The sequence below is a fragment of the Erwinia sp. TECH1 genome (genome assembly GCF_054057575.1).
In genome coordinates this window covers 2,682,802-2,791,217 of the sequence record NZ_JBSRZK010000001.1, presented here as the reverse complement: position 1 = coordinate 2,791,217, position 108,416 = coordinate 2,682,802, and the positions used below count along the sequence as shown (strand labels likewise).

The 108,416-nt window shown below is 54.7% G+C and carries 127 protein-coding genes and 2 pseudogenes (2 of these 129 only partly in view); 77 read left to right on the top strand and 52 right to left on the bottom strand.

Translation table 11 applies throughout. The features are described from left to right. A protein-coding gene (locus tag ACVWZ0_RS13155) for a metallophosphoesterase (RefSeq protein ID WP_253460810.1) crosses the window boundary here: on the top strand, nt 1-389 show its 3' portion. Its footprint begins 259 nt before the window's first position; only the last 389 of its 648 coding nucleotides appear in the window; its start codon lies beyond the left edge, outside the window; the stop codon is at nt 387-389. 3 nt (nt 390-392) lie between these two features. On the opposite strand, the gene rsmF is transcribed toward ACVWZ0_RS13155, so the two are convergent. From rsmF to yebS, 3 genes are all read right to left on the bottom strand, one after another. After that, complete coding sequence (gene rsmF, locus ACVWZ0_RS13150; RefSeq protein WP_367399478.1) at nt 393-1,829, bottom strand: 16S rRNA (cytosine(1407)-C(5))-methyltransferase RsmF; 1,437 nt, start codon at nt 1,827-1,829, stop codon at nt 393-395. A gap of 88 nt (nt 1,830-1,917) precedes the next feature. Then, nucleotides 1,918-4,554 carry a PqiB family protein gene (locus ACVWZ0_RS13145; RefSeq protein WP_253460812.1) on the bottom strand — a complete coding sequence of 879 codons (2,637 nt, stop codon included), beginning with the start codon at nt 4,552-4,554 and terminating at the stop codon, nt 1,918-1,920. Next, complete coding sequence (yebS, locus tag ACVWZ0_RS13140) at nt 4,523-5,767, bottom strand: membrane integrity lipid transport subunit YebS (RefSeq protein ID WP_253460815.1); 1,245 nt, start codon at nt 5,765-5,767, stop codon at nt 4,523-4,525. Before yebS ends, ACVWZ0_RS13145 begins: the two co-directional genes overlap by 32 nt. 197 nt (nt 5,768-5,964) lie before the next feature. Between yebS and ACVWZ0_RS13135 the strand changes: the two genes are divergently transcribed. From ACVWZ0_RS13135 to htpX, 4 genes are all read left to right on the top strand, one after another. After that, nucleotides 5,965-6,465 carry a GAF domain-containing protein gene (locus tag ACVWZ0_RS13135; RefSeq protein WP_253460817.1) on the top strand — a complete coding sequence of 167 codons (501 nt, stop codon included), beginning with the start codon at nt 5,965-5,967 and terminating at the stop codon, nt 6,463-6,465. A 96-nt stretch (nt 6,466-6,561) separates the two neighbouring features. After that, nucleotides 6,562-7,242 (top strand): RNA chaperone ProQ, encoded by a 681-nt coding sequence (gene proQ, locus ACVWZ0_RS13130; RefSeq protein WP_125287814.1) that lies wholly within the window; start codon nt 6,562-6,564, stop codon nt 7,240-7,242. Between the two features lie 19 nt (nt 7,243-7,261). After that, nucleotides 7,262-9,289, top strand: a complete 2,028-nt coding sequence (gene prc, locus ACVWZ0_RS13125; protein ID WP_253460820.1) for a carboxy terminal-processing peptidase — start codon at nt 7,262-7,264, stop codon at nt 9,287-9,289. A gap of 233 nt (nt 9,290-9,522) precedes the next feature. Next, the gene (htpX, locus tag ACVWZ0_RS13120) at nt 9,523-10,404 is read left to right on the top strand and encodes a protease HtpX (protein ID WP_125287812.1); all 882 of its coding nucleotides are present in this window, start codon (nt 9,523-9,525) and stop codon (nt 10,402-10,404) included. A gap of 51 nt (nt 10,405-10,455) precedes the next feature. Here htpX and ACVWZ0_RS13115 read toward each other — a convergent pair whose 3' ends face one another. Continuing rightward, nucleotides 10,456-11,871: a DHA2 family efflux MFS transporter permease subunit gene (locus ACVWZ0_RS13115; protein WP_437177820.1), complete on the bottom strand. Its 1,416-nt coding sequence runs from the start codon at nt 11,869-11,871 to the stop codon at nt 10,456-10,458. 161 nt (nt 11,872-12,032) lie between these two features. Between ACVWZ0_RS13115 and kdgR the strand changes: the two genes are divergently transcribed. Beyond that, nucleotides 12,033-12,824, top strand: a complete 792-nt coding sequence (gene kdgR / locus ACVWZ0_RS13110) for a DNA-binding transcriptional regulator KdgR (protein ID WP_253460823.1) — start codon at nt 12,033-12,035, stop codon at nt 12,822-12,824. A 35-nt stretch (nt 12,825-12,859) separates the two neighbouring features. Here the strand turns inward: kdgR and ACVWZ0_RS13105 are convergent, their stop codons facing one another. Continuing rightward, on the bottom strand, nt 12,860-13,096 hold the full coding sequence (locus ACVWZ0_RS13105; protein WP_253460826.1) for a YobH family protein: 237 nt from the start codon (nt 13,094-13,096) through the stop codon (nt 12,860-12,862). Nucleotides 13,097-13,301: 205 nt separating this feature from the next. Here ACVWZ0_RS13105 and ACVWZ0_RS13100 point away from each other — a divergent pair, with 205 nt between their 5' ends. The 6 genes from ACVWZ0_RS13100 (at nt 13,302) to ACVWZ0_RS13075 (ending at nt 18,347) form a co-directional block, all read left to right on the top strand. Beyond that, complete coding sequence (locus ACVWZ0_RS13100; RefSeq protein ID WP_253460829.1) at nt 13,302-13,553, top strand: YebO family protein; 252 nt, start codon at nt 13,302-13,304, stop codon at nt 13,551-13,553. A gap of 24 nt (nt 13,554-13,577) precedes the next feature. Next, nucleotides 13,578-14,576 (top strand): MBL fold metallo-hydrolase, encoded by a 999-nt coding sequence (locus ACVWZ0_RS13095; RefSeq protein WP_253460832.1) that lies wholly within the window; start codon nt 13,578-13,580, stop codon nt 14,574-14,576. Nucleotides 14,577-15,119: 543 nt separating this feature from the next. Then, entirely contained in the window at nt 15,120-15,221 is a 102-nt protein-coding gene (locus tag ACVWZ0_RS13090) for a DUF2627 domain-containing protein (RefSeq protein ID WP_253461303.1), read from the top strand. Nucleotides 15,222-15,274: 53 nt separating this feature from the next. Further along, on the top strand, nt 15,275-15,484 hold the full coding sequence (gene cspE, locus ACVWZ0_RS13085) for a transcription antiterminator/RNA stability regulator CspE (protein WP_001062678.1): 210 nt from the start codon (nt 15,275-15,277) through the stop codon (nt 15,482-15,484). A gap of 160 nt (nt 15,485-15,644) precedes the next feature. Next, entirely contained in the window at nt 15,645-16,505 is an 861-nt protein-coding gene (gene rlmA / locus ACVWZ0_RS13080) for a 23S rRNA (guanine(745)-N(1))-methyltransferase (protein ID WP_253460835.1), read from the top strand. Nucleotides 16,506-16,787: 282 nt separating this feature from the next. Then, the gene (locus ACVWZ0_RS13075; protein ID WP_253460837.1) at nt 16,788-18,347 is read left to right on the top strand and encodes a TerC family protein; all 1,560 of its coding nucleotides are present in this window, start codon (nt 16,788-16,790) and stop codon (nt 18,345-18,347) included. 13 nt (nt 18,348-18,360) lie between these two features. On the opposite strand, the gene ACVWZ0_RS13070 is transcribed toward ACVWZ0_RS13075, so the two are convergent. The 4 genes and pseudogenes from ACVWZ0_RS13070 to pabB form a co-directional block, all read right to left on the bottom strand. Continuing rightward, entirely contained in the window at nt 18,361-19,923 is a 1,563-nt protein-coding gene (locus tag ACVWZ0_RS13070; RefSeq protein WP_253460841.1) for an EAL domain-containing protein, read from the bottom strand. 163 nt (nt 19,924-20,086) lie between these two features. Then, nucleotides 20,087-21,452: pseudogene (sdaA, locus tag ACVWZ0_RS13065) on the bottom strand (L-serine ammonia-lyase). 332 nt (nt 21,453-21,784) lie between these two features. Continuing rightward, nucleotides 21,785-22,357: a CoA pyrophosphatase gene (locus ACVWZ0_RS13060; protein ID WP_253460847.1), complete on the bottom strand. Its 573-nt coding sequence runs from the start codon at nt 22,355-22,357 to the stop codon at nt 21,785-21,787. Next, nucleotides 22,350-23,711: an aminodeoxychorismate synthase component 1 gene (gene pabB, locus ACVWZ0_RS13055; protein ID WP_253460850.1), complete on the bottom strand. Its 1,362-nt coding sequence runs from the start codon at nt 23,709-23,711 to the stop codon at nt 22,350-22,352. Before pabB ends, ACVWZ0_RS13060 begins: the two co-directional genes overlap by 8 nt. 110 nt (nt 23,712-23,821) lie before the next feature. Between pabB and ACVWZ0_RS13050 the strand changes: the two genes are divergently transcribed. Beyond that, complete coding sequence (locus tag ACVWZ0_RS13050; RefSeq protein WP_253460853.1) at nt 23,822-24,073, top strand: YoaH family protein; 252 nt, start codon at nt 23,822-23,824, stop codon at nt 24,071-24,073. A 32-nt stretch (nt 24,074-24,105) separates the two neighbouring features. On the opposite strand, the gene ACVWZ0_RS13045 is transcribed toward ACVWZ0_RS13050, so the two are convergent. The 17 genes from ACVWZ0_RS13045 to ACVWZ0_RS12965 form a co-directional block, all read right to left on the bottom strand. Continuing rightward, nucleotides 24,106-24,459, bottom strand: a complete 354-nt coding sequence (locus tag ACVWZ0_RS13045) for a RidA family protein (protein ID WP_253460856.1) — start codon at nt 24,457-24,459, stop codon at nt 24,106-24,108. Between the two features lie 9 nt (nt 24,460-24,468). Further along, nucleotides 24,469-25,626, bottom strand: coding sequence for a site-specific integrase (locus ACVWZ0_RS13040; protein ID WP_253461305.1), 1,158 nt, complete (start codon nt 25,624-25,626; stop codon nt 24,469-24,471). Continuing rightward, nucleotides 25,509-25,859, bottom strand: coding sequence for a helix-turn-helix domain-containing protein (locus ACVWZ0_RS13035; protein ID WP_253460858.1), 351 nt, complete (start codon nt 25,857-25,859; stop codon nt 25,509-25,511). Before ACVWZ0_RS13035 ends, ACVWZ0_RS13040 begins: the two co-directional genes overlap by 118 nt. A 43-nt stretch (nt 25,860-25,902) precedes the next feature. Continuing rightward, entirely contained in the window at nt 25,903-26,556 is a 654-nt protein-coding gene (locus tag ACVWZ0_RS13030; protein WP_253460861.1) for a hypothetical protein, read from the bottom strand. Between the two features lie 204 nt (nt 26,557-26,760). Then, nucleotides 26,761-27,108, bottom strand: a complete 348-nt coding sequence (locus tag ACVWZ0_RS13025) for a hypothetical protein (protein ID WP_253460864.1) — start codon at nt 27,106-27,108, stop codon at nt 26,761-26,763. Further along, nucleotides 27,105-27,314 (bottom strand): hypothetical protein, encoded by a 210-nt coding sequence (locus tag ACVWZ0_RS13020; RefSeq protein ID WP_253460866.1) that lies wholly within the window; start codon nt 27,312-27,314, stop codon nt 27,105-27,107. Before ACVWZ0_RS13020 ends, ACVWZ0_RS13025 begins: the two co-directional genes overlap by 4 nt. Nucleotides 27,315-27,379: 65 nt before the next feature. Beyond that, on the bottom strand, nt 27,380-28,030 hold the full coding sequence (locus tag ACVWZ0_RS13015) for a hypothetical protein (RefSeq protein WP_253460869.1): 651 nt from the start codon (nt 28,028-28,030) through the stop codon (nt 27,380-27,382). Nucleotides 28,031-28,131: 101 nt separating this feature from the next. After that, on the bottom strand, nt 28,132-28,377 hold the full coding sequence (locus tag ACVWZ0_RS13010) for a DUF7446 family protein (protein ID WP_253460872.1): 246 nt from the start codon (nt 28,375-28,377) through the stop codon (nt 28,132-28,134). Next, the gene (locus ACVWZ0_RS13005) at nt 28,374-28,778 is read right to left on the bottom strand and encodes a hypothetical protein (protein ID WP_253460875.1); all 405 of its coding nucleotides are present in this window, start codon (nt 28,776-28,778) and stop codon (nt 28,374-28,376) included. Before ACVWZ0_RS13005 ends, ACVWZ0_RS13010 begins: the two co-directional genes overlap by 4 nt. Then, nucleotides 28,775-29,164 (bottom strand): hypothetical protein, encoded by a 390-nt coding sequence (locus ACVWZ0_RS13000; RefSeq protein WP_253460878.1) that lies wholly within the window; start codon nt 29,162-29,164, stop codon nt 28,775-28,777. The genes ACVWZ0_RS13005 and ACVWZ0_RS13000 overlap by 4 nt, the downstream gene beginning before the upstream one ends. Before the next feature lie 36 nt (nt 29,165-29,200). Beyond that, nucleotides 29,201-30,082 (bottom strand): RecT family recombinase, encoded by an 882-nt coding sequence (locus ACVWZ0_RS12995; protein ID WP_253460881.1) that lies wholly within the window; start codon nt 30,080-30,082, stop codon nt 29,201-29,203. Then, on the bottom strand, nt 30,079-30,897 hold the full coding sequence (locus tag ACVWZ0_RS12990; RefSeq protein WP_253460884.1) for a PD-(D/E)XK nuclease-like domain-containing protein: 819 nt from the start codon (nt 30,895-30,897) through the stop codon (nt 30,079-30,081). The genes ACVWZ0_RS12995 and ACVWZ0_RS12990 overlap by 4 nt, the downstream gene beginning before the upstream one ends. Beyond that, nucleotides 30,897-31,187 carry a host nuclease inhibitor GamL gene (gamL, locus tag ACVWZ0_RS12985; RefSeq protein ID WP_253460888.1) on the bottom strand — a complete coding sequence of 97 codons (291 nt, stop codon included), beginning with the start codon at nt 31,185-31,187 and terminating at the stop codon, nt 30,897-30,899. The genes ACVWZ0_RS12990 and gamL overlap by 1 nt, the downstream gene beginning before the upstream one ends. Then, nucleotides 31,184-31,354 carry a hypothetical protein gene (locus ACVWZ0_RS12980; protein ID WP_253460891.1) on the bottom strand — a complete coding sequence of 57 codons (171 nt, stop codon included), beginning with the start codon at nt 31,352-31,354 and terminating at the stop codon, nt 31,184-31,186. The genes gamL and ACVWZ0_RS12980 overlap by 4 nt, the downstream gene beginning before the upstream one ends. Before the next feature lie 32 nt (nt 31,355-31,386). Beyond that, a complete protein-coding gene (locus ACVWZ0_RS12975) occupies nt 31,387-32,388 on the bottom strand; it encodes a coiled-coil domain-containing protein (protein ID WP_253460894.1) in 1,002 nt (333 codons plus the stop codon). A 501-nt stretch (nt 32,389-32,889) separates the two neighbouring features. Then, nucleotides 32,890-33,141: a transcriptional antitermination N peptide gene (locus ACVWZ0_RS12970; RefSeq protein ID WP_253460897.1), complete on the bottom strand. Its 252-nt coding sequence runs from the start codon at nt 33,139-33,141 to the stop codon at nt 32,890-32,892. Nucleotides 33,142-33,526: 385 nt separating this feature from the next. Then, nucleotides 33,527-33,883, bottom strand: a complete 357-nt coding sequence (locus ACVWZ0_RS12965; protein ID WP_147198563.1) for a hypothetical protein — start codon at nt 33,881-33,883, stop codon at nt 33,527-33,529. Nucleotides 33,884-34,119: 236 nt separating this feature from the next. On the opposite strand from ACVWZ0_RS12965, the gene ACVWZ0_RS12960 reads away from it, so the two are divergent. Continuing rightward, nucleotides 34,120-34,356 carry a hypothetical protein gene (locus tag ACVWZ0_RS12960; protein WP_253460900.1) on the top strand — a complete coding sequence of 79 codons (237 nt, stop codon included), beginning with the start codon at nt 34,120-34,122 and terminating at the stop codon, nt 34,354-34,356. A gap of 116 nt (nt 34,357-34,472) precedes the next feature. Here the strand turns inward: ACVWZ0_RS12960 and ACVWZ0_RS12955 are convergent, their stop codons facing one another. The 3 genes from ACVWZ0_RS12955 to ACVWZ0_RS12945 all read right to left on the bottom strand — a co-directional run bounded on the left by ACVWZ0_RS12955 (nt 34,473) and on the right by ACVWZ0_RS12945 (nt 36,264). Further along, a complete protein-coding gene (locus ACVWZ0_RS12955) occupies nt 34,473-34,850 on the bottom strand; it encodes a hypothetical protein (protein WP_456784163.1) in 378 nt (125 codons plus the stop codon). Continuing rightward, nucleotides 34,847-35,467: a hypothetical protein gene (locus ACVWZ0_RS12950; protein WP_253460907.1), complete on the bottom strand. Its 621-nt coding sequence runs from the start codon at nt 35,465-35,467 to the stop codon at nt 34,847-34,849. Before ACVWZ0_RS12950 ends, ACVWZ0_RS12955 begins: the two co-directional genes overlap by 4 nt. A gap of 119 nt (nt 35,468-35,586) precedes the next feature. Beyond that, nucleotides 35,587-36,264, bottom strand: a complete 678-nt coding sequence (locus tag ACVWZ0_RS12945) for a LexA family protein (RefSeq protein WP_253460910.1) — start codon at nt 36,262-36,264, stop codon at nt 35,587-35,589. Nucleotides 36,265-36,379: 115 nt separating this feature from the next. On the opposite strand from ACVWZ0_RS12945, the gene ACVWZ0_RS12940 reads away from it, so the two are divergent. The 18 genes from ACVWZ0_RS12940 to ACVWZ0_RS12855 all read left to right on the top strand — a co-directional run bounded on the left by ACVWZ0_RS12940 (nt 36,380) and on the right by ACVWZ0_RS12855 (nt 46,163). Further along, nucleotides 36,380-36,613: a transcriptional regulator gene (locus ACVWZ0_RS12940; RefSeq protein ID WP_253460913.1), complete on the top strand. Its 234-nt coding sequence runs from the start codon at nt 36,380-36,382 to the stop codon at nt 36,611-36,613. Nucleotides 36,614-36,725: 112 nt separating this feature from the next. Then, nucleotides 36,726-37,013, top strand: coding sequence for a CII family transcriptional regulator (locus ACVWZ0_RS12935; RefSeq protein WP_253460916.1), 288 nt, complete (start codon nt 36,726-36,728; stop codon nt 37,011-37,013). Between the two features lie 24 nt (nt 37,014-37,037). Further along, entirely contained in the window at nt 37,038-37,859 is an 822-nt protein-coding gene (locus tag ACVWZ0_RS12930; protein WP_253460919.1) for a ParB/RepB/Spo0J family partition protein, read from the top strand. A gap of 10 nt (nt 37,860-37,869) precedes the next feature. Then, nucleotides 37,870-38,592 carry a helix-turn-helix domain-containing protein gene (locus tag ACVWZ0_RS12925; protein ID WP_253460922.1) on the top strand — a complete coding sequence of 241 codons (723 nt, stop codon included), beginning with the start codon at nt 37,870-37,872 and terminating at the stop codon, nt 38,590-38,592. After that, a complete protein-coding gene (locus ACVWZ0_RS12920) occupies nt 38,589-39,350 on the top strand; it encodes a replication protein P (protein WP_253460925.1) in 762 nt (253 codons plus the stop codon). The genes ACVWZ0_RS12925 and ACVWZ0_RS12920 overlap by 4 nt, the downstream gene beginning before the upstream one ends. 176 nt (nt 39,351-39,526) lie before the next feature. Beyond that, complete coding sequence (locus tag ACVWZ0_RS12915; protein ID WP_253460928.1) at nt 39,527-39,883, top strand: hypothetical protein; 357 nt, start codon at nt 39,527-39,529, stop codon at nt 39,881-39,883. After that, complete coding sequence (locus tag ACVWZ0_RS12910; RefSeq protein ID WP_253460930.1) at nt 39,873-40,055, top strand: hypothetical protein; 183 nt, start codon at nt 39,873-39,875, stop codon at nt 40,053-40,055. Before ACVWZ0_RS12915 ends, ACVWZ0_RS12910 begins: the two co-directional genes overlap by 11 nt. A gap of 18 nt (nt 40,056-40,073) precedes the next feature. After that, a complete protein-coding gene (locus ACVWZ0_RS12905; protein WP_301289692.1) occupies nt 40,074-40,502 on the top strand; it encodes a hypothetical protein in 429 nt (142 codons plus the stop codon). After that, on the top strand, nt 40,502-41,098 hold the full coding sequence (locus ACVWZ0_RS12900) for a recombination protein NinG (RefSeq protein WP_253460934.1): 597 nt from the start codon (nt 40,502-40,504) through the stop codon (nt 41,096-41,098). Before ACVWZ0_RS12905 ends, ACVWZ0_RS12900 begins: the two co-directional genes overlap by 1 nt. Continuing rightward, complete coding sequence (locus tag ACVWZ0_RS12895; protein ID WP_253460937.1) at nt 41,095-41,709, top strand: hypothetical protein; 615 nt, start codon at nt 41,095-41,097, stop codon at nt 41,707-41,709. Before ACVWZ0_RS12900 ends, ACVWZ0_RS12895 begins: the two co-directional genes overlap by 4 nt. A 211-nt stretch (nt 41,710-41,920) precedes the next feature. After that, a complete protein-coding gene (locus ACVWZ0_RS12890) occupies nt 41,921-42,310 on the top strand; it encodes a hypothetical protein (RefSeq protein WP_253460939.1) in 390 nt (129 codons plus the stop codon). Nucleotides 42,311-42,808: 498 nt separating this feature from the next. Then, nucleotides 42,809-43,168, top strand: coding sequence for a phage holin, lambda family (locus ACVWZ0_RS12885; RefSeq protein WP_371419667.1), 360 nt, complete (start codon nt 42,809-42,811; stop codon nt 43,166-43,168). Further along, nucleotides 43,155-43,592 carry a lysozyme gene (locus tag ACVWZ0_RS12880; protein ID WP_253460942.1) on the top strand — a complete coding sequence of 146 codons (438 nt, stop codon included), beginning with the start codon at nt 43,155-43,157 and terminating at the stop codon, nt 43,590-43,592. The genes ACVWZ0_RS12885 and ACVWZ0_RS12880 overlap by 14 nt, the downstream gene beginning before the upstream one ends. Continuing rightward, on the top strand, nt 43,589-44,023 hold the full coding sequence (locus tag ACVWZ0_RS12875; RefSeq protein WP_253460945.1) for an Rz lytic protein: 435 nt from the start codon (nt 43,589-43,591) through the stop codon (nt 44,021-44,023). Before ACVWZ0_RS12880 ends, ACVWZ0_RS12875 begins: the two co-directional genes overlap by 4 nt. Beyond that, nucleotides 43,920-44,198 carry an Rz1-like lysis system protein LysC gene (gene lysC, locus ACVWZ0_RS12870; RefSeq protein WP_437177821.1) on the top strand — a complete coding sequence of 93 codons (279 nt, stop codon included), beginning with the start codon at nt 43,920-43,922 and terminating at the stop codon, nt 44,196-44,198. Before ACVWZ0_RS12875 ends, lysC begins: the two co-directional genes overlap by 104 nt. A 183-nt stretch (nt 44,199-44,381) precedes the next feature. After that, the gene (locus ACVWZ0_RS12865) at nt 44,382-44,867 is read left to right on the top strand and encodes a GIY-YIG nuclease family protein (RefSeq protein ID WP_253453575.1); all 486 of its coding nucleotides are present in this window, start codon (nt 44,382-44,384) and stop codon (nt 44,865-44,867) included. 106 nt (nt 44,868-44,973) lie between these two features. Then, nucleotides 44,974-45,201 carry a hypothetical protein gene (locus ACVWZ0_RS12860; RefSeq protein WP_253453578.1) on the top strand — a complete coding sequence of 76 codons (228 nt, stop codon included), beginning with the start codon at nt 44,974-44,976 and terminating at the stop codon, nt 45,199-45,201. 38 nt (nt 45,202-45,239) lie between these two features. Next, on the top strand, nt 45,240-46,163 hold the full coding sequence (locus ACVWZ0_RS12855) for a hypothetical protein (RefSeq protein ID WP_253453581.1): 924 nt from the start codon (nt 45,240-45,242) through the stop codon (nt 46,161-46,163). Nucleotides 46,164-46,489: 326 nt separating this feature from the next. Here the strand turns inward: ACVWZ0_RS12855 and ACVWZ0_RS12850 are convergent, their stop codons facing one another. Then, entirely contained in the window at nt 46,490-46,855 is a 366-nt protein-coding gene (locus ACVWZ0_RS12850; RefSeq protein WP_456784154.1) for a hypothetical protein, read from the bottom strand. Between the two features lie 8 nt (nt 46,856-46,863). On the opposite strand from ACVWZ0_RS12850, the gene ACVWZ0_RS12845 reads away from it, so the two are divergent. The 16 genes from ACVWZ0_RS12845 to ACVWZ0_RS12770 all read left to right on the top strand — a co-directional run bounded on the left by ACVWZ0_RS12845 (nt 46,864) and on the right by ACVWZ0_RS12770 (nt 59,580). Further along, on the top strand, nt 46,864-47,244 hold the full coding sequence (locus ACVWZ0_RS12845; protein ID WP_253453587.1) for an HNH endonuclease: 381 nt from the start codon (nt 46,864-46,866) through the stop codon (nt 47,242-47,244). A 174-nt stretch (nt 47,245-47,418) separates the two neighbouring features. Further along, on the top strand, nt 47,419-47,892 hold the full coding sequence (locus tag ACVWZ0_RS12840; RefSeq protein ID WP_253453590.1) for a phage terminase small subunit P27 family: 474 nt from the start codon (nt 47,419-47,421) through the stop codon (nt 47,890-47,892). Further along, nucleotides 47,892-49,622 (top strand): terminase large subunit, encoded by a 1,731-nt coding sequence (locus tag ACVWZ0_RS12835; protein ID WP_253453593.1) that lies wholly within the window; start codon nt 47,892-47,894, stop codon nt 49,620-49,622. Before ACVWZ0_RS12840 ends, ACVWZ0_RS12835 begins: the two co-directional genes overlap by 1 nt. Next, nucleotides 49,622-50,926, top strand: a complete 1,305-nt coding sequence (locus tag ACVWZ0_RS12830) for a phage portal protein (RefSeq protein ID WP_253453596.1) — start codon at nt 49,622-49,624, stop codon at nt 50,924-50,926. The genes ACVWZ0_RS12835 and ACVWZ0_RS12830 overlap by 1 nt, the downstream gene beginning before the upstream one ends. 11 nt (nt 50,927-50,937) lie before the next feature. After that, entirely contained in the window at nt 50,938-51,786 is an 849-nt protein-coding gene (locus ACVWZ0_RS12825; protein WP_253453599.1) for a head maturation protease, ClpP-related, read from the top strand. Between the two features lie 9 nt (nt 51,787-51,795). Further along, nucleotides 51,796-53,013 (top strand): phage major capsid protein, encoded by a 1,218-nt coding sequence (locus ACVWZ0_RS12820; protein WP_253453602.1) that lies wholly within the window; start codon nt 51,796-51,798, stop codon nt 53,011-53,013. A 47-nt stretch (nt 53,014-53,060) separates the two neighbouring features. Beyond that, nucleotides 53,061-53,243: a DUF7210 family protein gene (locus ACVWZ0_RS12815; RefSeq protein WP_253453605.1), complete on the top strand. Its 183-nt coding sequence runs from the start codon at nt 53,061-53,063 to the stop codon at nt 53,241-53,243. A 9-nt stretch (nt 53,244-53,252) separates the two neighbouring features. Further along, entirely contained in the window at nt 53,253-53,579 is a 327-nt protein-coding gene (locus ACVWZ0_RS12810) for a head-tail connector protein (protein WP_253453608.1), read from the top strand. Between the two features lie 11 nt (nt 53,580-53,590). Then, nucleotides 53,591-53,917 carry a phage head closure protein gene (locus ACVWZ0_RS12805; RefSeq protein ID WP_253453611.1) on the top strand — a complete coding sequence of 109 codons (327 nt, stop codon included), beginning with the start codon at nt 53,591-53,593 and terminating at the stop codon, nt 53,915-53,917. Beyond that, nucleotides 53,914-54,363, top strand: coding sequence for an HK97-gp10 family putative phage morphogenesis protein (locus tag ACVWZ0_RS12800; RefSeq protein WP_253453613.1), 450 nt, complete (start codon nt 53,914-53,916; stop codon nt 54,361-54,363). Before ACVWZ0_RS12805 ends, ACVWZ0_RS12800 begins: the two co-directional genes overlap by 4 nt. Then, nucleotides 54,360-54,689, top strand: a complete 330-nt coding sequence (locus ACVWZ0_RS12795) for a DUF3168 domain-containing protein (RefSeq protein ID WP_253453615.1) — start codon at nt 54,360-54,362, stop codon at nt 54,687-54,689. Before ACVWZ0_RS12800 ends, ACVWZ0_RS12795 begins: the two co-directional genes overlap by 4 nt. A 48-nt stretch (nt 54,690-54,737) precedes the next feature. Then, nucleotides 54,738-55,193: a phage tail tube protein gene (locus ACVWZ0_RS12790; RefSeq protein ID WP_253453618.1), complete on the top strand. Its 456-nt coding sequence runs from the start codon at nt 54,738-54,740 to the stop codon at nt 55,191-55,193. A 49-nt stretch (nt 55,194-55,242) separates the two neighbouring features. Then, nucleotides 55,243-55,635, top strand: coding sequence for a phage tail assembly chaperone (locus ACVWZ0_RS12785; protein ID WP_253453621.1), 393 nt, complete (start codon nt 55,243-55,245; stop codon nt 55,633-55,635). Nucleotides 55,636-55,658: 23 nt separating this feature from the next. After that, entirely contained in the window at nt 55,659-55,928 is a 270-nt protein-coding gene (locus tag ACVWZ0_RS12780) for a phage tail assembly protein T (RefSeq protein WP_253453624.1), read from the top strand. A gap of 22 nt (nt 55,929-55,950) precedes the next feature. After that, nucleotides 55,951-59,235: a phage tail tape measure protein gene (locus ACVWZ0_RS12775; protein ID WP_253453627.1), complete on the top strand. Its 3,285-nt coding sequence runs from the start codon at nt 55,951-55,953 to the stop codon at nt 59,233-59,235. Nucleotides 59,236-59,238: 3 nt separating this feature from the next. Beyond that, complete coding sequence (locus ACVWZ0_RS12770; RefSeq protein WP_253453630.1) at nt 59,239-59,580, top strand: phage tail protein; 342 nt, start codon at nt 59,239-59,241, stop codon at nt 59,578-59,580. A gap of 96 nt (nt 59,581-59,676) precedes the next feature. Here the strand turns inward: ACVWZ0_RS12770 and ACVWZ0_RS12765 are convergent, their stop codons facing one another. After that, the gene (locus ACVWZ0_RS12765; protein WP_253453633.1) at nt 59,677-59,934 is read right to left on the bottom strand and encodes a hypothetical protein; all 258 of its coding nucleotides are present in this window, start codon (nt 59,932-59,934) and stop codon (nt 59,677-59,679) included. Between the two features lie 174 nt (nt 59,935-60,108). Here ACVWZ0_RS12765 and ACVWZ0_RS12760 point away from each other — a divergent pair, with 174 nt between their 5' ends. The 5 genes from ACVWZ0_RS12760 to ACVWZ0_RS12740 are packed head-to-tail and all read left to right on the top strand — an operon-like array spanning nt 60,109 to nt 66,417. Then, a complete protein-coding gene (locus tag ACVWZ0_RS12760; protein ID WP_253453636.1) occupies nt 60,109-60,846 on the top strand; it encodes a phage minor tail protein L in 738 nt (245 codons plus the stop codon). Between the two features lie 2 nt (nt 60,847-60,848). Next, on the top strand, nt 60,849-61,568 hold the full coding sequence (locus ACVWZ0_RS12755; protein ID WP_253453639.1) for a C40 family peptidase: 720 nt from the start codon (nt 60,849-60,851) through the stop codon (nt 61,566-61,568). Then, complete coding sequence (locus tag ACVWZ0_RS12750; protein ID WP_253453641.1) at nt 61,561-62,205, top strand: tail assembly protein; 645 nt, start codon at nt 61,561-61,563, stop codon at nt 62,203-62,205. The genes ACVWZ0_RS12755 and ACVWZ0_RS12750 overlap by 8 nt, the downstream gene beginning before the upstream one ends. Nucleotides 62,206-62,257: 52 nt before the next feature. After that, nucleotides 62,258-65,449: a host specificity protein J gene (locus ACVWZ0_RS12745; protein ID WP_253453644.1), complete on the top strand. Its 3,192-nt coding sequence runs from the start codon at nt 62,258-62,260 to the stop codon at nt 65,447-65,449. After that, on the top strand, nt 65,446-66,417 hold the full coding sequence (locus ACVWZ0_RS12740) for a hypothetical protein (protein WP_253453647.1): 972 nt from the start codon (nt 65,446-65,448) through the stop codon (nt 66,415-66,417). Before ACVWZ0_RS12745 ends, ACVWZ0_RS12740 begins: the two co-directional genes overlap by 4 nt. Here the strand turns inward: ACVWZ0_RS12740 and cor are convergent. Continuing rightward, a complete protein-coding gene (gene cor / locus ACVWZ0_RS12735) occupies nt 66,412-66,630 on the bottom strand; it encodes a phage exclusion lipoprotein Cor (RefSeq protein WP_253453650.1) in 219 nt (72 codons plus the stop codon). The two genes, ACVWZ0_RS12740 and cor, sit on opposite strands and share 6 nt — an antisense overlap. A gap of 128 nt (nt 66,631-66,758) precedes the next feature. Between cor and ACVWZ0_RS12730 the strand changes: the two genes are divergently transcribed. Both ACVWZ0_RS12730 and ACVWZ0_RS12725 read left to right on the top strand, forming a co-directional pair. Continuing rightward, the gene (locus ACVWZ0_RS12730; RefSeq protein WP_253453653.1) at nt 66,759-67,967 is read left to right on the top strand and encodes a tail fiber domain-containing protein; all 1,209 of its coding nucleotides are present in this window, start codon (nt 66,759-66,761) and stop codon (nt 67,965-67,967) included. Between the two features lie 71 nt (nt 67,968-68,038). Next, on the top strand, nt 68,039-68,281 hold the full coding sequence (locus ACVWZ0_RS12725; RefSeq protein WP_253453656.1) for a DNA polymerase V: 243 nt from the start codon (nt 68,039-68,041) through the stop codon (nt 68,279-68,281). 105 nt (nt 68,282-68,386) lie between these two features. Here the strand turns inward: ACVWZ0_RS12725 and ACVWZ0_RS12720 are convergent, their stop codons facing one another. Together ACVWZ0_RS12720 and ACVWZ0_RS12715 are read right to left on the bottom strand one after the other, a co-directional pair. After that, entirely contained in the window at nt 68,387-68,902 is a 516-nt protein-coding gene (locus tag ACVWZ0_RS12720; protein ID WP_253453659.1) for a hypothetical protein, read from the bottom strand. Nucleotides 68,903-68,913: 11 nt separating this feature from the next. After that, nucleotides 68,914-69,210: a hypothetical protein gene (locus ACVWZ0_RS12715; RefSeq protein ID WP_253453661.1), complete on the bottom strand. Its 297-nt coding sequence runs from the start codon at nt 69,208-69,210 to the stop codon at nt 68,914-68,916. A 571-nt stretch (nt 69,211-69,781) separates the two neighbouring features. Here ACVWZ0_RS12715 and ACVWZ0_RS12710 point away from each other — a divergent pair. From ACVWZ0_RS12710 to rnd, 7 genes are all read left to right on the top strand, one after another. Next, nucleotides 69,782-70,201 carry a DUF4186 domain-containing protein gene (locus ACVWZ0_RS12710; RefSeq protein ID WP_253453664.1) on the top strand — a complete coding sequence of 140 codons (420 nt, stop codon included), beginning with the start codon at nt 69,782-69,784 and terminating at the stop codon, nt 70,199-70,201. Nucleotides 70,202-70,347: 146 nt separating this feature from the next. Beyond that, nucleotides 70,348-70,485: a hypothetical protein gene (locus ACVWZ0_RS12705; RefSeq protein WP_253453666.1), complete on the top strand. Its 138-nt coding sequence runs from the start codon at nt 70,348-70,350 to the stop codon at nt 70,483-70,485. 215 nt (nt 70,486-70,700) lie between these two features. Beyond that, on the top strand, nt 70,701-72,602 hold the full coding sequence (locus ACVWZ0_RS12700) for an ATP-dependent DNA helicase (RefSeq protein ID WP_253453668.1): 1,902 nt from the start codon (nt 70,701-70,703) through the stop codon (nt 72,600-72,602). A 61-nt stretch (nt 72,603-72,663) separates the two neighbouring features. Further along, nucleotides 72,664-73,359 (top strand): tRNA (adenosine(37)-N6)-threonylcarbamoyltransferase complex dimerization subunit type 1 TsaB, encoded by a 696-nt coding sequence (tsaB, locus tag ACVWZ0_RS12695; protein WP_253453671.1) that lies wholly within the window; start codon nt 72,664-72,666, stop codon nt 73,357-73,359. Between the two features lie 110 nt (nt 73,360-73,469). Continuing rightward, complete coding sequence (locus ACVWZ0_RS12690; protein ID WP_253453674.1) at nt 73,470-74,069, top strand: Slp family lipoprotein; 600 nt, start codon at nt 73,470-73,472, stop codon at nt 74,067-74,069. Nucleotides 74,070-74,279: 210 nt separating this feature from the next. Continuing rightward, on the top strand, nt 74,280-75,956 hold the full coding sequence (fadD, locus tag ACVWZ0_RS12685; RefSeq protein WP_253453677.1) for a long-chain-fatty-acid--CoA ligase FadD: 1,677 nt from the start codon (nt 74,280-74,282) through the stop codon (nt 75,954-75,956). A 109-nt stretch (nt 75,957-76,065) separates the two neighbouring features. Further along, the gene (gene rnd, locus ACVWZ0_RS12680; protein WP_253460948.1) at nt 76,066-77,172 is read left to right on the top strand and encodes a ribonuclease D; all 1,107 of its coding nucleotides are present in this window, start codon (nt 76,066-76,068) and stop codon (nt 77,170-77,172) included. Between the two features lie 67 nt (nt 77,173-77,239). Here the strand turns inward: rnd and minE are convergent, their stop codons facing one another. Genes minE through minC form a run of 3 tightly spaced genes read right to left on the bottom strand, consistent with a single transcriptional unit; the run spans nt 77,240 to nt 79,061 of the window. Continuing rightward, nucleotides 77,240-77,509, bottom strand: a complete 270-nt coding sequence (gene minE / locus ACVWZ0_RS12675) for a cell division topological specificity factor MinE (protein ID WP_253453681.1) — start codon at nt 77,507-77,509, stop codon at nt 77,240-77,242. A 3-nt stretch (nt 77,510-77,512) separates the two neighbouring features. Further along, nucleotides 77,513-78,325, bottom strand: a complete 813-nt coding sequence (gene minD, locus ACVWZ0_RS12670) for a septum site-determining protein MinD (RefSeq protein WP_125287791.1) — start codon at nt 78,323-78,325, stop codon at nt 77,513-77,515. A 43-nt stretch (nt 78,326-78,368) separates the two neighbouring features. Further along, nucleotides 78,369-79,061, bottom strand: coding sequence for a septum site-determining protein MinC (gene minC, locus ACVWZ0_RS12665; protein ID WP_253453685.1), 693 nt, complete (start codon nt 79,059-79,061; stop codon nt 78,369-78,371). Between the two features lie 155 nt (nt 79,062-79,216). Here minC and ACVWZ0_RS12660 point away from each other — a divergent pair, with 155 nt between their 5' ends. The 6 genes from ACVWZ0_RS12660 (at nt 79,217) to ACVWZ0_RS12635 (ending at nt 83,179) form a co-directional block, all read left to right on the top strand. Continuing rightward, nucleotides 79,217-79,492, top strand: a complete 276-nt coding sequence (locus tag ACVWZ0_RS12660) for a YcgL domain-containing protein (protein WP_253453688.1) — start codon at nt 79,217-79,219, stop codon at nt 79,490-79,492. 87 nt (nt 79,493-79,579) lie between these two features. Continuing rightward, nucleotides 79,580-80,638 (top strand): lytic murein transglycosylase, encoded by a 1,059-nt coding sequence (locus tag ACVWZ0_RS12655; RefSeq protein ID WP_253453691.1) that lies wholly within the window; start codon nt 79,580-79,582, stop codon nt 80,636-80,638. 29 nt (nt 80,639-80,667) lie between these two features. Continuing rightward, nucleotides 80,668-81,327 (top strand): fumarylacetoacetate hydrolase family protein, encoded by a 660-nt coding sequence (locus tag ACVWZ0_RS12650; RefSeq protein WP_253453694.1) that lies wholly within the window; start codon nt 80,668-80,670, stop codon nt 81,325-81,327. Between the two features lie 63 nt (nt 81,328-81,390). Next, nucleotides 81,391-81,840 carry a YcgN family cysteine cluster protein gene (locus ACVWZ0_RS12645; RefSeq protein WP_253453697.1) on the top strand — a complete coding sequence of 150 codons (450 nt, stop codon included), beginning with the start codon at nt 81,391-81,393 and terminating at the stop codon, nt 81,838-81,840. Between the two features lie 127 nt (nt 81,841-81,967). Then, nucleotides 81,968-82,246, top strand: coding sequence for a hypothetical protein (locus ACVWZ0_RS12640; RefSeq protein WP_253460951.1), 279 nt, complete (start codon nt 81,968-81,970; stop codon nt 82,244-82,246). Nucleotides 82,247-82,999: 753 nt separating this feature from the next. Then, the gene (locus ACVWZ0_RS12635) at nt 83,000-83,179 is read left to right on the top strand and encodes a con-10 family general stress protein (protein WP_253453698.1); all 180 of its coding nucleotides are present in this window, start codon (nt 83,000-83,002) and stop codon (nt 83,177-83,179) included. A gap of 64 nt (nt 83,180-83,243) precedes the next feature. On the opposite strand, the gene ACVWZ0_RS12630 is transcribed toward ACVWZ0_RS12635, so the two are convergent. Both ACVWZ0_RS12630 and ACVWZ0_RS12625 read right to left on the bottom strand, forming a co-directional pair. Then, nucleotides 83,244-83,696 (bottom strand): hypothetical protein, encoded by a 453-nt coding sequence (locus ACVWZ0_RS12630; protein ID WP_253453701.1) that lies wholly within the window; start codon nt 83,694-83,696, stop codon nt 83,244-83,246. A 30-nt stretch (nt 83,697-83,726) separates the two neighbouring features. Beyond that, nucleotides 83,727-83,855, bottom strand: coding sequence for a hypothetical protein (locus tag ACVWZ0_RS12625; protein ID WP_301289428.1), 129 nt, complete (start codon nt 83,853-83,855; stop codon nt 83,727-83,729). Nucleotides 83,856-84,089: 234 nt separating this feature from the next. Between ACVWZ0_RS12625 and ACVWZ0_RS12620 the strand changes: the two genes are divergently transcribed. After that, a complete protein-coding gene (locus ACVWZ0_RS12620) occupies nt 84,090-84,482 on the top strand; it encodes a hypothetical protein (protein WP_253453704.1) in 393 nt (130 codons plus the stop codon). 90 nt (nt 84,483-84,572) lie between these two features. Further along, complete coding sequence (aroD, locus tag ACVWZ0_RS12615; protein ID WP_253453707.1) at nt 84,573-85,457, top strand: type I 3-dehydroquinate dehydratase; 885 nt, start codon at nt 84,573-84,575, stop codon at nt 85,455-85,457. Nucleotides 85,458-85,554: 97 nt separating this feature from the next. Here aroD and ACVWZ0_RS12610 read toward each other — a convergent pair whose 3' ends face one another. The 3 genes and pseudogenes from ACVWZ0_RS12610 to dsbB form a co-directional block, all read right to left on the bottom strand. Then, complete coding sequence (locus tag ACVWZ0_RS12610) at nt 85,555-87,789, bottom strand: hypothetical protein (RefSeq protein WP_253453710.1); 2,235 nt, start codon at nt 87,787-87,789, stop codon at nt 85,555-85,557. A gap of 303 nt (nt 87,790-88,092) precedes the next feature. Beyond that, nucleotides 88,093-88,263, bottom strand: coding sequence for a hypothetical protein (locus ACVWZ0_RS12605; protein WP_253453713.1), 171 nt, complete (start codon nt 88,261-88,263; stop codon nt 88,093-88,095). 130 nt (nt 88,264-88,393) lie between these two features. Further along, nucleotides 88,394-88,925 (bottom strand): annotated as a pseudogene (gene dsbB, locus ACVWZ0_RS12600) (disulfide bond formation protein DsbB). A gap of 302 nt (nt 88,926-89,227) precedes the next feature. Between dsbB and fadR the strand changes: the two are divergent. After that, a complete protein-coding gene (gene fadR, locus ACVWZ0_RS12595; RefSeq protein ID WP_253453719.1) occupies nt 89,228-89,944 on the top strand; it encodes a fatty acid metabolism transcriptional regulator FadR in 717 nt (238 codons plus the stop codon). A 65-nt stretch (nt 89,945-90,009) separates the two neighbouring features. On the opposite strand, the gene ACVWZ0_RS12590 is transcribed toward fadR, so the two are convergent. Then, the gene (locus ACVWZ0_RS12590) at nt 90,010-91,545 is read right to left on the bottom strand and encodes a SpoVR family protein (RefSeq protein ID WP_253453721.1); all 1,536 of its coding nucleotides are present in this window, start codon (nt 91,543-91,545) and stop codon (nt 90,010-90,012) included. A gap of 524 nt (nt 91,546-92,069) precedes the next feature. On the opposite strand from ACVWZ0_RS12590, the gene ACVWZ0_RS12585 reads away from it, so the two are divergent. Together ACVWZ0_RS12585 and dadX are read left to right on the top strand one after the other, a co-directional pair. Continuing rightward, the gene (locus ACVWZ0_RS12585) at nt 92,070-93,365 is read left to right on the top strand and encodes a D-amino acid dehydrogenase (protein ID WP_253453724.1); all 1,296 of its coding nucleotides are present in this window, start codon (nt 92,070-92,072) and stop codon (nt 93,363-93,365) included. Nucleotides 93,366-93,389: 24 nt separating this feature from the next. Continuing rightward, nucleotides 93,390-94,460, top strand: a complete 1,071-nt coding sequence (dadX, locus tag ACVWZ0_RS12580) for a catabolic alanine racemase DadX (protein WP_253453727.1) — start codon at nt 93,390-93,392, stop codon at nt 94,458-94,460. 2 nt (nt 94,461-94,462) lie between these two features. On the opposite strand, the gene ACVWZ0_RS12575 is transcribed toward dadX, so the two are convergent. The 7 genes from ACVWZ0_RS12575 to ACVWZ0_RS12545 form a co-directional block, all read right to left on the bottom strand. Further along, nucleotides 94,463-95,653, bottom strand: a complete 1,191-nt coding sequence (locus ACVWZ0_RS12575; protein WP_253453730.1) for a multidrug effflux MFS transporter — start codon at nt 95,651-95,653, stop codon at nt 94,463-94,465. A 107-nt stretch (nt 95,654-95,760) separates the two neighbouring features. Continuing rightward, on the bottom strand, nt 95,761-97,227 hold the full coding sequence (gene wbaP, locus ACVWZ0_RS12570; RefSeq protein ID WP_253453732.1) for an undecaprenyl-phosphate galactose phosphotransferase WbaP: 1,467 nt from the start codon (nt 97,225-97,227) through the stop codon (nt 95,761-95,763). A 386-nt stretch (nt 97,228-97,613) separates the two neighbouring features. Further along, nucleotides 97,614-97,847: a DUF1480 family protein gene (locus tag ACVWZ0_RS12565; protein ID WP_253453735.1), complete on the bottom strand. Its 234-nt coding sequence runs from the start codon at nt 97,845-97,847 to the stop codon at nt 97,614-97,616. Nucleotides 97,848-97,914: 67 nt separating this feature from the next. Beyond that, on the bottom strand, nt 97,915-99,642 hold the full coding sequence (locus ACVWZ0_RS12560; RefSeq protein WP_253453737.1) for a potassium/proton antiporter: 1,728 nt from the start codon (nt 99,640-99,642) through the stop codon (nt 97,915-97,917). Nucleotides 99,643-100,241: 599 nt separating this feature from the next. After that, nucleotides 100,242-101,519 carry a YeaH/YhbH family protein gene (locus tag ACVWZ0_RS12555; RefSeq protein ID WP_253453738.1) on the bottom strand — a complete coding sequence of 426 codons (1,278 nt, stop codon included), beginning with the start codon at nt 101,517-101,519 and terminating at the stop codon, nt 100,242-100,244. A 70-nt stretch (nt 101,520-101,589) separates the two neighbouring features. Beyond that, nucleotides 101,590-103,524 (bottom strand): protein kinase YeaG, encoded by a 1,935-nt coding sequence (gene yeaG, locus ACVWZ0_RS12550; RefSeq protein WP_125287770.1) that lies wholly within the window; start codon nt 103,522-103,524, stop codon nt 101,590-101,592. A 171-nt stretch (nt 103,525-103,695) separates the two neighbouring features. Continuing rightward, nucleotides 103,696-103,908 carry a hypothetical protein gene (locus ACVWZ0_RS12545; protein ID WP_253453740.1) on the bottom strand — a complete coding sequence of 71 codons (213 nt, stop codon included), beginning with the start codon at nt 103,906-103,908 and terminating at the stop codon, nt 103,696-103,698. 47 nt (nt 103,909-103,955) lie between these two features. Here ACVWZ0_RS12545 and ACVWZ0_RS12540 point away from each other — a divergent pair, with 47 nt between their 5' ends. Continuing rightward, a complete protein-coding gene (locus ACVWZ0_RS12540) occupies nt 103,956-104,705 on the top strand; it encodes a MipA/OmpV family protein (RefSeq protein WP_253453742.1) in 750 nt (249 codons plus the stop codon). Between the two features lie 77 nt (nt 104,706-104,782). Continuing rightward, entirely contained in the window at nt 104,783-105,631 is an 849-nt protein-coding gene (locus ACVWZ0_RS12535) for an aldo/keto reductase (protein WP_301252801.1), read from the top strand. Between the two features lie 33 nt (nt 105,632-105,664). Here the strand turns inward: ACVWZ0_RS12535 and ACVWZ0_RS12530 are convergent, their stop codons facing one another. Continuing rightward, nucleotides 105,665-106,543, bottom strand: a complete 879-nt coding sequence (locus ACVWZ0_RS12530; RefSeq protein ID WP_253453746.1) for a D-hexose-6-phosphate mutarotase — start codon at nt 106,541-106,543, stop codon at nt 105,665-105,667. Nucleotides 106,544-106,610: 67 nt separating this feature from the next. Then, complete coding sequence (gapA, locus tag ACVWZ0_RS12525; protein ID WP_199746355.1) at nt 106,611-107,606, bottom strand: glyceraldehyde-3-phosphate dehydrogenase; 996 nt, start codon at nt 107,604-107,606, stop codon at nt 106,611-106,613. Nucleotides 107,607-107,941: 335 nt separating this feature from the next. On the opposite strand from gapA, the gene msrB reads away from it, so the two are divergent. Continuing rightward, nucleotides 107,942-108,346 (top strand): peptide-methionine (R)-S-oxide reductase MsrB, encoded by a 405-nt coding sequence (gene msrB, locus ACVWZ0_RS12520; protein ID WP_125287764.1) that lies wholly within the window; start codon nt 107,942-107,944, stop codon nt 108,344-108,346. Nucleotides 108,347-108,351: 5 nt separating this feature from the next. After that, nucleotides 108,352-108,416, top strand: the 5' end (the start) of a protein-coding gene (locus tag ACVWZ0_RS12515; RefSeq protein WP_253453748.1) for a YeaC family protein. 211 nt of this gene lie beyond the right edge of the window; 65 of the gene's 276 nt are visible here — the first part of the coding sequence; it begins with the start codon at nt 108,352-108,354; its stop codon lies off the right edge, out of view.

The following is a 108,416-nucleotide window of genomic DNA, read 5'->3' as shown; positions in this document are numbered from 1 at the left end:
ATCATCAGCAGTGGATCGGCAACGGCGGCGACTGGTTCTATAAGCTGGAAGGCATGAAAATGATTGAGGCGAAACATGCGCTCAGCCGTTGTCGCCTGATGCCCTTAATTATTCATCTGGAACTGGAAAATAGCGTGGTGGTGGTCGCTCATGCCGACTATCCGGCCGAACGCTATGCGTGGGAGGCAGCAGTCGATCCTTTTAAGGTCGTCTGGAGCCGCAGCCGCGTTGAACAGGTACAGCAAGGAAAGGGCAAGGCCATCAGCGGCGCGGACGCTTTCTATTTTGGCCACACGCCGCTAAGCAAGCCGCTGAGTGCGGCGAATTTGCACTTTATCGATACCGGCGCCGTATTCGGCAACCGGCTCACAATGGTGCAGGTACAGTAATGCTCAGGAGAACAGCTTGCCGTCCCGCACCAGCTCCCGCGGGTAGCTGTTTTTAATCCGGCTCGATACTTTCTTTGCCAGGCCAATCGGCTGCTGTTGACAGGTGACAATCACTTCGTCGGCGGGCAGCGCACGCTCAGGATAAATGTCCCGTCCGCGATACCACTCTTCGGCTTCCGCCAGCGTCAGCTCAAAACGATTTGACGCCTGCGGCTGCGTCAGAGCGATAACCGCTTCGTGCTGCCAGCGATAGCCTTTGGCAAAGGTTTCAGCCAGCTTCAGGCCGATACGCGAAAAGCGAACCCGGCCCAGCAGCGGCTCCACGGCGCGCGGAAACAGCCAGAGCTCCTTATCACGCTGCCAAAGCGCATGGGCAGCGCTGTCCCACGCCAGCCCTGATTTAGCGGCAGCGGCCGTAATTTCCTGCTCATCTTTACGTTTTACCGGCGTAAAAGGCAGCTTACCCAGTTTATAATTTGGCGCGGGCATGGGCGGCACGCCCGCTGTTTTGCGCAGTCGCGCGACAAAGAAGCCTTCACTGTCAAAAATATGTGGGAAAACGTGCAAAAAGCCTTCCGGGGTGCTGGCCCGTTCGGCGCCGGCAAACAGGTCGTCTAAAGGTTCGATGACAACGGCGTCCGGATAGCGCGCCAGCAGCCAGGCGATGACCTGCTGATTTTCGCTGCGGTTCAGGGTGCAGGTGGAATAGACCAGCGTCCCGCCGGGTTTAAGGGCATGAAAGGCGCTATCGATTAAATCGTGCTGAGTGGCGGCAATCGCCTCGGTGCTTTCCGGCGACCAGTTGCGCAGCGCATCGGCGTCCTTACGGATTACGCCTTCGCCAGAGCAGGGCGCATCCAGCAAAATGGCGTCGAAGGTTTCCGGCAGCGCCGGCCCGAAGACGCGGCCGTCGAAATGGGCGATCGCCGTATTGCTGACGCCGCAGCGGCTGATGTTGGCGTGCAGCACCTTGACCCGGCTGGCGGAGTATTCGTTGGCGAGAAGCACGCCCTTGTTGCTCATCGAGGCGGCAATCTGGGTGGTTTTAGATCCCGGCGCGGCGGCCATGTCCATTACGCGTTCCGGCGCGGGCGAACCGGCAAACAGCGCGGTTACCGGCAGCATGGAACTGGCTTCCTGAATATAAAACAGCCCCGCCAGATGTTCCGCCGTACTGCCTAAAGGCAGCGTGTCGGCATCGTCACGGCTGATCCAGAACCCTTCCTTACACCAGGGGACGGGCGTCAGCGCCCATTGATAAGGCTCGACCAGCGCCAGAAACGCCTCAACGCTGATTTTCAAGGTATTGACGCGCAGGCTGCGGCGCAGCGGCTGCTGGCTGAAGGCAATAAACTGCTCGAACTCGGCGCTGTCGGGCAGCAGCTCGCGCATCTGATTTAAGAAAAGATCCGGGAAGTACACGCGTGAAGAAGAAGACACTGAAAGATTCCGCTGGCAATAAAGTGGGGCGAGTTTATCACACTCTGCGGCGGCAAAAAAAAACGGGCAGCCAGGCTGCCCGTTTCGATTATTTTGCCGGCAGCGCCGTGCCCCATTTACGCCAGTCTTTCGGCTCCTCGTCCTCCAGCAGATAATGCTTGCCGCTGGTGGCCTGCGGTGCCAGCGGCACGGTCGGCGGGGTGGCAAACTGAATGCCGCCCTGAATAAACTGTTGGAAGGTGCCGGTTTTCACCACGCCGCCAATCAGGCCAAACTTGAAGTTGTAGCCGGAGGCCAGCCAGAACACCGAGTTATTGCGCACCAGATGCTGGTATTTTTTGCTGATGCGTAGCGTAATCTGCACGCGATCGGCCATCGATCCCAGCGAGGTGCCCGTTACCGTACCGACCTCGATTCCCCGGAACAGTACCGGCGTACCGACAGACAGCGAGCCGCCTTCAGGCGCGTCCAGCACCACGTTCAGGCCATCCAGATAGCGTGCGTCGGTAATGGTTGATTCCTGTAGTTCAAAGGTGCGCTGCGCGCGGCCTTTGCCGGGATCGACATTGATATAAGGCTGGAGCAGGGTATCCAGATGATTAACGCCCGCTGCGGAAATCTCCGGCGACACTACCGAGAACCGGCTGCCCAGCCGCGCGAAATCCTGTACGTATTCCGGATAAAGCACGGCTTTGGCAATCACCTGATTTTTGTCGTTATTGAGCGCCAGAGATTCCAGCTGGCCGATGGTGATGCCGAGATAGCGGATAGGCATCCCTGAGGAGAGCTTGCTGGCGTCGTAGGTATGCAGCGTAATCTGACTGCCGACCGCTCTGGCCGCCGTTTCTGATTCAAACAGCGTGCGCTTGTCTTTACTCGTCAGGCCCGCACCGGCGCCGCTGAGGTTATCAAAGCTGATAGCGCCCTTCAGCGCGCGGTTAAGCGGCGAAGCCTGCACGGTCAGGCCGCTGCCGTTAAGCTGCACGCGCGCGCCGCCTTCCGACCAGAACACGCTGTTCGGCGTCAGCAGCTTGCGGTATTCCGGCTTGATGTGCACGCGCACGTCGAACTCGTTAGCTCTTGGCGTGACCTCCACGATCTCGCCGACCTGAAACTTACGATAGAGCACCACTGAACCGGCCTGAATATCCGGCAGGCTGTTGGCGGTCAGCGTCAGGGTGGTAGGCAACTGGTTGGTGGTAATGCCTTCGGCGGCTTTTTCCGCATTAGCAAACAGCGGATAGCTCTCTTTTGGCGCACCCTTGCTGCCGGGATCCAGGCGAATGCCGCCGTCGATCCATTCGCGTGCGCTGGCGCCCAGCACTTCCATACCGTCCAGCCCCAGCTTAACGTCCAGCCGACTGTTGATAATAAATTTGCTGTCGCCGTGCACCAGTTCGCGATACTCAGGCGTAACAGCGATAATAAAATTCACGCCTTTTTCATTGAGCTTGCGGCTGACCACCTGACCAATCTGCATCCCGTGCAGCATTACGGGCTGGCCTGCATCGATACCGTAGCTTTCCGGCGCGGTCAGCTTCACTTCCAGCGTGTCAGGCCGCTGCAGCAGCGACTCGTTGCTTTGCAGCACGGTAAAGCGATCCTGCGGTTCGCCTTCGCCAGGCACCAGTTCGAGCGTGCTGCCGGTTAACAGACTGCTGAGGCTGGTATCGGCGAGGGTGATTTTGGGGCTGCGCATCTCAATGCGGGTGCCGGTACGCATCAGGCCGGTTACCGACGGATCGATGGTCAGTTCGCCTTTTACCTTGCCGTCGGGCTGTAAGTTCAGCGCGGTTAGCGTGCCGACCTCCAGTCCCTGATACATCAGCGGCGTGCTGCCCGCCTTCAGGTTTTTGCCGCCGGGCAGGTCAAGCGTGATAATCACGCCGCGATGGCTGTGCGCCAAATCCGGGTAGAGCTGATAGCTGTCATCGCTTTTTGCCTGCGCGGAGTCGGCTGGCGAGTCAAACGCAATCGCACCGTTGACCAGCGCCGCCAGGCTCTCCAGCTGCACTTTGGCACCGCTCAGGCCCACATCGGCCTTCACCCCGGAGACGTTCCAGAAGCGGCTCTCTTTTTTCACCAGGTTGGTGAAGCGGCGCTCGATCAGCACGTCAACGGTTACGCCCTGATTGCCAGGGTTGATGCTGTAGTCATAGACGCGGCCAACCGGGATTTTACGGAAATAGACCAGCGAGCCGGTATTCAGCGAGCTTAAATCGGCGGCGTGCAGATGGATCATCATCTCGCCCGTGTTCATGCGATATTTCGGCTGCGTATCCAGCGCCACAAAATGCTCCTGCGGCTTGCCTTTGCCCGGCATCATGCCGATATAGTTGCCGCCCACCAGCGCATCGAGGCCCGACACGCCCGCCAGTGACGCTTTCGGCGTCACCAGCCAGAACTGCGTTTTATCGCGCAGCGCGTCTTTCATATCGCTCTTGATGCTGGCCTTGATCTTAATGGTGCGCAGGTCGTCAGTCATGCTGATGCCCTGCACCAGACCCACCTCGACGCCCTGATAGCGCACCGGCGTTCGGCCAGGCACAATGCCGTCAGCGGTGGCGAAATCGATGGTAACCGTGGTGCCGCGCTCCTGGTAATTGTTCCAGACGAGCCAGCCCGCTATCAACAGCGCAATCAAAGGCAGCAGCCAGAACGGCGAAATTTTGCGGCGGCTTTTCACGCGTGCGCTAGTCGGTGTAGTCGGCGTTTCCTGTTGCATGTGCATCCCAAAGTAAACGGCTATCCAGCCACTCGACGGCAAGGATAGTAAGAATAACCGCTGAGCCAAAATAGAAGGCAGCCGGTCCCATAGTAAAAGCCAGAAGCTGGTCGCGATTCACCAGCGACATGGTTAAGGCAATAACAAACAGGTCCAGCATAGACCAGCGTCCGACCCAGGTAACTACCCGCAGCAGACGAACGCGCGTTTTCAGACCCTGTTCACATTTAAAATGGATGCTGAGCAGCAGCGTCAGCAGCACGATAACCTTGGTGAAAGGCACCAGGATACTGGCGATAAAAACCACGATCGCTACCGGAATATTGCCGGAAGCGAGGGAAAGAATACCGGAAAGAATAGTATCCTCCTGGCGCGCGCCGTTGAGATAAATAACGGAAATCGGCAGCAGATTGGCCGGGATCAGCAATACCACCGCAGAGATCAGCGCCGCCCAGGATTTTTGCAGGCTGTGGCGACGACGCAGTCGTAGCGGCGTATGGCAGCGCGGGCAGCGGCCCCGTTCGTCAGGCAGGCCGGTATGATGGCAGTTCAGGCAAACGCGCAGCTGCTCGGGGGCGATATGCGGCTGCGGCTGCGGATAAAAGCGATGCCACAGCTGTTCAACGTTGATATGAATAAGCGTCACCAGGCTCAGCGCGGCCAGCGACAGGAAGGCGAGCAGGCCGGTGCCGGGATTGATATCCGCATAGTCCTGCACCTTGATAGAAGCGACGGCGATACCGACCAGATAGATATCCAGCATGACCCACTCTTTGAGCCGATCGAGCATCAGCAGCACCGGCCGCAAATTTAAACCCAGCCGGTCACCAAAAAAAAGCCAGCCGATTGACGCCACCAGCGTGGCGGGCGCACCGATAGTGCAAAAGGCCACCATAGAGGCGGTAATCACGTTGCCCTGCTGCGCCATCTGGATAATGCCTTCCAGCAGGCTGGCGCGGATAGTGGTGCCCAGCAGCCGGATAGTCAGCAGCGGTTCGCTAAAGGCAAACGGCATCAGCAGCAGCATAGTGACGGCCATTGCCGCCAGCCGCGTCATCGACCAGTCGCGTCCGTTAAGGATACGGGCGTTGCAGCGCGGGCAGTGCGCCGACTGGTTCGATTTAACATCTGGTAAGGAAAAAAGGGTATCGCATTGCGGACAACGCTGATAACGTTCCTGAGGCAGAATTTGGCTGATAGCGTATATTTTCACGAATTATCCGGATTTGCAGGGTACGGTCAGGCAAAATCGCCCCGGCGAACCACTCTTACGTTTGTTTTTAAAGCTTCAGACCAACAAGGGTATATTAACTAACGGAATCATTCACCTTGTCCGTCTGGACATTTAATGCTTATTTTATCAGGCGAAGCCATTCCGGGCTTCGTAACAGTTTTAATAATGGTTAAAAAATGACTAAAAAAGAATTTTACTCGGATCTCAATCGTGATTTACGCGCGCTTATCGCCGGCGAAACCAGTTTTCTGGCCGCGATGGGCAACTGCAGCGCGCTGCTGTTTGAGCGCCTGGAAGGCGTTAACTGGGCCGGGTTTTATCTGCTGACGGAAGAGAAGACCCTGGTGCTGGGACCGTTTCAGGGCAAAATCGCCTGCGTACGCATTCCGGTAGGCCGCGGCGTCTGCGGAACGGCGGTGGCGGAGAGCGCCGTACAGCGCGTGGACGACGTCCATGCCTTCCCCGGGCATATTGCCTGCGACGCGGCCAGCAATGCCGAAATCGTGCTGCCGCTGGTGGTAAACGGCGAGACGATCGGCGTACTGGATATCGACAGCGTGGAATATAATCGCTTCGATCAGGAAGACGAAAACGGGCTGATTACGCTGGTTGACGGGCTGTGTGAAGTGCTTGCCGGCACGGACGTGGAAAAATTTATTCACATGAAACGCAGCTAAAGTGCTGGATCACGTAGCATTTGCTGATGGTGTCATTATAATGACGCCTGTTCATGCCTGCGCTGGTTGGCAAACCCGTTGTAATCAGGAAATTTCATGGAAAATCAACCTAAGTTGAATAGCAGTAAAGAAGTAATCGCCTTTCTGGCGGAGCGGTTCCCACAGTGCTTCAGTGCCGAAGGCGAAGCGCGACCGCTAAAAATCGGCATCTTTCAGGATTTAGTCGACCGTGTGCAGGGCGAAATGGGCCTGAGTAAAACTCAGCTTCGTTCCGCGCTGCGCCTTTATACTTCAAGCTGGCGCTATTTATACGGCATCAAAGCTGGTGCCACCCGCGTTGACCTGGACGGCAACGCCTGCGGCGTTCTGGACGAGCAGCACGTGGAACACGCCCGTAAGCAGCTCGAAGAGGCCAAGGCGCGCGTTCAGGCGCAGCGCGAGCAGCAGCAAGCGAAAAAACGCGAAGCGGGTGAAGAAACTGCCCCTCGTCGTCCACGCAAGCCGGTTCGTAAACCTTCTGCTGAAGGCGAGCAGCCTCGGGCCGCACGCAGCAAGCCGCAGCGTAATCCTGGCCGCGCGCCTTCCGCAGAACGCCAACCGCAACGCACGACACCCGTTACGGATACCGCAGCATTGCAGGTGGGTCAAAACATCAAAGTCACGGCAGGCAAAAGTGCGATGGATGCAACCATTCTTGAGATTACAAAAGATGGCGTCCGGGTACAGCTGGCTTCCGGCCTGGCAATGATAGTGCGCGCAGAACACTTGCAGTTCTGATACGGAGGCCAATCAGGGCATGAACAACTTTTTTAAAACCACCGTTATTGCTGCACTGTTGTTTACCGGACATGTTTTCGCCGCCGATGCTATTACGCGCGCCGAGCAAATTCCGCAGCTTCATCAGGAACCGCAGCACGCGACCGTCAGCGAGCGCGTGACGTCGCGCTTTACGCGTTCCCACTATCGTCAGTTCGACCTGGATAAAGATTTCTCCGCGAAAATTTTCGCCCGCTATCTGAATCTGTTGGACTACAACCACAATGTGCTGCTGGCTTCTGACGTGGCGCAGTACAACACCAAAAAAACCACGCTGGGCGATGAACTGAAATCGGGTCAGCTGAATGTTTTTTACGATTTATATAACCTGGCGCAGAAACGCCGTTTTGAGCGCTATCAATACGCGCTGACGGTGCTGAACAAGCCGATGAATTTTAGCGGTCACGATACTATTGATATCGACCGCAGCAAGGCACCCTGGCCGCAAACCACTGCGGAGCTGAACCAGCTTTGGGATGCCAAAGTCAAATATGACGAGCTGAGCCTGAAGCTGACGGGCAAAGAGGAAAAGGAGATCCGCGAGGTTCTCACCAAGCGCTATCAGTTTGCTATCCGCCGTCTGGCGCAGAGCAACAGCGAGGACGTTTTCCAGCTGGCGATGACCGCTTTCGCGCGTGAAATCGATCCGCATACCAGCTACCTGTCTCCGCGCAATACCGATCAGTTCAATACTGAAATGAGCCTGTCGCTGGAAGGCATCGGCGCCGTACTGCAAATGGATGATGATTACACCGTGATCAACTCCATGGTTGCAGGCGGCCCGGCAGCCAAAAGCAAAGCGATTACCGTGGGCGATCGTATCGTCGGCGTCGGCCAGCCCGGCAAACCGGTTCAGGACGTGATCGGCTGGCGTCTGGATGACGTCGTGGCGCAGATTAAAGGCCCGAAAGGCAGCAAAGTGCGTCTGGAGATCCTGCCGGCCGGCAAGGGCACCAAAACCCGTATTATTACGCTGACCCGTGAAAAAATCCGTCTGGAAGATCGCGCGGTGAAAATGAGCGTGCATAACGTCGGCAAAGAGAAGGTCGGCGTACTGGATATTCCGGGCTTCTACGTGGGTCTGACCGACGATGTTAAAGTGCAGCTGCAAAAGCTGCAGAAGCAGAATGTCGACAGCGTAGTGATCGACCTGCGTACCAACGGCGGCGGGGCGCTGACGGAGGCGGTATCGCTTTCCGGCCTGTTTATTCCGGGCGGCCCGGTGGTGCAGGTGCGCGATAACAACGGCAAGGTGCGTCAGGACAGCGATACCGACAGCATGGTTTACTATAAAGGCCCGCTGGTGGTGCTGGTAGACCGTTTCAGCGCCTCGGCTTCCGAGATCTTTGCCGCCGCCATGCAGGATTATGGTCGCGCGCTGATCGTCGGTGAACCGACCTTTGGTAAAGGCACCGTGCAGCAGTATCGCTCGCTGAACCGTATCTACGATCAGATGCTGCGTCCCGAATGGCCCGCGTTGGGATCCATCACCTACACCATCCAGAAGTTCTACCGCGTTAACGGCGGCAGTACCCAGCGTAAAGGCGTTACGCCGGATCTGCTGATGCCGACCGGCGTGGAAGCGGTGGAAACCGGTGAGAAATTCGAGGATAACGCGCTGCCGTGGGACAGCATTGATGCGGCGGCCTACACCAAAACCGGCGATGTTAAACCGCTGATCCCGCAGCTGCTCAAGACGCATCAGGATCGTATCGCGAAGGATATGGAGTTCCAGTACATCCTGAAAGATATTGCCCGCTTCAACGCGATGAAGGATAAGCGCAATATCATCTCGCTGAATCTTGCCGAGCGCGAGAAAGAAAACCACGAGGATGATGCGCTGCGGCTGGAGCGGATTAACGCCCGTCTCAAGCTGGAAGGCAAAAAGCCGCTGGCGAAGCTTGAGGATCTGCCGAAGGATTACAAAGAGCCGGATCCTTACCTGGACGAAACGGTCAATATCGCCAATGATATGGCGCAGCTGGAAAAAAGCCAGAGCACCAAATAACCCCCAGGGCACAGCGCAAGCTGTGCCTTATTTTTACCTGAACTTTCCCAATCCACGCGGTAACTTTGCCTTTCCTGACAGTCAATGTTTTCCTGAACGTTAAAAGTTAAGACAAAATGTAAAGTTATGTCTTTTTAGACACTTAATGCCCTTTGCCGCTTGAAATGTTTTGCCGCGCCCATAGGATAGTTATCCGCTATAAGCGATTTTTTAACTGAGGAAGAAGAAATTTTATGATGCGTATTGCGCTTTTCCTGTTAACCAACCTGGGCGTAATGTTGGTTTTTGGACTGATCCTCAGTCTGACGGGAATTCAGTCAAGCAGTGTTCAGGGCCTGATGATCATGGCGGGTCTGTTTGGCTTTGGCGGTGCGTTTGTCTCACTGCTGATGTCTAAATGGATGGCGCTGCGCTCCGTAGGCGGTGAGGTCATTGAGCAGCCACGTAACGAAACCGAGCGCTGGCTGATGCAGACCATTGCCGGACAGGCGCAGCAGGCGGGCATTGCTATGCCGCAGGTCGCTATTTATCATGCGCCGGACATTAATGCCTTTGCTACCGGCGCGCGCCGCGATGCCTCACTGGTTGCGGTTTCTACCGGGCTGCTGCAAAACATGAACCGCGATGAGGCCGAGGCGGTGCTGGCGCATGAAATCAGCCATATCGCCAACGGCGATATGGTGACGATGACGCTGATCCAGGGCGTGGTAAACACCTTTGTGATCTTTATCTCGCGTATTATCGCGCAGATAGCCGCAGGCTTTATGTCGGGCGATCGCGAAGAGGGCGAAAGCAGCAACGGCAACCCGCTGGTCTATTTTGCGGTGTCGATGGTGCTGGAGCTGGTGTTCGGTATTCTGGCCAGCATTATCACCATGTGGTTCTCGCGCCATCGTGAGTACCATGCCGATGCCGGTTCGGCGCGTCTGGTTGGCCGCGAGAAAATGATCGCCGCGCTGCAACGTCTGAAAACCAGCTATGAGCCGCAGGAAGCAAGCACCATGATGGCGTTCTGCATTAACGGTAAATCGAAGTCGCTGAGCGAGCTGTTTATGTCGCATCCACCGCTGGATAAGCGTATCGAGGCGTTGCGCAGCGGCCAGTACCTGAAATAGTCGTTAAGATGATAAATGCCGGTCGCTGACCGGCATTTTTTTGCCTGTCGATCAGCCCGCTTTCTGTTGCGGCCCCGGCTGCGTCAGCCGAAGCGCGCTGACGATGGCGGCCAGCGTAGAAAATCCCCCCGCCAGCAGCAGCGAGGCGTGCGTGCCCTGATCGCTGAACAGATTGAACATTAACGCGACCAGCGCCGCGCCGCTGGTTTGACCCAGCAGGCGCGCCGTGCCCAACATGCCGCTCGCGCCACCGCTGCGATGACGTGGCGCCGAACTGATAATAGTGTGGTTGTTGGGCGACTGAAACAGGCCAAAGCCCGCGCCGCAGATCATCATGCGCCAGATAATGTTCCAGTTATCCGGCGAAGCTGGCAGTAGCGCCAGCGAAAACAGGCCGATAGCAAAGCATCCCAGCCCTATAGCGCCCAACAGCCCGGCATGGTAGCGCTCGATGAGTCTGCCCGCTATCGGTGCCATCACCATCGTTGCCAGCGGCCACGGCGTCAGCAGCAGGCCTGTCGCTACCTCGTCGCGATGCAGCACGGTTTGCAGAAAAAACGGCAGCGACACCATCGCCAGCATCTGCGCGCAAAAGGAGCATACCGAGGTGCCGAGCGACAGCGAGAATACCGGGATACGCAGCAGGTCGACCGGCAGCAGCGGCACCGGCAGCCGCAGCTGCCGACGAATAAACACCACGCCAATAACTACCAGCGCGACCAGTTCCGCCGCAACCAGTTTGCCGCTCTGACCCTGGGCGAAACCGCTCAGCGCAGAGATTAACAGGCCAAACGTCAGCGCGTTCATGATGGCACTGGGAATATCAAAGCGCTGTTCGCTGGCTTTTTGCGGATTATCGGGTAGAAAGCGGAAGGCGAGAAATAGCGCGCCGAGGCCTACCGGCACGTTAATCAGGAACAGCCATTGCCAGGAGGCGACAGAGAGCACGGCAGCGGCCACGGTCGGGCCAGCGGCGGTTGAGACGGCGACGATGAGGGAGTTAATGCCCATTCCGCGCCCCAGGTAGCGCTGCGGATAAATGATGCGGATCAGCGCGGTGTTCACGCTCATCAGTGCCGCGCCGCCAAAACCCTGCAGCACCCTGGCGAAGGTCAACATGCCCAGCGAGTCGGAAAACGCGCAGAACAGCGAGGTACAGGTAAATACCACCAGTCCACACTGATAGACGCGGCGGTAGCCCAGGATATCGCCCAGAAAAGAGAGCGAAAGCAGCGAGACGATAATCGCCAGCTGATAGGCGTTGACGATCCAGATCGAGGCCGCCGGACTGGCCTGAAGATCGCGGGCAATAGTTGGCAGCGCCACGTTGGCGATAGCGCCGTCCAGCACGGCAACGGTAATACCCAGTGCGATAGCTAAAATCGCGCCATAGCGCTGCGGAACGGGCAGGCCATCCGATGGAAGAGTTTGCGGCATAGAGAAAATAGTCAGGAGAGTGAATATCATAATGCTAATGATTTTTTCCTTGCCTTACCATTTATTCAGCGCGCTCAACCATCAGCAAATGTGTCTGTGCTGCCGACAGGTTAGCGTTGCGCTGCCGCTGCGGCAAAAAGTATACTGGGAATAGTGTTCCATTTTTTATAAAACAATAAGGCAAAAGCGTTATGGCGAAGGATGAGGTGGATAAACAGCCCGATTCGGTCTCTTCCGTACTGAAAGTGTTTGGCATTTTACAGGCGTTAGGCGAAGAGCGAGCGCACGGCATTACCGAGCTGTCACAGCGGGTGATGATGTCGAAAAGCACCGTTTATCGTTTTTTACAGACCATGAAGTCGCTGGGCTACGTTGCGCAGGAAGGCGACACGGAAAAATATAGCCTGACCCTGAAGCTGTTTGAGCTGGGCGCAAAGGCGTTACAGAATGTCGATCTGATACGCAGCGCCGATATCCAGATGCGCGAACTTTCCCGCCTCACCCGCGAGACGATCCACCTGGGCGCGCTGGAAGAAGACAGTATTGTTTATATTCACAAAATCGACTCGCTTTACAATCTGCGCATGTACTCGCGCATTGGCCGACGCAATCCGCTTTACAGCACCGCTATTGGTAAAGTGCTATTGGCCTGGCGCGATCCGGAAGAGGTGAAAAGCATCCTGGCAGAGGTCAGCTTTCAGAAGAATACCTCCCGCACGCTTACGTCTACGGACGCGCTGATAACCCAGCTGGAACGGGTACGCGCACAGGGCTTTGGCGAAGATAACGAAGAACAGGAAGAGGGATTGCGCTGCATTGCCGTGCCGATATTCGATCGCTTTGGCGTGGTGATTGCCGGACTGAGCATCTCCTTCCCGACCATCCGTTTTACGGAAGAAGAGAAGGGCAACTATGTTGCGATGCTGCACCGTGCGGGCAGGCTGATATCGGAACAGATGGGCTATCGGGACTATCCTTTCTAAACCGACGGGCCGACAGCACTCGGCCCGTCGCGGTTTCAGTTATCGATCACTTCACTGCTTTTTTTCAGCAAAGGGCAGTCGGTGACGCCGACAATGCCGCTGTCGCTGTGCAGATACTGGGCGGTGGTCATGCCGCGAGCGGTAAGATACTGGCATTGCAGCCCCATCCCTGCGACATTCTTATGGCTTCCGGCCAGTACGCCATAGCCGGTGACCAGCAGAGCCAGCCAAATCACGACCAGCAGGCCAACAAGACGAACAAAAAATTTCATGCTTTCTCCTTTATGCGTCGGCCTTTCCCGTAGTCGCCGACGCCAGTACATTGTGAGCAGATACGCAAAACATTGTCAGCATACAGCAGTGCCGCCATAAAGCCTGCGCGAAGGTTCCTAAATTTCCATCAGCGCGCTATCAATTCGTTGATGAGCAGGTAAAATTCGGCTCATTATAATTATATGTAACATCAGGAGTATAGGTATGTTAAACGAGGTCGCCAATGGCGCGGCGGGAGCCGGCTTGCTTATCGGCATTATGCTTGTCGGGCTGGTCGCCTGGTTTTTTATTACTCGCGCCAGCGTCAGAGCTAATGAACAGATCCGCCTGCTGGAGGCGCTGCTTGACGAGCAGAAACGGCAGAACCAGCTGCTGATAAAGCTTGTCGGCGCGCGGCAGGTGCCGGCTGAAGATAACAATGAGACTGATTTTATTCGTTTAATTCCGGAGCGCTAATCGCTCCGGCACAAGGAGCACCGCATGGCCTGGCAAAACCCCTGGTACGATCCGCAAAAAGCGCACCACACGCCGGAAGGCTTCCGTAACCCTGAACAGGATCTCCGCCAGCCCGGTGATTTACAGCGCTGGCGCAAAGAGCGCAAGGCGCAGGGGCTGCCTTTTCCACCGGCGCAGGGCTACGATGCGTTTATTCGTCAGTGGTGGCAGCCTGCCGATTTAAGCGGCGAGGAGGATGCCGTCTGGTGGCTGGGCCATGCCTGCCTGCTGCTGCGCACCTCGGGCAAATACACGCTGATCGATCCCGCGCTGGCGTCGCGCGCGTCGCCGCTCCAATTTTACGGGCCGCAGCGCAAAACGCCTGCCGCGCTGAAAGTCGAAGACCTGCCCGCGTTGGATCGCGTACTGATTTCGCACAGCCATTACGACCATCTTGACTGGCCTACCATCAAACTGATCCTGCGTCATTTTCCGGACGTGCATTTTGTGGTGCCGCTGGGGCTGGCGCCCTGGTTTAAAAAACGCGGGGCGAAAAAGGTCACGCAGCTGGACTGGTGGGAAAGCGTCACCGATCGCGAAATGCAGATCTTTGCCGTTCCGGCGCGTCACTGGAGTATGCGTACGCCCTGGGATCGCAACCGCTCTTTATGGTGCGGTTGGGTAGTAAAGAGTCAGGGCGTAAATTTCTGGTTCAGCGGCGACAGCGGCTATTCCGAAAGGCTGCTGGAGATCCCGCGCAGGCTGGGGCCTTTCAACCTGGCTGCTTTGCCAACGGGCGCTTATGCGCCGCAGTGGTTTATGCGCGGACAGCATATGGATCCGGACGAGGCCATTTCGCTACATCAGGCGCTGGGCCAGCCCGTCACCATTCCCATTCATTGGGGCGTATTCGAGCTGGCGGACGAATCGCTGGACGAGCCGCCGCGCGTGCTGAGCGAAAAGATGCAGGCAGCAAAGCTGGACGAGCACCGTTTCAGCGCGTGGAAAATTGGCGCGAGGATGCCCCTTAAAAATATAAATTAAGAATAATCCTGGTAAGGGAATTTAAAATGCGTACGCGCTGATATCAATGCCGGTTAATCCAAATAGATTGATGGTACTAATGGCAATTAATCGGGAAGGGGGCTGCATTTAAATGGGGCAGGCAAAAATACATTTTCCTGATTTTGGTGCAGTTTAAATTTAAATATGAACCATATGCTCCTTTTGATACCCCAATGCCATTCTAATTTTGCGTGGCGCGGAGCCATCTTTAAATGAAGATTTTTGAGTAAGCAATGTCATATTTCTGCAATAAGCCAGATGGAAAATCGCCCGGAGCGCAGCGAGAAGCCGTAGACTTGGCAGCGGCGGCAGGCTAAGATGTGCTTAGAAAATTGCATGACCGACGGGCCTGTGCCATTCGGTTTTACTCTGGCGACGTTCAATAATTCCTTTGTTGATGTGCAATAAGTGCCGCAGACGTTTCAAATATGTGCGACAGTCCGACGACCTTATAAAAATGACTTGCCATTAATAATCGAATATGTGATAACGCTTTTGGTAAAACGGGGTACAGTTCTGTTTATGTATGGCATCTTCAGTAAAGAAGTTCTGAGTAAAGACGTTACGTTGAATACCGCTTCCTTGCCGAGCCTTAATTTATGCCTCATGCAGTTGTGTCTCTGATTTTTCTGTACGTCACGCCCCCGGGCGAATTAACACTCTAAGGAATTTGCAAAATGGCAAAGATTAAAGGTCAGGTTAAGTGGTTCAACGAGTCTAAAGGTTTTGGCTTCATTACCCCTGCAGACGGCAGCAAAGACGTGTTCGTACACTTCTCTGCTATCCAGGGCAATGGCTTCAAAACTCTGGCTGAAGGCCAGAACGTTGAGTTCGAAATTCAGGACGGCCAGAAAGGCCCTGCTGCTGTGAACGTCACCGCTATCTAATTTTCGATCTTGCCGTTGCCCGCGCGACGGTTCAGGCAAGCATCAGAATAATAAAGCCCTGCCGGTATCGGCGGGGCTTTTTCCTTTCCGGCCATGAAAACCTGCCCTGGCCTGCATATTTCCGGTAAACTGCCGCTCTTAACGTTACCGGAGAGTTGTTATGTCTTATCTTTGCCCGCTTTGCCATCATCCCTTGCTGCCCGATGCTTCCGGCTGGCGATGTGAGAACCGGCATCAGTTCGATCGGGCAAAAGAGGGCTACGTCAATCTGCTGCCGGTGCAGCACAAGCGATCTAAGCAGCCGGGCGACAGCGCCGAGATGATGCAGGCGCGACGTGAATTTCTGGATGCCGGGCACTATCAGCCTCTCCAGTCCAGCGTCTGCGATATTTTCCAGCGCATCCTGCCGCCCGAAAACGCCAGCGTGCTCGATATTGGCTGTGGCGAAGGCTACTACACCCACGCGGTGGCCGATATGCTGCAAAAAAACGGCGAGGCGGAAGTCCACGCGCTGGATGTATCCAGAGTCGCGGTGCGTGCTGGCGCTAAACGCTATCGCAACGTTCGTTTTTGCGTGGCGTCCAGCCACCGGCTGCCGTTTGCCAGCGAACAGTTTGATGCCGTGCTGCGTATCTATGCGCCCTGCAAGGCGGAGGAGCTGGCGCGGGTAGTAAAGCCCCACGGCTACGTCCTGACCGTTACGCCGGGGCCGCGTCACCTGCTGCAGTTCAAAGAGCTAATCTATCAGGAAGCACGCCTGCATGATGAAACGCCCGAAGCGTTGCCGGGCTTTACGCTGGTAGAGCAGCATTCGCTTAATTATTTAATGAGCCTTAACAGTGAGACGTCCGCCGCACTCTTGCAGATGACGCCTTTTGCGTGGCGCGCCCGTCCTGAAGTCTGGGGCGTGCTGGCTACCACGCCGTCGTTTGAGGTTGAAACGGACTTTACGCTGCGCCTGTGGCAAAAGGAAAAGCCTGAGGCTGCGCAGCAGACAGAGGCGCCTTCTTCTGGCGAATAGCGGAGCAGGGCCGTTTGTGACTGAACGGTCTTCTGTAAATGTAAGCAAATATTTTGACGTTGTCCCGTGCGCTGTTTACAGTAGAACTCCTTAATTTTTACAGGAGCCACGGGCCTGCGCCCTCCCTATGGATCGTCACCGAAGTTGTTTAACTAAGCCACCGGCCTACGCGGCCACTCTGACTTTGCCTTTTGATGGCGCTTATCTTTCCTTGTCTCCAGCCATAAGCTGCGCGATGGTGTTGCCAGTTTCTTTTTCCCCTATCTCTGTTCGGAGCCTGTCATGGAATTTCTCTTAGACCCGTCAATCTGGGCCGGTCTGCTGACGCTGGTCGTCCTTGAAATCGTGTTGGGAATAGATAACCTGGTTTTTATCGCCATCCTGGCCGATAAGCTGCCGCCAAAGCAGCGTGATAAAGCCCGTCTGATAGGCCTGTCTCTGGCGCTGATTATGCGTCTGGGTCTGCTTTCTCTGATCTCCTGGATGGTGACCCTGACGCGTCCGTTGTTCAGCGTCGCGGATTTCAGCTTTTCGGGGCGCGATCTGATCCTGCTGGTCGGCGGTTTCTTTCTGCTGTTCAAAGCGACGATGGAGCTGCATGAAAGGCTGGAAAACCGTGAGCACATCGGCGGAGGCGCTAAGGGCTATGCCAGCTTTTGGTCCGTGGTTATCCAGATTGTGGTGCTGGATGCCGTCTTCTCGCTGGATGCGGTGATCACCGCCGTTGGCATGGTCAACAACCTGGCGATTATGATGACGGCGGTAGTGATCGCGATGGGCGTAATGCTGCTGGCCTCAAAACCGCTGACCCGATTTGTCAACGCGCATCCTACGGTCGTGGTGCTCTGCCTCAGCTTCCTGTTGATGATCGGGCTTAGCCTGGTGGCGGAAGGCTTTGGCTTCCATATTCCAAAAGGCTACCTCTACGCGGCTATCGGCTTCTCTATTCTGATCGAGCTGTTTAACCAGATCGCGCGGGTGAATTTTCTTCGCCATCAGTCCAAAAGACCGATGCGTGAGCGTACCGCCGAAGCTATTCAGCGGCTTATGGGGGGACGACGCGGCGGCCATACGGATAACGGCGAACAGGAGAGCGAAACCCTCAAGCTGATGCCGCAGGAAACCTTTAAAGATGAAGAGCGTTATATGATTAACGGCGTGCTGACGCTGGCCTCGCGCTCGGTACGCAGCATTATGACGCCGCGCGGTGATATTTCCTGGGTCAACGCCGAGCGTCCGGCGGATGAAATCCGCGTTCAGCTGCTGGATACGCCGCACAGCCTGTTCCCCGTCTGCCGGGGAGAGCTGGATGAGATTGTCGGCGTCGTGCGGGCAAAAGAGCTGCTGGTGGCCCTGGATCAGGGCATTGATGTCGCCACCTACGCTGCCGCTATGCCGCCGGTGATCGTGCCGGAAACGCTGGATCCGATCAATCTGCTGGGCGTGCTGCGTCGCGCCAGGGGCAGCTTTGTGGTGGTAAGCAATGAGTTCGGCGTGGTGCAGGGTCTGATAACGCCGCTGGACGTGCTGGAGGCGATTGCGGGCGAGTTCCCGGATGAGGATGAAACGCCTGATATCGTCGCTGATGGCGAAGGCTGGCTGGTGAAGGGCGGCACCGATCTGCATTCTTTGCAGCAGCTGCTGGATACCCAGATGCTGGTGAAGCCGGCAGACGATCATGCTTCGCTGGCGGGACTGCTGATTGCCCAGAAAGGCCAGCTGCCCCAGGCGGGCGAGGTAATAGCACTGCCGCCGTTCGCCTTCCAGATTGTCTCTGCTACCGACTATCGTATTGATCTGGTCCGCGTGACGCGGGAAAAAGCCCCGGTGGAAGAAGGCTAAACCTGACGACACATCAGCCGCCGCCGGGCGGCTGATGTTCGCTAAGCCACTGAGGGAAACTTTCCAGCGGCATCGGTCGGGCAAACAGATATCCCTGCAACACATCCACGCCTTTCTCACGCAGGTAGGCCGCCTGAGCTGCCGTTTCCACGCCTTCCGCAACCAGGCTGATATTCAGCCGCTGCGCCAGGGAAATCACCATATCCGTAACGGTCGCGTTAATCGCGTCTGTCCCTATCGCCGCGGTAAAAACCTTATCGATTTTCAGCACGTCCGGGCTGAGCGTTTTCAGATAGGAGAGCGAACTGTGGCCGGTGCCGAAATCGTCAATCGCCAGCTTCACGCCGTTCTGGCGCAGCTGAGCCACCACGCGCTGGTCAACCTCCGGCAGCGCATCGCGCTCGGTCAGTTCCACAATCAGCTGCGGAGCCGGGTTCGCCGGCCACCAGAGCTGCTTCAAATCCGTCACGATTTGCCGGTCATGAAAATGGCTGGAAGCGACGTTGATGGCAATATGGAAATCGGAGCGGGCCGGCAGCAGCGGCAGCTGGCTGACCACCTCGGTTAACACATAACGCGTCAGCGGCGCGATTAAATTATGCCGCTCGGCCAGCGGAATAAAAAGATCCGGCGATACCCAGCCCTGGCGGTCGTTATGCCAGCGCAGCAGCAGCTCGATGCCTTCGCATTCGCCGCTGCGGGCGTTAATCAGCGGCTGGCAGTACACCATAAATTCACGCGCGTTAATGCCGTAGCTGATCTGCCAGGCAAGGCTCATGCGGTTCGCGGTCGCCAGCCAGACAATGTAGCCGGACAGCAGGCTCAGCAGCAGCGCCAGCGGCAGCTGTTCAGGCAGCGCCAGCAGCGCCAGCCTGGCGGGCGCCGGCCCATACAGCGTGACGGAAAAAGGATAGCGCAGCGAGGCGTCCTGATAGCTGACTTCATCCTCGGACGGCAGCGCTTTTTCAATCAGGGGATTGCCGTATTCCAGGCTGTGTTCGCCTACGTTGAAAATAACGCGTTCCACCCACGGCAACTCAGGCTCAAGCAGGTAGTTGCTCATCAGCTCGATATTAACGAGTTGCAGGATCCCGGCCCTGTTGCCTGCTTCCAGCGGCGTCCACAGCAGCAGTACCGGTGATCCCTTAAGCAGATGATCGTCGGTGCTTAGCAACATTCGCTGATTGTTTACGGCCAGTTCGGGATAGGTGGCGCTGAAGGCAAGATTGGTACTGCCATAAATGCTGGAACAGTACATATTGTCCCGATCGACCAGGATAATTGATCGCACGGTTTGCAGCGAGGCCAGCTTTTCTACCAGCGGAAAACGAACCTGATCGCACGGCAGGCCCACCAGCCCCTGCGTATTATTAGCCGCCACGTCAAGCGGCGAAAAAAGGCGATCGAAACGCTGGATCGCTTTGCTGGCAAAAGTGTGCGACAGCTTTTCGATATGATTTTTTTCGACGATAAAGCGTAAAGCCAGGGTAAGGATAAGCACCAGCGCGGCGACTACCACAGCAATTAACAAGCGTCTGCGGCGAAACGCCCCAGTGGCTTCCTGTGACACTTGCATTAATGACCATCCTTAAAGCGAAACGCGAACCAGCCTGTTATCGGCAAAAGTAAGATTAAGTTTAGTCCTGAGAAATGAAAAACGGGGTTAAACAGCGGGTTGCCAACAGCAGAAATAGAGGGAAAAGGAAAGCGCCAGCGCCGCAGAAGGCGCTGGCGGAAAATCAGTCACACTGTACTTTTATCGCCAGGCCGCCGCGGGAAGTTTCACGGTATTTGGCGTTCATATCCTTGCCGGTTTCATACATCGTTTCGATCACTTTATCCAGCGAAACGCGTGCCTCACTGGTACGCCGCATCGCCATGCGCGCGGAGTTAATCGCTTTTACCGAAGCAATGGCGTTACGTTCGATGCAGGGAACCTGCACCTGACCCGCAACCGGATCGCAGGTCAGGCCCAGGTTGTGCTCCATGCCGATTTCCGCCGCCACGCAAACCTGCTCCGGGCTGGCGCCCAGCAGCTCGGCCAGACCCGCCGCCGCCATTGAACAGGCCACGCCGACCTCGCCCTGGCAGCCCACTTCCGCGCCGGAAATCGAGGCGTTCATCTTGTACAGGATGCCGACAGCGCCCGCCGCCATAAAATAGCGGATAAAAATATCGGGACTGACCGAAGCGATAAAGTGATCGTAATAGGCCAGCACGGCCGGCACGATGCCGCAGGCGCCGTTGGTTGGGGCCGTCACCACCCGGCCGCCCGCCGCGTTCTCTTCGTTAACGGCCAGCGCAAACATGTTTACCCAGTCGATCACGTTCATAGGATCGCTGGAAAGTTTGTCGGAGGAAACCAGCAAACGGCGCAGCGCGGGCGGCGCGGCGCGGTACGCGCAGCGGGCCAGGCAGAACGCCTTCGGTATTCAGGCCGCGATCGATACAGTCGCGCATGCTCTGCCAGACGTCCGCGAAATAGTGTTCGATCTCCGCCCGGCTGTGCAGCGCCAGTTCGTTCTTCATCACCATACCGGAAAGCGACAGGCCGGTTTCATGACAGTGGGCCAGCATCTCTTTCGCCGAGTTGAACGGATAGGGCACCGACACTTCGTTCAGCGTGGACTGGCCGAAATGCTCTTCATCGACGATAAAGCCGCCGCCGATGGAATAGTAGGTTTTGCTGTAAATCAGCTCGTCGCCCGAGAAGGCATGAATGCGCATACCGTTTTCATGCAGGGAGAGATTATCGCTGCGAAACACCATGCCGCCTTCGCGTGGAAAATCGACTTCGTGCGCGCCGCCGGCCAGCAGCAGACGCTGTCGCGCCTCTACATCACGAATAAAGGCCGGAATGCCGTCGATATCCACACTTTCCGGCGAGGCGCCCGACAGGCCCATAATAATCGCGATATCGGTGTGGTGCCCTTTACCGGTCAGAGAAAGCGAACCGTAAACGTCGACGGCGATGCGCGTCACATCGGTTAATTTGCCCAGGCTGACCAGATCGTCAACAAACTGTTTGCCGGCTTTCATCGGCCCCACCGTATGGGAACTGGATGGGCCTATGCCGATCTTAAACATGTCGAAAACGCTAATCACATTCTGCTCCCGGGTCCGCAGTTAATCGCTGGATAATATTTAATGGTAATCATCATGTGAACGATAGTCGCATGAAATAAACTAATCTTCTGCAGACAGAAAAGTTATTGCGGGCTGCATCACACTGGCGTCCGCTGCTTTTTTCTGCCTGACCTGAACTAAGGCAAACAAAAACCGGCCCGCTATGATTCGGGGCCGGTCTTTTGCGCTGCAATATAAAGGATTTACGCTAATTGTGAAGGGGTAAGGCAAACTAAAAGAGGGAATTTCTTTGCCGTTTTGCTGTAAAGCTCTGGCAAAGCGGGCAAGCGACGCTATTTTGTGCGAAACCGCTACTCTGTTACCTGCAGGCTGAGCTGGCGGATAATGCCCGCAGTCATGCCCCAGATAAAATAGTCGTCAAACCAGGAAAGCCAGATCCGGTGTGTTATGCCGTGGCGCTGGATATCCAGCGGTGCATAGCGCCCCAGCCGGAGTGCTTCCTGAAGCGGCATCTCAAAAACCGATTCCACCTCCGCTTCATTGGCGTGCCAGGCAAGATTATCAGGCAGAATGCCTACTACCGGCGTAACCTGAAAACCGGTGCTGCTGGTCACGGGCGGCAGCACGCCGATCACCTTTACGCTTTCAGGCGGAATAGCGACCTCTTCCTGCGCTTCGCGCAGCGCGGTGTAAATCAGTGACCGATCTTCATTATCCCGCATCCCGCCGGGGAAGGCGACCTGCCCGGCATGCTTGCGCAGCGTGGCGGCGCGTCGGGTCAGCAGCAGCGCAGGACGCGGACGGTTAATAATCGGCACCAGCACCGCCGCCTGGCGCGTGGGCAGCTGAGGCACGGCAGGCTCGGGCCGCTGTAGCTGAAAACGGGTGATAAAACGCTCCAGCGCCGGTGACGCGTCAGGCATGATAGTGCTCCAGACAGGGAAGAATGCGGTTTACCTTATCGAACGTTTCCTGATATTCCGCCTGCTCGTCGCTGTCGGCCACGATACCGCCGCCAGCGGTACAGTAAAGCTGGCCGTTTTCCGCCGTCAGGGTGCGGATGGTGATGCTGGTATCCATGCGGCCGCAGACGCTGAGATAACCGATGCTGCCGCACCAGGCGTTGCGGCGGTGCGGTTCAAGCTCATCGATAATAGCCATTGCCCGTACTTTAGGCGCACCGGTGATAGATCCGCCAGGGAAACAGGCGCGCAGCAGAGCGCAGGCCGTAAGCCCGGGTTTCAGCGTGCCGGTAATGGTACTGACCAGATGATGCACCGCCGGGAAAGGCTCTACGACAAACAGCTCCGGCACTTTTACCGTGCCGGGTACGGCTACGCGGCCAATATCGTTGCGCAGCAGGTCGACAATCATCAGGTTTTCCGCCCGATCCTTAGGCGACTGCGCCAGCTTCTCCGCCTGACGGCGATCGGCCTGGGGATCGCTCAGGCGCGGCAGCGTGCCCTTAATTGGGCGAGTTTCGATTTCGCCCGCCGCCATATGCAGAAAGCGTTCGGGCGAAAGGCTTAAGATGGCGCTGTCCGGCAGGCGAAGAAAGGCGCTGAAGGGCGCACGGTTCTGGCGGGTCAGCGATCTGTATGCCTGCCATTCATCGCCGCTGTAGCTGGCCTGAAAGCGCTGGGCCAGATTGATTTGATAGCAGTCGCCGCTGCGCAGCCATGCCTGAACCTGACGGAACTTCTCGCCGTAGGCTTCACGACTCATATTGGAAGCCCAGGCGCTGGTCAGGCGAAAAGGCTCGGGCACCTGCGGCGTTTGTTCATCGAGCCAGCGCAGCCGTTGCGCGGCGTCGCCATGCGTGATCAGCGTCAGGGTCTGGCGATGGTGATCGGCAATCAGCGCCCAGTCGTAAATGCCCACGGCCATATCCGGCGTGGTTAAATCCGGCTTCGCCCGCTGCGGCAGCTTCTCGAACCGCCGCCCCAGATCATAGCCGAACAGCCCCAGCGCGCCGCCCTGAAAAGGGTAGTCGCTGCTTTCAGCCGCCTGCAAATTGCTCTCCTGCAACGTCTGATGCAGCAGAACGAGCGGATCCTGTTCGCTTTCCGTCACCAGGCCGTCACGTACTACGCAGGTCAGACCGCCGCAGGTGGTCAGCGTGGCGACGGGGTCGGCGACCATAATATCGAAGCGATTGTCGCTGTGTTCCGCAAAGCCGGAGTCCAGCAGCATCGCCCAGGGCTGATGGGCGACAACAGTAAACAGATCCCCGAGCGATTCGGGCGTATACTCCAGAGGATAATAAACAGGTGGCATGATTAAGGCAGATCAGAACTAAAACAGGCAGCAAGCCTGACATATTTTTCTGCTGCTGGCATCTGTTTGTTACGCGTGGAATAATTCCCGCGACTGAAACAGGAGCAATTATGATTAGTGGTTTACCGGCGCTGTCGCTTGAGCAGCAACAGCAGGCAGTGGAGCGTATCCAGGAGCTGATGGCCGACGGCATGAGCAGCGGACAGGCTATCCAGCTGGTGGCGGCTGAAATTCGCGAAACGCACACGGGCGAGATGATTGCCGTTCGTTTTGACGATGAAGATGAAGAGGATGAAGACGAGGCGCGCGAGCGGGCTAACTACCACGACGCTCACCACGCTGACGACGAAGAAGAAGAGTAAGTAAATGGCGCACCACCCGGTGCGCCATAAGTTTATCTGGCGGCGACGATCTTGATCTCAACCAGATATTTCGGGTTCATCAGGCCGGCCTGCACGGTGCAGCGCACCGGCGCGTTGCCTGGCGACACCCAGGCGTCCCAGGCGCGGTTCATCGCCGGAAAATCCTCTTTGTGTACCAGAAAAATCGTGGCGTCCAGAATACGGCTTTTATCCGAGCCCAGGCGGGTCAGGATGCGGTCGATTACGGCCAGCGCGTTAGCCGTCTGCGCTTCGGCGTCCTCCTCCAGGTTTTCCGGCACGCTGGTGTAATAAATCGTATCGTTATGCACAACCGCTTCCGACATGCGGTGTTCAACCGGTTCAACCCTGATTATTTCCTTAGACATATCAAAACCTTAATTGTTGTTTGTTCCACTCTTAAAATCAGTGTGGGACAGATTTGGGACATTCTGGTTAAAAATATCATCAATACGCCTGGCGTGCAGGGACAAATGGCCTGATGAAAAGTGAGCGTATCGCCTTACCATGTTGATATTTTGCCAGCCACCCATTTCCTGCAGAACGGAGATGGGAACGCCAGCCATAATCAACCACGATGCCCAGGTGTGTCTCAGATCGTGAAATCTGAAATCTTCTATCCCAGCCCGCTTTAAAGCCGCTCTCCACCCGGTATTGGTATTGCTTCTTACGGGCCGTGTAGTTTTTGTCACTTCACCGTTATCGTGTTTAACTGTATCTACGTATGCGAAAACGTATTCGTCATTCCTGCCGATATTCTTTCTCAATACCGTGCAGGCTGTATCATTCAGGGCAACGCCAATTGCCCTGCCTGATTTACTCTCATCCGCATAAATCCACGCCATCCTCTTCTGCAGGTCAATCTGCTCCCACTTCAGGTTAGTGATATTTGAGCGCCTCAGGCCGGTACATAGCGCAAACTCTACGGTAGATTTTAGAGGCTCAGAGCACTCTTTAATCAGGCGCTGCGCCTCTTCAGGCTTCAGCCATCTGATCCGCCTTTCCTTTGCTACGGGGACTTTTACAACCGGCGCTCTGTCCAGCGCTTTCCAGTCTCTTTCAGCTGCCCGCAGGAGAGACCTGATGAAGGAGAGGCGCTTTATCCTTGTGCCCTGTGAAGCAAGCTTAGGCTTGTATTCTGGAGCTGGTGTTCCTCTTTTTGCACAAGCCTCTGCTCTCTGCTTCCAACGGTTAAAGTGATTGCGATTTTCTATCTTCGCTACCGCCGCGTAGATTTCCCTTTCAGTGATATCCCTCAGTTGCTTTCCTGCCATCGACTCAAGCCAAAATTTAATGATGTGCTTATCGTCATCGAGACTTTTCTTTTCTGACTTCTCGTGTATCCAGCGAACGCAGGCCTCTTCGAATGTCATAGAGACCGGCTCTCCCAACTTAACGATTCTCCATGACTCAGCTTTTAGCCTGTCGTGGAGTTCCTGCGCCTGCTGCTTGTCGGACGTGCCAAGAGATTGCTTAACTCTTTTGCCGCCCGATGTTGTGAAACTGGCGTACCAAATTTCACCCCTGCGGAAGATCGACATGGTGATTTCTCCTCATGTGCATCAGCCGCGCTCACGGCGACAGTGTGCAACGGATTATTCAGCGCGGCAATACACGCCTGCCGCGTGACCAGGTAAGGCGATTTATTTTTGCTCGGGTCTTTGCGTGTCGCGGTAAGGCGCCCTGACCGGATCCAGTTGCTGGCCGTCGGGCGCGAGATACCGAGAAACGCGCAGGCCTCATCGAGCGTAAGTGAGTACGCTTCCATATTGACCTCGATTATTTGGTTGCGATGATGTGGGGGAGGGTGATTACAGGGTGCGGCGGTTAAATCTCCATGCTTCACAGCTGCTATCGTTGCAACCTTCAAAATCGTAAGGATCGAACTGCCAGTGAATACGCCCGCACTCCGGGCAGTTAAAGCGAGTTTTCCCGCTGGAGTTTTTACGGCGCCTTAAACGCTGAATATGTGCTGGGATACGCAACCCGGCACCTTGAACCATTCGGCGGTGATCAAGCATGGCGATCGGGAACGTGCGGCGCTTCACTGCATCAGTTACGCTAAATGGCAGCCAGACAAGATTAGCTGTGTCGCCTGGCTTATCGAAAATGGTCGCCTGCGTGAAGTCTGTCGTCGGCAGGTCGCCATTGCGCAGCCAGTACAGGTCGTTGCCGTCCCAGCGCCCTTTCTGGAAGGCAACATATTGGCTGCAACCCGGCTCAAATACTGATTCACCGGGTACGTGCTGGTGGTCAACGTGAACAACTGCCAGAGCATCAACACTGTCAGCACAAACTGGCTGATCAATCTCGCGCCCGGTGTTCCAATGGCTCTGAGCCTCCTCCAGTGTATAAACATGCGCCTTGTCGATATTGGTGTTATATCCGTGCCCATTGTGACACCAGAAGGAAGCATTACTGCCTACGGTGTCCCTTTTGCAAATCATGTAAAAACGATTCTTCACGCTTTCATCTCCTTATCCACCACGCGCACGAAGTAGACCAGCCATTGTCTGGCCGGGTATCTGCCAGGCGGCAGCGCGGTGATTAGTTTTGTGTATTTGTCCAACAGAAGGGTGGTAATGCGGTCGTGCTCTGATTTGGGCGCTTCGGCTTTGGCTGACAGTATTTCCGATCGGCAATTTCGGGCGACTGACCGCAGGGCGTTTTCAGTCGCTGGTGTCATCGGCCAGCCTTATGCCGGGGATTTTACCGGCCGCGATGGCATCGTAAACTGACTCAGCCATATCGCTGCGATTACCTTCGCGATCAGCTTTCGTCATTGCCCCATAGATGCGGTCGCACAATTCGCTACGTCTGCGCTCTGCTTCGGTGCGGATCGGTCTGGTTTTGATTACTGAGACTCGCAACCAACTCTCTCCATATCCATCAATATCAACAATTGCAAACTTTTCTCCCGCATACTTCATTAATGCTTTATTCCATCGCGGGCCAGCGTAATACTCAAATTCACACCCAACCGGCGGCAACCCTGTACCATCCCATTCAATGCTCATGACACTCTCCTTTGGCTTTCAGCCCACAAAAACACCTCATGGTCGTGGCGGCAATCCGCATCACAATAGTGACCGGAGGCGATCGACTCTTCGCACCAGTGACACTCGCCGGTGTATACCATCTGTGGCTTCTTGCGGTTAGCCAGGGCCACCTCTATCATCTGCTGCTCGCGTGCTGCTGCCTCATCTAACTGATCTGCGTACATGGGTAACTCCTGAATTTGGGCGTAAAAAAACCACCGCTTGGGTGGTTTTCAATTCAGTTCTTTAATCACTTAAGTGATAAGAGCCTTTCGTCTAATAATTCTTTCATTTCCTTTTGCATTGATTCGTCATTAGCGTCAATGTGAACCGAGTGCTCTAAATAATAATTCTCACCCTCATCGTTTTTCCAGTATATAAGCCAATCCCCGGAGTTTTTATTGTTAGAGAAAAAAAGTTTTTGTATTAGCGGATTTATTTGCTCACGAAGGCTTGAAAGAGTCTTGTCAAACCCTTCTTTTTGCGATTTGGCGCTACTTTTAATGGCTGCGGTCAAATGGTCATTGTCGCCATCTGTATAGGGTATGTTATTGCTTTTTAAATACCTTAAGAAAACACTTCTAACTGATTGTTCTATAACTTCATCAGGTGATGGGTTTTTTATTGGCGTTGGGTTATTATTGCCAATATTATTATAAGTCCTAGTTAAGTGATCCTCTGATACGTGAATATGCCAGTAATCAGATAGTAAACCTTTTAATTTTCTTTCTTTGTGTAGCATGGCTTTTGTTGATTGGGCAATACTCTCATTTTCAAGAAGTCTTATTGCTTCTAATATCCCGCGAGATATAAAACCTGAGCCATCAATATCATTAACTATTTTATCTTTCAAACCCTTGGCAATTCTGTGTGCGTAGGCTGTATCAAATATATCAGACATTTTTTTTCCAAACTAAGTAGGGTATTTAACCATAACTTAACTTGCTCAGTCTTTCCACACAGCCCACGCTATCAGGGCTATGAATGCGAGTTTGATGGCTATCATGGGGTGGCATCTTTGATATCAGCCCGCAGATGAATCACCCGACCATCTGGCATGGGGATAAGCAAAATGTCGTCACGCGTTACCATGTGCTGAGCAACAGCCGCCAGAGCCTGCTGGGTAACATCGAACTTCTCGCCGGTAAACTTCATTGCTCCCGGCGCCGCGCCTTTAAATTGCTTCGCGCGGCCTGCAAAAATGGTGTTTGTCAGTGGGCTACATCCGATCGTGATTGGGTTGCTCATTCTGCAGTCTCCCCGCCAGCGTTAACCATTTTTATGCCTAACCGGATATCATCCATCTGAATGTCACCTGATATTTCTGCATGCCTGAAAGCTATGCTAATAAATTCAAGGCACTGCTTGTCTGTCCATTCCTGCGGCGCTGCAGGTCGTGGTTCTGCTTGCTTGTGGCAGTAGTGCTCACCATTAGGCCTGGAAGACCTAACGCCGCATCGCGGGCAAGGCTCCTGCGCATCCCGGCGCGCTAGTTCTGCTTCTGCTGTGTCAGCGCGTTTGCAGTGCTTCCTTTCTCTTCCCTCTGCATTTTCCAGCCTTGCCTCAAGCTTCTTGTAATCTGCAAAGGTGACGTAGCCGCCATTGTCGCAGTGCTCAATTTTACCGTCGTATCGCTTAACCGATTTCATTGGCCTTTCTCCTCTGGCTGGCGGAGCTGGGCGGCGAACTGTTTTGCATGGTGAACTGAATCACTGTGATAGAGAGCAATATATTTACCAAATTCTTCAACACCTTTTGCCATCCATTGGCGCTTGATGGCGTCGGTTACTGGCGTTTCGATATTCACAGCGGTATCTATTTCTTGTGCCAAAATATCCGAAACGCCTGTCTCGTAAGCATTTGCTATTGCACCAATCGCGCTATCTAAAACCTTATTCTCAGCCGCCAGCGCGTTCACCTGCTGCTGAAGGGCGATATGTTGTTTTGCCAGCCACACCACTACTTCTTCGTGATCCTTGCCCATGCATGATGGCGGCAGGCCATCAGCCAGTTTCTGAATTTGTTCCGGTGTCATTTCATAGCTCCTGTTGGGCCAGATGGCCGGGGAGGGTTATTGCGTGGCTTCGGCCAGTTCGTCGCGGCGGATGCTGTATACGTCAGTGGCTAAATCCAGCTTTTCAGTATCGCCAGCCAGCTTCCGGGCAGCGTACCTGTAGAGCTTGTCCAGTTCATCTATGCCTGAAGCTTTGCTTGCCGCTTCGGTGAAGTCTTTCAGCAACTCTTCTGGCGATCGGGCTTCTGCATGTACACTTTCTGTAGGTGCCGCGTCGGCTGGCTTCTGGTTGATGAGGTTGTTCAAATCCTGCCGGGTGCGGGCCGGGGTAACGTCGCGCTCGATACGCTCTTTCTGCTCGAACTCGTCCGGCGTGTAGACGCCCAAAATGACGTCCGGGCAGTAGAGGCGGGCCCAGTACTTCACGGCCAGATAGGCCAGCTGCTGCTTCGGCGCCGTCTTCCAGAGGGGGGAGTTACGCGTGGTAACGAACTCCATGTAAAGTGGCTCGCCCCACGTGATATCCGTTTCGCCACGCAGCACGGCACCGACACGAACGCACAGCCCTTTTTCATTTTCCGCATTGGGCGGGCCCGGACGGAAGTTTTCCCAGCTACCACCGTACTCGTATTTAAATCGACCCTGAACGGCTGTAGAGCTGGTAACTACTGCGTTGACCAGCTGCGCCTCATAGCCCAGCGTGCCGTTTACCAGGTGCGTCTTTTGCGCTACGGCGAATGGGTTCATTCCCCACTGCGCAGCCTGTAGCGCCACCGCCAGGCAGTCTGCTGGTTTTCCTGCCAGATGTGCCGGGACGGTCGTTTTGCCCTGCGCCATTACTTCAGCGAATGCCTGAAGCTTTTGCAGTCCTGACGGGCTGAAGATGGCCGCTTTGGTGTCGGCCTCGTTAACCGGAGCGTGGATGATTTCGTTGCTCATGAGTAATCCTTTTTCTTCGCCCAGGCCGGGCGGGTGATTTCTTCAATGCCGCCCCAGCTATCGGTCGTGCGGCATTCGTGATAGGTGTCCAGGCTGCGCCGAAACAATTCAAAGCCTGCGGCGGTGTCTTCTTCGCTGAGCTGGTAAACGCGCGTGGGGTAACGGCCACAGTCGATGTTTTCGCTTACGGCGATGAAGATAAACATGGGGTATTCGCCGAAGTGCCGGTAAAAGCCCTCGCGGTACATGGCATCCTGCATGTGATAGCGAAATTCTTCGACGTGTCGCGGGAAGCGGTCCATATCCGCAACCTTTTTCACGTCGACAACGACCGGTTGACCGTTGAGGAATTTGTCCGGCCGGAACCGGCAAAGTTCGCCTGTCTGTTCGTCGTTCCAGTAAATTGACGCCTCGCAATGGCCGTCAGCCTCCAACAGCCAGCGGGCCGCCGGATGCGCCAGCGCGCTCTCGCGCATCAGCTTTAATTTCCGGCCCTGTTCGGCATCCATAATCGTCATACCGCTGTCGTCGCAGCTTTGCAAAAATCGCTTTTCATCTTCCTTGCCTGCGGTCGTGCGCCGGTTAAATTCCGGGGCCACGATAAAGCGCTTATCGAATTCCTGCGGCTCCAGCAGCAGGCAGTGCAGGGCGGTGCCCATGTCCAGGGCTTTCAGTTTTTCGGTATCGACCGGGGCATCCTGCCGCCACCTGAAGATCGCCGGGTTAACCAGTATATCGTCCAGCTGCGATTTGCTGACGCCAGCCCCGGCGTGATAGTCCTCGTTGCTGATATCGAGATAGAGGCCCGGCTCCATCAGTGCTCCTCCATAAAGCCGATCTCAATGAGCTGGTCATGTTCTTCAGCCTGCAGGCGCGCCAGCCGATCAACGAAAGCCGCGTATTCGTCCTGGGCCTGCGTTCCACGCAGAAACATGCGTATCTCAATCGGCAAGTTCAGCATTGCGGCAAAATCAGTAATGTCTTCCGGATACTGGTTTGCAAGGCTTGCCGCGATAACGTCAATGCGTGAGACGCGCTTGGCCTCCTGCTGCTCTGCTGCGTCCTGCTGGTCTTTCAGTCGATCCTGAGCAAGGTAAGCATTCATGGGCGACCCTCCGCTTTGAGGATTTCCCAGAGACGCTGCAGCCAGCTTTTACGCGGCGGCGGGGTAAATGACGCGCTGGTAAGAATGTTGGAGCGGTGAAACTGGATGCTGTTGATAGGGTGAAAAGGGCGGGGCGCGACGGCACCGCCCGTGATGGCTAATGTCATCGCGGACTCCTGGGATTATTTTTAGGTTTTGGTTAGTAGGTGATTCGGACTGCGGTTACTTCGCCCTTTGCAATCGCAGTGATAACGACGCGGGCCAGTTCTTCGGTAAGACCGGCAGACACAAGGTCAGCCAGCGCTTTGTTATTAACGGTTTTGCGGTGCTGCACATCTGCGGCACGGGCGGCGGCTTCATCGGCGATCCGCTTTTCTTCAGCTAGGCGTGCGGCTTCAGCCTGTTCGGCACGGCGGCGCTCTGCGGCAATGGCTTCCTGCTTTTCGCGTTCTGCGCGTTGTCCAGCTTCGATACGCTGGCGCTCGGCATGCTCAGCCGCTTCTTTGGCTTCGCGCTCTGCCTTCTCCTGCGCAGCCAGGCTGTCACGTTCAGCCTGCTCAGCTTGGGCTTTCAGTGCAGCTTCCCGGCGGGCTGCCTCATCACGTTCACGCTGCGCTGCTGCCTCTGCTTCAACACGTACCCGCTCATCTGCCTGACGCTTTAACTCTTCTTCCTGAGCAATGCGCTGGCGCTCAGCTTCAGCTTTTGCCTCAGCGGCTTCCCGGTCGAATTTGTCATTCAACAGCAGGGCGATTTCATGATCCGATTCGATGCGCTCCGCCAGCGCTTTGTCTCGAGCCTCATTCATCTCCAGCGCTTCAGCATGCCATTCGTTCATTTGGTTTTCGGCCTTGATGCGATCCTGCTCTGCTTCCCACTCGGTGAGCGGGCGGCGCGTTTCGTCACGCAGCGCATCACATTCAGCAACCCAGCGGCGTAATTCCGCTTCAGCGGGCTTTACCGCTTCTTTCAAATGCCGGAGGTAGTCGCGCCCCGGTTTCTCTACCGCCGTTTTACTACGTGATACCAGCGCCGCCAGTGATGCTACCCGCGCCCGACCTTTAGCCGTGGTCAGGTCAGGCACCTCATTCACCTGCTGGCGAATCTGCGCAAGGTAATTGTCGAGTCCGTTCGGCACATACAGCGCCGGAGCCTGCTCTGGTTTGATTTCGAGTACTGCAATATCCGTTGTTTCGCTCATTTTCCTCTCCTGTGGGCATAAAAAAGCCCTCGCGAAGAGGGCAAATATGGCAGTGGATGATGGGTAACATCGTCATGGCCTGCCGCAACAAGCCATTGGGTTGCTACCAGTTGCCGCCAGCGGTTTCCGATTCACCGAAACAGCATGGCCCGCACAGCCTAGTAGGGTGAACCGTGGGTTTCTGCCCACAGTTATCACACGCTACCTGCCAGTTTTTTGCACCGTCAGCGAGCTGCGCGGGCGTTTCTTTCTTCTCTTTCTTTTTGCTCAAAAACCCTCCGGCTATGATGTTTTCCCTGAATGAAGGCGTAAAAAAAGCCGCTTATGCGGCCTATTCGAAAACTGATTCGTCAGAAAAATCGCATATCGAAACATGCACATTAAACCCTGCATAATCTCTTGAGGTATCTAGGTCTTTAGCGATAGCATGCATTAACTCATTCTCAGTCAGACCCATTTCGTCCAGCTCGCCGTCCGTCACTTTTACGTCAATTCTCATACTCACCTCGCTGAAACGCTGTCTGTTTTCTTGCGGAACCCGGCGTTGTAGATAGCCACATCGCCCAGGCAGATATTGTCAGCGCTTGGCTGATCCTTAACGCGCCAGTTCGGCGCCTGTGTAACGGCTTTCAGTACGCGGCCAGAACAGCCGGTCATAGCCTGCGTCAGTTTGCGTTCAAAACGCTGCTGCCCGATCTGCTCAGCTGATTTCTTGGCGTTAAATGCAGCCATACGGCGTTGATTTCTGTTCATGGGTATTCCTCGATGAGTGCTTGGGTGGTGCAGACAGTCGGGCGACTAACTCCGATCGCGTACTCATTGCCAAGCTCCTTCGCCGAGAAGGTTAGCTTCTGCCTGCACCCCGAAGCACTCGCCTCGGCCTGTGTATTCACAGGGTCATATTGTTAAAGAGCGTGCTATCCGTTTCGTATTGCTTCAGCGTCCTGCTGATGGGATTTAATTTAGCGTTATGCTAAATGAATGGCAATAGCAAAATGCTAAATAAATGAGTTATGAGATTTAGCGTATTGATTAATAATGGAATTTATTTTTTCAGAAAGGCACATCACAGGCAGGAGGCAAATTGCAGGCATAAAAAACCCGGCGCTATGGCCGGGTTCAGTAGAACTAAGTTCTTTTAGCTGGCGTTCTCGCAGCCAGGCTGGCCGCGGTCGATAACTTCAGTACCTTCGATGATGTAGCCAAACCGGCCGAAGAGGAAGGAATAGTTGAACTGAGTGACCACTACATCTGATAGAGCAACTGAGCAACGATTCTTCTCGATAGCTCTGTCAATGGCGGTTTTCACGTTAGGAATACCCAATGGGAAAATGACCACTGGTGCTGCGTCTTCAGCCTTCACGCGAGCTCCTTTAACGAAGTTATTCGAGTTCAAATTGTAGTTTTTAGTACTGGCAACAGTCAGATCTGCCACTCGGTTACTACATCCTGCCAGCGCCATTACTACCGCAGCTAAAGCTAAAATCTTTTTCACTTATGTTTTCCTTTGATTGCAATCGGAAATATCTTAACAAATCATTTTGTAAATCTCACCAAAAACATTACAAAAGTTGACTTTTTTGGAAGCAAATCGCAGGCACAAAAAAGCCCGCAAGGGGGCGGGCAAGTGGTTCAGTTCAGGCTTAGCCTGCAATTCTCGTCTTACGCGCAATCATCCTTTTGCGTGTAGGCTTTGAATGTTAAAAGTTATGCCAAATTATAGATGTGAGAATGGTCTTACAAATCGTAAAGTTAGGATTGTTCTGGGTGGGAAGCGCAAAAAAAACCGCCGAAGCGGGTCTATCCATACTTATGCTGTGTGGAAAAGCCAAAGGCAAAAACAGAACATTCATTCTCGTAACTACAACACGTCAATGTGTAGTGCCGCCAAGAATAGCCCATTTGATGAAAATTGCCGGTGATTTACATGCTTTTTCTGTAAAAGAAAACATCATGATACCCATTTGATTTATGTGCGCGATTTCTTCGGTGCACTCATCCTGGCCGCGTGAAATCCGGTGAAGAGGTGGCACAAAAAAGCCCGCTCAGCGCGGGCTAGATAACAATTGCTTCTGCCTGTATTTTTAAATTAGAGTGCTTTCTCTTGGCAGACGCATTGGTGGATGACTATCGTAATGTACGAATCTAGCAGTATTATTGGTATTTTGATAATGAACTACGTGGCTAGAAGTCCAATCACCGAATAATTTATTCTGATCATATTTGATAAACCCTACATGATAATGCCATAAATTTTTATCTATAGCATATTGAATAAGCCTTAGCCGATCGTAGTGTCTTTCACTAACGCCCGTAGATGGCTTATTCCTCCCAGGCAAACATGAGTAACCGCTTGTTTTTACTAGTGTAACGAAATCGCCAATTAATCTTAATTCTTCAGTAGAAAGGCTTTGCATCAAATTAATAAAAGATTGCGAATAAGTAACACTAACAGGCATCATGCTTCCTTTTTCATCGACTGTATCCAACCTACAAAATCATCGCCATTCTTAACCCATTCAGGATGGCGAATTGTGTCTGATTCGATGGACTCATTTAAAACTGAGATGTCGAAATTAAATTCATCATCCTGTTTAACCAAATACAAATCCACTAAACGATACAGCTCTTCTGTAACATTTTTATACTCTTCAAAGGCTTGCATTGATTTTGTCTTTATATACCTTAATTGCGACATGTGCGGACTCCAAGATCCGTCTGACTCTGCCTTAAAAAAGGTATAAGCAAGCCTATTGTTGCCATTTTTGAGTTCAGAAGCTAATTTTCCTAATACAAGGGCTGAATCCTCTTTCAATTCAAGCTCTTCGATTTCTCTTAAATCACCTTTCCTAAGGACGGCTATCATTTTGTAACCAGCTGCAATCATCTGATTAACTTGGTCAACCAAAGAGTCAGCTTTTTTGATAGCTAAAAAGACCTGTTTTTTCGCAACCGAACGGCTGTGACTTCGATCGAAATCGTCCAGCGGCCTCTCAATAGTATGAGAAACCTCGGAAAAAATACCCTGAACCTTATCTAGGTTGGGGTTGTGAAAGGCCATGGCCTCGATACCGATCATATCATCCATCCCATGAGTGTATGGGCTAAAACAAGTGGGGGCAAATAATGCCTTATCTTATCATGTTAGACAACACAAGTTGCACTCGCACCTCACTCGATGATTGAATTTAGAGCAGCCTAAACTAGCCGCATCTTCGTCTCAATCGCCACGCCGATGATCCGGCAGTTGCCGTTGATAGGCACCATAGGCCACTGCGGGTTTAGCCCTCTCAGGTACTTCTGGCTACCGTCTATCACCAACTTCTTAAACGTCGCTTGGTTGTCGTCGACTAACTTGGCAACGACCAGGCTGCCGTTTACCGGCTCCCGTCCAGTATCGAACAGCACGAACGAACCTTCCGGGATGCTGAGCCCCATCGGTGCTGTCATTGAATCGCCATCCACCTCAAGCCAGAACGCATCACCTTGTGTGCTTGCGTCTGATTCGAGCCATAGGTCAACATCCTTAAGAGTGTACGGCTCGCATGCCTCTGCCCACGACCCGGCCTGTACTTTGCTCAGTACAGGGTAGCGGCTGCCTGGCGTGTATGGCCTTAAATTAGAAACATTGCTCTCTGACTCAGTTGCTGCATGGATAGAGTCCAGCCAGCCATTGGGGAGGCTCAAGGCCACCTCAATTTTCCTTGCCGTCCGATCACCTACGTTTCTGACACTGTTCTCACCAAGCAACTGGCTGAACTGGGATGCGCTCATCCCGACAGTCTCTGCAAAGCTGGCTTTGGTATTGCCATCTCGCTCTAAATGCTTGGCGAGAAGCAGCGAAAGGTTGGCCTTTCTGATGTTTTTATTTTCCATGACACGATTCTCACACTATTTAGCAATACGATAAATATGCAAATTGCTAAATATTGCTTGTTTGTTATTTAGCATAACGCTAAACTTGCCTTGTTTACTAAAACAGGAGGCACCAATGGGTAACGAACTACTCCGCTGGCGCAAAGAGGCTACCTCAGATGACTGGGTACGCCTTGCAAAGCTGGCTAAAACATCTGTTGGCTACCTCGACCAGATCGCTTACGGGTTCCGCAGGGCTTCACCGGGTAAAGCATCAGCAATCGAGGAAGCTACCAAGCAAATTATCGGCTACGTGCCGGTGAAAAAGGAAAGTCTGGTATTTGCGCCGCAGCGCGCATCAGCCGCTTAAGCAACACCGCTCTTTATCAATCTGACCCTCCCTCGGAATACCAGGGAAAACCAAATGTGGCACCCCACGGTGCCGACACGTAACTAACTAACCAATACGGAAATTCTACGAGATGGAATTAGCAAAACACAGCAAAAAGATTCGTGAAGTCGAAAGCGAGATCCGCTCCCGCCTTGTCACGATGGGGCAGACGAATTTCGCCAAGATGGCTGGATGGGCCGATTCAAAGGTCAGCAGGCTGAACATTCACGATATGGCTGTGACTTTCGTGCTTCTGGAGAACGTCTGGGAGACGAGTTTAATCAGGGAAGTCGCAAGACAGGCTGTAGAGGCTGTGATGCCCCAAAAGAAAAAATCCCCGGCGGCAACCGAGGATTCTCAAATCAATATGACGTTTTAACTGGATTAACGTACAGGAGTAATTATGAGTTCTTTATCACTGCTTTACAAGGCAAAAGACAAAAACGGCACCGAAACGACCGTTAAAAAAACGTTTCTGGTTCCACTGAGCGAGTTGTATGTCGAGCCGGGCTATAACGTCCGTGAAATCGACCAGGATCACGTTGCAGAATTTCGCGATGCATTTATCGCTGGCGAGTTCGTGCCGCCGCTGGCGGTGCAGGTAACGGAGCAGGGCGTGAAGGTTATCGACGGCCATCACCGCTATTACGGCGCCATTATGGCTACCGATGCCGGGCATGAAGTCGCCAGGCTGGAATGCAAGGACTTCGTGGGAACCGAAGCCGATCGCATTGCTTTCATGGTCACCAGTTCGCAGGGTAAGGCGCTGGCCCCGTTGGAACGCGCAGCGGCATATCAGCGCCTCAGCAATCAGGGCTGGGAAGCTTCGGAGATAGCGAAGAAGGTCAAGCGCTCCGTGGCTGACGTTAATTATCACCTGCAACTGCTGGAATGTGGCGACGGCCTGATCGCAATGGTCAAATCCGGCGAGGTGGCCCCGACAACGGCTGTGGCTCTTTCCCAGCAGCACGGCGCCAAAGCTGAATCGGTGGCGCTGGCGCAGATGGATAAAGCCCGTGCCGCCGGGAAGAAGAAGCTGACAAAAAGCGATGCCATGCCGCAATTCAGCGCAAAGAAAGCACGTCGCCTAGTTGAGCTGCTGGTGGATGCTGAACACGAACGAGATGGGGGCTTTGACAACCTGATCCTTTCTCATGGCACCGCAGAAGAAATTAACCGCATTCTGACAGAGTACCGCGCCGGGATTGCCCCATCAACACAGTAAGGCCGTCACCATGAGCATGAATTTAATGGCTAAAGCCATGAGCATCACCGTTGGCAACCCATTGAGAAAGTTGGTGCTGATTAAGCTTGCTGACAACGCCAACGATAAAGGCGAGTGCTGGCCTTCATACCAGCATATTGCTGATCAGTGTGAAATCAGTAAGCGCTCAGTAATGCGCCATATTGACGATCTCTGTGAGTTTGGATTCTTACGAAAAGAGTATCGGCCTGGGCCAAAAGGGAACTCCAGCAATATCTACCATCTGAGTTTAGATGGTGACAGAGAGTCACCACGGGTAGTGACAGAGAGTCATCCCCCTGGTGACAGAGAGTCACCACCCCCTAGTGACACAGTGTCACCCAGAACCAGTCACTCTTTTGAACCAGTAAAAGAACCTATAACCCCTAAATCCCCTAAAGGGGAATCGAAAGGTTTTAACCCCCTTGAAGTAACGATCCCTGAATGGCTAAACGAGCAAGCCTGGAGGGAATGGGTTCAGTACCGCAGCCAGTCGAAGAAGCCAATCAAAACGGCGCTGACGGTCAGCAAAGCATTCAACCTGCTGAAAGAATGTTTTGACGAAGGTCACGACCCGGCAGAGGTGATCAACACCAGTATCGCGAACGGCTATCAGGGCCTGTTCAAGCCGAAGTTTCAAAACCGCAAGCAGCAGCAAGCCGATCCACAAACACCGCACTGGAACAGCCGTGAAGGCTGGGAGGATTTTATATGAGCCTGCAACTGGTAGAGGCCATTAACAATCGCGACGCGTCCGCTATGGCCCGTATGGCTGGCGGAAGTTACCAACCTGAGAAAATCATCAGCAGCGAAGCTGAACAGCTGGTTGACTCGCTGTTTCGCCAGCTGAAGCAAATTTTTCCGGCAGCGGTCAGCACCAGCCTGCGCAGCGAAGCGGAAGAGAAAACCACTAAGAGACAGTGGATCGCTGCCTTCGCCGAAAACGGCATCAAAACCCGTGACCAGCTGGCGGCAGGCGTGCGGCACGCCAGGGCGAGCAACTCCGACTTCTGGCCGTCGCCTGGCAAATTCATCAGCTGGTGCAAAGACAGTTCGGTAATCCTCGGCGTGACCGTGGAAGAGGTCATGCAGGAGTTCCACCGCTACAGCCGTGATAAGGGATTGTACACTGGCGGCGCGGAGCGCTTCCCATGGTCGAAACCCGTCATGTACTGGATTGTCTGCGATACCCGCCGCGCCATGTACCAGCGCCAGCTGAGCGAGGCTGAAGTTGAAAAGTACGCAGCGAAGCAGCTGGACGAATGGTCGAAAAAAGTCGCTGCCGGCCAAAGCATTCCCGATCCGGTAGTCAGCCTGGAAGTTAAGCGCGACGTGATGCCGGTAAACGACCAGCCCACTGGCGACGATTTGAAAATGCGATGGATGCCAGACGCCCGCGTCCTGGGTTCGGTAACTCCGGCGCAGTGGCTTTATTCAGAATGCCAGCGCCGCAAGTCGGTAGGGTTGGTGTGAAATGACACAGCAATTTGAGAAGCAGGGCAAGCCAAAGAAAGGGGGCGGGTTTTGAAAATTTACAGCGTAAGAGCTTAGTTATTTTCCTGCGCACTTAAGTTTAATTTGACATAAGTAGCGTTATTTTCTTTATCTAACATAATGAATATTCTTTCGTAAAAATACTGGCTTCCCAAATGGGTGAGGGTGTCATGGACGGTAGGTTTATAGCGGTAATTGCTCTTGAGGGAAAAGCTCTTGAATGGGCAGTCTTAAAATCTATTGGTGGCCAATGGCCCGCCAATCTAAACGGGCGCTGGGATAAGGCAGGGTTCTTGATAGGTAACCTGCATATTTTCATCAGCGGAGGCGGCCAGAAGGGGACATTTGTGGCTTTTATCGACGAACGCACACCGTCAACAGGGCATGACTTACCTGAAGCCGTTTTCAGAGCCGTTGTTCAGTCAGTGATGGGTAATCTGGTGCTTATACCCGGATCGGTGTTTGAGGACGATTCAAACCAAAATTTATCAGGAGAAACTTATGACAGCTGAAATTATGCCAATTAAGTCCCGAACGGATCATCTGTCTGAAGTAAGCGCAGGTCTGGCTCTTTTAAAAATGTTCCATAAAACCGGCGGCCACAACCATCAAACTATCGAGCTGATTATGGCGAAGATGGAAGATGACCTGGCTAAGGTGCAGGAGACCATCAACCGGAGGTGAAGCGTGCAGGATTTTTGTTTGCACAAATCCACCCTGGGGCAGTTTACCAAACACATCTTCGACCTCGTCTCTTCCGGCAAACGCTGGCGCATCAAAATCACAGAATGGCGTGATCAACGCAGTATCCCTCAGAACTCCCTACAACACTTGTGGTACGCAGAGCTGAGCGCTTATTTGATTAAGCGCGGTAAGCCCTTTGCATCTCCTGAATGGGTCAAGGATGCTATGAAACACACCTATCTGGGTTACGAAGAGCGCGTGATGGTCGACGTGGTAACTGGTGGACGAACTCAGGTACAGACGCTAAGGCACACGGCCGACCTGGACACTGGCGAAATGCATCATTACCTGTCGCAGGTAGAAGCATGGGCGCTCAATGTCGGGTGCAGGCTGACCGTTCCGGCTGACAGCGAATATAATCAACTCAGGAAAAAGCAGGTCGCATAATGAAGGCAACCGCCAATAAGCCAAAACGACGGCGCTGTAAAATATGTCGTGAATGGTTTCACTATCAGGATTTCAGAACCTGGTGGTGTTGCCCTGAACACGGAGCGCGATTCGCTCTTCAGAAAAGGGAGGCAGACCGAGAGAAAAAAAAGAAAGACGAAGCGCAGCAGGAAAGACGAAGCATTAAAATCCGCAAGTTAGCAGTACAACCCCTTAGTTACTTCCATAAGCAAGCTCAAAAAGCCTTCAACGAATTCATCCGCACCCGAGATGCCGGGCAGCCCTGTATCAGTTGCGATCGCAACACAGGCGCGAAGATGAATGCCGGTCACTACCGCACGGTAGGCGCCAGTAAAGAAACCCGTTACGACGAAAGCAACTGCCATCTTCAGTGCGAGCACTGCAACTCTTACCTGTCCGGCAATATTGGTGAATACAAGTCACGGCTGATTACTAAAATCGGCCAGGCTGCTTTCGATCGCCTTATAGGGCCGCACGAGCTTAAGAAGTGGACGCGTGAAGAGCTGCAAGAGCTGGCGAAACATTACCGGCAGAAAACCAGAGAGCTGATTAAACAAAGAGAGGCAGCAGCATGAATAGTGACGCACTCGCACAACTCGCACAGGTGATGCGCAAATCAGATCTGAAGAAGCGATACCTAAAGCCGGTAAAGCTCATTACTCCACTGCAATCCGCCTGGGTGAGATGCCTGCTTGATGTATGGGGCGAAAAGTACGGCGGCAGCGTCGGACCAGACAGCGGGAAAACCAGCGTCATCGGCCGCCTGATGGTTCGCAAGGAGTGGAACGACCGCGAGTCAGCCCGGATTATGGAAGTGGTCGATAACCTGCATAAGCAGGGCTACAAGGGGAATGAGCTTTTCCTGAAGGCCCAGCAGATTATCAATCCACAAAACTCAGTCAGCAATCTTCTCGACCGCGCCAACGAACAGGAAGATGCCGACCTCGTAGAATCCATTATCGCCCAGATATTCGCGCCAGATAATCCGATCCGGCATGTGGCTATTAAGCACTACTGCGAGCGCAAATGCTCGCAAGATATTGCGAAAGAGCTGTCGCGGCTGACTGGTATACATGTTGAATCCAGCAGGAAGCGCATCAGGTGGTGCCGAGAGCTGCTTGAGGCATCCGTATATCACTCGATAATGCACGAAATGAATGGGAAAACTCACAAAATTGCAGCTTAAATGCAAAATATCGCAAAATTAACTTGAAAACGAGACGTGAGCCTGGTACTTTTCTGATATGCTCGTGACACAAGTAGTTGAGCAACAGAATTAAAGAAAGCCCCGGCCTAACCGCTGGGGCTTTTTGCCATTAAATAAAGAATAAGTGAGCACATTGGTGGTTGTTAGTTGTATTATAAGGAATATTTTCTTTGTGATTTAAAGGTCGAAGATGAACCGTTCGTTATTAATCTCTATTACTTCCGCTGTTATGATGGTTTCCTCCTGTAGCTCTCATTCTTCTGAACAAACCCGTAATCAAGGCAGTCAGCAGTCTCATGATTCTGCCGTTACTCAAGATGGTCGATTGTCCATGACACTGGCAAAAGAGTCTTTGATATATTCATTAGATAAAGGGGCGATCAGCAGATGTTTGCAAGTCAGCGAGAGGGGGCCAGAGGTAAATTCTCAGGGGGTGCAGCAGATGGTGAGATTATTCTCATGTGATAATGGTAATTATCTCGCAATGAATATTTTTAAAACCGACTATCCTACCCAGGTTCATCTTTTCGATAGTAACCAGAAGCCAATTTACAGCAACATTATCATTGATACTTACTGATCCGCATTTATTAGGCGTTACAATGAATTTTGAGGCTGCCTCCGGGTGGCTTTTTTAATGCCAAAAATCTGCACAATGGCAAGGGCATTGATATTGGCGGCGACTAGCCTCTAACCGTTTGGCGACGCAATACTCTTGGCCGTTGTGGTGAATGCGCAGGCTGATGGGCCGCAACTACAGTAGTGCGCGCTTTGCGGGGCTTGCTACAACCCTGAGTCGGATTTCAGCGCCGACCACCACACACCAAATCGAACTACTGCAAAATCTTCAGTAGTTGAAAAATGAACAATCCAAGGTCGCCACAGAGCGGCCTTTTTCTTTTGCGCCCACTCAAGATTTCCCCATGTGACAGGGGTGGAGCGCTTTTTACATGGATTTGGATCGGTGACTGACGCACAGCGGGAAGATTTCTCAGGTGACATTGGGAAGTTTAACCGGACTCGCTCAGCTCACAACCTCATCAAATCCTAAAGCGAGTCCCCGTATTCGGGGGTGGAAATGAAACGTATGCCAGATAAAGATCCGGGCTACTGGGCAAGCCTGATAGCCTGGCTTTATGCCCATAAGAGTGAATCAGGATACGCGGCACTGGCCGGGGCTATGGCTCTACTCAGGGCTTCGTATTTCGGTAAAGACACATGGCCGCGCCGCTTAATGGATGCCGCTATGTGCAGTATGTTCGCCTTTTTCGTCAAGCCAACCTTGCAGGTGATCATTTCTATCTTCGGCTGGAATGTCGGGGACGACTTCGCCTGGGTGGCGGCAATCCTTATCGGCTTCATCGGTGTCGATTACATCTCGTTCCGGTTCAAGAAGCTTACCGATCGGAAATTTGGAGGCGCGGATGAAACTCAGTAATTCAGGCATTGCATTTATCAAGCGTGAAGAGGGTGAGAGGCTTCTGGCGTATCCCGACTCTGTTGGCGTCTGGACTATCGGTGTGGGCCATACCGGCACTGTGGACGGTAAGCCGATCGCAAAAGGGATGACAATCACGCCAGCCCAGTCGACAAGCCTGCTGTTAGGCGATCTGGCCTGGGTAGAGTCAGCCATTAACGGCAATGTGAAAGTGCCGCTGACGCAGAACCAGTACGACGCATTGTGTAGCTTCGTTTTCAACGTTGGCCGGACAGCCTTCGTTAATTCCACGCTGCTGAAAAAGCTCAACGTGAAGGACTACGCGGGCGCCGCTGACCAGTTTTTGCAGTGGAAACGTGCCGGCCAGTTTGCGGATCTGCTTCTGCCGCGCCGTAAGCGAGAAAGGGAGCTGTTCATCACATGAAAATTATCGGCTTTATCCGGAATTATTCGCATCTCATCGTGATCGGCCTCATCTGCGTCTGCCTGTGGGGGCTGAATGCCCGCAACTCTCAGCTGACGGCCACAAATGACCGCCTCGAAAAGCTGGCAAACAGTAAAGACGATCAGATTAACGATCTGCGCTCTAAAAACGATGGCCTGGCATCCTCAGTGAATGACCTGGTCACAGCAGTGAATAAGCAAAGCGCCGTCATGTCTCAGGTAGTTGAGCAACGGGCAGAAACAGCACAGCAAAACAGGAAGCTCCAGAGTGAAATTAAACGTTACCTTGCGGCGGACAAGTGCGCTGTTGCTGCTGTTCCCGCTGGCGCTGCTGACCGGTTGCGCGACGCAGCAAAAACCGCTGGTAGAGTACCGGACAATCAGCCAGCCAAATCTACCGCTTCCCACTGAGTTAACCAGCCCGATTGACGTGCCGCCGGTGCCGGACAATATGACGTTCGGCCAAGCGGTGGAGTTGTCCGCAGAGCTGTACGGATTGCTGGGGCAGGCCAATATCGACCGGGCTGCTATCCGCAGTATTGAATCAGCTCGCATGACAAACCCCAAGAAGATTCCTGTCTTCTGACAGAGCACTATCAGCCTCGCACCTGCGGGGCTTTTTTTATATGCATTTCACCGCGCCATGCCCGGCGCATTAACCACACAGAGCCTTTCAGGGATCAGCTTCGGAGATAACCGTTATAAGCGGCGGCTTCTCTGTGGACGGTTATCTGGGCAACGAGGCTTATTCACTAAAAGGTAAGACGCATTGAAAAACTTTGTCGAAAGAACATCAAGAATAGGGCGGCTTTATTCAGAGTTCCTCCGCACTAAAAGCGGAGAAATGGAAGTGCTGTATGAGATTGAAAAACTATCAGAAGAGTTAAGAGAGTCGGGGTGCGTTAACGCGGGGTTTTTTGATGCTCTGCTTCGCCAGGGGTTCATGTTTGACCTCATGGCAGCAAATAAAGAAAGGGCGACAGGGGCTCCTCATGTTTACGTTCTTCATGCAAAAGATAGTGGGCTTACAAAAATAGGCTTCAGCACAAGAGTTGAGAAGCGCGTGTCTGAATTATCAAACATGAGCGGAGCGAGACTCAAACTGATAGCTAAGATACTGGCCAACAGATGCTTGGAAACTGAGCTTCACCAAAAGTATGACAGCTTCAGGGCTCATGGTGAGTGGTTCAGCTTAAGGGATGACCAAATTGCTGAGTTGGCATCTTATCCCGGTAATTTGTTGGTGAGTCGGTAACCATCACAAGGCGCATTTACGAGTGCGCCTGATGATGGTTAATTTTGCTTCACTAAGAACATTCTTAACGCTAATGTGTAACCTCCATTATAAGAAGGAGGTTGTTATGCTAGAAGGTTATTATGCTAGTGGATTGGGTTCCAAGGCTGTAACTTCTGAAGAGAAACAGAGGCTTGCAGTCGTTCAAGCTGCTCTCCAAATTGCGGAGGCCTGCGTGAGTGCGTCTTCAGCCAATACAAATCCAACAAGAGTTCAAGATGCATTAGATGGCGTAGCCAAAAGTATCGATAAGCTTGCCGATGCAATAGAAGCAGCTATAAGCAAAGAAAAATAAACTAAGCCGCCTCCGGGCGGTTTTTTATTGGAACAAACATGATCACAACCCCGAATGCTCCGGTAATCGGGGCAAAGTCATTCCGCGGTATCTGGGTGCCGGGCGCGCTGAGTCTTGGCAAGGCGTTAAAGGCTGGCATTAAGGCTATCGACCTGACCGCACTTAACCTCGACAGCCGCATCTCCTATAACGGCCCGGCCCATCTCTACTGGGACGAATCAGGCAAGCTGGCGACCTCTACTGCTAACGTCTGGCCTCTCGAATACCGCGACGGCGTGGCGATCGGCAGGCATCAGCCGGAACCAGCATCAACGAATATTCAGGTGAACGGGCGCGCCATTGCGGAAAGCACCAACGTGCAGAAGTCCGGCACGTTCTCGATTGTGGTAGACCAGACTGGTGCGCCGGACGGTAAAGCGATTGGCCGCCTGCCGGTGGCAGCGTCGAGCTACATGGTAAGCCAGGACGTAGGCGGCGCTCAGATAGTGCCGCTGGCCCGATACAACCTCACCAGCAAATGGCAGCGTATGGCCGCAGCTGCAAGGGTGACTGACTCCAGCCGGGTGCGTATCTGGTTGGGGCGCAATGCAGAAGCCAGCAACGGGCAACCGTCTTTGTGGCTCACACAGAGCGCAAACGTGGCCGCTGGTAATTACGTGTTCTCCTGGTTCGTTAAAGCGAGCGATGACGGCGTAACGTTTCCGGCTGGCCTGGGCATGATAGAGATGGGCAACTACCCCTACGCCACGTCACCGATCGTCACTGAGTCCACCTCAACGCTAACGCGCCCGGCATCATCGGTAACTGTCCAGAGAGACGGCAACGCCAGCGGCATCAAGATTTATTTCAGCGACAACACCAACACCACTATTCCATTTAACGGTGCCGCATCGGTAACCGTCCCGTTTGCTACTACTCACTGGGGCGAGAGATACATGACGCGCATTGAGTACGAGGCATAACGAACGATGGCGACCGAGACAATTACGCTCACCGATAGCGAATACATCCAGATCACCGATGGCACCAATAACGCTTATATGACCGTTGTAAGCTGGCCCGGCTTCTCTGAGGTGTGCTGGTCGGATTCACCATCAAAGCCTGCTGTTAACGCACCAGCGCATGATGAGACAGGGAAGATAGGGTTCACCGCGCCTCTTAAAATATGGATAAGAGCGAAGAAAGGCCGGGCGTTAGTTGCAATAACCAAATGGAGTTCTTAGTTTAGGGCACATCATGAACAACCTGCTTTAGATCGATATAAACAGATTGTTCAGCTTATTTAATCTCAGCTTCTACGGATATTGCCACCAGTTGGCTGATTTCCGTTATAAAAATCATGCCCGGCTGCATTTACACGAATGTTTTTTAATTCGCCCTGCCATGGCATTCCTGACCCTGATGCAGTGAATTTTAAATTACTTTCTATCAGCTTCTTATCTTGAAGGTACACGATTACGGCCATCACTTCCTCGTGTCCCGATAAGCAGTCCTCTAACTCTTGCCAATCCTCGGGTTGTGTAATCATAGGATAAGCATCAATGAGCATTTCCAACACAGCATTTACACTTTGCGGTTTAATTTGCATTTCTTTCTCTAGATAGTTGTTTGTAAGAAAACGCATTATATCAGGAATTATCTGATTATGTTTCAAGGTGCATTATGCCATCAGCTATACCTCGCGCATGCCGTAAGCTTGGCTGCCCCAAGACAACAACCGATCGCTCTGGATACTGTGATAACCATCGCAACGAAGGCTGGCAACAGCACCAGCGCGGACAGAGCAGACACCAGAGAGGATATGGCAGTAAGTGGGACATCATCCGCGCCCGCATCCTGAAACGTGACCGGCACATCTGCCAGCAATGCCTGAAGAAGGGCAAGCCTGTACCCGCATCTACCGTTGACCATATCAAACCTAAAGCCCACGGTGGGACAGACGACGACAGCAACCTGCAATCATTGTGCTGGCCGTGTCATAAAGCCAAGACGGCAACCGAAAGAAGTCGTCAGGGTACCCATCAGCAACCTGCTGAAATGTAAAGAAATGACATCAAATGAGAGTCATTCTCATCAAGGCGACCAAGGGGGAGGGCGGGCCAGGAGTTCAGAGCCTGCGCCCCAAAGGACCGCCGCCTAAGTTTTTCTCGCATCGCCGCAGGTTAGAAAACTTTTTTATGGGTACCCCCGATGTACCCTCTCAGTGGAGTTTCCCCCATGTCAGGACCACCGAAAACCCCGTCACACCTGGTTTTGGTGAGGGGGAACCCATCCAAGCGACCGGTAAACCAGAACGAACCTAAGCCAGAGAAAGGGGTACCCAATACTCCGAAGCATCTCGACAAAATGGGCAAGTACTGGTTCCAGCAGATTGCTCAGGATCTTGACGGTATCGGCGTGCTTACTCAGCTCGACGGAAAAGCGCTTGAGCTGCTGATAGAAGCCTATACCGAATATCGCCGCCATTGCGCAACGCTCGATACGGAAGGTTATACGTATCGGGTGGAGACACAAACCGGCGACGTGATGATAAAAGCGCATCCGGCCGCAGCAATGAAGTCAGATGCCTGGAAGCGCATTCGCGCCATGCTGTCAGAGTTCGGTATGACCCCGGCATCGCGAAGCAAAGTTAATGCTGGTGGTCCCGATAAAGTCGATCCGCTGGAAGAATTCCTGAAAGCGAGGGACTGATGGCAAAGGTTGCAGACGGTATCCGCTACGCCGAGCGCGTGATAAGCGGCGAAATCGTTGCGTGCAAATATGTGAAGCAGGCCTGCGCCCGGTTCCTGGACGATCTGCAGGTCGGCGAACAGCGCAACGTTTTCTTCAGCGAAAGCCGCGCGCAGCACATCCTCAATTTTTATAAATTTGTGCCGCACGTCAAAGGCGATCTGGCCGGTAAGCCGATTGACCTGATGGACTGGCACATCTTTATCCTGATTAACATTTTTGGCTTCGTCGTGCCGCAGATAAACGAGCTGACGGGTGAGCAGGTGCTGAACAGTAAGGGCAAGCCGGTAATGGTGCGCCGTTTCCGCACGGCTTATAACGAGGTGGCGCGTAAAAATGCTAAATCAACGCTGTCCTCCGGCATCGGCCTGTATATGGCTGGTGCCGACGGGGAAGGCGGGGCCGAAGTGTATTCCGCCGCCACCACGCGCGACCAGGCGCGTATCGTTTTTAACGACGCCGTGAACATGATTAAGCAGTCCCGCGCCGCGCTGGGCAGGCTGTTCGATTACAATAAGCTGGCAATTTTTCAGGAGCGCACCGCCTCAAAGTTTGAGCCGCTCTCCAGCGATGCCAATAACCTCGACGGCCTGAATATCCACTGCGCGATCGTTGATGAGCTGCACGCGCACCGCACCCGCGACGTGTGGGACGTGCTGGAAACCGCAACCGGCGCCCGTTCGCAGTCCCTGCTGTTTGCCATTACCACCGCAGGCTTTAACCGTGAGGGCATCTGTTACGAGCTGCGCGATTACGCGGTGAAGGTACTGAGCGGCGTGGTGGATGACGACACCTTTTTCGGGATCATCTTTACCCTGGACGAGGGCGACGAGCCTTTCGACGAAAAAGTGTGGCAGAAGGCCAATCCGGGCCTGGGCATCTGTAAGCGCTGGGACGATCTGCGCCGGCTGGCGAAAAAGGCACAGGAGCAGGTTTCCGCCCGCAACAACTTTTTCACCAAGCACCTGAATATCTGGGTCAGCGCCGAGTCGGCCTGGATGGATATGGTGAAGTGGGAAGAATGCGCGCCGCTGGCGCCGGTGCACGAGCTTAAGACGTACCCGATGTGGGTCGGCGTGGATCTGGCAAACAAGATTGATATCTGCGCGGCGGTGAAAGTCTGGCGGGCGCCAGCGGGGCACGTGCATGCAGACTTTATGTTCTGGCTCCCTGAGGGGCGTCTGGATCGCTGCTCCCGACAGATGGCCGAGCTGTACCAGAAATGGCGCGACAGCGGCCACCTGACGCTGACGGACGGTGACGTTGTGGATCACGCCGTTATCAAAGAAGACCTGCTGAAGTGGATCGCCGGTGAAAACCTGCGGGAAATCGGTTTTGACCCGTGGGGTGCAACGCAATTCAGCCTCTCACTGGCGGAAGAGGGCGTGCCGATGGTGGAGGTGGCGCAGACGGTGCGCAATCTGTCCGAAGCCATGAAGGAAACGGAGGCGCTGGCCTACGCCGGGCGCCTGCACCACAACAATCATCCGGTCATGACCTGGATGATGAGCAACGTTACCGCAAAGACCGACAAAAACGACAACGTGTTTCCCAATAAATCGACGCCAGAGGCAAAAATAGACGGCCCGGTCGCCATGTTTACCGGGCTCAGTCGTCTGATCCTCAACGGCGGAGAAGAGCCGCAGGACTTAAGCGGCTTCTTTGATAATCCGATAATGGTAGGTTTCTGATGAAAGAGAACAAACAGCCCGGCAAGGTGAAAAGCGCGCTGCTGAACTGGCTGGGCGTACCGATCGGACTGACTACCGGTACGTTCTGGCAGGAATGGATGGGCATGAGCAGCAGCGGAAAGGTGGTATCGACTGACAAAGCGATGCACCTGTCCGCCGTCTGGGCCTGCGTCCGGCTGCTGAGCGAGTCCGTTTCCACGCTACCGCTGAAGATTTACGAGCGCCAGCCGGACGGATCACGCAAGCCAGCCACGTCGCACCCGGCCTATCAGGTGCTGTGCCGCCGCCCGAATATGGAAATGACGCCGTCGCGTTTCATGCTGATGGTGGTTGCCAGCATCTGCCTGCGCGGCAATGCGTTTGTCGAAAAAAAGATGATCGGCAATCGTATGGTGTCGCTGGTGCCGCTGCTGCCGCAGAACATGGTCGTAAAGCGGCTGGATAACGGCAATCTGGAATACACCTATACCGAGGTGCAGACGCAGCGCGTCATTCCGGTAAAAAACCTGATGCACATTCGCGGCTTTGGCCTGGATGGCGTCTGCGGCATGATGCCGATGATGGCCGGGCGTGACGTGATCGGCTCCGCAATGGCTGTTGAGGAGTCGGCGGCCAAGATATTTGAGAACGGGCTGCAAAGCTCCGGATTTCTGTCAGCAGAGCAGGCGCTGGATAAAGACCAGCGCGAGAGGTTACGCGGCTATATGCAGGCGTTCACCGGATCCAAAAACGCCGGAAAGATTATGGTACTGGAAGGCGGGCTGAAATATCAGAACGTCACCATGAATCCCGAAGCCGCCCAGATGCTGGAATCGCGCGCATTCAGCATTGAGGAAATCTGCCGCTGGTTCCGCGTGCCGCCGTTTATGGTCGGCCATGCCGATAAGCAGAGTAGCTGGGCGTCAAGCGTTGAGGGCATGAACCTCCAGTTTCTGACCAACACGCTGCGCCCGCTGCTGGTAAACATTGAGCAGGAGATTTCGCGCTGCCTGCTGGACGGTGACGAAGACCTTTTCGCGGAATTTTCCGTTGAAGGCCTGCTGCGTGCCGACAGCGCCGGACGCGCCGCGTACTACACGACGGCGCTGCAGAACGGCTGGATGTCACGCAATGACGTGCGCCGCCTTGAGAACATGCCGCCGATTGAAGGTGGCGAGCTTTACACCGTCCAGCTGAACCTGACGCCGCTGGAGGATTTGAAAGCCAACGGCCAGGCCGCTCAGGCCGCACAGCTGCGGAAACTGCATAACCATATTTTCCCCGACATACCTTTTGAGCAATCCCCGCTGAAACAGGCGGCTTAGGAGCTAATCCCATGACACTGAAAAGCCTTCCGGAAGCACCGGCGGGGCGGCCTTCTGCACTCTCAAAACGGGATTTGCCGTCCGCCGCGATGGAACGCTGGAACGGCGGCATCAGGGCCGCAAACGCTGACGACAACAGCATCTCTGTTTTTGACGTAATTGGCGCCGATTACTGGGGCGACGGCGTAACGGCCAGCCGCATTGCCGGGGCGCTGCGCTCGATGAACGGCGCGGACGTCACCGTCAATATCAACTCGCCGGGCGGCGATATGTTTGAAGGCCTGGCGATTTATAACCTGCTGCGCGAGTACAAAGGCCGGGTTACGGTAAAGGTGATGGGCCTGGCGGCGTCTGCTGCCTCCATCATCGCGATGGCCGGCGACGACGTGCAAATCGGACGCGGCGCTTTCCTGATGATCCACAACTGCTGGGTTTATGCGATGGGCAACCGTCACGACCTGGCGCAGGTCGCAGCGGATATGGAGCCTTTCGATAAGGCCATGAATGATATTTACGGCGCCAGAACCGGACTGGATTCTGAAACCATTGAGGCGATGATGAATGCCGAAACCTATATCGGCGGCAGTGATGCCGTTGAAAAAGGCTTTGCCGATCGCCTGCTGTCCGCTGATGAAATCGCGGACGACGACGACAGTCCGGCCGCCGCGCTGCGCAAGCTTGATGCGTTGCTGGCAAAGACCGACACGCCGCGATCCGAGCGTCGAAAACTGCTTAAAGCTTTATCCGGCAGCAAGCCAGGCGCTGCTGCCAGTCCTGAAGGTATGCCGGGCGCTACCGACGAAATCAATCCTGAAAATATTACACAACTTCAAAACGCGCTGGCCGCGTTCGGCAAATAAGGAATCACCATGTCAGATGTAAACGAGTTACTGAAAAAAGTCTCCGCCAAGCTGGAAGAAGTTTCCGGCACCTTCAGCCAGAAGGCCGAAGACGCGCTGAAAGAGGCGAAAAACTCCGGCCAGCTCTCTGCCCAGACCAAGGACGCAGTGGACAAGATTGCCACCGAGTTCAACGCGCTGAACGAAGCGAATAAAACCCTGAAGGCTTCTCTGGGCGAGCTTGAGCAGCATGTTGCTAACATGCCGCTGGCAAACGCGAAAAAGGTCGTCGAGTCCGTGGGTCATACCGTGATCAGCTCAGAAGCCCTCAAGGCGTTCGCCGCCAGCGTGGAAGGGGGCAAGCGCGTCAGCGTGCCGGTTAATGCTGCGCTGCTGTCAACCGGCGTCGCTGATGGCGTGGTTGAGCCTCAGCGCCAGCCGGGTATCGACACCGCCCCGAAACAGCGCCTGTTTATTCGCGACCTCATCGCACCGGGCCGCACCAGCGCGCCGGCCATCTTCTGGGTACAGCAGACCGGCTTTACCAATAAGGCCGCCGTCGTGCCGGAGGGGACGACCAAGCCATACAGCGATATCGAATTCGCCACGCAGATCACGCCGGTAACCACCATCGCCCACATGTTCAAGGCGTCCAAGCAGATTCTGGACGACTTCGCACAGCTGCAGTCCACCGTTGATGCGGAGATGCGCTATGGCCTGAAGTATGTCGAAGAGCAGGAGATTCTGTTCGGTGACGGCACCGGTGCGCACCTGAAAGGCATAGTGCCGCAGGCATCCGCGTTTAAGGCTGCGTTCAGCGTTGAGCAGCAGAACGGTATCGACGATTTGCGCCTGGCGATGCTTCAGGCGCAGCTGGCGCGCTTCCCGGCGTCCGGCCACGTTCTGCACTTCATCGACTGGGCGAAGATCGAGCTGACCAAAGACACGCTGGGCCGCTATATCCTGGCGAACCCGTCCGCGCTGACCGGGCCGACGCTGTGGGGCCTGCCAGTTGTGGCCACCGAGGCCGCCGCGTTCCAGGGCAAGTTCCTTACCGGCGCCTTCAATGCCGCCGCGCAGCTGTTCGACCGTGAAGACGCCAACGTGGTTATCTCCACCGAGAACGCCGACGACTTCGAGAAGAACATGATTTCTATCCGCTGTGAGGAGCGTCTGGCGCTGGCCGTCAAGCGCCCCGAGGCGTTTATCTACGGCACCTTTACCGCACCGGCAGCCGCTGGCGCATAACCCCCTGATGGCGGCCCGCAGGCCGCCAGTGCAATGAGGAAACAGCCATGAAACTGCGATCCATCAAGCCCATCTATCACCAGGGCGAGGTACTGACCGAGGGCACCACGTTTGAAACGCTGGAGCAGCACGGGCGCGAGCTTATCCAGCGGGGCTATGCCGAGGAGCCGGGCGCGAAAAAAGAGTCCGGTGACGACGGCAGCGCCAAAGGCAAGGCGAAAACGAAGTAAGGAGTGATTATGCTGACCGTTGATCAGGTAAAGCATCACTGCAACATCGAGCAGGACTTTACCGAGGATGATGCCTGGCTGGCGGCGCGCATAAAGGCGGCGGCGCGGTACGTGGAAAATTCTACCCGCCGCACGCTTTACGAAGATTCCGTCGATCCTCTTTATCTGGCCGATCCGGACGCGCTGCTGTACGGCGAGGACATTGAAACCGCCATGCTGATGCTGATTGCGCACTGGTATGCCAACCGCGAAGCGGTGGTGACCGGCGTCAGCGTGGCCACGCCGGATTTCGCGGTTGAAGCGTTCCTTCAGCCCTACCGGATTTATGGCGTATGAGGGCGGGACCGATGCGTTACCGGGTGACGCTGCAAAAACCCGCCAGCGGCCGCCTGCCGTCCGGCCAGCCCGCTACCGGCTGGGAAAATGTGGCAAGCTGCCGGGCTTCCATAGCCGACGTGTCCGGGCGTGAGCTGCTGAACGCCGGTGCCGAGCTTTCCGGTACCACCACCCGCATCTGGATCCGCAACAATCTGCGCGAGGCTATCTCAACCGGCTGGCGCGTGGTGCACAATCCGCCGACCGGCACCGGTGAGGTCTACGACATCAAATCAGCCATCACCGCCGAAAACGGTACCCGGCTGGAGCTGCTTTGTGAGAAGGGGGTGAAAAAGTGATTGATACACTTCTGGATTTCTCCGGCCTGACGGATATCGCCAGAGACCTGGAAACGCTCAGCCGGGCGGAAAATAACAAGGTGCTGCGTGACGCCACGCGCGCCGGCGCCGGTGTGCTGCGTGATGAAGTCATTGCCAAAGCGCCCGTGCAGACCGGAAAGCTGAAGAAAAACGTTGTTGTGATGACGCAAAAAGCGCGGCGCCGGGGGGAAATCTCTTCCGGCGTGCACATCCGGGGCGTGAATCCCAACACCGGCAACAGTGATAACACCATGAAGGCCAGTAACCCGCGTAACGCCTTCTACTGGCGGTTTGTGGAAATGGGCACCTCAAAGATGGCGGCACATCCTTTTGTGCGTCCGGCTTTCGACGTCAGGCAGGAAGAAGCCTCGCGCGTGGCGCTGGCGCGAATGAATCAGGCCATTGATGAGGTATTGTCGAAATGACGGAGGCCGATATTTATCCCCTGATTGGCAGCCTGGCGGGCGGGAACGTATTTCCTTACGTTGCGCCTTCCGGCACCGCCGCGCCGTGGGTGGTTTTCCTGTTGCCCACGGCCGTATCCGGCGATGTGTTTTGCGGTCAGGCCGAAACGGCCAGTACGCTGCAAATTGATGCCTGGGCGCAATCCGTTGATGAAGCGCGGGCGATCCGCAGCCAGCTTCGCACGGCGATCGCGCCGCTCAGCCCCGTCTCACTTAATGAACTAAACGACTATGAGCCTGAAACGTCGCTTTACCGCGCCACGCTCGAAGTTCAAATCTGGGATTAACCCCGAACAGGCCGCCTCCGGGCGGCTTTTTACTATCCGGAGATAACCATGTCCTCAAAGTATGAAAAAACGCAGGGAACGAAAATCAACGTTTCCGCCGATGCGGCCACGGAAGCCAACCCGACCGGCGCCACCTGGCAGAGTATCAACTGCTCCACCAAGGAGCTGAGCTATACCGGCGGCCAGAAGTCCGATATCGAAACCACCACGCTGTGCTCCACCGAGCAGGAGATGACGAACGGTCTGGCCGCGCCCGGCGAGGTAACGCTGTCCGGTAACTGGTCAGCGGATGAGGTCGGGCAGAGCACGCTGCGCACCGCCTATGAAACAGATGCGGTACACGCGTTTCAGGTGATTTTCCCGTCGGGTAACGGCTATGCCTTCCTGGCCGAAGTACGCCAGAACAGCTGGAGCCTGTCCACTGCGGGCGTGGTCACCGCGTCGTTTACGCTGCGCGTGAAGGGCAAGCCTGTGGCGATAGTCCCGGCGCCGGCAGCAGCATAATAACGGCGGCTCAGGCCGCTTTCTCCCGCATCAGTCAGAGAGTAATAAAATGGCAAAGAAGGCATCAACCAACCCCTTACGCGCGCTGGCGCTGGCGCCTATGGCCGGATTTCGCAGCAAGGTTATCACCGTTCCCGAATGGGAAAACACCAGCGTAAAACTGCGCGAGCCGTCGGGCCAGGCCTGGCTGGAATGGCAGCAGATAATTAACCCCAATCCGGAAGGCGAGCCGGAAACACTCACTGCCGCCGAGCGCGCGCTGCGCAACAAAAGCGCCGACGTGGTGCTGTTTATCGACGTGCTGCTCGATGAAGAAGATATGCCGGTGTTTACCGCCGAAGATAAGCCGCTTATTGAAAATATCTATGGCCCGGTACATGCCCGGCTGCTTAAGCAGGCGCTTGACCTGAGCACGTCGCAGGCGGCCGCAGAGGCAAAGTAAAAGAGCCCGGCACTTTCTTTCTGATGACGCTGGCGCTGCGGCTGGGGCGTACCCTCCATGAGCTGAAAGAGACGCTGACCGCCAGCGAACTCCGGATGTGGATTGAATACGACAGGGTGAACCCCATCAGCGACCGGCGCGGCGACATTCAGGCCGCCCAGATCGCCACCGCCGTTCTTAACTCGCAGGGGGCGAAGGTCAAAATGGAAGACGTTCTGCTCCAGTGGCGCGAGCCCGATCCGGTCGAGGAAAGTGGCGGGCTTGAAGATTTCTTTGCTGCGCTGTCCGGTTAGCGCAACACAAACAGGGTGATTTATGGCTACGCTGCGCGAACTTATTATCAAGATTTCGGCAAATTCCAGCTCGTTTCAGTCCGAGATTGCGCGCGCGTCGCGGATGGGCTCTGATTACTACAAAACGATGGAGCAGGGCGGTCGTCGGGCAGCTGCCGCGACGCGGGAAACGCAGCGATCGCTGGGCGAGCTTAACTCTCAGCTGGCGTCCGTCCGCTCTACCGCAACCGGTATGGCGGGCGCCTTCGCTGGCGCCTTTGCTACCAGTCAGCTAATCCATTATGCGGACACGTGGAACCAGCTCAGCGGTCGCCTGCGGCTGGCGTCGACTTCAGCGGATGATTTTGCGAATTCACAGCAAACGCTGATGACCATCAGCCAGCGCACCGGTACCTCGTTTGAAGCCAACGCCAACCTTTACAGCCGTATTGCTTCATCCCTTCGCGATGCGGGCTATGCGTCTGCGGACGTGGCAAAAGTCACAGAAACCGTGGCCACATCGCTGAAGCTTTCGGGCGCAAGCACGGAAGAGGCCAGTTCGGTTATTACCCAGCTCAGCCAGGCGCTGGGATCGGGCGTACTGCGGGGGGAAGAATTCAACGCCATTATGGAAAGCGGCGGGCGGCTGGCTAAGTTTCTGGCCGACGGCCTGCACACCACGATCGGCGGCCTGCGCAACATGGCCAACAATGGTCAGCTGACCACCGATAAAATTGTGCCGCTGCTGACCAACGTTGAGCAGCTGCGCAAGGAGTTCGACACGCTTCCGGCCTCCATCAGCGGATCGGCTCAGAAGGTGGAAAACGCCTTTATGCAGTGGGTCGGTGGCGCTAACAATGCCGTGGGCGCGTCGTCCTCTCTGTCCGGCGTGCTGGATGGCCTGGCGAAAAACATTGATACCGTTGCCAATGTGGCAGGCGCGCTGGTCGGCCTGGGCGTGGCCAGATATTTCGGAAACATGGTTTCCAGCGTTACCACGGCGACCGCTTCAGTTATCTCCAATACGGCCGCCGAGGTTGCGCTGGCAGAAGCGCAGGTTCGCGGCACGCAGGTAAGCGTTGCCACGGCGAGGCAGGCTGTTTACCGCGCTCAACAGGCAAGGGCGGCGGCATCAGGCATAGAGGCGCAGATTGCGGCAGAACGTCAGCTGACGGCCGCCCAGGCCGGGCTTAACGCGTCCATTGCCAGCAGGAGTGCGGCAGCCGGACGCCTGACGGAAACGGCATCAGTGATGTCACGGCTTGGCGGCGGCGTGCTGGGGATCCTTGGCGGCTGGCCTGGCGTCATCATCGCCGCAGGCACCGCGCTCTACGGCGTATCTCAGCACATGGAGCAGGTGCATAACGAGGCCGTGGGTTTCGCTGACAGCCTTGATGCCATTAACGGCAAGCTGCAAAAAATGTCGGTAGCCGGCCTGCGATCAACCTCTGCCGACGCGCGCGGATCGCTGGATGCGCAGAAAAAAGACCTGGCTGATATCGACGAGCAGATCCGCAGAACGCGCGACAGTCTTCGCGGTATGCAGGACATGGAAAAGCAGTACGATGAGCACCCCTGGCTGGCGCGCATCAATAATCTGATGACGGCAGAAGAGCTGACGAAACGGCAGCAGGAAGCCACCGATCAGCTCAGCAGGCTGGATTACCAGCGTGAGCAGGCAGCGGCCAAAGTCGAAGCCACGCAAAAGCTGGTGAATGACGCCAGCGAGCTGGCTACGAAAAAAGCCATTGAGCAGGCGGGTGCCGTTTCGATTTTGAAAGGCGCTTACGATCTCCTCAATCGCTCAATGAGCGCCACTGGGAGCGCCACGCCGCCGCAGTATGCCGGGCCGGTTGTTTCACTGGCAAAGGCCACACCTCAGCAGACGACTGCACTCGAAAAAGCGCGTCGTGATAACGAGCTGGCCAGCCTTTCAGGACTGCAAAAACTGCACGCCCAGCATCAGTATGAAGCCGACGATCTGAAGCTTACCGGCGCGCTGTATACGCAGTACGTTTATAACAAAGACCAGGCGGCGAAAAAGGATGCCGAATCAGCCCAGGCTAAAAAGGACGACACCGCCGCAACCAACGCCCAGAAGAAAGCAGCGCGTGAGGCTGCGCAGACGGCAGAGCAGTATTCCCGAAAAATGGCCGATCTCAGCGTGGCTGTGGAAGTGCAACGGGTGCGCGCCACGGACGGGGAGAAAGCCTCCGAGCTCTATGCCGCGTCGCATCAGGCCGGTGTTAAATGGACGGACGAACAGCGAAAGGCAATTCGTGCATCTTCGGTCGAGCTTGAAACGTGGACGCAGAAAGCGGACGCGAACGTTAAAAAGCAGCGCGAGCAGACCGAAGCACTGAAAGACCTGACCGACGCCGCGCGCAAATACCGTGATGACGCCACGTTAACGACAACCACTGCTGGCATGGGCGATCGGCAGCGCAATCGCTTCGGAGAACAACAACAGGTTGAACGCGTCTTTGATAAAACCGACAAAGGCGCAGAAGCCATTGCGGCGCGTAATGCAGCACTGGATGCGCTGGATAAAAAGTACCAGGCGACCGCTGCTGCAGAATCCAGCTGGCTGAATGGCGCTGCCCGCGGCTATGAAAACTGGCTCGAAAGCGCCAGCAATATCTCCGGCACGGTTTCGCAGGGGATTACCTCTACCATGGACAGCGCGCTGGATAACATGGCGGCAGGACTGGCAGGGAGTAAGGCCGACTGGAAAAGCTGGGGGCTGTCTGTTCTGCAGATGATTTCCAAAGTGGCGCTACAGATGGCGATTGTGAACTCGCTTCAGTCGGCGGGCGGATCTGCTCTGTCCGGTATATTTGGCGGGCTGGCAAGCGGTATCGGCGGTGCCGCTACGGGTGCGGCAGGGGCAGCGGGTGGTACCGGCGCGATGGGAATGCCGACCAGCTTCAGTGCCTATGACGGCGGCGGATTTACCGGTGCCGGTGGGAAATTCGATCCGGCCGGTATTGTGCACCGGGGGGAATTCGTCTTCACCAAAGAAGCCACTGACCGGATCGGCGTATCCAACCTGTACAGCATGATGAAAGGCTATGCCAGCGGGGGCGTGGTAGGCGGCACGGCGGGCATCAACGCTTTTTCCTCCGGCGTAAATGCGGCTACCGGTAACGGCATGGGCGGTATTCAGGTTAATGCACCTGTCACGATTATGCAGGACAGCGGAGCCGGAAGCGTCAGCAGCGCCAGCACAGCCAGCACGGCGAAGCAATTACAGGCCATCGTTCAGACCACCGTTACCGACAGGCTGAGGAAAGAAATGTCGCCCGGCGGGCTGCTTTACAGGAGTTAATTTATGGCAATCGACACATTTAACTGGTGTCCGCAGGTGCAGGCCAGCGAGCAGCTGGCCGTTGCTACGCTTCAGGCTCAGTTCGGGGATGGTTATAAACAGGTGGCCAGCGCGGGCATAAACACGGCTGTGGAATTATGGGCATTGTCCTGCAATGGCAATAAAGCTGACATGCTGGCGCTGCGGGCGTTTCTGAAGGCACATGTGCTGGCTTCTTTCTGGTGGACTAATCCCTGGGGCGAAAAGCACCTCTATCGGGTGAAGCCTGACTCCATCAATCCTAAATTCATTAACGGTAACTTTGCAGAAATAGCCTTCACATTCGAACAGGCCTTTGCGCCTTAACCGCCGAGATGCAGGAGATTTAGATGAAGAAAAATAAAAGAAAAGACAGGAAAAGCAGAAAGCCACTTTTCCTGTCAGCATTAATAGGCGCATCTACTATTCAGAAATCTTTACTTTGTTTATCAAAGTAAGCATGATTTTCCTTTCTGCTTCAGAAATATTTTTGTTTCCAAAGTTGGTTAGATCGGCATTCTCAATCAGTTCCTGAACGCCATCTCGTCTAACCACTCCCGCGCTAATCATTGCAGAAATGATGTACATAGTTAGCTCGCTTCGGATATGCAGATGTGTGAACTTTCCTTCGAGTTCAACAATGCGTTTCTCTAAACGAGCAATAAGTAAATCAGAAACCATTTTATTTCCTTTCAGAGGTAATCGGCCATCCCTCATTACTGTGTGCGCCCATGCCCCAAACATGGACGGGCTGAATACTCAACATATCCTTAACGGTCTATCAGCGGAATCCTGATATTCGATCAGTAACCAACCAGCGGTCGCCATAGTGCGTCCCTTTTTTATGGGCTGAATATGAGCTTTACACAGGACATACAGCAGCTGGAGTCGGGCCAGCTTATCCAGCTGCTGGAAATTGACGGCACCGCCTTTGGCCTGGACAACATCCTGCGCTTTCACGCGCACAACATCGCATCAGAAGGCTGGGCATCATTCGCCGCTGATAACCTGCCGTCGATTATCTGGCAGGGCAATGAGTACGAGCCTTATCCGTATGAGCTGAAGGGGCTGGAGCTTTCCAGTACCGGATCGCAACCGACGCCAACGCTTTCCGTGGGCAACGTCGGAAACTACGTCACCGCTCTGTGCCTGCAGTTTGACGATCTGGTTAAGGCGAAGGTCAGGGTACATACCACGCTCGCCCGGTATCTCGACGCGGCGAACTGGACGGCGGGCAATGCAAACGCGCAGCCGACGGAAGAGCGCGTGCAGCTTTTTTATGTAAACGCGAAGAAAACCGAAACGCGTTCACAGGTGGATTTTGAGCTGTGCTCGCCGTTTGACGTGCAGAGCCTGCAATTACCCTCCCGGCAAATCACGCCGGTCTGCACCTGGTGCATGCGCGGCCGGTACCGTACCGGCACGGGCTGCGACTACAACGGCACGCGCTATTTCCTGAAAGACGGCACGCCGACGGATAACCCGGCGCTGGACGTGTGCGGCGGCCGCCTCAGCGACTGCAAGCTGCGTTTCGGCGACGATCAGCCGCTGCCGTTCGGTGGCTTCCCGGCAGCGAACCTTCAGGGGAGATAGCGATGCGGAAAAAAATTATGGCTGCCATCACTGCCCACGTGCAGGCTGAATACCCGAAAGAAGCCTGCGGCGTGGTGGTTCAGACTGGCCGGGCGCAGGAGTACCTGCCGTGCCGGAACATCTCCGACACGCCGACCGAGAGCTTTACCCTGGCGCCGGACGATTACGCCGCAGCGGAAGATCAGGGCGAGGTGCTGATGATTATTCATTCTCACCCTGACGTGGTGCAGCTGGTGCCGTCTGAAGTTGACCGCATCCAGTGCGATCACTCCGGCGTAGAATGGGGAATTATGTCATGGCCGGACGGCGATTTCTGCACGCTTTCGCCACGGGGAGATCGGGAGCTGGCCGGGCGGCGCTGGGTGCTTGGCCACGCCGACTGCTGGACGCTGGTTATGGATTATTACCGGCAGGAGCACGGCCTTGAGCTGAATAACTGGTCGGTGGATTACGAGTGGTGGAAAGACGGCAAAGAAAACCGCTATGACGACAACTGGCAGACGGAAGGATTTGTTGAGGTGCCGCGTGAGGATATGCGGCCGGGCGACATGGTGATGATGCAGGTCAGCGCGCCGGTCACCAACCACGCTGCCATATATCTCGGCGACAACATCATTTTACACCACGCCTTCGGCAACCTGTCGGCGCGGGTGCCCTACGGCAAATATTATCGGGATCGGACGGTGCGTGTCGTGCGCAGAAAGGAGTTAATGGATGCTTAAAACACTGACGCTCGGCGGCGCGGCGGGCAAGAAATTTGGCAAAACGCACCGGTACCACGTGGCCGACCTGCGGGAGATGCTGCGCGCAATGTGCGCCACCGTGCCGGGATTCAAAAAGTACGTGTCGAACGCTCACCTCAACGGCGTGCGCTTCACGTTCTGGTGCGGCGGCAACAATATCGGCCTGGCGGAATTTGATATGTCGGGCGGCGCGGAAGAATACCGCATGATGCCGGTGATCGAAGGGCGCAAAAGCGGCGGCGCGCTGCAAATTGTGGTCGGCGCGGTGGCGCTGGTTGCGGCGTTCTTCACTGCCGGCGCTTCGCTGGGCGCGTGGGGCGCAACAATGGGGCTGGCAACCGGCGCCGCGGCGGCAACGGGCGGAACCGCGCTGGCGGTAACTGCCCTGACCGGGATGGGGCTGTCGATGATGCTCGGGGGCGTGGTGAGCATGCTGACGCCGCAGCCAAAATACAATATTGGCTCAGCCTCCAGCACCGATAACCAGCCCAACTACGCGTTTGGCGCGCCGGTTAACACCGTTTCAATGGGCTATCCGGTGCCGCTGCTGTACGGCAGCAGGGAGATTGGCGGCGCGATTATCAGCGCGGGCATCTTCTCCAGCGACCAGCAGTAGCAATCAAATCAGCTTCAGGCCGCCACAGCGCGGCCTTTTTTGTGGGTGAAATATGCAATTACTCCAGGGCGCAACGATGATCCAGGGCAGAAAAGGCGGCGGCGGAAGCGCGCATACGCCTGTGGAAGAACCGGACGATCTGCTGTCCGTGGCCAAACTGAAAATGCTGCTGGCCATCTCTGAGGGAGAGATTCAGGGAGAGCTGACCGCGCAGCAAATTTTCCTGAACGATACGCCGCTGGCTAACGATGACGGTTCATACAATTTCAGCGGCGTGAAGTGGGAATACCGCAACGGTACGCAGGATCAGACCTACATACAGGGTCTGCCGGAAATTGATAACGAGCTGAGCATTGGCGTGCAGGTAAAGGCCGCTTCGCCCTGGGTGCGCCAGTTCACCGATCTGAATCTAGACGCGGTGCGCGTGAAGCTGAGCCTTCCGGCCCAGTATGCCTATAAAGACAACGTCGATATGGTTGGCACCGTGACGCAGTACGCGATTGACCTGTCTGTTGACGGCGGAGCATGGCAGAACGTCGTGAATGCCTCGTTTGACGGGAAAACCACGTCAGAGTACCAGCGCGATCACCGTATCGATCTGCCTTCTGCTGCGTCCGGCTGGTCGGTTCGCGTCCGGCGCATCACTGCTGATTCCACCTCAACCAAACTGGTTAACGCCTTCAGCGTGTATTCAGTGGCAGAGGTCATCGACAGCAAGCTGCGCTATCCCAACACTGCGCTGCTGTATATGGAGCTGGACTCCAGCCAGTTTAACGGCAGCGTACCGAAAACAACATGCAAGCCGAAGGGCAAGCTGGTACGGGTGCCGACAACCTACGAGCCTGCCACGCGCACCTATGGCGGCACCTGGGCGGGTGACTTCCGCTGGGCTTACTCCAATAACCCGGCATGGGTTTTCTATGACCTGGTGCTGGACGAGATTTACGGTATGGGCAACCGCGTCGATGCGACCATGATCGACAAATGGGAGCTGTACGCCATTGCGCAATACTGCGATGAGATGGTGCCGGACGGCGCGGGCGGCACGGAGCCGCGCTTTACCTGCAACGTTTACATCCAGAGCCAGCAGGACGCCTATAACGTGCTGAAGGACATTGCGGCCATCTTTCGCGGCATCACCTTCTGGGGTAACGACCAGATTTATGTGAAGGCTGACGTGCCGCAGAACGACGTGGATTTTGTCTATCACGCTTCTAACGTTATCGACGGCCTGTTTACCTACGCGGGCGGGACGTACAAGAACCGCTACACGTCGTGTCAGGTATCCTGGTCAGACCCGCAGAACCACTATTCCGACACGATTGAGGGCGTCTACGATACTGACCTGGTACAGCGCTACGGCGTGAACGAAACGCAGCTGACGGCCATTGGCTGCACGTCGCAAAGCGAAGCGCACAGGCGCGGCCGCTGGGCTATCCTGTCGAACGCGAAGGACGGGACTATTTCGTTTGGCGTGGGCCTTGACGGTTATATCCCGCTGCCGGCTGAAATCATTGGCGTGGCCGATCCGTACCGGGCGGGCAAGCCGAACGGCGGCCGCGTCAGCGCTGTGAATGGTCTGAGTATTACCCTGGACCGCGCGGCAGATTACGCCGCTGGCGATCGTCTGGTGCTTAACCTGCCGGACGGCAGCGCGCAGACGCGTACCATTGCCTCTGTCAGCGCCGATAAAAAAACGATGCGCGTCAGCACTGCCTACAGCCAGACGCCAGCCGCTGGCGCGGTGTGGGCTATCGACAGCGACAACCTGGCTATCCAGTACTTCCGCGTAACCTCCATCGCGTCCGGCGACGACGGAACTTTTACAGTGTCAGGCGTGCAGCATGATCCGAACAAATACCGTTACATCGACGATGGCGTGAAGATTGACCCGGCACCGATTACCGTGACGCCGCCCGGCGTGATGCAGGCGCCTAAAAACATCATCATCACCGAAGTGGATCACGTTGCCCAGGGCCTTACAGTGGCCTCCATGCAGGTGACGTGGGACAGGGCCGACAATGCCATCCGCTATACGGCACAGTGGCGCAAGGACAATGGCGACTGGGTAAACGTGGGCCAGGTCAGCTCGCAGGGTTTCACCATTCAGGGCATTTACGCCGGTGTCTACGATGTCCGCGTGCGGTCGGTGAATGCGATGGAAGTGTCCTCGCCGTGGGGCTACGCCGAATCAACCACGCTGAATGGCAAGGTTGGCAAGCCCGGTACGCCGGTAAGCCTGAAAGCCACTGATGATGTGGTGTGGGCAATCGACATTACCTGGGCGTTCCCGGACGGATCCGGCGACACGGCCTACACCGAAATCCAGCAGGCCACCACGGCGGACGGCCAGAATCCGCTACTGCTGGCAAACGTGCCTTATCCCGGCGTTAGCTATCAGCACGGGCCGATGCCCGCAGGCGTGCGCCGCTGGTACCGGGCGCGGCTTATTGACCGTATCGGCAATAAGGGTGACTGGACGCCGTTTGTCGGCGGCATGTCAAACGTGGACGCCACCGCGCTTCTGAAAGACGTTACAGATAAATTTCTGACCGCAGAGGACGGAAAGGCGCTGCTCTCAGAGCTGGAAACCGATCCGGAAGCACTGTTGCAGAGCATGCTGGCGACCTACGAAACGGTTGATCAGCAGTGGGCCACCTACGGCGAGAACCGCGCGGGCATACTCCAGGCGCAGAAAGTGGCAGCCGACGCTGAAAGCTCAGTAGCTCAACTGGAAACGGATGTGGTGGCGCAGTACGCTGAGACGCAGGCCGCGCTGCAGCAGAAATTTACGGCCTACGCTGATGCGTCCGGCGGCTCGGCGATATATACGCTGAAAACAGGGCTGCGCTACGGCGGCACGAACTACGACGCGGGCCTGTCTGTCGCGGTCACCATCAATGGCTCTTCAGTTGATACCCGCCTTGCTGTGAACGCTAACCAGTTCGTTGTAATCAGTGGCAGCAGCGGAAACTATTATTCGCCATTTGTCATTAAAGACGGTCAGACGCTGATTAACCAGGCGTTCATTGGAGAGGGCTGGATAACCAACGCCATGATTGGGAATTATATCCAGTCGAATAATTATGTTGCAGGAAGCACGGGGTGGAATATTAACAAGGCAGGAACGTTTGAGATTAATGGCTCGGTGGCGGGGCAGGGCAGGCTGCTGATTTCCAATAACAGGATTGTTTCTTATGACGAGAACAACAATCCGGTGGCGGTAATGGGGCAGCGTCTATGAGTGTGGGGCATCAAGCTTTTGTAAAAGGTACGTCATTTGACGTCCTTAATGCGATGTCATTTAACTTTGTCGCTGATGTTATAGACATATCAGGCTCTGGCAGTAAAACTTATTTGCTACCGGGATTCACCCTTTCCGCAGCGCTAATGAATACGTTCTCTTCTGCCGGGACTGATAACCGAAGGTATTTAGTGTCAGTTAGCGGCCAAACCGTTTCATGGGACGTCGCCAACGGCTGTAAAATGATGGTCACTGCTACACCAGCATCGGGCGCTGGCAGCAGCCTTTATTTCGGCTTCACACTGTATGACTACAGCACGAATCCACCTACTTTTAAAATCGCACCCGACTTCACTCCTTATAATTTGGCGCAGGTGATTGACCTGACGCCGGGTTATGGGCAGATACTCCAGACAAACATTCCGGTATCCGTACCAATGATCGCCTTTCATCGCGCGTTGAATGGGGGTTATGACCACGTCTGGTGGGAAGAAGTAAATCAGAACGGTTATTGGTCATTAAAATTCAGGGGTAACACTGGCCTGAATGCAATGCAGGCATGCAGAATTTACCTGTTTGCAAAGATGATGGTTAACGCACCGAACTGGGGCTTCTTCCTTTACCGGCAAGGTCAGATGGTCTGGCATAACAACTGCCTGCCGTTAAAAATGTCCATTTTAAACGGGGGAACCACGGCATCATCTGTACCTCTTGCTTCGACAAACGGTGTGACTTCCTGCCTCTTCCAGATGAACGATCCGGCATTTCCCGGAAATGGGATTCAGTGGTTTGAATGCGCCAGCGGTGGGGTGAATTCTGCTGGTAACTACGCTGTAACGGCCAATGACCGCTATCAGCAAAATCAGGTAACCGGCAGCTCGCGCCCAGCAACCTGGGTGGCAGGAACTATCGGTTATATTGAATGCAATGTTTACGACGCTTATTACAGACAGGCACTGGGCTTATAGCTTGTCACATTCTGACGTGTCAACAAACTGTGATTCATCAGTCCATGTATAGAAAGGATACCCGGCCATATAACGGGAGTTCTCTTTTTTAAAGACGGCAATGTCATAAACATGATTAGTGATATTTGCTTTGTTATAGCAAATTGGAGGCGAGCCGGAAACGCATCCGGAAACAGTACAAACGGCGAAGATGATGATGGTAATCTTTTTCATTTAAATATCCTTGTATTATGTACATTTAATAACATTAATTATCTGGCCTATCCAGATAATAAAAGGCTTTTTTTACTCTTAATTGATTAATCAAAAATTAAAGACGACTGTCTATATCGGAGATGGCTATGCCAGCAGGCACTATTGCTTTAACGAACGGATCGGCAACTGTTGCCGGTACCGGAACGTCTTTTACGACTGAGCTTAAAACAGGAGACTTTCTCGGTGTGGTTGTTGGCGGCGTACCCTATACGCTTATTGTCCAAACGATCGCTTCCGACACGTCCCTGACGATTGCCGCGCCATTTACCGGGCCGACAACGAGTGGCCTGGCCTGGAGTGCTGTTCCTGCAACATTGCAGACAGCGATTACGCAGCAGGCCATGAACGACATGTCGAAAATCATTCGCGGCATGATCCAGGAGAAAGCGAACTGGCAGCAGGTTTACAGCGGTACCGGCAATGTCACCGTCAAACTACCAGACGGGAGCACATACAGCGGCCCATCGTGGAATTCAATTACTAACCTGATTGCTGGCAAAGCAGATTTGACGAACGGTGCGGTCGCTGTTTCGCACGGCGGCACCGGGGCAAAAACTAAAGCTGATGCGTTAGTTGCCCTGGGCATTGGGGCTACAGACACGCCTACATTTGGCGGAGTTAATATTAAAGCTGCCGCTCCATCTATGAATTTTTTATACAACAACAGCACCTCAACTACATCAAGGTTCGTTCAATATGACGCGAGTAATGTCGCATTGCTTGGCGCTAACTTCAGAGCACCTAAATATTTAATAGGTGATGGCGCAAATGGCGCAATCGAATTTACTCCTGATTCGACCCTCAGCACTATCACAATGAGCGGCGCTCCAGTTCTCTTTAAGAACGGCATTGCAGGGGCCGGATCAAATGGTGTGAAAGTTAACAACTACTGGAACATGCTTTATAACGGCACCCTGAACTGGTTCATCAACAACAACAATGTCGGGTACGTTTCAGTTACGACTTCTGACAGAAATCTCAAGAAAGATATCGATTATGACATCGACTACGCAGACGATCTGAAAAAAATAATGTCAGTTAAACCGGCTTCTTTCGTGTGGGATGACGGTCGCGAGGATAAAAGCACAAAGCGCGGCTTTATTGCCCAAGACCTGTATGAAGTCGCTGATGATATGGCACTCAAGCCACTTGATATCTGGGGTGTAGAGATGCTGCCGCTGCTGAGTAGGCTGGTAGGTGCCGTCAAAGCCCAACAGGGAATTATCGACAATCAGTCGACAGATATTAACGAGTTGAAAGCCCGCATGAAAGCCATCGACGGACTCGATGCCTGACCCTTCCGCCAGTTGCCATGTTGACCATGCTTAAACTACTGTATATAAAAACAGTAAATAAAGGAGGGCATATGGCACGCTATGACGATATCGGGACGGCATACAGAGAAAGCATCAAAATAAGCCCACAGGGCCGCCGCACAGTAACCACAATGGACTTTGTGCAGAACCTTGCAAAGTACAATCATATCTGGACGCTGCGCGAGGCTAATGAGTGGATAGAAATCTACCAGTGCAGCTTCAAGGACGTTTCCACCGAAGAAGGCGATCGCCGGACTTTTCAGCTATTCAATCCCAATAACGGGGGCTTTTGATGGGATTCCCCAACATAGGAAGTAGGTAAGTGCATGAGGTAGAGACCAAGCACAAAAAAGCCCGCTATGAGCGGGCCTTAAGGGTTCAGGATAAAATTACGCTTTTCAGGGTGCAAGTAGCTTGTACAGTAACAAAGCTAACGCTATTAATGTCCCGATTGACCAGATAATCTGTTTATTAGTTGCTTGTGATATAAGTTTTTCAACTTCATCCTTACTGGGCTTTTTGTCCAGCTTTGCATCATAGTTGATGTAATTTTGAACAATCGCAGCATTGCCCGCCTTCACGTCGGCGATGGTATTAACGATCAAATCAAGCTTAGCATCCATTGCTTTTGCGGTTGCCACGAGATGCTCAACGCTGTTCTCTAATTTGGCAATTCTTTCGCTCATTTCATCTCCCAAGAGATCTGGATGGTTATCCAATAGAGTCATTGTAGCAGAACTAACCGCTCTGACTCCAGAGGATAGTACTTGTATATCGCTAGCCACCCTTGATGACAGTACCAAAAAATAATTACGTACATCTATATCTTCTGGCAAATCTATGTCTACAGCAATGGGTGGCGAAGTGATAGCTATCTGTAACTTACAAGTCCTTTCAACAGGGGTTACAAGCATTGTCACCACGCTTAAATCTTAGCTAGGTTACTTAGTTGATGTTCTATGGCCTTAATGAGTTCTTTGGCTTGCCCTGCCGATAGAGTCACAGCAGCAACTTTGGAAAAGACTAAGTTAGCCTCTTGCTGCTGCAAACCGTCTTCTCCGGGGATCGATGTAGGTAACGAGGCCTCATTAACTACAAAATGCGATCTTAAAAACATTAAATCGACATAGGCTTCTTCGCCCGCTTTATATGATGCCGCTGCTGCTGTGCTGGCATAGACGGGAATACTGTTTGTAATTTCCTGATCGTTTTTAATGCTCATGACTACCTCACATATATCATTACCGTTAATGAATGGCTATCGGTAAAATCTCGGATATCTTTAACATAAAATTTTACTTTGCATCACTCAAACAGCTCATATACCTACGAACCACGTTATCATAACCCATGCTAATGTATTGGCGCCTATGTGAATTTAATCATGCTGGATGAATGTACAGCCAAGAAAGCATCTTAAAAATGGCTGATCCGTGGCGTCGTCGTTCTGCAGGTGATGAAAGTGTGGGATGACCGGCTGCCGTTTTGATGGGACAGATCTGGGACACGCAAAGGCTTGTGACCTTTTCCAAGCCTTTGCATGTTTTGTCATCATGGGACGTGTGAGCGCGGCAGGATGCGGTAATTTATTGATTTAAAGTATGAATTGTCGCTTCCGACATGCGGTGTTCCGGGTCAAGACGATCAATAGGCATCAGGTTCTCTCTTGTTATCACTTTAGTGGCCGATAGCCTGGCATAATGCCTGCGTGGTTGTCATCCCTCAGCATTCCTGTCGGCGGCAGGAGAATGCTATGCTGGCGCTCTGCCTTACTTTTTCTGCCTGGATTGATTATGCCCGCCATTGACGATCTTTTTCTGCGCCTGTCGCGCTCGCCGTTTCGGCAAAAATTCCATTTAGGCCACCGCGAATACCGCTATTGCCTGGACAAGGGCGAAGAGGAGATCGTCGCGCATGCTGCTGACTTTATTCGTGAGCGCCTTGCTCCCGCAGAGCCTGTTAATGACGGCAAGCAAACGCCGATGCGCGGTCATCCGGTATTTATTGCCCAGCATGCCACGGCCACCTGCTGTCGCGGCTGCCTGAGCAAATGGCACCAGATACCTGCGCACCAGCCGCTAACGGCAGCGCAGCAGGCGTGGGTTGTGCAGGCGATCCTGCACTGGCTGCGGCTGGAGATGCAGCGGCCGCAGCCTCCCGCGCCGCGCCGCAAAAAAGACCCGACAAAGGATAAACAGCTCAGGCTGCTGTAAGGCCCGTGGCGGGATGTGGCTATAAAAACGAAATATGCATTAACAAAGTTAATTGAATTGATAAAGGGAAAGGCTTGCGATTTTACCGGTAACATTCTAGTTTTGCTCTGGCAGGCAAATCCACTGGTAAAATAAGGGGTATTCGTATGCAATCTTCTAAGATTATTGTTTTAATTGAAAAAATATCCATAGCCGTTTTTGCGGTTTTGCTGGTCTATTTTATCGCGACCGGCTTGCTTTCGGCGTCGGGCTGGGATCATAGCTGGCCTTACCCACACCGCTAAAGATGATTCTTTCACCAGGGAAAATAAAGCAGTGTTAATACTATAAGCGCCTCGCTACAGTGGCGCAGCCTCCTCCTTTTCTGACCCCCTTTCTTTGTGTCCGTTCGCGGCATAACATGCCTGATTCAGCTATAACCTTTTGATTTGTATTGGTTTGTATCCTTACGGTAATACTGCCATAATAGCCTGCTTTTTTTAACGGGCGGTGAGGATACGTGGTAAACGATTTTGCAGCAGACGGCGCGCTGGCGCAGGCCATTCCAGGCTTTAAGCCACGCGAACCTCAGCGCCTGATGGCGGAGGCGGTCACAACGGCCATCGATAACAAGCGCGAGCTGGTAGTAGAAGCGGGCACCGGAACCGGCAAAACCTATGCCTACCTGGCACCGGCGCTGCGCTCGGGTAAAAAAGTCATTATTTCTACCGGATCTAAAGCGCTTCAGGATCAGCTTTACAGCCGCGATTTGCCTACGGTCGCCCGTGCATTAGCATTTAAAGGGAAACTGGCGCTGCTGAAAGGGCGCTCGAACTACCTCTGCCTGGAGCGGCTGGAGCAGCAGTCGATGGCGGGCGGCGAGCTGGCGGCGCAGGCGATGAGCGATCTGGTGCACCTGCGCGGCTGGTCGAGCGAAACGGTGGACGGTGATATCAGCACCTGCGGCGGCGTGGCGGAAGACAGCCCGGTCTGGCCGCTGGTCACCAGCACCAATGACAACTGCCTGGGCAGCGACTGTCCTCTCTATCAGGACTGTTTCGTGGTGAAAGCGCGCCGCAAAGCGATGGACGCGGATGTGGTGGTGGTGAACCATCATCTCTTTCTGGCCGATATGGTGGTAAAAGAGAGCGGTTTTGCGGAGCTGATCCCGGAGGCGGACGTGATGATCTTTGATGAAGCGCATCAGGTGCCGGATATCGCCAGCCAGTACTTCGGCCAGCAGCTTTCCAGCAAGCAGCTGCTGGATCTCGCCAAAGACATCACCATCGCCTATCGCACCGAGGTGCGTGACGCCCAGCAGCTGCAAAAATCTGCAGATCGGCTGGCGCAAAGCGCGCAGGATTTCCGCCTGGCGCTGGGCGATCCCGGCTTTCGCGGCAATCTGCGGGAAGTCCTTAATAACGCCAATATTCAGCGCGCGCTGTTGCTGCTGGACGATGCGCTGGAGCTTTGTTATGACGTCGCGAAGCTGTCGCTGGGCCGTTCGGCGCTGCTGGATGCGGCCTTTGAACGGGCGGCGCTCTATCGCGGCAGGCTGAAGCGGCTGAAAGATGTCTCGCAGCCCGGTTTCAGCTACTGGTATGAGTGCAACAGCCGCCATTTTGTGCTGGCGCTGACGCCGCTGTCGGTATCGGATCGCTTCCGGGAAGTAATGGACGAGCGCCCAGCCAGCTGGATTTTCACCTCCGCCACGCTGGCGGTAAATGAGCAGATGACCCACTTTGTTGAAAGGCTGGGCGTCGCTGGCGCAGAAACGCTGATCCTTAATAGCCCGTTCGATTTCGCCAGCCAGGCGCTGCTGTGCGTGCCGCGCAATCTGCCTTCGCCCAATCAGCCCGGTGGCGCCAGACAGCTGGCGCGCATGTTGCTGCCGCTGATCGAGGCTAACAACGGCCGCTGCTTCTTCCTTTGTACCTCGCATCAGATGATGCGCGAGCTGGCCGAGCAGTTCCGCGCCATGCTGACGCTGCCCGTATTACTACAGGGAGAAACCAGCAAAGGCGAGCTGTTAAAACAGTTTATCGCGGCAGGCAACGCGGTGCTGGTGGCGACCAGTAGCTTCTGGGAAGGGGTGGACGTGCGCGGCGATGCGCTGTCGCTGGTCATTATCGACAAGCTGCCGTTTACCTCGCCTGACGATCCCTTGCTGAAAGCGCGCATGGAAGACTGTAAGCTGCGCGGCGGCGATCCGTTTGACGAGGTGCAGCTGCCGGACGCGGTTATCACGCTTAAACAGGGCGTCGGCCGCCTGATCCGCGACGTTGACGATCGCGGCGTGCTGGTGATCTGCGATAACCGCCTGGTGATGCGTCCCTACGGCGCGGTGTTTCTGAACAGCCTGCCGCCCACGCCGCGTACGCGGGATATTCAACAGGCGGTGGATTTCCTGCGGCCGCAGTAATTACCCGCGCAGTATGCTATGCTGCGCGCCGAAAATTTTGTCCCGCCTGAGGTAAAAATCCATGCGAATTTTAGCTATTGATACGGCCACCGAGGCCTGTTCGGTCGCGTTGCTGAATAATGGCAAGGTCACGGCGCATTTTGAGCTGTGCGCCCGCGAACATACGCAACGTATCCTGCCGCTGGTGCAGGCGCAGCTGCAACAAGAAGCGCTGACCCTGAACGAACTGGACGGACTGGCCTTCGGTAAAGGGCCGGGCAGCTTTACCGGCGTCCGTATCGGAACCGGCATCGCGCAGGGGCTGGCTTTGGGCGCGGCGCTGCCGTTAATCGGCGTGTCGACGCTGAAGACCATGGCGCAGAGCGCCTGGCGTTTACAGGGCGCCGATCGCGTGCTGGCCGCGATAGATGCGCGTATGGGCGAAGTGTACTGGGCACAGTATCAGCGCGACGAGCAGGGCGTCTGGCAGGGAGAAGAGACCGAAGCGGTGCTCAAACCAGAGGACGCGCTGGCGCGTATGACGCAGCTGAACGGTAGCTGGGCGATGGTGGGAACCGGCTGGCAGGCGTATCCGCAGCTGAGCGCGGAGAGTACGCTGACCTTACAGGCGACCGAGGTAACGCTGCCCTGTGCGGAAGATATGATCCCGTTGGCGGCGCTTGAGCTGGCGGCAGGCAATACGGTGCTGCCGGAAGAGGCGGAACCGACCTACCTGCGCAACGAAGTCACCTGGAAAAAGCTGCCGGGCAGGGAATAAGTCTGGCCGCGCCGCGCCTTAAGCTGCGTGAAACGAGCCGGGCAGAGAAAAACTCAGCAACTAATTGGCCCGAAAGGAGTCAAAGTGAGTAGTGTCCCTGGAGAGTTTTTATGCGTAATAAACGGTTATTGCGGTCAGGTAGTTTGCTGTTAATTTCCCTGCTGCTGGCGGGCTGCGCCAGCGTGCCGGATTCCGTCAAAGGGCATTCGCCTACGCCGCAGCAGGATTTGGCGCGGGTGCTGAATGCGCCGCAGCTGTATGTCGGCCAGGAGTCGCGCTTTGGCGGCAAGGTGGTGAAGGTCACCAATCAGAACGGCTCGACCCGGCTGGAGATTGCCGCCATGCGGCTGGACGATTTTGCGCGTCCGCTGCTGGGCAGTCCATCGATTGGCCGTATTTATGCGGATATCAATGGCTTTGTCGATCCTGTCGACCTCAATAATCAGATGGTGACGGTTGTCGGTACGATCAAAGGCACGGAAAAGGGCGAAATCGGCCAGGCGAGCTACCAGTTTGTCACGGTCGCCGTGACGGGCTATCAGCGCTGGCGCCTGACGCAGCAGGTTGTTTCACCGCAGCCGCCGATGGATCCCTGGATCTGGTATGGCCCGCCGCGCGGTCGCCATCGTGGCGGCTACTGGGGCCCGCCGCCGGGAATGATGTTCTATAATCCAGGGCCAGCGGAAGTGCAAACTATCCTGACCGAATAGCGCTCAGACCGAGCGTTACAGACCCGACGGCTGGTTTCCGGCCGTCGGGTTATTTTTTGGCTTCTCAAAACGAGAAGAAATTAGTGATATGCTTCGCAACCTCAAAACGGAACGGGCCAGCAAACTGGTACGCTGAGTTAATATAATGTTAACAGATGGAGCAGTTAAGAGGTTGTGATGACGACAACGTTGAGTTTCCGAGGTGTTTCCTTGAATAAGGTTTGGCTGAACCGCTACCCTGCAGATGTTCCCGCAGAAATCGATGCCGATCGTTATCCTTCCCTGATCGATCTTTTCGAACACGCCGCTAACCGCTATGCCGACAGGCCCGCCTTTATGAACATGGGCCAGGCGATGACCTATCGTAAACTGGAAGAGCGCAGCCGGGCTTTCGCCGCCTATCTCCAGCAGGGACTGGGACTGAAAAAGGGCGATCGCGTCGCGCTGATGATGCCCAACCTGTTGCAGTATCCGATTGCGCTGTTTGGCGTTCTGCGTGCAGGCATGATTGTTGTTAACGTCAATCCACTCTATACGCCGCGCGAGCTGGAGCACCAGCTTAACGACAGCGGCGCCAGCGCCATCGTCATCGTGTCAAACTTCGCCCATACGCTGGAAAAAGTGGTAGCGAAAACGCAGCTTAAGCACGTGATCCTGACCCGGTTGGGCGACCAGCTTTCCCCGGCTAAGGGCACGCTGGTTAATTTTGTGGTGCGCTATATCAAGCGGATGGTGCCGAAATACCATCTGCCGGGCGCTATCTCCTTCCGTCGCGTGCTGCAAGAAGGCTACCGGATGCAGTATGTCCGGCCTGCGATCGTGAACGACGATCTGGCTTTTTTGCAGTATACGGGCGGGACGACAGGCGTGGCGAAAGGGGCGATGCTGACCCATCGCAATATGCAGGCCAACCTGGAGCAGACCAAGGCGACCTATGGCTCGCTGCTGAAAGCGGGCGAAGAAACGGTAGTGACCGCCTTGCCGCTTTATCATATTTTCGCGCTGACGGTGAACTGCCTGCTGTTTATCGATCTGGGCGGGGCGAACCTGCTGATCACCAATCCGCGCGATATTCCGGGGCTGGTGAAAGAGCTGGCGAAAAACCGCTTTACCGCCATTACCGGCGTCAACACGCTTTTTAACGCGCTGTTGAACGACAAAGACTTCCAGCAGCTGGATTTTTCCAGCCTGTCGCTGTCGGCGGGCGGCGGCATGGCCGTGCAGAAAGCCGTTGCCGAACGCTGGGAGAAGCTTACCGGTCATTATCTGCTGGAAGGTTACGGCCTGACGGAGTGTTCGCCGCTGGTTTCGGTGAATCCTTACGATATCCGTTACCACAGCGGCAGCATCGGCCTGCCGGTGCCGTCGACCGATATCCGCATCGTGGACGGCGAGGGTAACGAGGTAGCGCCGGGCGAACCGGGCGAGCTTTGCATTAAAGGGCCGCAGGTTATGCCGGGCTACTGGAATCATCCGCAGGCCACCGGCGAGGTGCTGAAAAACGGCTGGCTGCACAGCGGCGACATTGTTACCGTCGATGCGGAAGGATTTATTCGCATCGTCGATCGGAAAAAAGATATGATTCTGGTTTCCGGTTTTAACGTTTATCCTAATGAGATCGAAGATGTGGCTATGCTGCATCCCAAAGTGCGCGAGGCGGCGGCGGTAGGCGTTCCTGATGCGGTAGCCGGCGAGACGGTGAAGATCTGCGTGGTAAAAAAAGACGCCTCGCTGACCAAAGAAGAGTTAATCGCCCACTGTAAGAAGCATCTGACCGGATATAAAATTCCTAAGATTGTCGAATTCCGCGACGAGCTGCCGAAAACCAACGTCGGCAAAATTTTGCGCCGCGAGCTGCGCGACGCGTCGGCAAAAACGACGCCGTAGCCGTAGTCAGGCGCACGCCAGTAACTTCTACGCCGGTTAAGCCGGCGTTTTTATTGAACCACACTGAGGCACAAGAAGCCGCAGCGAGAGGATCACCTTGAATTACACCATGATAACCACCAACGAGGCGCTGGCCGAAGTGTGCCAGGCCGCCCGTCAGGTTCCCGCCGTGGCGCTGGACACCGAGTTTGTTCGCACCCGCACCTATTATCCCGGCCTTGGACTGATTCAGCTGTTTGACGGCGAGCGGGTTTCACTGATCGATCCGCTGCCCATCAGCGAATGGACGCCGTTTCGTGAGCTGCTCCTCGATCAAAACGTCATTAAATATCTGCACGCGGGCAGCGAGGATTTGGAAGTTTTCCTGCATGAGTATGGCGTGCTGCCGGAACCGATGATTGATACGCAAATCCTGGCTGCTTTCACCGGCCGGCCGCTCTCCTGCGGTTTTGCCACCATTGTGGAATCTTTTACCGGCATCGCGCTGGATAAGAGCGAATCGCGCACCGACTGGCTGGCGCGTCCGCTGACGGAAAAGCAGTGCCACTATGCCGCCGCGGACGTCTGGTATCTGCTGCCGATTGCGCAGAAACTGATGGCGGAAGCCGAAGCGGCCGGTCGGCTCAACGCCGCGCTGAACGAGTGTGGCCTGCTGTGTCAGCGTCGCCGTACCGTTGTGGTGCCGGAAGAGGCCTGGCGCGACATCGCCAATGCCTGGCAGCTGCGTCCTCGCCAGCTTGCCGCGCTGCGCCTGATGGCCGCATGGCGTCTGGAGCTGGCGCGTGAAAAAGACATGGCCGTGAATTTTGTGGTGCGGGAAGAGAACCTCTGGAAGGTGGCGCGGTATATGCCGGGTTCGCTGGGCGAACTGGATCACCTTGGCCTGGGCGGCCAGGAAATACGATTCCACGGCAAGGCGCTGGTGGCGATGGTGGCGCAGGCCAATGCGTTGCCGGAAAGCGAACTGCCAGAGCCGGTCGCTAACCTGATCGACAATCCCGCCTATAAAAAAGTCTTTAAAGCGCTGAAGGCACTAATGGCGGAAGCGGCGGAGAAAAACGGCGTCAGTCAGGAACTGCTGGCCTCGCGGCGGCAGATTAATCAGCTGCTGAACTGGCACTGGAAGCTGAAACCGATGGGGACGCCGGAGCTGCTCGACGGCTGGCGGGGCGATCTGCTGCGCGACGACATTCTGGCGTTGCTGGCAGACTACTAACGACGCGGGCTGCCCGCAGCCCTTTTCCCCTGCAAACAGGCAGGGGAAAGTCAGGCGTGGCAAAGGCTCATTTCGGGGTTTCTTCTGCCTCAGGCAGCGTCACGTTAAGCTCCAGAATGGAGATATCGTCATCTTTCTGATCCAGTTTAACGCTCAGCATTTCCGGATCGATCTTCACGTATTTGCAGATAACTTCCAGAATGTCTCTTTTCAGCTGCGGCAGATAGTGAGGCTCGGCGTCGCCCCTCCTGCGCTCCGCCACGATAATCTGCAGCCGTTCCTTGGCTATATTGGCTGTGCTTTTTTTACGGGATAAAAAGAAATCAAGTAAGGCCATGTTTTATCCCCCAAACAGGCGTTTCAGGAAACCCTTCTTCTCTTCTTCAATGAAGCGGAAGGGACGTTCTTCACCCAGAAGACGATCGACGGTATCGGCATAGGCTTTGCCCGCGTCGGAATCGATATCCAGAATGACCGGTTCGCCCTGGTTAGATGCGCGCAGCACGGACTGATCTTCAGGGATCACGCCCGCCAGCGGAATGCGCAGGATCTCCAGCACGTCTTCCATGCTCAGCATATCGCCGCGGCTAACGCGCCCCGGATTGTAACGGGTGAGCAGCAGATGTTCTTTAATCGGATCCTGACCGTTTTCCGCGCGGCGAGACTTGGAAGAGAGAATGCCGAGAATACGGTCGGAGTCGCGGACAGAGGAGACTTCCGGGTTGGTGGTGATAATCGCTTCGTCAGCGAAATAGAGCGCCATCAGCGCGCCGGTTTCAATACCCGCCGGTGAATCGCATACGATGAAATCAAACGCCATCGTGGCTAAATCGTTAAGCACTTTTTCCACGCCTTCGCGGGTCAGGGCATCTTTGTCACGCGTCTGTGAAGCAGGCAGGATAAACAGATTTTCAGTACGCTTATCTTTAATCAGCGCCTGATTAAGCGTGGCGTCACCCTGGATGACGTTAACGAAATCGTAGACTACCCGGCGCTCACAGCCCATGATCAGGTCGAGATTTCGCAGACCGATATCGAAATCGATCACGACGGTTTTTTTACCTTTCTGGGCTAAACCGGTAGCGATGGCCGCGCTGGACGTGGTTTTGCCCACGCCTCCTTTACCCGATGTAACAACAATAATGCGTGCCATATAATAATTTTCCTTAAGAAAAGAAAGGGCTCGTGAGCCTGGCTCAGTTCAGTGTCTGTATAGTCAGGGCGCCATCTTTTAAGCAAAGACGTGACGCTTTTCCAAAAAATTCAGCAGGGATTTGGTCCATAATCCAGTACTCACCGGCAATGGACACTAACTCTGCGGATAAATTCGTGCAAAAAATCTGGCAGTCGCGATCGCCGCCGGCCCCGGCTAAGGCCCGGCCGCGCATCATGCCATAGATATGGATATTGCCGTCGGCTATCAGTTCGGCACCCGCGCTGACGCTGCTGGTGACGATCAGGTCGCTGTTTTTCGCGTATATTTGCTGGCCAGAGCGAACGGGCGCGTTGATGACGCGCGTTCTGGCCGCCGGGATCTCAACGGGCTTAGCCGGCTCCGGCGCTTCAGGCGCGGGCTTTTGTTCTTTGCCTTCAGACAGCAGCGGCAGACCGGCGCGCACAATCATGCGCTTGAGCGCCTCGTCTTTGCAGCCGCTGACGCCGACAATATGCAGGCCGGTCGACGCGATAGCCTGCTGCATCTGCCGCCAGTTAACCTCGCTGGTTAAGGTGGAAACATTCAGCACAACCGGCGCGTTTTTCAGGAAAGCGGGAGCCTGGCTGACTTTATCCTGAAGCGCCTGGCGCACCACATCCGCATCGTGGTGGTGTAAGTGAACTACAGACAGAGTAAAACTGCTGCCCTTTAACTCGATTGGCGTTTGTGACATCTGTCCCGCTCAGTCCTGTTATTTCAAATCCCGGCGAAATCTCCGTCAGAGTGACGGTTAATCGCGCCCGGACGATATTCCGAAGTTCAGCAAGCATGTTATAGTTACTGCTATATTCAGGCAAGCCACCGACCAGGTTAATTCGAGTAAAAAATATGTTTTGTGTGATCTACAGAAGTCCTAAACGTGACCAGACTTATCTTTATGTTGAAAAAAAAGACGATTTCTCGCGCGTGCCTGCTGAACTGCTTCAGGGATTTGGTAAACCCCAGCTGGCGATGGTCCTGCCGCTGGACGGCAGTAAACGCCTGGCCAATGCGGACCAGGCAAAAGTGAAAACGGCGCTGCTGGAGCAAGGTTATTATTTACAGGTGCCGCCGCCGATGGAAAGTCTGCTTAAGATGCATCTGGAAAAAGGTAAAAAAGATTAATTAGGAATCATCTGCAAGCTATTTTCCCACCGCTTTTCTTCCCGCCGGATATTATTGACGGCGGGAAGCACGTAAAAAGGGCCTTTTATGAAGCAACCTCTCTTCACCACGCTTATTTTTTCCCTGCTGCTGGCCGGCTGTGCCAGCAAGAACAGTAAAGCCCTTGAGAAAAAAAACGCCGCGCCGGCGCAGCAGAAAACCACGCTGGCCGCAACCGGGCGCGATCCGGCGGAGTTTCCCGCCTATGTCGAGGAGCTTAAGCGCCAGGCGCGGGAGCAGGGCATAGATGCCGCCACTATCGACACTGCCTTCAGCAATATTCATTTCGTCGACCGCGCTATTTCTGCCGACCGTAACCAGTTAGAAAAGAAAGTCACGCTGGACGACTATCTGACGCGCGTGCTGCCGGAATGGAAAAAGCAGCGTGCGCGCGAAAACTTCCAGCAGTATTTGCCGCAGCTGCAAACGGCCAGCCAGCGTTATGGCGTGCAGCCGGAATATATAGTGGCGCTTTGGGCGATGGAAAGCAGCTTCGGCAAAATCCAGGGAAAAGAAGAGATCGTCTCTGCGCTCTCTACGCTGGCTTTTGAAGGACGCCGCGAAGCCTTCTTCACTAAAGAGCTGATGGCGGCGCTGCGGATTATTCAGCAGCAGCATATCAGCGCGGCGCAGATGAAGGGCTCCTGGGCTGGCGCGATGGGGCAGAATCAGTTTATGCCTTCTTCTTTCCTGCGCTACGGCGCGGACGGCGACGGCGACGGGCAAATCGATATCTGGAATAACGTGGAGGATGTGTTTGCTTCTACGGCCAACTATCTGGCAACGGAAGGCTGGAAGCCCGGCGGGCGCTGGGGCCAGGAGGTGATCCTGCCGGTCGATTTTGCTAAAGCGCAGGCAGGGCTGAAAACCGACCAGGCGAAATCGGTTGGCGACTGGCAAAAACTGGGCGTACGCTTCAGCGATGATGCGCCGCTGCCGGATAATGCGCAGCGCAGCTGGATTATTTTGCCCGACGACGCGCCGGGCCGGGCCTTTATGGTTTACGACAACTTCCGCGTCATTATGCACTGGAACCGATCATATTATTTCGCCATCAGTATCGGCATGATGGCCGACGCCATTTCTCAACAGGATGTGGTCCACTGACCACTCACGCAAACAGGCAGGGGAACAGTATGTATCAGCATCATAACTGGCAGGGCGCTTTATTAGATTACCCGGTGAGCAAAGTGGTCTGCGTAGGCAGCAACTATGCAAAACATATTAAAGAGATGGGCAGCGCGACGCCTGCTGAGCCTGTCCTGTTTATCAAGCCGGAAACCGCGCTGTGCGATCTTCGTCAGCCGCTGTCGATCCCGAAAGATCTGGGCGCGGTGCATCATGAAGTTGAGCTGGCAGTGTTGATTGGCGCCACGCTGAAACAGGCAACGGAAGAGCACGTGGCGAAAGCTATTGCAGGCTACGGCGTGGCGCTGGATTTAACGCTGCGTGACGTGCAGGCCGGCTGTAAAAAAGCGGGACAGCCGTGGGAAAAAGCGAAAGGCTTCGACAATTCCTGCCCGGTTTCCGGTTTTATTGCCGCCAGCGAGCTGGGCGCCGATCCGCAGGATATCGAGCTAAAGCTGATCGTCAATGGCGAAATGCGTCAGCAGGGTTCCACTGCGGATATGATCCATAAAATCCTGCCGCTGATTGCCTATATGAGTAAGTTCTTCACGCTGCGCGCGGGCGATATTATCCTGACCGGCACGCCTGAAGGCGTTGGCCCGATGTCCTCTGGCGATACGCTGGAAGTGTCGCTGGGCGGACGCGGCGTGGCGACGCGCGTGCTGTAAGACTTGCAACTCAGGCCCGAACTGTTTATAAGGTGCGGGCTTTTAACTAAACAGGACAGCAAAATGAGTGATACCCCTTTCTGGCAGCAAAAGACGCTGGAGCAAATGAGCGATGAGGAATGGGAATCCCTGTGCGACGGCTGTGGCCAGTGCTGTCTGAACAAGCTGCAGGACGCCGATACGGATGAAATCTACTTCACTAACGTCGCCTGCAATCAGCTGAATATCAAAACCTGCCAGTGTCGTAACTACGAACGCCGCTTTGAGCTGGAAGAAGACTGTATCAAGCTGACGCGCGATAACCTGCCGACGTTTTCCTGGCTGCCGCCGAGCTGTGCTTACCGGGTGCTGGCCGAAGGCAAGAATCTGCCCGTCTGGCATCCGTTGCGCAGCGGCAGCAAGGCGGCGATGCACGCGGCACGTATTTCTGTTCGCCATATTGCCGTACGCGAAAGCGAAGTGCAGGACTGGGAAGATCACATCATCAATAAGCCGCGCTGGTACGGTAAATAGACTAACGGGCTGACAGATGTCTTCAGTTCCGGCTGCTGCTACCTGACTACGCAGTTTAGGTTTTGCCTATCTCAATGAGAATCAGCACCGCCTGGATAAGTTGCGTGACTCTGCAAATAATCAGGGTATGACTACATACCGTGTGAGAGTGGGTTTCCATAACCCTTCAGCCCTGACTTTCAGGCAGCTTGATGAAATATTGGAACAGCAGAGGTTCTGGAGAACAGCATCGCGCAGCGCTACGTTTCGTTATTTTATGGAATATGAATACGAATCAGAGGTACGCGATCTGTGTGAGGTTTGTGAACTCGCCTACTCCCAGGCCTGTAAGGTTAAAAAATGCCCTTTGGTCATGGTCGTCGAGGAGACGAGCGAGGAAAAAACGCTTGCTGACATGCAGCAATAGCTGTCCTGCTGCGCACTCTAACGATAAGAGCGCAGACTGACTGCGGGACAGTTGTCCCGCTCTGTTTCTAAGCCCGGCTGTTATCCCCATTCCGTAAGATGAGCCGGCTTGCTTTTTAGCACGCTTAAAACAAGCCCACGACGCATTAGCGTTGCGCTTCGTCATTTGGCCTTTTCACTGCTTCAGGGTCTGTCTTCAGGCCATTTCTGACCTTTCCATGGACTGATTGGGGTTTATGGTAGACGGCAATACGTTGTTAGCTGCCAAAATCAGCTCGCCGTCTGGCCTGACTGCACATTTGTGCCCAATACAGCCAGACGACGGCAATACGTTGTTGCAGTGCAAATCAGCCGTTCGCATAGTTTCACCCAAGAAAGTTAAACGAAAACAGCTTGTTAGTGAGCAGTCTGTCCACAGATATTCGCAAAGAACGACAAGGTAACCAGCCAGGTAGGGTAATTCGTCTGTTTCATTGGTGTTTTCTTAAATATCAAAATGTAATTTTTTGTTTCTTGCACCTTTGGGGTTATTCTTATTCTATTAGATAAATTATTATCCCTGAACGGAAAAAATCACGCGCCCTATATTTAAATTTGTACACGTCGGTGTGCTTGTATAATTTTTTATTAAGCGAAGCGGTTAACACTTTTGCAAATACAAAGCTTTTATCTACTCTTAATTACGCAACACGAAATTCCCGGCGTAAAAGCCGGTTGCCAATTAACTAATGAAGTTTGTATTCAGGAGGAGATTATGGCTGAACATCGTGGCGGTTCTGGAAACTTTGCAGAAGACCGTGAAAAAGCCTCTGAGGCAGGTAAAAAAGGCGGTCAAAATAGCGCAGGTAATTTTGCTAACGACCGTGAAAAAGCATCAGAAGCAGGCAAGAAAGGGGGTGAGCATAGCCACGGCGGCGGACGCAAGTCTGAATAAAAGCGAACGGAAATTTATCGCTTAATATGCCAGCCCCGGCATTTAATGCCGGGGTTAAATTTATTTATACAGGTAAATTCTCTATCTGAACTTTATAAAAAATGAAGTTATTAGTCTTTTTATAGACTTTCTTTTGAGCCTTCTTACCCCGCCAGTATTCTTCCAGATAGGGTATAAGTTCAAAAAACAGTATTCCGGCCAGAACACAGGCAATATATGCGTCAGGTAAAGGATCGGCTCGCTGATGAAGATCGAAGCGGGCAGGCTCTGCGCCCAGGCCGAACAGCGCCAGAAACTGCGACCAGTGTCGCGAAATCACCAGTAACAGCGCCATTAACGGCACCCTCTCCAGAAAACTGTGGATATGCTGCTCTACGGGCGATACTCGCCGGGCGGTTACGGCATAGCTGACGTCCCACAATGCTGTCGCTTCGTGGCAGAAGAACATCACGATCATAAAGCCAATCACCAGCGCATTGATATCCAGGAAAAGCGCAGCGAGAAGCGGGGCGCCCATCTCCAGAAACATCAGAAGATGAATAAAGGTTTATTTCAGCCCGGCGGTGGTCTCTATGTTTGTGGCTCTGTGGCATAAATAGTCGGCGAAACCGGCAATAAGCCAGACGGGCAGCACAAAATAAAGCAGCACCAGCATCTGCGGATCAAAATTTTGCATAGCGACGGCTCATCGGTGTAAGAATGCATAAAGCATAGGCATACAAAACAGAGATGCCAGAATAATGTGCTGTTTCCGGAGTGATGTCAGATTTGCATTATTTCTGAGGTATGACAGAAAAGTCGGCTAATTAAACTCAGGGTGCGCCGCGCTAAACGCTAAGTAAGCTATTATTCAGTAGACGTTGATGCCGCTCCAGGTATTGCCCGCAGTTTACTCAATAAGGAACACCAGATGCTCACTTCTACAATGGATAGTTATATTCGCAAGGTAAAAATGAAACCGATCCTTCTTTCCATGCTTGCCGTGGCACTTGCTTTGCCACAGCTTGCTTTGGCGGATATTAAATGCGGGCCTTTTCGTCTGGCCGGGCAGACGGCGAACGGCAGTTGGGCTACCGTGGACGGCGTAAAAACCCGCAGGCAGCAGGTCAGCTGGCTGCAGCAGAAAGGCGATGTCGACAATGTGAAAATGCACTGGACCGTGGCTGCTACCAAGTTTCAGGGCGATTACGGGATGACGTACCTGAATAAGGCGGGTAGCGCCACGCTGGACGTTGAGGTATTGCGCAGCAGCCGCAGCCAGATAAAAATTTCCGGCTCGTACGACTGTCGTAAGATCGATTAGCGTCTGGCATCCGTCAAGGGCAGTGCGCTACCGGCTTGATTTCCTTTGCTATGCTTAAAATCTTTACCCTTAACCGGGAGGTAAAGCGTTATGCATCGCAGAGAGTTTATCGGTTGCGGAGGCGCACTGGTCGCCCTTTCGCTTACGTCTTCCACACCTGCCGCCGCAGCGGCCTCCGAAGCTTCGACACCGCCTCAGCTTGATAAACCCGTTCTGAAACTGAAAGGGATCGCTATTGGCGAAGGCCAGCCCAAAGTAATTATTCCAACCACTGCCAGCAGCGAAAAGGCGGTTTTAGCCTTCGTTGATAAGATTGCGGACAGAAGCGATTTTCATATGCTGGAGCTAAGGCTCGATCCGCTGGACAACGTTGACGATACCGACGCGATGGCGGCTTTAACGCGGCAGGTGTTCTCGCGTCTTGGCGACAAGCTATTGCTGCTGACGTTTCGCACCAAAGCCGAAGGCGGCAAGAAAGCCATCAGCGATCGGAAGTATGCCGCGCTGTATCACGCCTTACTGACGGCTGGCCAGTTCGATCTGCTGGATATTGAAATGTACCGCGACAGCACGCTGACCGATCCGCTGATCGGGCTGGCGCATCAACAGGGTAAACATATCATTCTCTCCAGCCATGAGCTGCACGCTACGCCTTCCGCTCAGGAAATTATCGCCCGCCTGAGCGAGCAGCAGCGGCGCGGCGCGGATGTGTTGAAGCTGGCGGCGATGCCGAAAGGCCCGGAAGACGTGCTGACCCTGCTTAACGCTACGCTGGATATGCATCAGCATTATGCGCAGCGCCCGCTGTTAACGATGTCGATGGGTGAAACGGGCGTACTGTCACGCATGAGCGGAGAATTGTCCGGTTCGGCGCTGACTTTCGCTATGTTTGGCGACGCTTCGGCGTCGGGGCAGGTTGACGTACAGGATCTGGGAAAGGTGCTGGAGGTGGTACATAAAGGAATGCGTTCATAAGGCAGCTACAGGCACATCCTGACGTTCTGAGCAGATCGTTTCCGATGCGGCCTGTAGCCTGGGGGCGGGACGCAAAGCGTCGCCACCCCGTACTGCATTAAGCGGTGACGGTGACCACTGAGACGTTCGTGGTTACCTGGTTGGTGGTCACGGTGGCGTCCACGGCACCGACCTGTCCCTTGATCACGCAGCGATACTGGCCGGCATCGGCGGTAGTCACGGCTGCTTTGCTCCAGGTGGCGCTTTTCGCATTGGCGATATTCGTCCAGGTAGTGCCGTTGGTCGACTTCTGCCACTGCCAGGTTGCGGCATCCTTAGCCGCAACGGTCAGATTTAACGTGCCGCCCGCCGCGACGGAAACCGTGGCTGCCGGCTGGGTGTCAATCTGCGGCGTAAAGGCGTAATAAGGCATCGCGTATTCAATTCCGTTGATGTTAATGCGCATCCACTGCCGCGGTTTAGATTGCTCAACCGGCACGGTAGTCGAGGCCTGGGAGCGAGTACTGATCCCGGCAACATCATCCTGTGCGCCAAAACCGGCCAGGCCGTTGTTCATCGACATCCGCGCCTGCGCCGCCACGCCGCCTTCCGGCGCTGCGCTCTGCGTCACGCCGCTTGGCGTAAACCTTGCCCAGCTGCCGTTATCTTCGCGCATTTCACCAGTGCCGCGAACGTGCACGCCATATTCGGCAATGGTATCAGGCAGCTTGACCCACAGGCCCGGCAGGATATCGTTAAAATCCTGAGGGATATACTGCACTTCGCTAATACCCGGCGTGCCTTCCATCCAGTAGCTTACTGCCGGAACCGAGCCCGCGCCACGCGCTACGTGGATATGCAGCGTACCGGCTGCACGGTCGTTCTGGATCGGCATGGCGGTGTCGCCACCGATGCCGCCGTAGGTACTGCGGCAGTCCACCTCAATTTTCCAGTGGCTGCCGGTTTTCGGCATCCGAAACGTACCGATATTCAACCAGCGCTGGCTGCTGTCAATGGTGCCGCGCAGCACGCCGCTCAGCCACTGCGCGCGCAGCGGATGGTCCAGATAGGTGCCGCTGTTTTGAAACAGCGACATGCCCATTTCATACCCGGAGAGTCTGGCGACAATATCGCTGCCGTCCGGGTTTTTCGGATAGCTGAACCAGGTTGCGCTGCCTGGCGCAGAAGTGCGGTCGTACTCCACGCCGGTCGGATTTGACCATTGCGACATAATAACGCGTGAATTAAAGAACACGGCATCGTAGGTAGAGGACTCAATGCTCAGCGCTTCAATCAGCCACTGGCCGTTGTTGATATCTATCGGAACGGCGCTGTGTTCGATCCAGCCGTTACGGATCAGGCCCTGACCATGACGAGGGATCCAGATAGCTGGCGCGTAGCAGTACTGGAAGTTAAATTCCGTAAGCTCAATCGCCGTGGAGTGATCCCAGGCGCCGGACGGACGGTTGCTCCAGCCTACCTTAATCACCGGGCCCGCCACGCGGCTGCAGTAAATCTGGGTGAATTTACTGTCAAGACTGTCGAGGTAGTAAATCGCCGCTTCACCGGTATTGCTGGCTTTAAAGTAGGAGACGTTGGCAAAGGTGCCGCCCACGCATTCGTTAGTGATAAACGGCTGTTTATTGGAGGCGGTATCGTTAAATACGCCCACCGTTGCGCCAATCAGCATATTGGTTTTTTCGTCCTGCTTCACCGTTTGCTGGCCTTCCCACTCAATGCCGTAGATGGAAAAGTAGCGGTGGTTCAGCGCCAGCACGGCCGAAGCGGATTTGTCAGAGATAATACGCGTGCCGATCTGCTTGCCGAAGCTGGTGGTCACGCCGCGCATCACGAAATCGCCGGCAGCGAAGTAGCCGCTTGGGTTATAAGGCAGTTCCGAATGGTTGGCCGGGATTTTGTCGCCATAGGTGCGCAGGTCGAGCGGCTTAACCAGGTAGGTGCCCGTGCCGAAACGGATACCGACTTTGCTGGAAAGGCCGTCGGTAAAGCCGCGGGCGAAGCTGCCGGTCATAAATTCATACATCGCCTTAACGGCAGGCGCGCAGTCAACCTTGCCGCCCGGTACGGCGCCGAAGTCATGAACGGTTAACGCTTCAATATCGCTGTCGCGACGCCAGTGGTACGCGCCGCCGTTGCTGGCGATAAAGCCGCCGTCGTCCGCCGCCGCGACCAGATAACCGGTAAACCAACCTTCGCCGAAGGTGACAGAGCGGTCGCCGGCAGCGCGGGCATTCCAGGAGCTCAGGAAAACGCGTTCGCCTTCAGCGGCAGGTTTGCGGGCACGCAGCGCGGCGAATGAAGCAACTTCATTAAAAATCAGTGTATCAGCCATAATGTTTCCATCCTTTGTTAGTGAGTTTTTAACTGTATGTTTATACAGTAACTGCACTGTATTCCTTTGGTGAAGAATTGGCAATAGTGTTTTTTATTATTTATTTCATGTAGTTAAACGATTATCTCGTTACGATTTAATAAGCGGCGTGATATTAACTTAACAATATTTCTTATGTTTTAAGCAGGTTAAAAAAGGGAAGGTAAACGGTGAAATGACGTTCTGAACCCGGACTGGCTTTAAGGTGCCGGAGGGAGAAAGGCAAAAAAATCCCCTGAGCGCGTGACTTCAGGGGAGGCGGGTTCAGGACTGAGGCTGACCGACAGGGCCGCTGCCGCCCGGTGCGCCCGGAGGCTGCTGTCCACTCGGCGGCGCCGGCGGCGGGCTGTGCGTATCATTGGCGCCCCAGTGGGCGCAGCCGGAGAGTAGCGTAACGGAAAAAGCAAAGGAGAGGGCTAACGCAATGTTTTTCATAGTTTCCCTTTTCGCATCGAAGTATGCCTAAAGCGTAGCCGCCTTGTTAAGGGCTGACAACGCGGCCTGCGGGAAAAGGCAAAGCCCGGCCGCCCGCAGACAACGGGCACGACCGGGAGGAGGAGTGCGTTTAGCGGGAAAAAAGATCGCGTTTTTTCGGCGTGAAAAACTGCGCAAGCAGCACCAGCAGGGCGACAACGAGGTAGGCGGCAAAGATAATCGTCATCCACTGCGGCATACCCAGCGAAAACAGCGACCACTGATTTTCCGCACAGTCGCCCGTCGCAACGAATACCGACGGCAGCCACTTATCAAGAGGCAGCCACTGCGGGAAGCGGGCGGCGAAATCACAGGTGGTAAAAGGATTCGGATGCAGCTGGATCATCGTATGCTCCCATGCCAGACGCACGCCTTCCACGGCGCTATAGATCCAAATCAGGATCGCCACCCAGCGCAACGGCGTTTTGGGGGGCAATAGCGCCCACCAGCGCAGCGCCAAGAATACCGAACAGGGCGCAGCGTTCGTAAATACACATCACGCAGGGCTTTAGCAGCATCACGTGCTGGAAATAGAGCGCAACCATCTCCAGAGCAAAAGCCGTCAGCGCCATCAGCAACCAGGCGCCGCGACCACGAGAACGGCTATTAAAATAGTGCAACATAATCAATCCCTGTAATAAGCGTTGAACCGGCAGTGTAAACCAAAAGGGCTGCCGTGCCAGCCACTATGCGGTAAATTTACGCTGCTGAATACGGCGCGGCTTAGCCGCTGTGTAAAAAAATGTATCGCTTCGACGGCGCGCTGAAAGCGGCCACGGCTTAATAACGTAAATCAAGGGCTTAATTTCAGGAGAAATGCGATTTCGGCAGCGTTTTACGCTTTCGTCAGTCTAGGTGACGGCTAAGCCATCTGGTATGATGAGCCGAATTTTTGCAGCCCTGAACGCAACGGAAACAATACGCTATGGTTATTAAGGCCCAGAGCCCTGCGGGCTTCGCTGAAGAATATATTATCGAAAGTATCTGGAACAGCCGCTTCCCGCCGGGGTCAATTCTGCCTGCTGAGCGCGAGCTGTCAGAGCTGATCGGCGTGACCCGCACCACGCTGCGTGAGGTGCTGCAGCGCCTGGCGCGCGACGGCTGGCTGACCATTCAACACGGCAAGCCGACCCGGGTAAATAATTTCTGGGAAACCTCGGGCTTAAGCATCCTTGAAACGCTGGCGCGTCTCGATCATGACAGCGTGCCGCAGCTTATCGACAGCCTGCTTTCGGTTCGCACCGATATTTCCTCCGTATTTATTCGCCGCGCTATCCGTATTCATCCGGATAAAGCTGAGGCGGTTCTGGTCACCGCGCAGCAGGTAGAAGACAAGGCGGAAGCCTATACCGAGCTGGATTACAATATCTTTCGCGGGCTGGCTTTTGCCTCCGGTAATCCTATCTACGGCCTGATCCTTAACGGGCTGAAAGGGCTGTACACCCGCGTAGGCCGTCACTATTTTTCAAATCCGGAAGCGCGTCGCGTGGCGCGTGAATTCTATCAGCAGCTGCTGACGATTTGTCAGGCCCAGCAGCTGGACAAGATTGTGGAAACGGTGCGCGATTACGGCCATCGCAGCGGTGAAATCTGGCACGGCATGCAAAACACCATGCCCGCTGAATCCGGCATACGTCGTTAGTATTCCTGTAAAATCTCTGGATAAGCCGTAAAAAAGCCGGTCTTCAGCACCGGCTTTTCAGGTTATTACAGGGAAGTGGGGCGGGGCGGACAGCGGTCGAGGATTTCCGTGCTGCCGTCGTCATTTTGCTGCTCCAGATGGACATCAAAGCCCCACAGGCGATGCACGTGCTTCAACACTTCGCGGCGGCTCTTATCCAGCGGCGCGCGGCTATGCGGCACGTAGCGCAGCGTTAATGAGCGATCGCCGCGCAGATCGACATCATAAACCTGAATATTAGGCTCCAGGTTGCTTAAATTATACTGCGCGGAAAGCTGCTGACGGATCGCCCGATAGCCCGCCTCGTCATGGATAGCGGCAATTTCCAGGAAGTTATTGCGATCGTCATCCATCACCGTAAACAGGCGGAAATCCCGCATGATTTTGGGCGACAGGAACTGGCTGATAAAGCTCTCGTCCTTGAACTCGCGCATCGCGAAGTGCAGCGTTTCCAGCCAGTCTGAACCGGCAATATCCGGGAACCAGTAACGATCTTCTTCCGTCGGCTCCTGACAGATGCGCTTGATATCCTGAAACATGGCGAAGCCCAGCGCGTAAGGGTTAATACCGTTATACCACTGGCTGTTATAGGGCGGCTGATAAACCACGTTGGTATGGCTGTGCAGAAACTCCAGCATAAAGCGCTCGCTGACTTTGCCCTCGTCATACAGATGATTAAGGATGGTGTAGTGCCAGAAGGTCGCCCAGCCCTCGTTCATCACCTGCGTCTGCTTCTGCGGATAAAAATACTGGCTGACTTTACGCACGATACGCAGGATTTCTCGCTGCCACGACTCCAGCAGAGGCGCGTTTTTTTCCATAAAATAGAGCAGGTTTTCCTGCGGCTCGTTGGGATAGCGTGCTGCTTCGGTATGGGTCGCCTCCGCTTCGCGACGCGGCAGCGTGCGCCACAGCATGTTCACCTGGCTTTGCAGATACTCTTCGCGGCTGCGTTGACGGGCCTTCTCCTCCTGCAAGGAGATCTTTTGCGGGCGCTTGTAGCGATCGACGCCATAGTTCATCAGCGCATGGCAGGAATCCAGTAGCCGTTCGACTTCCTCCACGCCGTAGCGCTCTTCACACTCGCTGATATAGTTACGGGCGAAAATCAGGTAGTCAACGATAGAGCTGGCATCCGTCCAGCTGCGGAACAGGTAGTTATTTTTAAAAAAGGAGTTATGGCCATAGCAGGCGTGCGCCATCACCAGCGCCTGCATAGTGATGGTATTTTCCTCCATCAGATAGGCGATACACGGATTGGAGTTAATGACGATTTCATAAGCCAGGCCCTGCTGACCGTGCTTATAGCGCTGTTCGGTTTCGATAAATTTTTTACCGAATGACCAGTGCGCGTAGTTGATGGGCATCCCGACGCTGGAATAAGCGTCCATCATCTGTTCAGAAGTGATGACTTCGATTTGATGCGGATAGGTATCAAGGCGATAGAGTTTGGCGACGCGGTCAATTTCTGCAAGGTAGACGTCCAGTAGATCGAACGTCCAGTCGGGACCGTCGCTGAGTCGTTGGCTGTTCGTAATGGACTCATCAAAGATAGTCGTCATAGCGCACCCCTTTTTTAAAACCGGTTTTCGACGTTACATCAGTAGCGACAAACATCCGTTTTCATTACGACCTGCCATGACGCTGCCGCCGTCGGAACAGGCCTGGAATTGAAGCCAGTAACTCAATGATAGTTCACTCTCTCCGATCGCTCAGGGGAATACAATGGAAATCTTCGGCAGAAAATAGAGCGGAAGCCGGAAAATCATTTTAACGTCAGGCAAAGCGCAAAAAATAATAATCCGGACAGGATAATATCCTGTATATAAGCGGAAAATATGGCGTAATCATATTCTGCTGCGGAAAGGAATAAATAGCGCCTTCATGATTATTTGCTGCTGCCGTCGCAACTATTGCAATATTAAACTCCGATTTATCATCGGCATCTTGTTTTTATTCCCGCCCAGGGTAAAAAAGAAGGGCAATATTTTTACAGGGCGTCCGCTGTCATCCCGCAGCTTTTTTCACCGCAGCGGCCGCCTGTATCCAGTGTATTCATCTTTAAGAAACCGGCGGTGGAGTAGCGATGCGAGTTGTCATTCTGGGAAGTGGCGTGGTGGGCGTGGCCAGCGCCTGGTATCTGGCCCAAAGCGGGCATGAGGTGACGGTTATCGACCGTCAGCCCGACGTGGCGCTGGAAACCAGCGCGGGCAACGCGGGACAAATTTCGCCCGGCTATGCGGCACCGTGGGCGGCGCCCGGCGTGCCGCTGAAGGCGATAAAATGGATGTTTCAGCGTCATGCGCCGCTGGCTATCCGCCCGGACGGCAGCCGTTTCCAACTGGCCTGGATGTGGCAAATGCTGCGTAACTGCGATATGCGCCACTATCAGGAAAATAAAAGCCGCATGGTGCGCATCGCCGAATACAGCCGCGACTGCATGAAGGCGCTGCGCCATGAGACGGGTATTGCCTATGAGGGACGCCAGGGTGGAACGCTGCAGCTTTTCCGCACCGCGCAGCAGTTTGAAAGCGCCACCAAGGATATTGCGGTATTAAAAGAGGCGGGCGTGCCCTATGAACTGCTGGAAGCCAGCCAGCTGGCCGAAGCGGAACCCGCGCTGGCGACGACTAGGCATCTGCTGACCGGCGGTCTGCGCCTGCCTAACGACGAAACCGGCGACTGTCAGCTGTTTACCCGTCGGCTGGCGGAGATGGCGAAGGCGGCAGGCGTGACTTTCCGCTTTAATACGCCCGTTGACGCGCTGCTGCAGGAGCATAACCAGATTGTTGGTGTGAAATGCGGCGCTGAGATCGTGACGGCGGACGCGTACGTAGTGGCGTTCGGCTCTTATTCCACTTCGCTGCTTCGCGACATTATCGCTATCCCTGTTTATCCGCTGAAAGGCTATTCGCTGACTATCCCGATTACCAATCCGGAGGCGGCGCCCGTTTCCACGGTGCTGGACGAAACCTATAAAGTGGCGATTACGCGTTTTGATAATCGGATCCGCGTGGGCGGCATGGCGGAGATCGTCGGCTTCAATACCAAACTGCTGCCCGCCAGACGCGAAACGCTGGAGATGGTGGTGCGGGATCTCTATCCGCAGGGCGGCGATCTCGCCCAGGCGACGTTCTGGACCGGGCTGCGTCCGATGACCCCGGACGGCACGCCGATTGTCGGCCGCACGCCGTTTAAAAATCTTTATCTGAATACCGGTCACGGAACGCTCGGTTGGACCATGGCCTGCGGCTCCGGACAGCTGCTTTCTGATATTATCTCAGGACGCGCTCCGGCGATTGCCGCTGACGATTTATCGGTTATGCGTTATCTGCCGGGATTTCTGCCCACTACAGGCCCAATACTGCACGGCGCGCGCTAGTTTCCGCTTATAACAGGAGAAGTTATGTCTCGTCCTATTGTCGCAACTATCGACACCAGCGCGTTGCGGCATAACCTGGCCGTCGCCCGCCAGGCTGCTCCTCGCTCCCACGTCTGGTCGGTGGTAAAAGCCAACGCCTACGGACACAGTATCGCTCGCGTCTGGCAAAGCCTGTCAGAGACCGACGGTTTTGCGCTGCTGAATCTTGAAGAGGCTATTCTGCTGCGCGAAAGCGGCTGGAATAAGCCCATCCTGCTGCTGGAAGGTTTTTTCCATGCGGACGAGCTGCCGATTCTGGATCGCTACCGGCTGACCACCAGCGTGCACAGCAACTGGCAGATCCAGGCGTTGGCGAAGGCGAAGCTTTCCGCGCCGCTGGATATTTACCTGAAAATGAACAGCGGCATGAACCGTCTTGGCTTTCAGCCCGCGCTGGTACAGCAGGTGTGGCACAAGCTTAAAACGCTGCCGAACGTTGGCGAGATCACGCTGATGGCGCATTTTGCCGAAGCGGAAAGCAATGAAGGCGTGACGGCGCCGATGGCGCGCATCAATCAGGCGGCGGAAGGGCTGAACTGCCCGCGCTCGCTGGCGAATTCGGCGGCGACGTTGTGGCACAGCCACACCCATTACGACTGGGTGCGTCCGGGCATTATCCTCTATGGCGCTTCGCCAAGCGGCGACTGGCAGGATGTCGCCAGCAGCGGGCTACGGCCAGCCATGACGCTGAACGGTGAAATCATCGGCGTCCAGTCGCTCAGGCGCGGCGATGGCGTAGGGTATGGCGCACGCTACCGCGCCAGCGACGAGCAGCGTATCGGCATCGTTGCCTGCGGCTATGCCGACGGCTATCCGCGCCATGCGCCAACCGGCACGCCGGTTTGGGTTGATGGCGTCAGAACGCAGATTGTCGGCGCGGTTTCCATGGATATGATCACGGTGGATTTGACGCCCTGCCAGCAGGCGGGCATCGGTACTCAGGTGGAGCTGTGGGGTAACAACATCAAAATCGACGAGGTGGCAAAAGCGGCCGGTACGGTAGGCTATGAGCTGATGTGCGCGCTCGCGCCTCGTGTACCGGTAAACGTCGTTTAAAGTTAAAGCGCGGTCAGCGTGCCGCGCACTTTTTTACTGTAGTACCAGGCCGTTCCCGTCAGTATCGCGCCCACCACCATCATCAGCGCCAGCGCGGATTTTTCCGCCAGCGGCAGCGCCATCGCCAACAGCCCACCCGACGCGCCGCCGGCCATCTGGATAAAGCCCGCCAGCGCGGAAGCGACGCCCGCCTGTTTCTGATAGGGCTCCAGCGCGTAGCTGGTGGCCGGGCCGACGGTAAAAGCCAGCCCGGCGACGGATACCGCCACCGGCAGCATATAGAGCGCCCAGTGATGCTGCCATGCCAGCGGTAACAGCAGCACGCCGCCCAACAGCATCACCGCGCCCAGCGTCATCGCCACGCTGCCCGTCGCCAGACAAATCGGGCGACCCAGCTTGCGGATCATCTTATTCACCAGCACGCTGACCAGCATGATCCAGAAACCGTTGGCGCCAAAGGCGATGGAGAACTGCAGCGCAGAGAGCTGGCCCTCGGTCATCAGCACCTGCGGCGCCAGCGAGACGTAAGTTAATACCATCCCCAGCGCGCCCGCGTTGGCAAAGGCGAAAGCCAGGAAGCGAGGCTGACGCAGGATCTGCCAGTACTGACGCAGCGGAATGCCTTTTACGGCCAGCGTGCCTGCCGGGCGGGTCTCCGGTAAAAAGAAAATCACCAGCAGACCAATGACGACCGCATAGGCGGTTAAAAACCAGAAGGGCGCGCGCCAGCCAAAGGCCTCGGCAAGAAAGCCGCCCAGCATTGGCGCCAGCGCGGGCACGATATTCAGCGCGCCGTTCAGAAAACCATAGGCGCGGGCGGCATCGTCGCCGTCAAGCCTGTCGCGCACGCCGCTGAAGGCGACCACGGCGGTACAGCAAACGGCGCAGCCCTGCACCACGCGCGCGCAGAGGAACTGCGGCCAGCCGGAAGCGGTGGCGGCCAGCACGCTGCCAACGATATACAGCAGCAGCCCGGCCAGCGCCACGGGCTTTCTGCCCAGGTTATCCACCAGCGGGCCGGCGACAATCTGCCCCAGGCCCATCACCAGCAGAAACAGAGGAATAGTCGTTTGCACGGTGCTGACCGGCGTATTCAGCCCAAGCGCGATATCGGGCAGCGTAGGCAAATAAAGATCGATGCCAAGCGGTGCTAACAGAACCAGGCTGAGAAGAAGTAAGGTGAATTTTTGCATCGAGTCGGCGGCGTCCAGTAAAAAAAGCAAGCCGCACAGAGTAGTGATAACGGGGAGAAAAGAAAAGGAAAACTTATGGGGCGGTGCCGCAGCAGCCGCCCCGGAACTCAGTAAGCGCCGTCGCGACGCAGCACCACGCCAGCCGTTTTAAACAGGATGGCGATATCCGTCCACAGCGCCCAGTTTTTCACATACCAGGAGTCGAAATAGACGCGGGTATCGTAGTCGATATCGTTACGGCCGCTAACCTGCCACAGGCCGGTCATCCCCGGTTTCGCCATCAGATAATAGTCAACGTCGCCCGCGTAGCGCTCCAGCTCCGCTTCAATCACCGGACGCGGCCCGACCAGGCTCATCTCGCCACGGATCACGTTCCATAGCTGCGGCAGCTCGTCCAGGCTGGTTTTACGCAGGAAAGCACCGATTTTGGTTACGCGTGGATCGTTTTTCAGCTTGAAGTCTTTATCCCATTCGGCGCGCGCTTCGGCGCTGGTTGCCAATAGCTCTTCCAGCACCTCTTTCGAGTTGGTGACCATTGAGCGGAACTTCAGGCATTTAAACTTCTTGCCGTCCTGACCGACGCGTTCGTGACCGTAAATTTTGTTACCGCCGTCCCGGCCCACCAGCCAGCAGATCAGGCCGAAAGCCGGGGCCAGGAACAGCAGCAGCAGCGAGGCGACCACCACGTCGAACACGCGCTTCAGGAAGCGTGAAGAGCGTTTGGCCAGGTTATTGCTGACGCGCAGGATCATCACTTCATGACTGAAGATAAAAGACATATCGGTGCCGTAGAGCGGCACACCGCGCAGCGTCGGGACGACCGAAACGCTGCGGCATTTCTTTTTCGACAGCAGCTTGAGCCACTTATCGCGCATCGCCTGCTGCTCGTACTCCATGGCAACGATAAACTGGGTGTTTTCCAGATCGACCGTGTCCCAGACGATGTCCTTCGCGGTAATAACCGGCACGCCGTTCAGGCTTTCCGCGCCGGTATGGCCGTTAGAGGCGACAAAAGCTTTTACCTCATAGCCCAGGATCTCTTCGCTTTGCAGCGCCGCATAGGCTTCGCGGGCGTTTTTACCGGAGCCGATGATGATAGTTTGCTTCTGCCACTGTCCCGCTTTCAGAATGGCGTGCTTGACGCTGGAGCGCAGCAGCGGCACCAGGACCAGCGCATAGATCCAGGTGAAGCTCCACAGCAGACGGGAGAAATCCCATTTTGAAAACGCAATCAGCGCCAGGTCGAGCAGGGAGAAAATTACCAGGGTTTTAATAATCTCTTTCAGCTCAAACCAGAAAGGCTTGCGGTAGGTATAGTGACGAAGCCGCATCCAGAACCAGGCCGTACAGACTACGGACATCACAAACTGGGCGGTAAAGCGTATTTGCACTTCCTGCGGGGGAAGAAATATATCCAGGTTCCCCCAAATACCTCGTACGGTTGCCGTGGATAAAAACAGCGCCAGGTTAATGGAGATTAAGTCGCTAAGACTTAATGCCAGCTTGGCGATAATGTTTTTCCGGGTGCCGCTAAATGCGCGGCGACGGTCATTCAGTACCAGAGTACTTGCCATAATGCCTGCTCTCTTTTCATAAGGGATTGCTGACCTGACGAGGATCAAGCACGCGTTCAGGGGTTATCATACTGAAATTAAGTGTTTTAATTTCAGCGTATTAAATAGTTAACGGCCGTATGTTTCAGGAGATTAAATAAATGAAACACGTCGGCGTTGTTTCATCATGAAGCAGTGACAGAGTATGCAGGAGAGCAGAGAGTTAGTTAATACGGGTAATTCCTAAAATGGGAAAAATGCTTTTTGAAAGGAAATGGAAAGTAAACGAAGCGGGAAATTAAATTGCAAAAGATAATTTATGACAGGCATATAACAAATATAAGACATTATTATAGCTCACCGCCGCGAAATAACGCGGCGGCAAGATAATTGGCTTTGGTTCAGATTCAGGCTGGCTTTTTCAGTACCCACTGATCCTGCTCGGTATCGTAGTGACCGATAGCCAGATCGACAGGTTCGCCATCAATCCAGGCGGGCACGCTGGTCTCATTATCCCACCCGTCGAGTTGATAGCTCAGCGCCGGGTTGGTCTTGCAGGGAATAATGACCGTATCGACATTTTGCGCATCCAGCTCTGCGTCGATAATTTCATAGCGACCAATCTTTACGACATGACCCATGATTTTCTCCCTTCCGGATTAGACACGAACTTTAAGCGTAGTCGTTATTTGCCAGTCGGCCCCAGGATTATTCTCGCTCTTCCGCCATCCGCACGCCGATTTTCACTATTTCGTTATCCTGCTTTTCCGCCACGGTCCAAATCATGTTTTTCCATTCCACCTGATCGCCGACCACCGGCGCGCCGCCGATCATGCTGGCGACCAGATGCCCGAGCGTCTGCTGCATATTCATCTCTTCATCCAGCTCGATACCGTAAATTTCTGAAACGTCGTGCAGGCGAGCATCGGCCTGAAGAATAAAGTCGCCAAAGAAGCGCTGATCGAGCGAAACGGGCGGCGACTGGCTGAACAGTTTGCCCAGTTCCGGCAGATCCTTTTCGCGGCCAATCACGCACAGCACGTCGCCTTCGCGCAGACGGGTATTGCCGGTTGGATGCAGCAGCAGATTATCGCGGAAAAGCGCGGCGATACGCGTCTCGCGCGGCATTTTCAGCTCGCGTAGCGCGGCGCCGATACACCATTTATCAGCGCCCAGCTGGTAGACAAACTGCTCCCAGGGATTCTCAGGGTGGATATCCAGGCCCACGCGGGAAACAGGCGAGGCGGTAGGCGGCACGATCACCCTGGCTTTGCGGGCAGCATAGCCGAGAGAGGTTCCCTGTACCATCAGCGAAACCAGCACCACAAAGAATGCGATGTTAAAGAACAGCGAGGCATGCGGCAGTCCGGCCATCATCGGGAAAACCGCCAGGATAATAGGCACCGCACCGCGCAGACCAACCCAGCTGATAAAGAAGCGCTCACGCGTGGTAAACCCACGAAACGGCAGCAGGCCGACAAAAACGGAGAGCGGACGGGCAAACAGGATCAGCCACAGCGACAGCAGCATGGCCGGTAAGGCGATATTCCAGAGATCGGTAGGATTCACCAGCAGCCCCAGCACCAGGAACATACCGATCTGGCTCAGCCAGGCCATGCCGTCAAAGGTTTGCAGAATGCCGTGCCGGTTGCGGATTGGGTTATTGCCCAGCCAGAAGCCGCAAAGATAGACCGCCAGAATGCCGCTGCCTTCCAGCACGGTGGTCAGCGCAAACACCAGAATGCCCCCGCTGACGGCCAGCAGCGGATAAAGCCCGCTGGGCAGCGAGACGCGATTAATCAGCTGCAACAGCCCCCAGCCGCCGCCCAGGCCCAACACGATACCCAAACCAAACTGCTGAATAAGATGCACGATAAACATCCAGCTCAGGCCGGTCTGACCCTGTTCCAGCATTTCGATCAGCGTAATGGTCAGGAACACCGCCATAGGATCGTTGCTGCCGGATTCCATTTCCAGCGTGGCGCTGACGCGTTCATTCAGCCCTTTACCGCCGAGCAGCGAAAATACGGCCGCCGCGTCGGTCGAACCGATAATCGCCCCGACCAGGAAGCCCTCAATCATGCTCAGGTTAAACAGCCAGGCGGCCGCCATGCCGGTCAGCCCGGCCGTAATCAGCACGCCGATGGTCGACAGCGAGAGCGCCGGGCCCAGCGCGACTTTGAACGAGCTGGCCTGGGTGCGCATTCCGCCATCCAGCAGGATCACCGCCAGCGCCAGGTTACTGATAAGGTAAGCGGCAGGATAATTATCAAAAGCGATGCCGCCAATGCCGTCCACGCCGGCCAACATGCCCAGCGCGAGGAAAATAACCAGAATAGGGATGCCGAGCTTTGAAGAGAAGGAACTGAGCAAGATGCTTGCCGCCACCAGCACTGAACCGATGATAAACAGACTATAGATAGCACTGGCTTCCAATGGGGCAATCTCCTGTATCTGATAAAAAAACTGCGTCGATGGCGAGGCGTAAGCATACCCTGAATATAGGAATAGGGGCAATTTTGTTTCGCCACGGCTGTTTTGGCGTGTTTTCTGCTGCTGCAGCTAACAAGTGTATGATAATTTAGAAATTCTGGAACGATCGCGGGAATAATAGTAACAAATAGCCTGTGCTTTTGACATCAGAATACGATTAATGTCGTTAGCTTGAGAGGGACTGGCGGTAAGGATGGGAGCGAAACGGGAGAAAGAAGGGGTATTTACTGCATAATCAGCAGCGGTAAGCGTTGCATCGGACGTCGTTTTTAGCGTAAGCCTGGCCTGACGGCGGCGAAGGCTGAGAGAAGGGTAAAAACGCTTAAGCATCGAAAGCGAAACGCAATCCACTCTTCAGGAGCAAGGTTTTTTCAGAAGGCTGCTGCCTGACCCAGGCATAAGTACGTTGCCCGGCCCGGCACGTCATTTTGCCAAAGCTGTAAATAGCCCGGGGTTGAAAGGCGGCTTCAGGCAGCGCTGAATGTTGCTAAGCGGGTAAGAAAATCAGCCAGCCCGAAATGCTGACTGATTTATCACTACTTTCAGGCGTTTTCCGCCTGCTTGTGGAAAAGCTCACGGAATACCGGATAAATATCTTCCGGCTCACGAATATGTTGGATAGCAAAGTTGTCGAACATCGCCTGTAAATGCTCGTACTCGCGCCACAGCGTCTGATGGGCGCGGCGGGTAATTTCGATGTAGCTGTAATAACGCACTACCGGCAAAATATGCTTGGCCAGGATTTCATGACAGAGCGGTGAATCGTCCGCCCAGTTATCGCCATCGGAAGCCTGAGCAGCATAAATATTCCACTGCGCCGGATCGTAACGCTCTTTCACCACTTCATCCATCAGCTTCAGGGCGCTGGAAACAATAGTGCCCCCCGTTTCCTGCGAGTAGAAGAACTCCTGCTCGTCCACTTCTTTCGCCTGCGTATGGTGGCGAATATAGACCACCTCAACATTTTTATAGGTTCTGCTCAGGAACAGATAGAGCAGAATATAAAAGCGTTTAGCCATATCTTTGGTGGCCTGATCCATGGAGCCGGAAACGTCCATCAGGCAGAACATCACGGCCTGGCTGGACGGTTCGGGACGCTTCTCAAAGTTTTTATAGCGCAGGTCAAAGGTATCAATAAAGGGCACGCGTTTAATACGGGCGCGCAGGTCGGCAATCTCCTGGCGCAGGCGTTCTTCTTCCAGCAGCTGGGCCGGTTCGGCTTTCTGCACGGCTTCCAGCGCGGCCTCCAGCTCGCCCAGCATTCGCCGCTTCCCGGCTGTCATGGCCGTACGCCGCGCCAGCGAGTTCTGGAGCGAACGCACCACGCTGATATTTGCCGGCACGCCGTTAGAGGTGAAGCCGGCGCGATGCACCTTGTACTCGTTCAGCTGACGATGCTGATTCTTTTTCAGGTTCGGCAGGGCCAGATCTTCAAATAACAGATCCAGATACTCATCCTTAGAGATATTAAAGACGAATTCATCTTTGCCCTCGCCATCCTGACTGGCATTGCCCTGTCCGCTACCGCCGCCGCCGCCGCCTCCCTGAGGGCGTTCGACACGATCGTTTTGCACAAAATGGTCATTGCCGGGATGCACGCGATGGCGCTGGCCGCCACGGCCCTGATGAAATACCGGTTCGTTGATATCATCAACGGGGATAGAAACTGACTCGCCGCTCTCAATGTCGGTTACCGAACGCTTATTAATGGCCTCGGAGATCGACTGTTTGATTTGCGACTTATAGCGGCGTAAAAAGCGCTGACGGTTCACCGCGCTTTTGTTTTTACCGTTAAGACGCCGATCGATAAAATAGGCCATAATTCCCCCAAACAACGTTGCCGTTGGGCCAGGTTTGCTGACCCACGGGAATGCATTTATGAAGTCGGGTTTAGGATGATTTTCTCACGCGCAGATACCATTCGCACAGCAGACGAACCTGCTTGCGGGTATAGCCTTTTTCCATCATACGGTCGACGAAATCATCATGTTTTTTCTGTTCATCCGTGGACGTTTTGGCATTGAACGAAATAACCGGCAGCAGTTCCTCGGTATTCGAGAACATTTTCTTCTCGATTACCGTGCGCAGTTTTTCATAGCTGGTCCAGTTTGGATTACGCCCGCTGTTGTGGGCACGGGCACGCAGCACAAAGTTGACGATTTCGTTACGGAAGTCTTTCGGATTGCTGATCCCGGCAGGCTTCTCGATTTTTTCCAGCTCCGCATTCAGCGATTCACGGTCGAACAGCTGGCCGGTATCCGGGTCGCGGTATTCCTGATCCTGGATCCAGAAATCGGCATAGGTTACGTAGCGGTCAAAGATATTCTGACCGTACTCTGAATAAGATTCCAGGTAGGCGGTCTGGATCTCTTTGCCAATAAACTCGGCATATTTCGGGATCAGATAGCCTTTCAGGTGCTCAAGGTATTTTTCGGCTAAATCCTGCGGGAACTGTTCGCGTTCGATCTGCTGCTCCAGCACGTAGAACAAATGCACCGGGTTGGCGGCAACTTCGGTATGATCGAAGTTAAACACGCGGGACAGGATTTTAAAGGCGAAGCGGGTGGATAAACCGTTCATCCCTTCATCGACCCCGGCGTAATCACGGTATTCCTGGTAGGATTTAGCTTTTGGATCGGTATCTTTCAGGCTTTCGCCGTCATAGACGCGCATTTTCGAGTAGGTGCTGGAGTTTTCCGGCTCTTTCAGGCGAGAAAGAATGGAGAAGCGCGCCAGCGTTTCCAGCGTGCCGGGCGCGCATGGCGCGTGCGTCAGCTCACTGTGGTCAAGCAGCTTGTCGTAGATCTTGATCTCTTCCGACACGCGCAGGCAGTAAGGCACCTTGACGATATAAACACGGTCAAGAAACGCCTCGTTGTTTTTGTTATTACGGAAGGTCACCCATTCTGATTCGTTGGAGTGCGCCAGAATGATGCCGTTGAAAGGCAGGGCGGAAATCCCTTCGGTACCGTTATAGTTACCTTCCTGGGTCGCCGTCAGTAAAGGATGCAGCACCTTGATTGGCGCTTTAAACATCTCTACGAATTCCATAATCCCCTGGTTAGCCCGGCACAGCGCGCCAGAATAGCCATAGGCGTCCGGATCGTTCTGTGCGTGGTTCTCCAGTTTACGGATATCTACTTTACCTACCAGCGCGGAAATATCCTGGTTGTTTTCATCGCCCGGTTCGGTTTTGGCAATGGCGAGCTGTTCCAGAATCGACGGCCAGACTTTTACAACTTTAAAGCGGGAGATATCGCCGCCAAACTCATGCAGCCGTTTGGCCGCCCAGGGCGACATAATGGTGCCGAGGTAACGCCGCGGCACGCCGTACTCTTTTTCAAGGATATTGGCGTCTTCCTGCGGGTTAAACAGGCACAGCGGATGATCGTTGACCGGGCTACGTTCGCCGTCGGCGCTGAGCACGTAAATGGGTACGCGCTGCATCAAAGATTTCAGACGCTCGGCAAGCGAAGATTTACCGCCGCCCACCGGGCCCAGCAGATAGAGGATCTGTTTCTTCTCTTCCAGCCCCTGCGCGGCATGCTTCAGATAAGAAACGATTTGCTCAATCGCTTCCTCCATGCCGTAAAACTCCTCAAAGGCGGGATAGCGTGCAATGACGCGATTGGAAAACAGTCGGGAAAGGCGTGGCTCCTGAGCAGTATCGACCATTATTGGCTCACCAATAGCCATTAATAGCCTTTCTGCCGCGTTGGCGTATGCACTACGATCTTGCCGGCAAACGGTAAGAAATTCCTGCAGTGTGAACTCTTCGTCCTTGGCAGCTTCATAACGCTGACGATAGTGATCGAATATATTCATAGCGATGCCCGTCCTTTCGTTTTTAGCACAGGTACCAGGAGCCTAATGAGGGAAAGCCCCTGAAGGAACTTATAATGAGTACAGCAACCCTTATGCCAACCTGACTTCTAATCGGGATACACAACAAAGATGGTTACTCTGCTCTTCAAACTTAGCGTCTTTGATTAAAGCTTAGTTGGCATTCAGGAAATTTCCTGAACCTCCTCGCATTTCTGATGCAATTTCAATAACAAAGTCAGAATTGATCTTAGCGCTGCCCCTTGCCTGATGCGGGCTGGCGGGATTTTGTAAATAAGCACGCCTGGTATCTTCAGGCGCTGGCAGCGTTAAAGTTGATTCTGCGTGCGGCAGAATCTTTAAAATTTTAAACAAATGATGTAACACTGATAAACTCACTCTGCTGATTGTTATATTTATGGAATGAATTAATTGTGAACTATTTCAAAGTTAGCGCGCTTGCCGCGCTTTTACCCGTTTGTTTTACCGCTGGCGTAGCTCATGCTAATCCGTTAACGCTTGGCGCCTCGGTGATTTACAGCCAAAGCCCTTACAAAGGTGGTGACGATCGTTATTACCCGGTACCGGTCATTAACTATGAAGGCGACAGCTTTTATGTGCGCAGCCTGACGGCGGGCTACTACCTCTGGAAAGATTCACAGGATCAGCTGTCGCTGACGGTGTTGGGCTCGCCGCAGAACTTCGATCCCGATGATACCGACAATAAACAGCTGAAAGCGCTGGATAAGCGTCATATGACGCTGATGGGCGGCCTGGCTTATCGCCATACGGCTGACTGGGGTACGATCAGGACGGTGCTGGCTGGCGATATGCTGGATAACAGCGACGGCTATATCTGGGATCTGACTTATCTCTACAGCTTCCACTTCGGCGATTTCAGCCTGACGCCGGGCATCGGCGCGCTCTACAGCAGCGAAAACCAGAACGATTACTATTATGGCGTTTCTAAGAATGAATCGCGCCGTAGCGGATTGCGCAGCTACGAGGCCGACGACAGCTGGAACCCTTACCTGGAGCTGACGGCTGCCTGGTCGATTAATCAGAGCTGGAACGCCACGGTTGCCGGTCGCTATACGCGCCTGAGCGACGAGGTCAAAGACAGCCCGATGGTGGACAAAGATTCTCAGGTCAGCGTCTGGACCGGCATCAGCTACACCTTTTAATTAAGGCTGCATCATAAAAGGGCGCTCAGCGCCCTTTTGCATCATGATGGCGATCTGAAACAGTGCAGGAGGGCATGATGACCAAAACCGTAACTTTCTCCGACCAGAGCGTACCGGCTATCGGCCAGGGAACCTGGTATATGGGCGAGGAAAGCAGCAAGCGAGGCCAGGAAGTCGCGGCATTGCAGGCCGGCCTTGAGCACGGGCTGAAGCTGATTGATACCGCTGAAATGTATGCGGACGGCGGCGCGGAAGAGGTGGTAGGCGAAGCGCTGCGCGGCCGTCGCGACAGCGCCTGGCTGGTTTCAAAAGTTTATCCGTGGAACGCGGGCGTAGTGGATGCCGTAGAAGCCTGCGAACGCAGCTTACGTCGTCTGCAAACTGACTATCTCGATCTTTATCTTCTCCACTGGCGCGGCACTGTTCCGCTGGAAGAAACCATCACGGCGATGGAAAAGCTACAGCAGGCAGGCAAAATTCGACGCTGGGGCGTGTCAAATTTTGACAGTAGCGACTTAAAAGAACTGCTGGCCGAAGAGGGGGGCAACGCCTGCGCGGCTAATCAGGTGCTTTACCATCTGGCTTCGCGCGGCATTGAGTATGATTTATTGCCGGACTGCCAGCAGCATGCGATCCCGGTAATGGCCTATTGCCCTTTGGCGCAGGCTGGCCGACTGCGGCACGATTTGCTGACCCATCCTGTTCTGAACAATATTGCACAACAAAAGGGCATTACGACGGCGCAGCTGCTGCTGGCCTGGGTTATTCGCAAAGAAGGCGTGATGGCGATCCCTAAAGCCAGTTCGCTGCAGCACGTGGCTGAAAACGCCGCCGCGCTGGAAGTTGTGTTAAGCAATGAGGAGCTGGCGTTAATCAACGAAGCTTTCCCGCCGCCCAATCGCAAAATGCCGCTGGACGTGGTGTAGAACCGCAGGCGGGCATTGGGCCCGCCGTCTTCACTAAGCGCGTTTACGCACTTTAATCGTGGTTGCCAGCCGGGCCGGAGACTCGCCCGCGCTGACCATGGGCTGCGTCACGTGAGCCGTTTCCACGCATACCATGCTTTTATAGCCTTCGTTTGCCATATCGCTCATGCTGCACGAAAGCGCCGGGCCGGGATTCCAGGTGACAACGTCACTATGATAGTGATGATAAACCTCTATGATCCTGTTACCCGCCGTATCGTGGATAGTGCTGCAATCTTCCGGCTGGGTAAATATGCGATCGACGCGGTCAGGATAGGTTTGCCTGCCGTTTTCGGCACGGCCTTCAGCATTCTCTTTTACCTTATCGATATAAGGCTGACCCAGTCCGCTCACCTCTACGCCCGCGATATCCTCAACGGCAAAGTAAGTGTGCAGGGCACCGGTGGCCTGAAAGTCGCCGTGCGCTTCCAGCTCAATTTCACAGCGATCGCTGAAGCGGAAACGGGCAAACAGCGTAAAATCGTGCGGCCAGAATTTTTTCGTCTGCTCGCTGCTTTCCAGCGTCAGCGTCAGCATCACGCTTTCTTCGTTCTCGTCGTGCGCCGACAGCGTCCAGGGCAGCGAGCGGGCAAAGCCGTGCGCCGGTTCGCCGGCCGGGCCAAACCATGGCCAGCAGACGGGCACGCCGCCGCGAATGGCTTTGCCAGACGTCCACGCCGTTTTCTCACTCAGCCAGATAACCGGTTTCTCGCCGCTGGGCTGCCAGGCAACCAGCTGCGCGCCCTGAAGCGTCACCGCCGCGCGCACCTTCGGATGCGCGATAACGACTACGGGCAGCTCGCCCATTAAGCGCAGTGAAATATAGGGCGTGATTTGGTCGGCTACGGGCAGCGAAAAAAGTTTTTCGTTCATCGGAGCTCCTGTTATTCAGCGAAAAAAAAGGGCGACCGCAGTCGCCCTCAGAATCAGCTAATCGCGATTATTTTGCGATATGTGCGATCAGATCCAGAACCTTGTTAGAGTAACCGGTTTCGTTATCGTACCAGGAAACCAGCTTAACAAAGGTGTCGCTCAGTGCGATACCGGCTTTAGCATCGAATACGGAAGTCAGGGTTTCGCCGTTGAAATCGGTAGAAACCACTTCGTCTTCGGTATAGCCCAGGATGCCTTTCAGCTCGCCTTCAGCCGCTGCCTTGATAGCTTCACAAATTTCTTTGTAAGAAGCAGGCTTAGCCAGACGCGCGGTCAGGTCAACCACGGAAACGTTAGGAGTAGGTACGCGGAAAGCCATACCGGTCAGTTTGCCGTTCAGCTCAGGGATCACTTTACCTACCGCTTTAGCTGCGCCGGTAGAAGATGGGATGATGTTCTGAGATGCGCCACGGCCGCCGCGCCAGTCTTTGTGAGACGGGCCGTCAACGGTTTTCTGGGTAGCGGTGGTAGCGTGAACGGTGGTCATCAGCGCTTCAACGATGCCGAACTTGTCGTTGATAACTTTTGCCAGCGGTGCCAGGCAGTTGGTGGTGCAGGATGCGTTAGACACGATTTCCTGGCCAGCATACGCCTTGTGGTTAACACCCATAACGAACATTGGGGTGTCATCTTTGGAAGGACCGGTCAGAACAACTTTCTTCGCGCCAGCCTGGATGTGTTTACGAGCGGTTTCGTCGGTCAGGAAGATACCTGTTGCTTCGGCAACCACGTCAACACCGACTTCGTCCCACTTCAGGTTAGCTGGATCTCTTTCAGCGGTAACACGGATGGTTTTGCCGTTAACAACCAGATGGCCATCTTTAACTTCTACGGTGCCGTCGAAACGACCGTGAGTAGAGTCATACTTCAGCATGTAAGCCATGTACTCGGCGTCCAGCAGATCGTTGATTGCAACGATTTCTACGTCAGAACGCTGCTGAGCAGCACGGAAAACGATGCGACCGATGCGGCCAAAACCGTTGATACCTACTTTGATAGTCATATATTCCACCAGCTGTTGTTAGTGAATAAAAGGTTGGCTGTAAAATTACAAAAACCTTATCAGGCGTCAAGCGGAATCGCTTCAATAGTTGCGACAAATCAAACCCTGGAGCAGGAATAATCGCCTGAAAACGCCTTCCGCGACGAGCGTCTTACCTTTAGTTTGGGGCATTCGGCCCGAATATAAAGGGGTCGGGATTTTAAAGGGTGATCCAGGTCACAATTTCATTGCCTGCTTACTTTCAGACTCCGCCTGAGCATGAAAAATCCCCTGACGTTGTTATGCATTTGTTAGAATGTAGAAATCTTCAGACCACTTTGCCAGAGATACCTGATATGGCCGAACGCCCACTGAAACCTGAAACCGATCTAAACGAAATGCAGCGCTACGTCACTCAGCAGCGCGGGACAGAGCCGCCGTACTCCGGCAAGCTGCTGCATAACAAGCACGAAGGGATTTATCACTGCCTCGTTTGCAACTCGCCGCTGTTTCTGTCCGGCACCAAGTATGATTCCGGCTGCGGCTGGCCGAGTTTTTATCAGCCCTACAGCGATGACGCCATCCGCTATCTGGAAGATGACTCGCACGGGATGCAGCGAATCGAGATCCGTTGCGGTACCTGCGATGCCCATCTGGGGCACGTTTTTCCCGACGGCCCTCAGCCGACAGGCGAGCGCTACTGCGTCAACTCTGCTTCATTAAGTTTCACCGATGAAGATGGCACTCAGATTAAAGGATAGACGTTATGGAGCTGGATGAGATCATTGCTGCCATGACGCCCGAGGTTTATCAGCGTCTGGCTACGGCGGT

Bases quoted from the DNA above. Each gene is read 5' to 3' on its own strand.
- ACVWZ0_RS13145 (WP_253460812.1), bottom strand. From the start codon at position 4,554: ATGCAACAGGAAACGCCGACTACACCGACTAGCGCACGCGTGAAAAGC.
- ACVWZ0_RS13135 (WP_253460817.1), top strand. From the start codon at position 5,965: ATGACTAAAAAAGAATTTTACTCGGATCTCAATCGTGATTTACGCGCG.
- proQ (WP_125287814.1), top strand. From the start codon at position 6,562: ATGGAAAATCAACCTAAGTTGAATAGCAGTAAAGAAGTAATCGCCTTT.
- prc (WP_253460820.1), top strand. From the start codon at position 7,262: ATGAACAACTTTTTTAAAACCACCGTTATTGCTGCACTGTTGTTTACC.
- htpX (WP_125287812.1), top strand. From the start codon at position 9,523: ATGATGCGTATTGCGCTTTTCCTGTTAACCAACCTGGGCGTAATGTTG.
- ACVWZ0_RS13115 (WP_437177820.1), bottom strand. From the start codon at position 11,871: ATGATATTCACTCTCCTGACTATTTTCTCTATGCCGCAAACTCTTCCA.
- kdgR (WP_253460823.1), top strand. From the start codon at position 12,033: ATGGCGAAGGATGAGGTGGATAAACAGCCCGATTCGGTCTCTTCCGTA.
- ACVWZ0_RS13105 (WP_253460826.1), bottom strand. From the start codon at position 13,096: ATGAAATTTTTTGTTCGTCTTGTTGGCCTGCTGGTCGTGATTTGGCTG.
- ACVWZ0_RS13100 (WP_253460829.1), top strand. From the start codon at position 13,302: ATGTTAAACGAGGTCGCCAATGGCGCGGCGGGAGCCGGCTTGCTTATC.
- ACVWZ0_RS13095 (WP_253460832.1), top strand. From the start codon at position 13,578: ATGGCCTGGCAAAACCCCTGGTACGATCCGCAAAAAGCGCACCACACG.
- ACVWZ0_RS13090 (WP_253461303.1), top strand. From the start codon at position 15,120: ATGTATGGCATCTTCAGTAAAGAAGTTCTGAGTAAAGACGTTACGTTG.
- cspE (WP_001062678.1), top strand. From the start codon at position 15,275: ATGGCAAAGATTAAAGGTCAGGTTAAGTGGTTCAACGAGTCTAAAGGT.
- rlmA (WP_253460835.1), top strand. From the start codon at position 15,645: ATGTCTTATCTTTGCCCGCTTTGCCATCATCCCTTGCTGCCCGATGCT.
- ACVWZ0_RS13075 (WP_253460837.1), top strand. From the start codon at position 16,788: ATGGAATTTCTCTTAGACCCGTCAATCTGGGCCGGTCTGCTGACGCTG.
- ACVWZ0_RS13070 (WP_253460841.1), bottom strand. From the start codon at position 19,923: ATGCAAGTGTCACAGGAAGCCACTGGGGCGTTTCGCCGCAGACGCTTG.
- ACVWZ0_RS13060 (WP_253460847.1), bottom strand. From the start codon at position 22,357: ATGCCTGACGCGTCACCGGCGCTGGAGCGTTTTATCACCCGTTTTCAG.
- pabB (WP_253460850.1), bottom strand. From the start codon at position 23,711: ATGCCACCTGTTTATTATCCTCTGGAGTATACGCCCGAATCGCTCGGG.
- ACVWZ0_RS13050 (WP_253460853.1), top strand. From the start codon at position 23,822: ATGATTAGTGGTTTACCGGCGCTGTCGCTTGAGCAGCAACAGCAGGCA.
- ACVWZ0_RS13045 (WP_253460856.1), bottom strand. From the start codon at position 24,459: ATGTCTAAGGAAATAATCAGGGTTGAACCGGTTGAACACCGCATGTCG.
- ACVWZ0_RS13035 (WP_253460858.1), bottom strand. From the start codon at position 25,859: ATGGAAGCGTACTCACTTACGCTCGATGAGGCCTGCGCGTTTCTCGGT.
- ACVWZ0_RS13025 (WP_253460864.1), bottom strand. From the start codon at position 27,108: ATGAGCATTGAATGGGATGGTACAGGGTTGCCGCCGGTTGGGTGTGAA.
- ACVWZ0_RS13020 (WP_253460866.1), bottom strand. From the start codon at position 27,314: ATGTACGCAGATCAGTTAGATGAGGCAGCAGCACGCGAGCAGCAGATG.
- ACVWZ0_RS13015 (WP_253460869.1), bottom strand. From the start codon at position 28,030: ATGTCTGATATATTTGATACAGCCTACGCACACAGAATTGCCAAGGGT.
- ACVWZ0_RS13010 (WP_253460872.1), bottom strand. From the start codon at position 28,377: ATGAGCAACCCAATCACGATCGGATGTAGCCCACTGACAAACACCATT.
- ACVWZ0_RS13005 (WP_253460875.1), bottom strand. From the start codon at position 28,778: ATGAAATCGGTTAAGCGATACGACGGTAAAATTGAGCACTGCGACAAT.
- ACVWZ0_RS13000 (WP_253460878.1), bottom strand. From the start codon at position 29,164: ATGACACCGGAACAAATTCAGAAACTGGCTGATGGCCTGCCGCCATCA.
- ACVWZ0_RS12995 (WP_253460881.1), bottom strand. From the start codon at position 30,082: ATGAGCAACGAAATCATCCACGCTCCGGTTAACGAGGCCGACACCAAA.
- ACVWZ0_RS12990 (WP_253460884.1), bottom strand. From the start codon at position 30,897: ATGGAGCCGGGCCTCTATCTCGATATCAGCAACGAGGACTATCACGCC.
- gamL (WP_253460888.1), bottom strand. From the start codon at position 31,187: ATGAATGCTTACCTTGCTCAGGATCGACTGAAAGACCAGCAGGACGCA.
- ACVWZ0_RS12980 (WP_253460891.1), bottom strand. From the start codon at position 31,354: ATGACATTAGCCATCACGGGCGGTGCCGTCGCGCCCCGCCCTTTTCAC.
- ACVWZ0_RS12975 (WP_253460894.1), bottom strand. From the start codon at position 32,388: ATGAGCGAAACAACGGATATTGCAGTACTCGAAATCAAACCAGAGCAG.
- ACVWZ0_RS12970 (WP_253460897.1), bottom strand. From the start codon at position 33,141: ATGAACAGAAATCAACGCCGTATGGCTGCATTTAACGCCAAGAAATCA.
- ACVWZ0_RS12960 (WP_253460900.1), top strand. From the start codon at position 34,120: ATGGTCTTACAAATCGTAAAGTTAGGATTGTTCTGGGTGGGAAGCGCA.
- ACVWZ0_RS12955 (WP_456784163.1), bottom strand. From the start codon at position 34,850: ATGATGCCTGTTAGTGTTACTTATTCGCAATCTTTTATTAATTTGATG.
- ACVWZ0_RS12950 (WP_253460907.1), bottom strand. From the start codon at position 35,467: ATGATCGGTATCGAGGCCATGGCCTTTCACAACCCCAACCTAGATAAG.
- ACVWZ0_RS12945 (WP_253460910.1), bottom strand. From the start codon at position 36,264: ATGGAAAATAAAAACATCAGAAAGGCCAACCTTTCGCTGCTTCTCGCC.
- ACVWZ0_RS12940 (WP_253460913.1), top strand. From the start codon at position 36,380: ATGGGTAACGAACTACTCCGCTGGCGCAAAGAGGCTACCTCAGATGAC.
- ACVWZ0_RS12935 (WP_253460916.1), top strand. From the start codon at position 36,726: ATGGAATTAGCAAAACACAGCAAAAAGATTCGTGAAGTCGAAAGCGAG.
- ACVWZ0_RS12930 (WP_253460919.1), top strand. From the start codon at position 37,038: ATGAGTTCTTTATCACTGCTTTACAAGGCAAAAGACAAAAACGGCACC.
- ACVWZ0_RS12925 (WP_253460922.1), top strand. From the start codon at position 37,870: ATGAGCATGAATTTAATGGCTAAAGCCATGAGCATCACCGTTGGCAAC.
- ACVWZ0_RS12920 (WP_253460925.1), top strand. From the start codon at position 38,589: ATGAGCCTGCAACTGGTAGAGGCCATTAACAATCGCGACGCGTCCGCT.
- ACVWZ0_RS12915 (WP_253460928.1), top strand. From the start codon at position 39,527: ATGGGTGAGGGTGTCATGGACGGTAGGTTTATAGCGGTAATTGCTCTT.
- ACVWZ0_RS12910 (WP_253460930.1), top strand. From the start codon at position 39,873: ATGACAGCTGAAATTATGCCAATTAAGTCCCGAACGGATCATCTGTCT.
- ACVWZ0_RS12900 (WP_253460934.1), top strand. From the start codon at position 40,502: ATGAAGGCAACCGCCAATAAGCCAAAACGACGGCGCTGTAAAATATGT.
- ACVWZ0_RS12895 (WP_253460937.1), top strand. From the start codon at position 41,095: ATGAATAGTGACGCACTCGCACAACTCGCACAGGTGATGCGCAAATCA.
- ACVWZ0_RS12890 (WP_253460939.1), top strand. From the start codon at position 41,921: ATGAACCGTTCGTTATTAATCTCTATTACTTCCGCTGTTATGATGGTT.
- ACVWZ0_RS12885 (WP_371419667.1), top strand. From the start codon at position 42,809: ATGAAACGTATGCCAGATAAAGATCCGGGCTACTGGGCAAGCCTGATA.
- ACVWZ0_RS12880 (WP_253460942.1), top strand. From the start codon at position 43,155: ATGAAACTCAGTAATTCAGGCATTGCATTTATCAAGCGTGAAGAGGGT.
- ACVWZ0_RS12875 (WP_253460945.1), top strand. From the start codon at position 43,589: ATGAAAATTATCGGCTTTATCCGGAATTATTCGCATCTCATCGTGATC.
- ACVWZ0_RS12860 (WP_253453578.1), top strand. From the start codon at position 44,974: ATGCTAGAAGGTTATTATGCTAGTGGATTGGGTTCCAAGGCTGTAACT.
- ACVWZ0_RS12855 (WP_253453581.1), top strand. From the start codon at position 45,240: ATGATCACAACCCCGAATGCTCCGGTAATCGGGGCAAAGTCATTCCGC.
- ACVWZ0_RS12845 (WP_253453587.1), top strand. From the start codon at position 46,864: ATGCCATCAGCTATACCTCGCGCATGCCGTAAGCTTGGCTGCCCCAAG.
- ACVWZ0_RS12840 (WP_253453590.1), top strand. From the start codon at position 47,419: ATGTCAGGACCACCGAAAACCCCGTCACACCTGGTTTTGGTGAGGGGG.
- ACVWZ0_RS12835 (WP_253453593.1), top strand. From the start codon at position 47,892: ATGGCAAAGGTTGCAGACGGTATCCGCTACGCCGAGCGCGTGATAAGC.
- ACVWZ0_RS12830 (WP_253453596.1), top strand. From the start codon at position 49,622: ATGAAAGAGAACAAACAGCCCGGCAAGGTGAAAAGCGCGCTGCTGAAC.
- ACVWZ0_RS12825 (WP_253453599.1), top strand. From the start codon at position 50,938: ATGACACTGAAAAGCCTTCCGGAAGCACCGGCGGGGCGGCCTTCTGCA.
- ACVWZ0_RS12820 (WP_253453602.1), top strand. From the start codon at position 51,796: ATGTCAGATGTAAACGAGTTACTGAAAAAAGTCTCCGCCAAGCTGGAA.
- ACVWZ0_RS12815 (WP_253453605.1), top strand. From the start codon at position 53,061: ATGAAACTGCGATCCATCAAGCCCATCTATCACCAGGGCGAGGTACTG.
- ACVWZ0_RS12810 (WP_253453608.1), top strand. From the start codon at position 53,253: ATGCTGACCGTTGATCAGGTAAAGCATCACTGCAACATCGAGCAGGAC.
- ACVWZ0_RS12805 (WP_253453611.1), top strand. From the start codon at position 53,591: ATGCGTTACCGGGTGACGCTGCAAAAACCCGCCAGCGGCCGCCTGCCG.
- ACVWZ0_RS12795 (WP_253453615.1), top strand. From the start codon at position 54,360: ATGACGGAGGCCGATATTTATCCCCTGATTGGCAGCCTGGCGGGCGGG.
- ACVWZ0_RS12790 (WP_253453618.1), top strand. From the start codon at position 54,738: ATGTCCTCAAAGTATGAAAAAACGCAGGGAACGAAAATCAACGTTTCC.
- ACVWZ0_RS12785 (WP_253453621.1), top strand. From the start codon at position 55,243: ATGGCAAAGAAGGCATCAACCAACCCCTTACGCGCGCTGGCGCTGGCG.
- ACVWZ0_RS12780 (WP_253453624.1), top strand. From the start codon at position 55,659: ATGACGCTGGCGCTGCGGCTGGGGCGTACCCTCCATGAGCTGAAAGAG.
- ACVWZ0_RS12775 (WP_253453627.1), top strand. From the start codon at position 55,951: ATGGCTACGCTGCGCGAACTTATTATCAAGATTTCGGCAAATTCCAGC.
- ACVWZ0_RS12770 (WP_253453630.1), top strand. From the start codon at position 59,239: ATGGCAATCGACACATTTAACTGGTGTCCGCAGGTGCAGGCCAGCGAG.
- ACVWZ0_RS12765 (WP_253453633.1), bottom strand. From the start codon at position 59,934: ATGGTTTCTGATTTACTTATTGCTCGTTTAGAGAAACGCATTGTTGAA.
- ACVWZ0_RS12760 (WP_253453636.1), top strand. From the start codon at position 60,109: ATGAGCTTTACACAGGACATACAGCAGCTGGAGTCGGGCCAGCTTATC.
- ACVWZ0_RS12755 (WP_253453639.1), top strand. From the start codon at position 60,849: ATGCGGAAAAAAATTATGGCTGCCATCACTGCCCACGTGCAGGCTGAA.
- ACVWZ0_RS12750 (WP_253453641.1), top strand. From the start codon at position 61,561: ATGCTTAAAACACTGACGCTCGGCGGCGCGGCGGGCAAGAAATTTGGC.
- ACVWZ0_RS12745 (WP_253453644.1), top strand. From the start codon at position 62,258: ATGCAATTACTCCAGGGCGCAACGATGATCCAGGGCAGAAAAGGCGGC.
- ACVWZ0_RS12740 (WP_253453647.1), top strand. From the start codon at position 65,446: ATGAGTGTGGGGCATCAAGCTTTTGTAAAAGGTACGTCATTTGACGTC.
- cor (WP_253453650.1), bottom strand. From the start codon at position 66,630: ATGAAAAAGATTACCATCATCATCTTCGCCGTTTGTACTGTTTCCGGA.
- ACVWZ0_RS12730 (WP_253453653.1), top strand. From the start codon at position 66,759: ATGCCAGCAGGCACTATTGCTTTAACGAACGGATCGGCAACTGTTGCC.
- ACVWZ0_RS12725 (WP_253453656.1), top strand. From the start codon at position 68,039: ATGGCACGCTATGACGATATCGGGACGGCATACAGAGAAAGCATCAAA.
- ACVWZ0_RS12720 (WP_253453659.1), bottom strand. From the start codon at position 68,902: ATGCTTGTAACCCCTGTTGAAAGGACTTGTAAGTTACAGATAGCTATC.
- ACVWZ0_RS12715 (WP_253453661.1), bottom strand. From the start codon at position 69,210: ATGAGCATTAAAAACGATCAGGAAATTACAAACAGTATTCCCGTCTAT.
- ACVWZ0_RS12710 (WP_253453664.1), top strand. From the start codon at position 69,782: ATGCCCGCCATTGACGATCTTTTTCTGCGCCTGTCGCGCTCGCCGTTT.
- ACVWZ0_RS12705 (WP_253453666.1), top strand. From the start codon at position 70,348: ATGCAATCTTCTAAGATTATTGTTTTAATTGAAAAAATATCCATAGCC.
- tsaB (WP_253453671.1), top strand. From the start codon at position 72,664: ATGCGAATTTTAGCTATTGATACGGCCACCGAGGCCTGTTCGGTCGCG.
- ACVWZ0_RS12690 (WP_253453674.1), top strand. From the start codon at position 73,470: ATGCGTAATAAACGGTTATTGCGGTCAGGTAGTTTGCTGTTAATTTCC.
- rnd (WP_253460948.1), top strand. From the start codon at position 76,066: ATGATAACCACCAACGAGGCGCTGGCCGAAGTGTGCCAGGCCGCCCGT.
- minE (WP_253453681.1), bottom strand. From the start codon at position 77,509: ATGGCCTTACTTGATTTCTTTTTATCCCGTAAAAAAAGCACAGCCAAT.
- minD (WP_125287791.1), bottom strand. From the start codon at position 78,325: ATGGCACGCATTATTGTTGTTACATCGGGTAAAGGAGGCGTGGGCAAA.
- minC (WP_253453685.1), bottom strand. From the start codon at position 79,061: ATGTCACAAACGCCAATCGAGTTAAAGGGCAGCAGTTTTACTCTGTCT.
- ACVWZ0_RS12660 (WP_253453688.1), top strand. From the start codon at position 79,217: ATGTTTTGTGTGATCTACAGAAGTCCTAAACGTGACCAGACTTATCTT.
- ACVWZ0_RS12655 (WP_253453691.1), top strand. From the start codon at position 79,580: ATGAAGCAACCTCTCTTCACCACGCTTATTTTTTCCCTGCTGCTGGCC.
- ACVWZ0_RS12650 (WP_253453694.1), top strand. From the start codon at position 80,668: ATGTATCAGCATCATAACTGGCAGGGCGCTTTATTAGATTACCCGGTG.
- ACVWZ0_RS12645 (WP_253453697.1), top strand. From the start codon at position 81,391: ATGAGTGATACCCCTTTCTGGCAGCAAAAGACGCTGGAGCAAATGAGC.
- ACVWZ0_RS12640 (WP_253460951.1), top strand. From the start codon at position 81,968: ATGACTACATACCGTGTGAGAGTGGGTTTCCATAACCCTTCAGCCCTG.
- ACVWZ0_RS12635 (WP_253453698.1), top strand. From the start codon at position 83,000: ATGGCTGAACATCGTGGCGGTTCTGGAAACTTTGCAGAAGACCGTGAA.
- ACVWZ0_RS12630 (WP_253453701.1), bottom strand. From the start codon at position 83,696: ATGGGCGCCCCGCTTCTCGCTGCGCTTTTCCTGGATATCAATGCGCTG.
- ACVWZ0_RS12625 (WP_301289428.1), bottom strand. From the start codon at position 83,855: ATGCAAAATTTTGATCCGCAGATGCTGGTGCTGCTTTATTTTGTGCTG.
- ACVWZ0_RS12620 (WP_253453704.1), top strand. From the start codon at position 84,090: ATGCTCACTTCTACAATGGATAGTTATATTCGCAAGGTAAAAATGAAA.
- aroD (WP_253453707.1), top strand. From the start codon at position 84,573: ATGCATCGCAGAGAGTTTATCGGTTGCGGAGGCGCACTGGTCGCCCTT.
- ACVWZ0_RS12610 (WP_253453710.1), bottom strand. From the start codon at position 87,789: ATGGCTGATACACTGATTTTTAATGAAGTTGCTTCATTCGCCGCGCTG.
- ACVWZ0_RS12605 (WP_253453713.1), bottom strand. From the start codon at position 88,263: ATGAAAAACATTGCGTTAGCCCTCTCCTTTGCTTTTTCCGTTACGCTA.
- fadR (WP_253453719.1), top strand. From the start codon at position 89,228: ATGGTTATTAAGGCCCAGAGCCCTGCGGGCTTCGCTGAAGAATATATT.
- ACVWZ0_RS12590 (WP_253453721.1), bottom strand. From the start codon at position 91,545: ATGACGACTATCTTTGATGAGTCCATTACGAACAGCCAACGACTCAGC.
- ACVWZ0_RS12585 (WP_253453724.1), top strand. From the start codon at position 92,070: ATGCGAGTTGTCATTCTGGGAAGTGGCGTGGTGGGCGTGGCCAGCGCC.
- dadX (WP_253453727.1), top strand. From the start codon at position 93,390: ATGTCTCGTCCTATTGTCGCAACTATCGACACCAGCGCGTTGCGGCAT.
- ACVWZ0_RS12575 (WP_253453730.1), bottom strand. From the start codon at position 95,653: ATGCAAAAATTCACCTTACTTCTTCTCAGCCTGGTTCTGTTAGCACCG.
- wbaP (WP_253453732.1), bottom strand. From the start codon at position 97,227: ATGGCAAGTACTCTGGTACTGAATGACCGTCGCCGCGCATTTAGCGGC.
- ACVWZ0_RS12565 (WP_253453735.1), bottom strand. From the start codon at position 97,847: ATGGGTCATGTCGTAAAGATTGGTCGCTATGAAATTATCGACGCAGAG.
- ACVWZ0_RS12555 (WP_253453738.1), bottom strand. From the start codon at position 101,519: ATGGCCTATTTTATCGATCGGCGTCTTAACGGTAAAAACAAAAGCGCG.
- yeaG (WP_125287770.1), bottom strand. From the start codon at position 103,524: ATGAATATATTCGATCACTATCGTCAGCGTTATGAAGCTGCCAAGGAC.
- ACVWZ0_RS12535 (WP_301252801.1), top strand. From the start codon at position 104,783: ATGACCAAAACCGTAACTTTCTCCGACCAGAGCGTACCGGCTATCGGC.
- ACVWZ0_RS12530 (WP_253453746.1), bottom strand. From the start codon at position 106,543: ATGAACGAAAAACTTTTTTCGCTGCCCGTAGCCGACCAAATCACGCCC.
- gapA (WP_199746355.1), bottom strand. From the start codon at position 107,606: ATGACTATCAAAGTAGGTATCAACGGTTTTGGCCGCATCGGTCGCATC.
- msrB (WP_125287764.1), top strand. From the start codon at position 107,942: ATGGCCGAACGCCCACTGAAACCTGAAACCGATCTAAACGAAATGCAG.